Annotated in this window: 108 protein-coding genes and 1 tRNA gene (1 of these 109 running past the window's edge); 62 read left to right on the forward strand and 47 right to left on the reverse strand. The window is 39.1% G+C overall.

Annotation, left to right across the window (positions count from 1 at the left end):
* On the reverse strand, nt 1-198 hold a 198-nt coding region (locus O9316_RS00005), incomplete at its 3' end, for a hypothetical protein (protein WP_298203988.1).
* A 180-nt stretch (nt 199-378) separates the two neighbouring features.
* On the opposite strand from O9316_RS00005, the gene hflX reads away from it, so the two are divergent.
* Complete coding sequence (gene hflX, locus O9316_RS00010) at nt 379-1602, forward strand: GTPase HflX (RefSeq protein ID WP_298203989.1); 1224 nt, start codon at nt 379-381, stop codon at nt 1600-1602.
* A gap of 35 nt (nt 1603-1637) precedes the next feature.
* Here hflX and O9316_RS00015 read toward each other — a convergent pair whose 3' ends face one another.
* From O9316_RS00015 to O9316_RS00040, 6 genes are all read right to left on the reverse strand, one after another.
* Nucleotides 1638-2519, reverse strand: a complete 882-nt coding sequence (locus tag O9316_RS00015; protein WP_298203990.1) for a DUF3078 domain-containing protein — start codon at nt 2517-2519, stop codon at nt 1638-1640.
* Nucleotides 2520-2595: 76 nt separating this feature from the next.
* Complete coding sequence (locus O9316_RS00020; RefSeq protein WP_298203991.1) at nt 2596-3111, reverse strand: DUF2480 family protein; 516 nt, start codon at nt 3109-3111, stop codon at nt 2596-2598.
* A gap of 7 nt (nt 3112-3118) precedes the next feature.
* The gene (locus O9316_RS00025; protein WP_073360164.1) at nt 3119-3442 is read right to left on the reverse strand and encodes an SUF system Fe-S cluster assembly protein; all 324 of its coding nucleotides are present in this window, start codon (nt 3440-3442) and stop codon (nt 3119-3121) included.
* Nucleotides 3443-3452: 10 nt separating this feature from the next.
* Entirely contained in the window at nt 3453-3878 is a 426-nt protein-coding gene (locus tag O9316_RS00030; RefSeq protein ID WP_298203992.1) for a SufE family protein, read from the reverse strand.
* A gap of 6 nt (nt 3879-3884) precedes the next feature.
* Nucleotides 3885-4313, reverse strand: coding sequence for a hypothetical protein (locus O9316_RS00035; RefSeq protein ID WP_298203993.1), 429 nt, complete (start codon nt 4311-4313; stop codon nt 3885-3887).
* A gap of 11 nt (nt 4314-4324) precedes the next feature.
* Nucleotides 4325-5539 (reverse strand): cysteine desulfurase, encoded by a 1215-nt coding sequence (locus tag O9316_RS00040; protein WP_298203994.1) that lies wholly within the window; start codon nt 5537-5539, stop codon nt 4325-4327.
* A 156-nt stretch (nt 5540-5695) separates the two neighbouring features.
* Here O9316_RS00040 and O9316_RS00045 point away from each other — a divergent pair, with 156 nt between their 5' ends.
* Nucleotides 5696-7045 carry a serine hydrolase gene (locus O9316_RS00045; RefSeq protein ID WP_298203995.1) on the forward strand — a complete coding sequence of 450 codons (1350 nt, stop codon included), beginning with the start codon at nt 5696-5698 and terminating at the stop codon, nt 7043-7045.
* Between the two features lie 44 nt (nt 7046-7089).
* On the opposite strand, the gene sufD is transcribed toward O9316_RS00045, so the two are convergent.
* The 7 genes from sufD to O9316_RS00075 form a co-directional block, all read right to left on the reverse strand.
* Nucleotides 7090-8406 (reverse strand): Fe-S cluster assembly protein SufD, encoded by a 1317-nt coding sequence (sufD, locus tag O9316_RS00050; RefSeq protein WP_298203996.1) that lies wholly within the window; start codon nt 8404-8406, stop codon nt 7090-7092.
* A 37-nt stretch (nt 8407-8443) separates the two neighbouring features.
* Complete coding sequence (locus tag O9316_RS13055; RefSeq protein WP_366941500.1) at nt 8444-8686, reverse strand: four helix bundle protein; 243 nt, start codon at nt 8684-8686, stop codon at nt 8444-8446.
* Complete coding sequence (locus O9316_RS13060; RefSeq protein ID WP_366941501.1) at nt 8686-8832, reverse strand: four helix bundle protein; 147 nt, start codon at nt 8830-8832, stop codon at nt 8686-8688. Before O9316_RS13060 ends, O9316_RS13055 begins: the two co-directional genes overlap by 1 nt.
* A 72-nt stretch (nt 8833-8904) precedes the next feature.
* Nucleotides 8905-9654, reverse strand: coding sequence for a Fe-S cluster assembly ATPase SufC (gene sufC / locus O9316_RS00060; protein ID WP_298203997.1), 750 nt, complete (start codon nt 9652-9654; stop codon nt 8905-8907).
* 54 nt (nt 9655-9708) lie between these two features.
* Nucleotides 9709-10101: a four helix bundle protein gene (locus tag O9316_RS00065; RefSeq protein ID WP_298203998.1), complete on the reverse strand. Its 393-nt coding sequence runs from the start codon at nt 10099-10101 to the stop codon at nt 9709-9711.
* A gap of 30 nt (nt 10102-10131) precedes the next feature.
* Complete coding sequence (sufB, locus tag O9316_RS00070) at nt 10132-11580, reverse strand: Fe-S cluster assembly protein SufB (RefSeq protein ID WP_298203999.1); 1449 nt, start codon at nt 11578-11580, stop codon at nt 10132-10134.
* Nucleotides 11581-11608: 28 nt separating this feature from the next.
* A complete protein-coding gene (locus tag O9316_RS00075) occupies nt 11609-11938 on the reverse strand; it encodes an iron-sulfur cluster assembly accessory protein (protein WP_298204000.1) in 330 nt (109 codons plus the stop codon).
* A gap of 169 nt (nt 11939-12107) precedes the next feature.
* Here O9316_RS00075 and O9316_RS00080 point away from each other — a divergent pair, with 169 nt between their 5' ends.
* The 7 genes from O9316_RS00080 to O9316_RS00110 all read left to right on the forward strand — a co-directional run bounded on the left by O9316_RS00080 (nt 12108) and on the right by O9316_RS00110 (nt 20888).
* Nucleotides 12108-12971, forward strand: coding sequence for an MBL fold metallo-hydrolase (locus O9316_RS00080; protein WP_298204001.1), 864 nt, complete (start codon nt 12108-12110; stop codon nt 12969-12971).
* Between the two features lie 69 nt (nt 12972-13040).
* A complete protein-coding gene (locus O9316_RS00085) occupies nt 13041-14666 on the forward strand; it encodes a S8 family peptidase (RefSeq protein WP_298204002.1) in 1626 nt (541 codons plus the stop codon).
* Nucleotides 14667-14807: 141 nt separating this feature from the next.
* The gene (locus tag O9316_RS00090) at nt 14808-16673 is read left to right on the forward strand and encodes a M1 family metallopeptidase (RefSeq protein WP_298204003.1); all 1866 of its coding nucleotides are present in this window, start codon (nt 14808-14810) and stop codon (nt 16671-16673) included.
* Between the two features lie 957 nt (nt 16674-17630).
* Nucleotides 17631-18044: a hypothetical protein gene (locus O9316_RS00095; RefSeq protein WP_298346822.1), complete on the forward strand. Its 414-nt coding sequence runs from the start codon at nt 17631-17633 to the stop codon at nt 18042-18044.
* Between the two features lie 3 nt (nt 18045-18047).
* Nucleotides 18048-18452, forward strand: a complete 405-nt coding sequence (rnpA, locus tag O9316_RS00100) for a ribonuclease P protein component (RefSeq protein ID WP_298204005.1) — start codon at nt 18048-18050, stop codon at nt 18450-18452.
* The gene (locus O9316_RS00105) at nt 18445-20073 is read left to right on the forward strand and encodes a S41 family peptidase (protein ID WP_298204096.1); all 1629 of its coding nucleotides are present in this window, start codon (nt 18445-18447) and stop codon (nt 20071-20073) included. The genes rnpA and O9316_RS00105 overlap by 8 nt, the downstream gene beginning before the upstream one ends.
* Nucleotides 20070-20888: an OmpA family protein gene (locus tag O9316_RS00110; RefSeq protein ID WP_298204006.1), complete on the forward strand. Its 819-nt coding sequence runs from the start codon at nt 20070-20072 to the stop codon at nt 20886-20888. The genes O9316_RS00105 and O9316_RS00110 overlap by 4 nt, the downstream gene beginning before the upstream one ends.
* On the opposite strand, the gene O9316_RS00115 is transcribed toward O9316_RS00110, so the two are convergent.
* The 5 genes from O9316_RS00115 to O9316_RS00135 form a co-directional block, all read right to left on the reverse strand.
* Complete coding sequence (locus O9316_RS00115; RefSeq protein WP_298204007.1) at nt 20885-21331, reverse strand: GNAT family N-acetyltransferase; 447 nt, start codon at nt 21329-21331, stop codon at nt 20885-20887. The genes O9316_RS00110 and O9316_RS00115 overlap by 4 nt on opposite strands.
* Nucleotide 21332: 1 nt before the next feature.
* A complete protein-coding gene (locus tag O9316_RS00120) occupies nt 21333-22313 on the reverse strand; it encodes a DUF4837 family protein (RefSeq protein WP_298204008.1) in 981 nt (326 codons plus the stop codon).
* Nucleotides 22314-22352: 39 nt separating this feature from the next.
* Nucleotides 22353-24668 (reverse strand): LysM peptidoglycan-binding domain-containing protein, encoded by a 2316-nt coding sequence (locus O9316_RS00125; RefSeq protein WP_298204009.1) that lies wholly within the window; start codon nt 24666-24668, stop codon nt 22353-22355.
* Nucleotides 24669-24767: 99 nt separating this feature from the next.
* Nucleotides 24768-25955 carry a phosphoglycerate kinase gene (locus O9316_RS00130; protein WP_298204010.1) on the reverse strand — a complete coding sequence of 396 codons (1188 nt, stop codon included), beginning with the start codon at nt 25953-25955 and terminating at the stop codon, nt 24768-24770.
* A gap of 220 nt (nt 25956-26175) precedes the next feature.
* Nucleotides 26176-28146 carry a hypothetical protein gene (locus O9316_RS00135; protein ID WP_298204011.1) on the reverse strand — a complete coding sequence of 657 codons (1971 nt, stop codon included), beginning with the start codon at nt 28144-28146 and terminating at the stop codon, nt 26176-26178.
* A gap of 215 nt (nt 28147-28361) precedes the next feature.
* Here O9316_RS00135 and O9316_RS00140 point away from each other — a divergent pair, with 215 nt between their 5' ends.
* The gene (locus O9316_RS00140; protein ID WP_298204012.1) at nt 28362-29513 is read left to right on the forward strand and encodes a DNA polymerase III subunit delta'; all 1152 of its coding nucleotides are present in this window, start codon (nt 28362-28364) and stop codon (nt 29511-29513) included.
* A 2-nt stretch (nt 29514-29515) separates the two neighbouring features.
* Nucleotides 29516-29899 (forward strand): DoxX family membrane protein, encoded by a 384-nt coding sequence (locus O9316_RS00145; RefSeq protein ID WP_298204013.1) that lies wholly within the window; start codon nt 29516-29518, stop codon nt 29897-29899.
* Here the strand turns inward: O9316_RS00145 and O9316_RS00150 are convergent.
* The 6 genes from O9316_RS00150 to O9316_RS00175 form a co-directional block, all read right to left on the reverse strand.
* Nucleotides 29892-32156, reverse strand: a complete 2265-nt coding sequence (locus O9316_RS00150; RefSeq protein ID WP_298204014.1) for a helix-turn-helix domain-containing protein — start codon at nt 32154-32156, stop codon at nt 29892-29894. The genes O9316_RS00145 and O9316_RS00150 overlap by 8 nt on opposite strands.
* A 93-nt stretch (nt 32157-32249) precedes the next feature.
* The gene (locus O9316_RS00155; RefSeq protein ID WP_298204015.1) at nt 32250-32828 is read right to left on the reverse strand and encodes an OmpH family outer membrane protein; all 579 of its coding nucleotides are present in this window, start codon (nt 32826-32828) and stop codon (nt 32250-32252) included.
* Between the two features lie 217 nt (nt 32829-33045).
* The gene (locus O9316_RS00160; protein ID WP_298204016.1) at nt 33046-33903 is read right to left on the reverse strand and encodes a class I SAM-dependent methyltransferase; all 858 of its coding nucleotides are present in this window, start codon (nt 33901-33903) and stop codon (nt 33046-33048) included.
* 49 nt (nt 33904-33952) lie between these two features.
* Complete coding sequence (gene mnmG / locus O9316_RS00165) at nt 33953-35821, reverse strand: tRNA uridine-5-carboxymethylaminomethyl(34) synthesis enzyme MnmG (RefSeq protein WP_298204017.1); 1869 nt, start codon at nt 35819-35821, stop codon at nt 33953-33955.
* 52 nt (nt 35822-35873) lie between these two features.
* Nucleotides 35874-36293 carry an rRNA maturation RNase YbeY gene (gene ybeY / locus O9316_RS00170; RefSeq protein ID WP_298204018.1) on the reverse strand — a complete coding sequence of 140 codons (420 nt, stop codon included), beginning with the start codon at nt 36291-36293 and terminating at the stop codon, nt 35874-35876.
* Complete coding sequence (locus O9316_RS00175; RefSeq protein WP_298204019.1) at nt 36286-39687, reverse strand: DUF4175 family protein; 3402 nt, start codon at nt 39685-39687, stop codon at nt 36286-36288. Before O9316_RS00175 ends, ybeY begins: the two co-directional genes overlap by 8 nt.
* Nucleotides 39688-39802: 115 nt before the next feature.
* Between O9316_RS00175 and gltX the strand changes: the two genes are divergently transcribed.
* Nucleotides 39803-41311: a glutamate--tRNA ligase gene (gene gltX / locus O9316_RS00180; RefSeq protein ID WP_298204020.1), complete on the forward strand. Its 1509-nt coding sequence runs from the start codon at nt 39803-39805 to the stop codon at nt 41309-41311.
* A gap of 32 nt (nt 41312-41343) precedes the next feature.
* Here gltX and O9316_RS00185 read toward each other — a convergent pair whose 3' ends face one another.
* Nucleotides 41344-42009 carry a hypothetical protein gene (locus O9316_RS00185; protein WP_298204021.1) on the reverse strand — a complete coding sequence of 222 codons (666 nt, stop codon included), beginning with the start codon at nt 42007-42009 and terminating at the stop codon, nt 41344-41346.
* 69 nt (nt 42010-42078) lie between these two features.
* Between O9316_RS00185 and O9316_RS00190 the strand changes: the two genes are divergently transcribed.
* Nucleotides 42079-43056 carry an SPFH domain-containing protein gene (locus tag O9316_RS00190; protein ID WP_298204022.1) on the forward strand — a complete coding sequence of 326 codons (978 nt, stop codon included), beginning with the start codon at nt 42079-42081 and terminating at the stop codon, nt 43054-43056.
* A 288-nt stretch (nt 43057-43344) separates the two neighbouring features.
* Here the strand turns inward: O9316_RS00190 and O9316_RS00195 are convergent, their stop codons facing one another.
* Nucleotides 43345-45030 carry a glutamine--tRNA ligase/YqeY domain fusion protein gene (locus O9316_RS00195; protein ID WP_298204023.1) on the reverse strand — a complete coding sequence of 562 codons (1686 nt, stop codon included), beginning with the start codon at nt 45028-45030 and terminating at the stop codon, nt 43345-43347.
* 67 nt (nt 45031-45097) lie between these two features.
* Here O9316_RS00195 and folB point away from each other — a divergent pair, with 67 nt between their 5' ends.
* Both folB and O9316_RS00205 read left to right on the forward strand, forming a co-directional pair.
* On the forward strand, nt 45098-45457 hold the full coding sequence (gene folB / locus O9316_RS00200) for a dihydroneopterin aldolase (RefSeq protein WP_298204024.1): 360 nt from the start codon (nt 45098-45100) through the stop codon (nt 45455-45457).
* 91 nt (nt 45458-45548) lie between these two features.
* Nucleotides 45549-45619: transfer RNA gene (locus tag O9316_RS00205), tRNA-Cys, on the forward strand.
* A 296-nt stretch (nt 45620-45915) separates the two neighbouring features.
* Here the strand turns inward: O9316_RS00205 and O9316_RS00210 are convergent.
* The 4 genes from O9316_RS00210 to rnr form a co-directional block, all read right to left on the reverse strand.
* Nucleotides 45916-46569 carry a GldM family protein gene (locus tag O9316_RS00210; protein WP_298204025.1) on the reverse strand — a complete coding sequence of 218 codons (654 nt, stop codon included), beginning with the start codon at nt 46567-46569 and terminating at the stop codon, nt 45916-45918.
* Nucleotides 46550-47260: a LysE family transporter gene (locus O9316_RS00215; protein WP_298204026.1), complete on the reverse strand. Its 711-nt coding sequence runs from the start codon at nt 47258-47260 to the stop codon at nt 46550-46552. Before O9316_RS00215 ends, O9316_RS00210 begins: the two co-directional genes overlap by 20 nt.
* Before the next feature lie 60 nt (nt 47261-47320).
* The gene (locus O9316_RS00220; RefSeq protein ID WP_298204027.1) at nt 47321-47986 is read right to left on the reverse strand and encodes a head GIN domain-containing protein; all 666 of its coding nucleotides are present in this window, start codon (nt 47984-47986) and stop codon (nt 47321-47323) included.
* Nucleotides 47987-48071: 85 nt separating this feature from the next.
* Complete coding sequence (rnr, locus tag O9316_RS00225) at nt 48072-50207, reverse strand: ribonuclease R (RefSeq protein WP_298346826.1); 2136 nt, start codon at nt 50205-50207, stop codon at nt 48072-48074.
* A gap of 133 nt (nt 50208-50340) precedes the next feature.
* On the opposite strand from rnr, the gene O9316_RS00230 reads away from it, so the two are divergent.
* The gene (locus tag O9316_RS00230; protein WP_298204029.1) at nt 50341-50574 is read left to right on the forward strand and encodes a DUF2007 domain-containing protein; all 234 of its coding nucleotides are present in this window, start codon (nt 50341-50343) and stop codon (nt 50572-50574) included.
* A gap of 520 nt (nt 50575-51094) precedes the next feature.
* Here O9316_RS00230 and O9316_RS00235 read toward each other — a convergent pair.
* A complete protein-coding gene (locus O9316_RS00235) occupies nt 51095-51619 on the reverse strand; it encodes a YdeI/OmpD-associated family protein (RefSeq protein ID WP_298204030.1) in 525 nt (174 codons plus the stop codon).
* A gap of 93 nt (nt 51620-51712) precedes the next feature.
* On the opposite strand from O9316_RS00235, the gene rpiB reads away from it, so the two are divergent.
* The 3 genes from rpiB (at nt 51713) to O9316_RS00250 (ending at nt 54893) form a co-directional block, all read left to right on the forward strand.
* Entirely contained in the window at nt 51713-52144 is a 432-nt protein-coding gene (gene rpiB, locus O9316_RS00240; protein ID WP_298204031.1) for a ribose 5-phosphate isomerase B, read from the forward strand.
* A gap of 3 nt (nt 52145-52147) precedes the next feature.
* On the forward strand, nt 52148-52474 hold the full coding sequence (locus O9316_RS00245; RefSeq protein WP_298204032.1) for a hypothetical protein: 327 nt from the start codon (nt 52148-52150) through the stop codon (nt 52472-52474).
* A 286-nt stretch (nt 52475-52760) separates the two neighbouring features.
* Entirely contained in the window at nt 52761-54893 is a 2133-nt protein-coding gene (locus O9316_RS00250; RefSeq protein WP_298204033.1) for a Tex family protein, read from the forward strand.
* Between the two features lie 232 nt (nt 54894-55125).
* Here O9316_RS00250 and tatA read toward each other — a convergent pair whose 3' ends face one another.
* Nucleotides 55126-55305 carry a twin-arginine translocase TatA/TatE family subunit gene (gene tatA, locus O9316_RS00255; protein ID WP_073360247.1) on the reverse strand — a complete coding sequence of 60 codons (180 nt, stop codon included), beginning with the start codon at nt 55303-55305 and terminating at the stop codon, nt 55126-55128.
* 159 nt (nt 55306-55464) lie between these two features.
* On the opposite strand from tatA, the gene O9316_RS00260 reads away from it, so the two are divergent.
* From O9316_RS00260 to rffA, 11 genes are all read left to right on the forward strand, one after another.
* Complete coding sequence (locus O9316_RS00260) at nt 55465-55968, forward strand: peptidase (protein WP_298204034.1); 504 nt, start codon at nt 55465-55467, stop codon at nt 55966-55968.
* Nucleotides 55968-57455 (forward strand): GH3 auxin-responsive promoter family protein, encoded by a 1488-nt coding sequence (locus O9316_RS00265; protein ID WP_298204035.1) that lies wholly within the window; start codon nt 55968-55970, stop codon nt 57453-57455. The genes O9316_RS00260 and O9316_RS00265 overlap by 1 nt, the downstream gene beginning before the upstream one ends.
* On the forward strand, nt 57452-58324 hold the full coding sequence (locus tag O9316_RS00270; RefSeq protein ID WP_298204036.1) for a carboxypeptidase-like regulatory domain-containing protein: 873 nt from the start codon (nt 57452-57454) through the stop codon (nt 58322-58324). Before O9316_RS00265 ends, O9316_RS00270 begins: the two co-directional genes overlap by 4 nt.
* Nucleotides 58325-58365: 41 nt before the next feature.
* Nucleotides 58366-60057 carry a hypothetical protein gene (locus O9316_RS00275; protein WP_298204037.1) on the forward strand — a complete coding sequence of 564 codons (1692 nt, stop codon included), beginning with the start codon at nt 58366-58368 and terminating at the stop codon, nt 60055-60057.
* Nucleotides 60058-60066: 9 nt separating this feature from the next.
* Nucleotides 60067-61047 (forward strand): hypothetical protein, encoded by a 981-nt coding sequence (locus tag O9316_RS00280; RefSeq protein ID WP_298204038.1) that lies wholly within the window; start codon nt 60067-60069, stop codon nt 61045-61047.
* A 1-nt stretch (nt 61048) separates the two neighbouring features.
* On the forward strand, nt 61049-61912 hold the full coding sequence (gene rfbA / locus O9316_RS00285; protein ID WP_298204039.1) for a glucose-1-phosphate thymidylyltransferase RfbA: 864 nt from the start codon (nt 61049-61051) through the stop codon (nt 61910-61912).
* Nucleotides 61913-62014: 102 nt separating this feature from the next.
* Entirely contained in the window at nt 62015-62566 is a 552-nt protein-coding gene (gene rfbC, locus O9316_RS00290; protein WP_298204040.1) for a dTDP-4-dehydrorhamnose 3,5-epimerase, read from the forward strand.
* Nucleotides 62560-63456, forward strand: coding sequence for a dTDP-4-dehydrorhamnose reductase (gene rfbD / locus O9316_RS00295; protein ID WP_298204041.1), 897 nt, complete (start codon nt 62560-62562; stop codon nt 63454-63456). The genes rfbC and rfbD overlap by 7 nt, the downstream gene beginning before the upstream one ends.
* A gap of 41 nt (nt 63457-63497) precedes the next feature.
* Entirely contained in the window at nt 63498-64424 is a 927-nt protein-coding gene (locus O9316_RS00300) for a glycosyltransferase family 2 protein (protein ID WP_298204042.1), read from the forward strand.
* Nucleotides 64421-65101 (forward strand): GNAT family N-acetyltransferase, encoded by a 681-nt coding sequence (locus tag O9316_RS00305; RefSeq protein WP_298204043.1) that lies wholly within the window; start codon nt 64421-64423, stop codon nt 65099-65101. Before O9316_RS00300 ends, O9316_RS00305 begins: the two co-directional genes overlap by 4 nt.
* A complete protein-coding gene (rffA, locus tag O9316_RS00310; RefSeq protein WP_298204044.1) occupies nt 65098-66228 on the forward strand; it encodes a dTDP-4-amino-4,6-dideoxygalactose transaminase in 1131 nt (376 codons plus the stop codon). Before O9316_RS00305 ends, rffA begins: the two co-directional genes overlap by 4 nt.
* A gap of 26 nt (nt 66229-66254) precedes the next feature.
* On the opposite strand, the gene O9316_RS00315 is transcribed toward rffA, so the two are convergent.
* Nucleotides 66255-67751 carry a glucosyltransferase domain-containing protein gene (locus O9316_RS00315; protein WP_298204045.1) on the reverse strand — a complete coding sequence of 499 codons (1497 nt, stop codon included), beginning with the start codon at nt 67749-67751 and terminating at the stop codon, nt 66255-66257.
* Between the two features lie 114 nt (nt 67752-67865).
* Here O9316_RS00315 and O9316_RS00320 point away from each other — a divergent pair, with 114 nt between their 5' ends.
* From O9316_RS00320 to O9316_RS00335, 4 genes are all read left to right on the forward strand, one after another.
* The gene (locus tag O9316_RS00320; protein WP_298204046.1) at nt 67866-68408 is read left to right on the forward strand and encodes a hypothetical protein; all 543 of its coding nucleotides are present in this window, start codon (nt 67866-67868) and stop codon (nt 68406-68408) included.
* 72 nt (nt 68409-68480) lie between these two features.
* The gene (locus O9316_RS00325) at nt 68481-69296 is read left to right on the forward strand and encodes an FkbM family methyltransferase (RefSeq protein ID WP_298204047.1); all 816 of its coding nucleotides are present in this window, start codon (nt 68481-68483) and stop codon (nt 69294-69296) included.
* A gap of 7 nt (nt 69297-69303) precedes the next feature.
* Nucleotides 69304-70575 carry an oligosaccharide flippase family protein gene (locus tag O9316_RS00330; RefSeq protein WP_298204048.1) on the forward strand — a complete coding sequence of 424 codons (1272 nt, stop codon included), beginning with the start codon at nt 69304-69306 and terminating at the stop codon, nt 70573-70575.
* Between the two features lie 2 nt (nt 70576-70577).
* A complete protein-coding gene (locus O9316_RS00335; RefSeq protein WP_298204049.1) occupies nt 70578-71840 on the forward strand; it encodes a hypothetical protein in 1263 nt (420 codons plus the stop codon).
* Here the strand turns inward: O9316_RS00335 and wecB (O9316_RS00340) are convergent.
* Nucleotides 71823-72932, reverse strand: coding sequence for a non-hydrolyzing UDP-N-acetylglucosamine 2-epimerase (gene wecB / locus O9316_RS00340; protein WP_298204050.1), 1110 nt, complete (start codon nt 72930-72932; stop codon nt 71823-71825). The genes O9316_RS00335 and wecB (O9316_RS00340) overlap by 18 nt on opposite strands.
* 78 nt (nt 72933-73010) lie before the next feature.
* On the opposite strand from wecB (O9316_RS00340), the gene O9316_RS00345 reads away from it, so the two are divergent.
* From O9316_RS00345 to O9316_RS00365, 5 genes are all read left to right on the forward strand, one after another.
* Entirely contained in the window at nt 73011-74117 is a 1107-nt protein-coding gene (locus O9316_RS00345) for a glycosyltransferase family 4 protein (protein WP_298204051.1), read from the forward strand.
* A gap of 105 nt (nt 74118-74222) precedes the next feature.
* Nucleotides 74223-75323, forward strand: coding sequence for a DUF1972 domain-containing protein (locus O9316_RS00350; RefSeq protein ID WP_298204052.1), 1101 nt, complete (start codon nt 74223-74225; stop codon nt 75321-75323).
* Nucleotides 75271-76581, forward strand: coding sequence for an O-antigen ligase family protein (locus O9316_RS00355; protein WP_298204053.1), 1311 nt, complete (start codon nt 75271-75273; stop codon nt 76579-76581). Before O9316_RS00350 ends, O9316_RS00355 begins: the two co-directional genes overlap by 53 nt.
* A 1-nt stretch (nt 76582) precedes the next feature.
* On the forward strand, nt 76583-77566 hold the full coding sequence (locus O9316_RS00360; protein ID WP_298204054.1) for a UDP-glucuronic acid decarboxylase family protein: 984 nt from the start codon (nt 76583-76585) through the stop codon (nt 77564-77566).
* Between the two features lie 12 nt (nt 77567-77578).
* A complete protein-coding gene (locus O9316_RS00365) occupies nt 77579-78940 on the forward strand; it encodes an undecaprenyl-phosphate glucose phosphotransferase (RefSeq protein WP_298204055.1) in 1362 nt (453 codons plus the stop codon).
* On the opposite strand, the gene O9316_RS00370 is transcribed toward O9316_RS00365, so the two are convergent.
* The 4 genes from O9316_RS00370 to O9316_RS00385 are packed head-to-tail and all read right to left on the reverse strand — an operon-like array spanning nt 78937 to nt 83076.
* On the reverse strand, nt 78937-80121 hold the full coding sequence (locus tag O9316_RS00370) for a glycosyltransferase family 4 protein (protein WP_298204056.1): 1185 nt from the start codon (nt 80119-80121) through the stop codon (nt 78937-78939). The genes O9316_RS00365 and O9316_RS00370 overlap by 4 nt on opposite strands.
* The gene (wecB, locus tag O9316_RS00375; RefSeq protein WP_298346829.1) at nt 80121-81212 is read right to left on the reverse strand and encodes a non-hydrolyzing UDP-N-acetylglucosamine 2-epimerase; all 1092 of its coding nucleotides are present in this window, start codon (nt 81210-81212) and stop codon (nt 80121-80123) included. Before wecB (O9316_RS00375) ends, O9316_RS00370 begins: the two co-directional genes overlap by 1 nt.
* Nucleotides 81213-81215: 3 nt before the next feature.
* Nucleotides 81216-81725: an ORF6N domain-containing protein gene (locus tag O9316_RS00380; RefSeq protein ID WP_298346832.1), complete on the reverse strand. Its 510-nt coding sequence runs from the start codon at nt 81723-81725 to the stop codon at nt 81216-81218.
* Between the two features lie 40 nt (nt 81726-81765).
* Nucleotides 81766-83076 carry a phenylacetate--CoA ligase family protein gene (locus O9316_RS00385; protein WP_298346846.1) on the reverse strand — a complete coding sequence of 437 codons (1311 nt, stop codon included), beginning with the start codon at nt 83074-83076 and terminating at the stop codon, nt 81766-81768.
* Between the two features lie 145 nt (nt 83077-83221).
* On the opposite strand from O9316_RS00385, the gene purD reads away from it, so the two are divergent.
* A complete protein-coding gene (gene purD / locus O9316_RS00390; protein WP_298204059.1) occupies nt 83222-84496 on the forward strand; it encodes a phosphoribosylamine--glycine ligase in 1275 nt (424 codons plus the stop codon).
* Here purD and O9316_RS00395 read toward each other — a convergent pair.
* A complete protein-coding gene (locus O9316_RS00395; RefSeq protein WP_298204060.1) occupies nt 84488-84727 on the reverse strand; it encodes a uracil phosphoribosyltransferase in 240 nt (79 codons plus the stop codon). The genes purD and O9316_RS00395 overlap by 9 nt on opposite strands.
* A 49-nt stretch (nt 84728-84776) precedes the next feature.
* Here O9316_RS00395 and O9316_RS00400 point away from each other — a divergent pair, with 49 nt between their 5' ends.
* On the forward strand, nt 84777-85706 hold the full coding sequence (locus O9316_RS00400; RefSeq protein WP_298204061.1) for a DUF6427 family protein: 930 nt from the start codon (nt 84777-84779) through the stop codon (nt 85704-85706).
* Here O9316_RS00400 and upp read toward each other — a convergent pair.
* A complete protein-coding gene (upp, locus tag O9316_RS00405; protein WP_298204062.1) occupies nt 85701-86354 on the reverse strand; it encodes a uracil phosphoribosyltransferase in 654 nt (217 codons plus the stop codon). The two genes, O9316_RS00400 and upp, sit on opposite strands and share 6 nt — an antisense overlap.
* Nucleotides 86355-86417: 63 nt before the next feature.
* Here upp and O9316_RS00410 point away from each other — a divergent pair, with 63 nt between their 5' ends.
* A complete protein-coding gene (locus O9316_RS00410) occupies nt 86418-87023 on the forward strand; it encodes a DUF4254 domain-containing protein (protein ID WP_297517886.1) in 606 nt (201 codons plus the stop codon).
* Nucleotides 87024-88061, forward strand: a complete 1038-nt coding sequence (locus O9316_RS00415) for a glycosyltransferase family 9 protein (protein ID WP_298346835.1) — start codon at nt 87024-87026, stop codon at nt 88059-88061.
* 27 nt (nt 88062-88088) lie between these two features.
* Here the strand turns inward: O9316_RS00415 and O9316_RS00420 are convergent, their stop codons facing one another.
* On the reverse strand, nt 88089-89135 hold the full coding sequence (locus O9316_RS00420; protein WP_298346838.1) for a ferredoxin--NADP reductase: 1047 nt from the start codon (nt 89133-89135) through the stop codon (nt 88089-88091).
* A gap of 263 nt (nt 89136-89398) precedes the next feature.
* On the opposite strand from O9316_RS00420, the gene O9316_RS00425 reads away from it, so the two are divergent.
* The 18 genes from O9316_RS00425 to O9316_RS00510 all read left to right on the forward strand — a co-directional run bounded on the left by O9316_RS00425 (nt 89399) and on the right by O9316_RS00510 (nt 107255).
* The gene (locus O9316_RS00425; RefSeq protein WP_298346841.1) at nt 89399-90868 is read left to right on the forward strand and encodes a DUF5687 family protein; all 1470 of its coding nucleotides are present in this window, start codon (nt 89399-89401) and stop codon (nt 90866-90868) included.
* Nucleotides 90869-90886: 18 nt separating this feature from the next.
* Nucleotides 90887-91585: an ABC transporter ATP-binding protein gene (locus O9316_RS00430; protein ID WP_297517875.1), complete on the forward strand. Its 699-nt coding sequence runs from the start codon at nt 90887-90889 to the stop codon at nt 91583-91585.
* A gap of 164 nt (nt 91586-91749) precedes the next feature.
* Nucleotides 91750-94629, forward strand: coding sequence for a gliding motility protein (locus tag O9316_RS00435; protein WP_298204066.1), 2880 nt, complete (start codon nt 91750-91752; stop codon nt 94627-94629).
* Nucleotide 94630: 1 nt separating this feature from the next.
* The gene (locus tag O9316_RS00440; protein ID WP_287782896.1) at nt 94631-95035 is read left to right on the forward strand and encodes a polymer-forming cytoskeletal protein; all 405 of its coding nucleotides are present in this window, start codon (nt 94631-94633) and stop codon (nt 95033-95035) included.
* A 16-nt stretch (nt 95036-95051) separates the two neighbouring features.
* Nucleotides 95052-95234, forward strand: a complete 183-nt coding sequence (locus O9316_RS00445) for an AtpZ/AtpI family protein (RefSeq protein ID WP_366941502.1) — start codon at nt 95052-95054, stop codon at nt 95232-95234.
* Nucleotides 95224-95658, forward strand: a complete 435-nt coding sequence (locus O9316_RS00450; RefSeq protein ID WP_298204068.1) for a hypothetical protein — start codon at nt 95224-95226, stop codon at nt 95656-95658. The genes O9316_RS00445 and O9316_RS00450 overlap by 11 nt, the downstream gene beginning before the upstream one ends.
* Before the next feature lie 72 nt (nt 95659-95730).
* Nucleotides 95731-96906: a F0F1 ATP synthase subunit A gene (atpB, locus tag O9316_RS00455; protein ID WP_298204069.1), complete on the forward strand. Its 1176-nt coding sequence runs from the start codon at nt 95731-95733 to the stop codon at nt 96904-96906.
* Nucleotides 96907-96939: 33 nt separating this feature from the next.
* A complete protein-coding gene (gene atpE / locus O9316_RS00460) occupies nt 96940-97131 on the forward strand; it encodes an ATP synthase F0 subunit C (RefSeq protein WP_164974874.1) in 192 nt (63 codons plus the stop codon).
* 83 nt (nt 97132-97214) lie between these two features.
* A complete protein-coding gene (locus O9316_RS00465) occupies nt 97215-97715 on the forward strand; it encodes a F0F1 ATP synthase subunit B (RefSeq protein ID WP_298204070.1) in 501 nt (166 codons plus the stop codon).
* Between the two features lie 6 nt (nt 97716-97721).
* Entirely contained in the window at nt 97722-98249 is a 528-nt protein-coding gene (atpH, locus tag O9316_RS00470) for an ATP synthase F1 subunit delta (protein ID WP_298204071.1), read from the forward strand.
* 23 nt (nt 98250-98272) lie between these two features.
* Nucleotides 98273-99847, forward strand: a complete 1575-nt coding sequence (gene atpA / locus O9316_RS00475) for a F0F1 ATP synthase subunit alpha (RefSeq protein ID WP_073360327.1) — start codon at nt 98273-98275, stop codon at nt 99845-99847.
* 73 nt (nt 99848-99920) lie between these two features.
* Nucleotides 99921-100778, forward strand: coding sequence for an ATP synthase F1 subunit gamma (gene atpG, locus O9316_RS00480; protein ID WP_298204072.1), 858 nt, complete (start codon nt 99921-99923; stop codon nt 100776-100778).
* 91 nt (nt 100779-100869) lie between these two features.
* Nucleotides 100870-102330 (forward strand): polysaccharide biosynthesis C-terminal domain-containing protein, encoded by a 1461-nt coding sequence (locus O9316_RS00485; RefSeq protein ID WP_298204073.1) that lies wholly within the window; start codon nt 100870-100872, stop codon nt 102328-102330.
* Between the two features lie 6 nt (nt 102331-102336).
* Entirely contained in the window at nt 102337-102771 is a 435-nt protein-coding gene (dut, locus tag O9316_RS00490; RefSeq protein ID WP_298204074.1) for a dUTP diphosphatase, read from the forward strand.
* Between the two features lie 65 nt (nt 102772-102836).
* Complete coding sequence (locus O9316_RS00495; RefSeq protein ID WP_298204075.1) at nt 102837-103850, forward strand: sugar phosphate nucleotidyltransferase; 1014 nt, start codon at nt 102837-102839, stop codon at nt 103848-103850.
* A 3-nt stretch (nt 103851-103853) separates the two neighbouring features.
* Nucleotides 103854-105200: a tetratricopeptide repeat protein gene (locus O9316_RS00500; protein ID WP_298204076.1), complete on the forward strand. Its 1347-nt coding sequence runs from the start codon at nt 103854-103856 to the stop codon at nt 105198-105200.
* A complete protein-coding gene (locus O9316_RS00505) occupies nt 105200-106000 on the forward strand; it encodes a DUF4292 domain-containing protein (protein ID WP_298204077.1) in 801 nt (266 codons plus the stop codon). The genes O9316_RS00500 and O9316_RS00505 overlap by 1 nt, the downstream gene beginning before the upstream one ends.
* A gap of 4 nt (nt 106001-106004) precedes the next feature.
* The gene (locus O9316_RS00510; protein ID WP_298204078.1) at nt 106005-107255 is read left to right on the forward strand and encodes a peptidoglycan DD-metalloendopeptidase family protein; all 1251 of its coding nucleotides are present in this window, start codon (nt 106005-106007) and stop codon (nt 107253-107255) included.
* Nucleotides 107256-107455: 200 nt separating this feature from the next.
* On the opposite strand, the gene O9316_RS00515 is transcribed toward O9316_RS00510, so the two are convergent.
* From O9316_RS00515 to O9316_RS00530, 4 genes are all read right to left on the reverse strand, one after another.
* The gene (locus O9316_RS00515) at nt 107456-109612 is read right to left on the reverse strand and encodes a DUF3857 domain-containing protein (RefSeq protein WP_298204079.1); all 2157 of its coding nucleotides are present in this window, start codon (nt 109610-109612) and stop codon (nt 107456-107458) included.
* 7 nt (nt 109613-109619) lie between these two features.
* Nucleotides 109620-111527 carry a transglutaminase family protein gene (locus O9316_RS00520; protein WP_298204080.1) on the reverse strand — a complete coding sequence of 636 codons (1908 nt, stop codon included), beginning with the start codon at nt 111525-111527 and terminating at the stop codon, nt 109620-109622.
* Between the two features lie 48 nt (nt 111528-111575).
* Entirely contained in the window at nt 111576-112091 is a 516-nt protein-coding gene (locus O9316_RS00525; RefSeq protein WP_073360346.1) for an acyl-CoA thioesterase, read from the reverse strand.
* A gap of 86 nt (nt 112092-112177) precedes the next feature.
* Nucleotides 112178-113143 (reverse strand): SPOR domain-containing protein, encoded by a 966-nt coding sequence (locus O9316_RS00530; RefSeq protein ID WP_298204081.1) that lies wholly within the window; start codon nt 113141-113143, stop codon nt 112178-112180.
* A 104-nt stretch (nt 113144-113247) separates the two neighbouring features.
* Between O9316_RS00530 and dprA the strand changes: the two genes are divergently transcribed.
* Complete coding sequence (gene dprA / locus O9316_RS00535) at nt 113248-114354, forward strand: DNA-processing protein DprA (protein WP_298204082.1); 1107 nt, start codon at nt 113248-113250, stop codon at nt 114352-114354.
* Here the strand turns inward: dprA and O9316_RS00540 are convergent, their stop codons facing one another.
* Nucleotides 114355-115343: the final stretch of an Hsp70 family protein gene (locus tag O9316_RS00540; protein WP_298204083.1), read on the reverse strand. The gene runs 1495 nt beyond the window's last position; only the last 989 of its 2484 coding nucleotides appear in the window; the start codon falls outside the window, past its right edge — the gene reads right to left on this strand; the stop codon is at nt 114355-114357. It lies immediately after the preceding gene.

The following is a 115343-nucleotide window of genomic DNA, read 5'->3' on the forward strand; positions in this document are numbered from 1 at the left end:
CCAGCGGCGTGTCCCCACACCGTTGTCAAAAACAGCCCACTGGTTACCCGTGGCTCCCGTTCCCAAAGTCCAAGGCGATGGATTTGTAGCTACGTCCGGACCGGTCGTATTCTCAAATCCCTCAACTCCTGGAGTTGGAAATTGGGCAAACCCAAAAAAAGTACACAGTAAAGCAAGAACGAAAGTAATTTTCTTCATTTACAATGGAGATTAAGTTAATTAAAGTATAGTGTTCGAATGATTTAATCTCCAAATTTAAAAAAAAATCTGAATCTCAGCGGAAAAACTCAATTTTAAGACGTATTCGATGGGTTTGATTGGGTATTTGAAAAAAAAAGTAAACATTATTACCTATTTTTGTAGTCTGTTTTTGAAGTTATGCTGGAAAAGGAAAAAATAAATTTTGAAAAAACGGTACTAGTCGGTATCGTTACACAATTTCAAAATGAAGATAAATTAAAAGAATATTTAGACGAATTAGCATTTCTAACGTTTACAGCGGGAGGAGAGGTGGTAAAGCGGTTTTGGCAAAAACTAGACAGGCCCAATCCCAAGACCTTTTTAGGTACAGGTAAAATGGATGAAATTCATTTGTTTGTTAAAGAACATGCGATATCTACCGTTATTTTTGATGATGAACTTTCCCCTTCTCAACAAAAAAACATTTCCAAAATACTCGATTGCAAGGTATTGGATCGAACCAATCTCATCCTAGATATTTTTGCGCAACGGGCCGAAACATCGTATGCGCGAACCCAAGTTGAATTGGCTCAATGCCAATATTTGTTACCGCGTCTTTCGGGTATGTGGACCCACTTGGAACGTCAAAAAGGAGGAATTGGGTTGAGAGGTCCAGGAGAAACCGAAATTGAAACCGACCGCCGAATCGTAAGGGATCGAATCGCTTTATTAAAAGAAAAAATTCGCACCATAGATAAACAAATGGCGGTGCAACGAAGCAACCGTGGCGCTATGGTTCGTGTCGCCTTAGTTGGATACACTAATGTAGGAAAATCCACCTTAATGAATGCCGTAGGGAAAAGTGATGTTTTTGTTGAAAATAAACTTTTCGCTACACTTGACACTACTGTTCGAAAAGTTGTCGTGAAAAACTTACCCTTCTTGCTCTCTGACACTGTAGGATTTATTCGAAAACTCCCAACACAGCTGATCGAATCCTTCAAAAGCACCTTGGATGAAGTTAGAGAAGCCGATTTGCTCCTCCATGTTGTCGACATTTCGCATCCTGATTTTGAAGAACATATTGAATCGGTAAATCAAATTTTAACCGACATTAAAAGTAGCGACAAACCGACCTTAATGATTTTTAATAAAATTGATGCGTACCAACACGATATTATAGCTGAAGATGATTTAACCACCGAACGAACCCGAAAACACTATACTTTGGAGGAATGGAAACAAACGTGGATGAGTCATTTGGGGGAAGATCACACCATATTTATCTCTGCCACCGAAAAAGCCAATTTTGAAGAATTTAGAGAAAAAGTATACGAAGCCGTTCGGAAAATTCACATCACCCGTTTTCCCTACAACAAATTCTTATATCCCGACTACAAAGACGCGGTGGAAAATGAGTAACATCTGAAAATCCTTAGGAAATTAGCTCAAGAATATTAAAAATTGTAGTTAACGCCCAAACCGATGATTTGACGCGTTTGAAAACCTGCAAAGGCATTATCGTCATAAATGGTTTGAAAAGCAAAAGTGGTCGTTAAATACTTGTTTACTTTCATGTTTACATTTAGCGTGTAATCCACGTCCACGTTTTGAGCATCTTCATTGTAATTGGAATAGAGGTTTAAAATATTCTCCATCGTTACGTTTTCCATCAACAAACATTTGTAATACCCACTTACTGCAGCACCAAACTCATACCGCATGGTCTCGCCTTGTAAAACCCCAAAAGAACTACCTGTTCGGGTAAAATCGGCATCAACAAGCACTACTTTGGAAGTCGCTGGCGCCACGTTTATTTTAAAACTATCACTGCGTTTCCAAAGTACCCCTGGACCAAACTGCAAGAAAACAGGAGAAAGCAATTTGGAGGTTTTTATTCCTTTTTCAAAACCGGCATCAAATTGAGAACGAAAATTAAAAAACATGGAGTAATACCAAACCTCGGTAAACTTTTTACCTAGTAGCGAATTGAATTGCACCCGGTCATCGGTTTTTTGAAGTTCTTGCTTTTTAATTTTAGTGATACCATATCCCGCGGTCAATTTATTATCCCAGTTCCAAGTATCACTTTTGTAATTAAAATCGTAGCTTAACGAAATGTTTCCTGAAAAACTGGTTTGTCCCCCAGCCAACCAATTATTAAAAATAGCTTGGTTTGCTATAAATGTGGCCAACCCTTTACGCGACCATCCATTGGGCTTTTCTTCGGTGATATTTTTAACGACTTCTTCAGTTTTATTCAAAAGTTCGCGCTCACTCAATTGGGCTTGAACAACACTCATGCTGCACAAGGCAATGAAAATTAAATATTTTTTCACGGAATTTCGGGTTATAAATTCGGCGCAAAAATAGCGATACTTCTGTGATTTCCAAATTGAAAATGAAGAGAGACTTCTACAATTTTGTTGTGCTTTTTTTAAATAAGGGTACTGCCGAACATGCTTCCCCATACATAATGCTTTTGGCAACTTTTTGCAATTTTTGAATCGCAACCACGTAAGCACTATCCGGAACAGGTTTTTTGGAACAGCCTTTTAATATCACAGGCTTATCAGCATAGGAAGAATAATCCAATTGCTCTAAAATGTATTGGTAATAGTGTTCATCTAAGGTTTCAGGGGAACCCAATACAACCCAATATGCTTCCGAAGCGAGGTAAGAACTCACCAAAATGGGAGCCCATGCGGGCAAAATAGCGTCGGTACTACAATACACTGCGCATAGGTGTTCGTGGTATTGTGTCCAATCGTGGTTCTTTAGCGCCTCCCGAAAGTCTTTTTCTTTCAACAAAAATCCTTCCTCAAGCCATTGTGCGATGTCTACACTTGACTTCACTTGTTTTGGATAGTAATCCTCCAAATCAAAAACCATCAAAGCCGACTGGGCAACACGATTTACAATTTCGTCCATGGCGTAGTTACAGCATTCCTAGTTCTAACTTGGCTTCTTCACTCATTAAATCCTTGCTCCATGGCGGATCAAAGGTAATTTCCACCTCACACGATTTCACATGCTCAATTTTTCTAATTTTTTCTTCCACCTCAGCAGGCAAGGTTTCCGCAACGGGGCAATTGGGTGACGTCAACGTCATGAGCACTTTTACTTCATGATCTTCATTAATCATGACATCATAAATTAATCCCAATTCATAAATATCTACTGGAATTTCTGGGTCATAAATGCCTTTTAACACTTTGACCACATTCTCCCCTAAGTTGATGGTATCGTTAAATTCTTCCATATAACTATCGTTAGTTTATATTTTTTGATTGAAAGGCCAACGCGTACATCTTGATTTGTTTGATCATCGACACCAAACCGTTGGCCCGCGTAGGCGATAAATGTTCTTTTAATCCAATTTCATCTACAAAAGTGGTATCGGTTTCCAAAATCACTTTGGGTTCTTGCCCTGAAAACACGCGAATTAACAACGCAATGATTCCTTTGGTCAAGATGGCATCACTGTCGGCAGTAAACCAAATTTTTCCCTCCTTTTCTTCTGCATGAACCCATACTTTCGATTGACAGCCTTTGATAATATTATCCTCGGTTTTGTATTGGGCAGCGATGATTGGTAACGATTTACCCAATTCAATAATATATTCATAGCGTTGCATCCAGTCGTCAAACATGGAAAACTCATCTACAATTGCTTCTTGTATTTCTTGCGTTGTCATAAACGTTTATTCTTTGATTAAAGCCAACAAAGACGTAATCAACGGTTGTATCTCTACAGGAGGTGTTCCGTGATCAAAATCTTTAGTGCGGTAAGTGTTGCCTTTGTATTCTATGGTCAAATTGGCAATGGCTGCACCGTCGTAAAAGCGGGCTTGTGTTGGGTCGGCATAGGTGTTCAATTGCTCCAACGAAATCGTCTTAAACTGACGCACTAAGGCATCCCACTCCGAATCAGAAAGCGTTGAAGCTATTACGGTAGCGTCTTTCCCACGGCCATTTTCATAGGTCAATTCTTTATTTTCCAAAACAATCACTTTGTGTATGCCGCGACTGTGTGCCGTGTACGTAAGTTTGGCCGAAGCCAAATCAGCGTTGCTTTGGGTACAACCTTTCCCCATCAAAAGGGTAAATAAAAAGAGAACTAGTGCTTTCATAAACGAAACTTTTAAGATAACATCATCACGGCCTTGTGCAGTGCTTCTACAAAAGTATCAATTTCTTCTTTGGTATTGTAAAAAGCAAAACTAGCGCGAACCGTTCCGGGAATTCCGAAGAAATCCATGACGGGTTGGGCACAATGGTGTCCGGTGCGCACCGCTATACCTAACTTATCGACAATCGTGCCAATATCATAGGGGTGAATGCTTCCTACGTTAAATGAGATTACTGAGGTTTTGTGGGCAGCGGTACCATAAATTCGCAACCCTTCTATTTGTAGCAACTTTTGGGTTGCGTATTCCAACAATTCATGTTCGTAGGCTGCGATAGCCTCGAAACCGATTTCATTCAAATAATCAATGGCCGTTCCCAATACGATCCCTCCAGCAATATTGGGTGTGCCTGCTTCAAATTTATGCGGTAAATCGGCATAGGTAGTCTTTTCAAAACTCACGGTGGCAATCATTTCTCCACCGCCTTGATACGGTGGCAACTTCTGCAACCATGCTTCTTTGCCATACAAAATTCCAGTTCCTGTTGGACCACATACTTTATGTCCCGAAAAAACATAAAAATCACAATCCATGGCTTGCACATCGGGTTTTAAATGCGGTGTTGCTTGAGCGCCATCAATTAAAACGGCTGCCCCTACTTCATGTGCTTTTTGAATAATATATTCTACCGGATTAATTGTACCTAACGCATTGGAAATATGATTCACTGTCACGATTTTGGTTTTCTCCGACAATAACGCCTCGTATTCCGATAGCACTAGTTCCCCTTTTTCATTCATGGGGATGACTTTCAATACGGCTTCTGTACGTTCGCACAACATTTGCCAAGGGACTATGTTGCTGTGGTGCTCCATCGCCGAAACCAAGATTTCATCACCCGGTTGCAACAAAGCCGCAAATCCATTTGCTACTGCATTGATGCCATGGGTGGTACCCGAGGTAAAAATGATTTCATGCGGCTCTTTGGCATTCAAATGACGCTGAATCTTGGAGCGAGATGCTTCGTAAGCATCGGTGGCTAGCTGACTCAAAGTGTGGACACCACGGTGAATATTGGCGTTGATTTCGCTGTAATACTTCGTTATAGCATCGAGCACTACTTGGGGCTTTTGCGCTGTAGCACCGTTATCAAAATAGACCAACGGTTTGCCATTTACCTGTTGAGTTAAAATGGGAAAATCCGCGCGAATTTTATGTAGGTCTAGCATTTTATTTAGAATTTTTCTAAATACAAAGATATTAAAACTTTCGCCTTTCTACGGGGATTTAGGTCAATTAACTTTTCCTTATCACTTGTCCATTTGACCCTGTTTTTTGAATCTATTTTTTCTGTACATTAGAATTTCCAAAACCCAGCTTTTCCCATGAAAAAATTCCTGAAAATAGTTGTTGTCTGTATCGTCATTTTTGTATTCGTTTTCTACTTTGCCCTCTACCCAAAACTGGATTTAATCTCGGGGTTTTCTGCCAAAAGTGTTGCTTCGGGAACATTTATTGATAACCGCCCGTTGGACGTGATTGAATCGGGCGATAATGACATTCCGTTGGTGGATTTGGCTCGAAATTCGGTAAACCAAACGAAACAGTTTGCCCTTTCTAGTGTGTATGGTATCAAAGAACGCAAAGCGATTTACCGTCCTGGACTTGGTGCTACATTGATTGATGATGATTTTGACGTTTCGCAACCCTATCTTGTACCACGGCGAACGCTCCAACCCAATACGGCTCTTCCGTATCCTTTTGGAGCGGGTGCGCCCAAAGACAGTACGTTTGCATCTATCGACTATGCCTTACTAAAAAAGACCGTGGCCCAAGCTTTTGATGCCAAGGGTGAAAAAAATAAACGTACACGAGCAGTTGTGGTCTTATACAAAGGACACTTGGTGCATGAACAGTATGCCGACGGGTTTACCAAAGATTCGAGATTGCTAGGATGGTCAATGACGAAGAGTTTGACCGGAACCTATTTCGGAATCCTTCAATACCAAGGGAAAATCGACGTTCGTAAACCCGCACCCATCGCGGCATGGCAAAACGACGACCGCAAAAAGATTACCCTTCACAATTTATTGCAAATGAATTCGGGTTTGGAATGGGAAGAACAGTACGACAAAATTTGTGATGCCACGCAAATGCTTTTCCAAGCGCGCGATATGCCAGCGGTTCAACGCGACAAACCCTTGGTAGGAAAACCCAATGCGAGTTGGAACTACTCCTCGGGGACGACCAACTTATTAAGTGGTATTTTACGGCAACAGTTTCAGTCGCACCAAGACTATCTCGACTTTTGGTACAGCAGTTTGTTGGATAAAATTGGCATGCATTCGGCCCTTGTAGAAACCGATATGGCGGGCAACTTTGTGGGGTCGTCCTACGGTTGGGCCACTCCTAGAGATTGGGCTCGATTTGGACAGTTGTATTTGCAAAAAGGCCTGTGGAATGGGGAGCGTATCTTTGCTGCCGATTGGGCAAACTATGTCGCTACGCCCACCCCAACTTCGGAGGGACGTTATGGCGCACAATTTTGGTTGAATGCGGGGGGTAAATTTCCCGATGTTCCGCGCGATATGTATTACTGCAGCGGGTATCAAGGGCAAATGGTTGCCATTTTCCCCAGCCATGATTTGGTGGTAGTGCGCATGGGATTAAAAGAAGATCCCGGCTTTGATTTCAATGGTTTGTTGCGTGGGATTGTGAAGAGTATCAAAAAATAACGCAGGTCGTTCAACCTGCGTCTTTCGTATATCGAATGGAATTTTTATAAATCAAATCCCAAATTTACCCCTAATTTATTGGCAATAATTTGAGTAATGCGCTGTTTCAATTCGGGGATTTTGATACTTTCAATTACCTCATTGGAAAAAGCATACATCAATAAGGCCTTGGCTTCTTTTTTTGGAATACCGCGTTGTTGCATATAAAACATGGCGCTTTCGTCCAATTGACCAATCGTACAGCCGTGGGAACATTTGACATCATCGGCAAAAATTTCCAATTGAGGCTTCGCATTAATCACCGCTTTTTCACTCAACAAGATGTTGTTGTTTTGCTGAAAAGCATCGGTTTTTTGCGCTTCTTTTTCCACAAAAATCTTACCGTTGAAAACTCCGGTTGCGCTGTCATTGACAATGCATTTGTAGTTTTGATGGCTTTCGCAGTTGGGTTGCGCGTGGTGCACCAAGGTGTAATGATCCACATGTTGTTTTCCTCCGATAATGGTAATTCCTTTTAAGGTCGAGTCAATACGTTCGCCTTGGTGGTAGAAATTCAAATTGTTGCGCGTAATGTTGCCTCCAAAAGAGAAGGTATGCACCGAAACGTGACTTTCTTGTTTTTGAGCGATGTAGGTATTGTCAATCAAATTGGCTGAACCCAAATCGTTTTGAATTTTATAATAATCCACAATTGCGCGTTTTTGGGCAAACACCTCAGTAACGGCATTGGTCAATACAGGATTTTCATTCAGACTTTGATGGCGCTCAATGATTTGCACATGGGCATTTTCGCCCACTACAATCAAATTACGCGGTTGAACCATCAAGGCGTTTTCTTGGCCTGTAGAGAAGTAAATAATTTCGATAGGTTTGTCGACCACCTTACTTTTGGGGACATTGATGTAGGCCCCTTCCGCAGCAAAGGCGGTGTTAAGGGAGGTTAAGGTTTCGTCTTTGTTGGCGATTTGATTGAAATAAGTATCCATCACCATTTTGTACTTCGGCTTGGTAAAGGCGGACGACATCAAACAAACATCCAATCCTTCATGCGTAGTTTGCGATAAAAACGAGCTGTATTTTCCATCGATAAATATGACTTTGTAGGTGTCAATTTCATGCAAAAAATACTTCTTAACGTCTTTAAATTCAATCGCCGAGTCATGCTTTGGAAACACCGTAAAATCATGCTTCAAAACGGTATTCAACGAGGTATATTTCCAGGCCTCTTCCTTTTTGGAAGGAAACCCTTTTTGTTCAAAATTCTTAATCGCCGAAGTGCGCACATCGTACAAATCGGAATTCACATCGATCTGTCCTTCAAAGGCCATGAATGAGGAAATAAGCTTTTCTTTCAATTCCATTGTATAAAGTTTCAAGTTTCAGGTTTCAAGTTTAACGTTAACGAAACTTGTTACCCTTGAATTCTTGTTTATTTAAATAGGTGATAAAACTTTGAATCTTACCACTTAGACTTTCATATTGTGTTTTTAGTTCAATGAACCGTTTTTCTGAAATATATTCATAATCTAACAACCGATAGAGCTGTGATCGTGTCTCTCCTGAAGACCCTTTTGCAATTGCTAAATATTGTTTAAATTCAGCATTGCCATCGCGTTCAAAACCTTCTGCAATATTGTCCATTATAGACCGTGAAGAGGCTTTTTTTGTTGTTGAAATCTAAAATCTGTTTTCAGAGGAGTAGTTAAGGAAATTTGATGAATTTCTCTAGCTAGTTTTCTAGCTTCTTGCCAAATCTCGAGGTCTTCAAATCGTTTAATGGTTGCCATGGCTTATAAATTATAGTTTAAAACCTCTAATTTATGTCTTTTCACGGAAACCTGAAACCTGAAACTTGAAACCTAATTCAATTCACTCTTAATCCAATCATACCCTTTTTCTTCCAATTCCAAAGCCAAATCTGCGCCTCCGGTTTTCACGATTTTACCGTCCATCAACACGTGAACATAATCGGGGATAATATAATCCAAGAGACGTTGGTAGTGGGTAATCACCAAAACGGCATTGTTTTCGTTTTTCAACTTGTTTACGCCGTTGGCAACGATACGTAAGGCATCAATATCCAACCCTGAATCGGTCTCATCGAGAATGGCCAATTTGGGTTCTAGCATCGCCATTTGAAAAATCTCGTTGCGCTTTTTCTCCCCGCCTGAAAAACCTTCGTTTAACGAACGTGACAAAAACTTACGGTCCATTTCTAACAACTCTGATTTCTCGCGGATTTTCTTCAACATTTCATTGGCAGGCATTTCCTCTTCGCCGTTTGCTTTACGCTTTTCGTTGATGGCGGTTTTGATGAAATTGGTCACCGAAACTCCAGGAATTTCCACCGGATATTGGAACGATAAAAACACCCCTTTGTGGGCACGCTCTTCGGGAGCCAAATCAGAAATATCTTCCCCATCCAAAACGATTTCTCCTTCCGAAACTTCATAGTTTTCATTCCCAGCAATGATCGAAGACAACGTACTCTTACCGGCACCGTTTGGCCCCATAATCGCGTGTACTTCACCCGCTTTAATTTCTAAATTAATGCCTTTTAAGATGTCTTTATCTTCTACTGAAGCATGTAAATTTTTTATGAATAACATTTTAAATTTGAGATTTGAGATTTGAAATTTGAAATTGCTCCAAAACAAACCTTATTATTTATTGAACTTATTTCCTTTGTATTCTGATTTTTTTAAATAATTCATAAATCCTGAGAGTGATTTGCTGAGTTCTAGACTATCTCCTACTAACTCATTCAACTCATCCTCCGATATATATTTTCTATCAAAAGCTCTATACAGCTGAGAACGGGATTCTCCACAAGAACCTTTAGATATGGTTAAAAAATGAACGAACTCTTTATTACCTTCTCTTTCAAAGCCTTCAGCTATGTTATCCATTACTGAACCCGAAGAATCATGTATCTGATTAATTAATTTGAAATCATTTTTGAACTTTTCAGCATTTGAAATCGTAAAAATTTTATCCGCATAAATCCGTGCATCTTGCCAAATTTTTAAATCTTCAAATTTTGTAATCGTAGCCATAATTTCAAATTTCAAACATCAAATTTCAAATTATCCTACGCTGCCTTCCAACGAAATCTCCAATAATTTCTGGGCTTCCACCGCAAATTCCATCGGTAATTTATTGAGGACTTCTTTGCTAAAACCATTCACAATTAAAGCAATAGCCTTTTCGGTAGGAATTCCGCGTTGGTTGCAATAAAATACTTGATCTTCACCGATTTTGGAAGTTGTCGCCTCATGCTCAATTCTCGCGGTAGCATTTTTACTTTCGATATAGGGAAAGGTATGTGCTCCACATTGGTTCCCCATCAACAACGAGTCACATTGCGAGAAGTTACGCGCATTTTCAGCACGCGCCCCAATTTGGACTAATCCTCTGTAACTGTTTTGGGATTTTCCCGCCGATATTCCTTTAGAAATAATCGTCGAACGGGTGTTTTTCCCTAAATGAATCATCTTCGTTCCCGTGTCGGCTTGTTGGAAGTTGTTGGTCACTGCAATAGAATAAAACTCTCCAATGGAATTATCTCCTTTCAATACGCAGCTCGGATACTTCCAGGTAACTGCTGAACCCGTTTCAACTTGCGTCCACGAGATTTTGGCATTGGTTTCACACAACCCGCGTTTGGTCACAAAGTTGTAGACCCCCCCTTTTCCTTCTTTATTTCCGGGATACCAGTTTTGAACGGTTGAATATTTGATTTCCGCATTATCCAATGCAATCAATTCGACCACCGCCGCGTGCAATTGATTTTCATCGCGACTCGGTGCGGTACAGCCTTCGAGGTAGGACACATAACTGCCTTCATCGGCAATGACAAGCGTACGCTCAAACTGTCCCGTTCCTCCTTGATTGATGCGGAAGTAAGTGGACAATTCCATGGGGCAACGTACGCCTTTAGGAATGTAACAAAAACTTCCATCGGAAAATACGGCTGAATTTAAGGCCGCATAAAAATTGTCTTTTTGGGGAACAACCGAACCAATGTATTTTTGCACCAACTCGGGATGTTCTTGAATGGCTTCGGAAATGGAACAGAAAATAATGCCTTTTTCAGCCAACGTCTTTTTGAACGTAGTCGCCACCGAAACAGAATCCATCACAATATCAACGGCTACACCGGCTAATTTCTTCTGTTCGTCTAACGAGATTCCCAACTTTTTGAAGGTATCCAACAGCTCGGGGTCCACTTCGTCAAGGGAAGCGTATTTATCCTTTTTTTTGGGTGCCGAATAATACGAAATGGCCTGAAAATCGGGCTTTTCGTAATGTACATTAGCCCATTCGGGTTCTACCATTTCGCGCCAAGCACGAAACGCTTCCAAACGCCAATCGGTCATCCACTCGGGCTCGCCTTTCTTTTTGGAAATCGCACGCACGATATCTTCGTTCAATCCAGCAGGAAACGTTTCACTTTCGATATCGGTGTAAAATCCGTACTCGTACTCTTTATTTTCCAATTCGACTTTTAAGTCGTCTTCGGTATATTTTGCCATGGGTTTGTTGTAAAATTAAAAATTGGAATTAGAGCGAAAAACTCTCCCCACATCCACACGTGCGACTCGCATTGGGATTATTAAAAACAAAGCCTTTCCCATTCAACCCGCCTGAATATTCCAAAACAGTTCCTGCTAAGTACAAAAAGGACTTTTTCTCTACGGCGATGCGAACGTTGTTGTCTTCGAAAACTTTATCGTTTTCTCCGATCGACTTATCAAATTTTAACTCATAAGACAAACCGGAACATCCACCGCTTTTCACCCCAACACGAACATAGTCGTGAGCGGCATCAAAACCGTCGTCATGCATCATTTCGACAATTTTTTTACTGGCTGATTCGGACACTTTAATCATAGCTTATTTTAATTTTGTCTAAATTGTTGCAAAGATACACCATAAAGCTTTTCACGCGTCGATTTAACATATTTTTTAGTCGAATTCTTATAAATAAAGTTTATTAAAAGTTCCCGTTTGGATTTTGTACCTTGTCCACCCTAAATAGTGAACGTTTACACGGATTTATATGAAGAAACTCTATGCTATTGAAGCCGGTAACTTTAAGTTGGACGGCGGTGCGATGTTTGGGGTCGTTCCCAAAACCATTTGGCACAAAACCAATCCGGCGGATGCCAACAACCTCATCGATATCGCGGCGCGTTGTCTGCTGATTGAAGAGGGAGATCGACTAATTTTGATTGACACGGGAATGGGCAACAAACAGTCGGAAAAATTCTTCAGTTATTATTCCCTTTGGGGCGATCATTCGCTCGACACTTCGTTAGCCCAACATGGGTTTCACCGCGACGATGTAACCGATGTATTTATGACGCACTTGCATTTTGACCATTGTGGCGGTAGTGTGAACCGTAAAGCCTCAGGGGAAGGCTATGAAGTGGCGTTTAAAAATGCTAACTATTGGACCAACGAAAACCACTGGCAGTGGGCTACCCAACCCAATGCGCGGGAAAAAGCCTCTTTTTTACATGAAAATATTATCCCGATGCAAGAAAGTGGTCAGTTGCATTTTATCAAACGCCCTGAAAGTGATTTTGGCTTTTCCACCGAAATGGGCTTCAACATCTTTTATGCCGACGGTCATACCGAAAAGCAAATGTTGCCCCACATTTCATACGGTGATAAAACGATTGTTTTTTGTGCCGATTTATTAGCTACCGCGGGCCATATTCCGATTCCTTATGTGATGGGTTATGATACGCGACCGCTATTGACCTTGGATGAAAAAACAAAATTCTTGACCGCGGCGGCTGATCAGGGTTACTATTTATGGTTGGAACACGATGCACATAATCCTATTGTAACCGTGAAGCACACCGAAAAAGGCATCCGTCTCGATCAGGTGTATCGTTTGGAAGATATCTTAATCTAATGTTAATCGATAAGGCTTTTGTGATAAAAGCCAATATTTTTAACCCCAATTATGGCAAATTGCCTTGAAATGAAAATTATGTTGCACTTGAATTTTGAAAAATCAGCATGGATTGCTCTTGTTGCTGCTTCCTTGCTCACCGGTTGTGGATCGTCTAATGCGCCATTTATAAACACCGATCCGGCAAAAATTGACAAAACAGTTTTAAAAACAACCCCGATTAAGGAATCCGATTTAAAACGATGGAGTCATTTGGACTTGATTAAAGATACGGTCCCGGGGATGAGTGTGGACCGCGCATATGCCGAATTATTAAAAAAGCGTAAAGGAACGAAAGTTATCGTAGGCGTTATTGATTCGGGCGTGGATATTGATCATCCGGATTTGAAAGGGCGAATTTGGACGAATGCCAAAGAAATTCCCAACAACAATATCGATGATGACAAAAATGGATTTGTGGATGATGTGCATGGGTGGAACTTTTTGGGCGAGGCTACCGATATGAATTTGGAACTTACCCGTATCGTTAAAAAAGGCGATGACGGTTCTGATACGTACAAACGTGCTAAAGCAGAACTGGACCAAAAGTTGCAGGAAATGAAACAGCAAAAGCCACAAGTCGATATGATTGCGAAGGCCGACAAAGACATTCGAACCTTCTTGAAAAAAGAAACCTACACGAAAGAAGACCTCAAAGGAATAAGCACCACCGATGCTAATCTCAACCGCAGTAAAATGATTATGATGAGTATTGCGGCCCAAGCGGGTGACGAATTTCAAGAAGAAATCAAATCGTATGTGGATTATATTTATGACCAAATCAATTACAACCTCAACGTAGATTTTGACGGTCGAAAAGTGGTAGGGGACAATCCTGAAGATTTGAATAACCGCAACTACGGTAATGGTAATGTAAAAGGGCCTGATGTAGCGGATGCTTCACACGGTACACACGTAGCAGGAATTATTGCCCAAGTGAGAGGCAACGGCATTGGCGGCGATGGAGTAATGGCTAAAAATGTTGAAATCATGGCAATTCGTGCGGTACCCAATGGCGATGAATACGATAAAGACATTGCCTTGGCGATACGTTATGCGGTGGATAATGGCGCCAAAGTCATCAACGGTAGTTTTGGAAAAGATTATTCTCCGCACAAAGAATGGGTGTGGGATGCCATTAAATATGCCGAAAGTAAAGATGTGCTTATCGTACACGCGGCAGGGAACGACAGCAAAGACATTGATGTAGAACCCAATTTCCCTACCGATGAAGTCAACGGAAAGGAAATGGCCGATAATCTTATTACCATCGGAGCCTTAAATACCGCGACAGGTGCTAAAATGGTCGCTGATTTTTCTAATTACGGACAAAAAAATGTAGACGTTTTCGCGCCTGGAGTGAAAATCTACGCTACCTATCCCAACAACAAATACAAATACGAACAAGGTACTTCGATGGCTGCTCCTAATGCAGCGGGCGTTGCAGCGTTAATCCGTTCGTATTACCCTTCTTTGACTGCTTCACAGGTGAAACACATTTTGATGGATTCAGGAATTGCTATTGCAACCAATGTAGGTGTTGGCGAGGAGAAAGTACAAATTCCATTCAGCGCCACTTGCGTATCGGGTAAAATAGTGAATGCCTACAATGCCTTGCTGATGGCGGATAAAATGGTACGTGCGGCTAAAAACTAAGCGAGTGTTAGGGTGAACCGTTGCATGCATTCGGTTTTCATTACCTCATTTTAAAATAAATCAAAAACACTTAACATGCCACAAGTTACCTCGTAGTTTGTGGCATTTTTGACTATAATTAACCCCTTGTATCTTACGCTTATGAAACCACTTTTGATTTTTGGAACCTTCTTCTGTTCCTTATTGTGTCAAGCACAAAAAGGGTATTGGCAACAACATGTTGATTACAAAATGGAAGTCTCCATGGATGTTACCACCTATCGCTACACGGGAACCCAAGAACTCATTTACACCAATAATTCGCCCGATACCTTGCAAACGGTGTACTACCATTTGTACAACAACGCATTTCAACCGGGTAGTGAAATGGACATGCGCATCCAACACATCAAAGATCCTGACAGCCGCATGGTGAACAAAATCAAAGAGGGCGATAAGGAAATCAAACAGAGTCGCATTGCGCTACTCAAGTCGGATGAAATAGGATATTTGAACGTTAGCAATGTACGTCAAGCCGGCGCACTCCTAGAAACCACCGTGAGCGGAACCTTGCTCAAAGTACCGCTAGCCGCGCCTTTGCTTCCAGGGAAATCAACGGTGCTTACGCTTCAGTTTGAAGGTCAAGTTCCTTTGCAAATTCGACGTTCAGGACGAAACAATCGCGAAGGGGTTGCCCTTTCGATGAGTCAGTGGTATCCTAAAATGGCCGAATTTGATTTTGAAGGCTGGCATGTGGACCCATATATTGCTCGAGAATTTCAGGGTGTTTGGGGCAATTTTGATGTGAAAATCACCATTGACAAATCGTACATTCTCGGCGGTACAGGGTATTTGCAAAACGGAAATGAAATCGGATACAACTATCAAGATTCGGGGGTAAAAGTGACTATTCCAAAGAAGCAAAAAACGCTGACATGGCATTTTGTGGCCCCGCAGGTTCACGATTTTACCTGGGCGGCCGATCCCGATTATGTACATGACGTAGTACAAGGTCCGAATGGAGTCGCGCTTCATTTTTTATACAAAAACAAACCTGAAATAGCACTCACCTGGAAGGCGGTACAACCCAAAGTAGTAACCATCATGGATTTGTTCAATTATTGGGTGGGACCTTATCCGTACAAGCAATACAGTGTGATTCAAGGCGGCGATGGTGGTATGGAATATGCCATGTGTACCTTGATTTTGGGCGAAGGCGAATTGAACGGTTTAACTGGTTTAATTGCACACGAGATGGGCCATTCTTGGTTTCAGCATATCTTGGCCACCAACGAAAGTAAACACCCATGGATGGATGAAGGGTTTACGTCGTATATCGAAGACCGTGCCATGAACACGCTATCACCGCAACCTGTGGCCAATCCGTATGCGGGAGCTTACAAAGCCTATATTAATTTGGCCAACAGCGGTAAAGAACAGCCCTTATCAACGCATGCCGACCGCTATGATGAGAACCGCAGTTACAGTATTGCTTCCTACAGCAAAGGAGAAGTGTTTTTGGCACAATTGGAATACCTTTTAGGGCGTGTGAACCTTGATAAAATCTTACGCCGTTATTACCAAGACTTCAAGTTCAAACACCCAACTCCGAACGACATCAAACGCACAGCCGAGCGGGTTTCGGGTGCGGTGTTGGATTGGTATTTAATTGATTTTACCCAAACCACCAACACGATTGACTACAGCATTGCCTCGGTGGAGGAAAAAGAGGGGGCCGCTGTCGTTAATCTAGAGCGTTTGGGCCGCATGCCGATGCCAATTGACTTGCAGGTGACCTACACCGACGGTTCGAAAGAAAATTTCTATATTCCGTTGCGGATGATGCATTATATCAAACCCAACCCCGACCCTGAATTACCGCGTAAAGTTTTAACAGACTGGACTTGGGGCAATCCGCGTTATCAATTCCGCATCGAAAAACCATTAGCCAATATAAAGAGCATTGTGATTGATCCAACAGGGTTGATGGCGGATGTGAAGGGGAATAATAATAAGTTTGAAAGGTAGGGGCGCATTAAAGGAGCCGCTGAGAAGCTGAGCCGCTAAGCTGCTGAGTAAATTTTTAAAACATTATAACTCTGCAACTTTTGCGCTTAAATACCAATTCAAGACTATGAAAACTATGTCACTATTTGGTTGATTAAACGTTAACCACATAGAAACATAGTTATACATAGCTTCTGCTATTGCTCTGTATTTTTAGCCGCTGAGTAAATCCCTTTTAAACATCAAAAAATTGCAACCCACCCGTAGTGTCACGCTGCGGGTTTTTGTTTCAGGTTTCTCCCGAAATTTCGGGATCAAGTTTCAGGTTTCAGGTTTCAGGTTTCAAGTGCTGTGTGTGAAGCAAGGGATGGGATTTCTCCCCCGCTCCGCCACTGACTCCCGCCTTTGCGGTTAAAAAACTTCGTGCAACTTTGTGGAAAACATCGTGTGCCTTTGTGCTCCTTAATCTTACCATTAAGTAATTAAAAAGGCCAAAGGCCGTGAACGTAGTTAACTTAAAATCATCATCAAACTTGGCGAACTTTGCGCAACCTTTGCTTCTTTGCGGTGAAAAAAGCTCCTGAGATCCTGAGCTGCTAAGCTTCTGAGCAAATGATTTTTAAACATCAAAACGCCGCAACTTTTACACTTAATTACCAATTAAAACTATATCACTATGTGGTTGATTAAATTTTAACCCCATAATAACATAGTTACACATAGCGTCTACTGTTGTGCTATATTTTTAAACTACTGAGCCCTAGAAATGCTGAGCTACATTCCAACAAAGTAACGCTCTATTAATCGTCACGAAACTATGACTGTGACTCCTGACATATTTAAACTTTTCCACATAAAAGTGCACACTTCAACTTGAAACTTGTAACTCCCTCAAATATTTCCAATTATTCCACGTTTGCAGGGTAGGTGTTTTTCTAACTTAGAATTTGTAGTTTTACACCGTATAATTTTTTCAGGATGAAATATTTACGACTTCTCTTACTTTTAGGGCTTTTGGTGGCGGGAATACAACCGGTTTCAGCACAAAAATACCGCTTTAAAGCCAGCAGTTTAAGTATTATGGATCGGGACAAAAAAGGGCAGTGGTCGGAATGGTCGGAGTTTAAACCCGCCGATGTGGTTATTACCCTTGATGGTGATAAAGACCGGATTGTGGTGCATTCGAAAGACATCCAATTGTACCGCATCACCGCCTATTATGATAAAATTGCCAACGATAAAGAAGAAACCCTTGGGTTTGAATGCTTGGATAACAATGGGGAAATGTGTGTAATTTTGTTGGTGACCCGTAAAGATGAAGGGGGACGCATGCAATTTTACATCAATTACCGCGATTTGAATATGGTGTATAACGTCTATAATTCGAAGTAACTTTTGGAAAAACTAAAGACGGCTTGTTATCCTAAAACGGAAAAACTAAAGCGGCAAAAACTAATTGAACGGCTTTTTACGGAGGGACAAAGCGTGGGACAATTTCCGTTGCGCTTGGTGTTTCTCTCGGTACCCGAGAATACGGTGCCGCTCCAAATAGCGGTTTCGGTTTCCAAAAAGTATTTCAAAAAAGCCGTTGACCGTAATTATTTCAAAAGGGTATTGCGCGAATGCTATCGAAAGCACCAACACCAAATCAAAGACCAGCTCATCGAACCCCAAGTGATGTTGTTTTTTTACCAAACCCGCGACCGTTTGCCGTTTGCCGAAATCGAAGCAAAAACACAACTTTTATTTGCCAAATGGGCGAAAATCCAAAGCACCCAAAAAAATGAAAAAGATGTTTAAAAAGTATAAAAAAAGGTATGTCTTGCCCGTATTGGCGGCGGGAATGTTATTTGTAGGCACTAGTTTTAAAGACGATTTTTTTGAAATTGCCAAACAGATTGAAATCTTTACCACACTGTTTAAAACGGTCAACCAAAACTATGTGGATGAAGTCAATCCCGCCGAGTTAATGGACAAAGCCATCAAAAGCATGTTGGCCGATTTGGACCCGTATACCAACTATTTCAACGAACAGGATGTGGTGAAATTCAAAATCAACAATACCGGAGAATACACGGGTATTGGGGCTATGATTTCGCGCAAAGAAGATAAGTTAATCATCAAGGAGCCCTATAAAGGCTATCCTGCGGATAAAGCGGGACTCAAAGCGGGGGATGCTATTATTCAAATTGGCGATGTATTGTTGGCCGACTTTAAAGACGATGCTTCACAGTTATTGAAAGGGGCCAAAAACACCAAAGTGGCTGTCAAATATCTGCGCCAGGGAAAAACCATGGAGACCACGATTGTGTTGGATGAAGTCGAAATCAACGCCGTGCCCTACTTTGGAATGGTCGATGCCAAAACGGGGTATATCGTCTTGTCGGCTTTTAACCGCAAAACCACGACGGAAACCAAAGAAGCGCTGGAGAAATTGAAAGCCCAAGGCGCCGAGCGTATTATACTAGACTTGCGCGGCAACCCCGGGGGATTATTAAATGAAGCGGTCAATATTTGCAGTTTGTTTGTCCCCAAAGGCGAAACCATTGTAACCACCAAATCGAAAAACGAAAAATACAACGCAACCTACAAAACCACCCGAGAACCCGTAGATCTCTCCATTCCCTTGGCGATTATTGTCGATGGAAAAAGTGCCTCGGCTTCTGAAATTGTTTCGGGTGCACTGCAAGATTTGGACCGGGCGGTGGTTATTGGCAGTCGAAGTTTTGGAAAAGGATTGGTGCAACGTCCGTTGGATATGACCTACGGTACCCAAGTGAAAGTAACTATTTCTCGCTATTACACGCCTTCGGGACGCTGTATTCAAGCGTTGGATTACGGTCGTAAAGACAAAGATGGAAAGGCGCAAAAAGCGGAAAAATTCAATGCATTTAAAACCAAAAAAGGACGCACCGTGTATGATGGCGGGGGCATTCAACCCGATATTGAAATGGAGGAAACCAAAATGAGCACCATTGCGGAAGTTTTGCAAAAAAATGATGCCATTTTCAATTACGCTACGGCGTATTATTACCGTAATCCCAATGTGGGGAATGCGATTCCTACGTTTAGCTATGCCGACTATGCCGACTTTAAAGCGTTTTTGAAAAAAGAGAAAATTAGCTTTGATACCGAAACCGAATTGGCTTTGAAAGCTACATTGGAAAAAGCGAAAAAAGAAAAAATCGACGAATCCATCAAAACCCAATACGACGCCTTGTTTGCTGCTTTGCAAAAAAGTGAAGAAGCCTTGCTGGATAAACACCAAAAAGAAATCAAACGGTTGATTTTAGACGAATTGATTCGCCGTTACCAATACAAAGAGGGATTGTACCAATACTATGTGAAAAACAATAGTGAAATTGCGCGCGCTACCCAATTGCTCGCAAATCCTTCGGAATATCAAAAAATATTACAATGATAACTCGTTATTTAGTCTTATTGCTCTTTTTTTCTTGGGGAAAAGGATTGGCGCAAGAAGAAATTGTGCATTCGGTGTATTTTGATTTTGACAAATCAGAGGTCAATGATAAGCAAGTAAAGGATATGGTGGCTTTTGTTAAAGGAACCGATTCGACACGCATTGAATCCATCCAAATCTTTGGGTATACCGACGATGTGGGAAAAGAAGATTACAATTTTAAACTCTCTACCAAACGCGCAGGAACGATCCAAACCAAATTGGTTGAAAACGGAATTACCAACAAGATCATTGTAACCATAGAGGGAAAAGGAAAAGTATTGATTGATGATGATATCGTAGCTAATTTACCCGAGAAACGGTCCAAAAACCGACGGGTAGACATCGTGATCAACCTCAGGGAATTGCCCAAGCTCGTGTTGCCAGGGTATTACAACATGCTACAAAAAAACCATGTCGTAGGCGATCACATTATTTTGGATAATATTTTGTTTGAAAAGGGGAGCAGCCGCTTGACTTCAAAAGCCAAACAAGAATTGGATAAAGTGGCTTTGTTGACGTTGCGGTATAGCAATTTACAATTTGAAATCCAAGGCCATGTGTGCTGTACACCGCCCAATCAAAAAGAAGCCATTGACAAAGATACCCGCAAACGAAAACTCTCTGAAAATCGAGCCATGGCGGTATACAAATATTTGGTTTTTCGGCGCGTGCCTAAAAATCGAATGACCTTCAAAGGCTACGGCAATACCAAACCGTTGGGAAAAGATCCGCAGTATGACCGTCGGGTGGAACTCGTGATTACCAAAATTTAGTTTTTGCGCATACGCACATGGGGAATATCGTCTTCGAGATACGGCTCGCTGATGCTTTCAAATCCGTGTGATTCATAAAATTTCTCGAGATAACACTGGGCCGAAATCGTAATGGGTTGTGGACCCATCAAATCATAGAGCGCTGCTATGGCTGCTTTCATCAATGCATGTCCCGCTTGAATGCCCCGAAAATCGGGATGCACCACCACACGACCGATGGACGATTCGGTAAAATAATCGCCCGGTGCAAACAAACGCGCATAGGCCACCAACGTGTCGCCTTCGTAGCCTAAAACATGCCATGCTTTTTGATCTTTGCTGTCAATATCCAAATAGACGCAATTTTGCTCTACAACAAAGACAATAGAGCGGAGTTTTAGGGATTCGTATAGTTCGTCTAAAGAAAGTTCGTTAAATCGCTTTATTTTGAATTTTGGTGCCATACTACTTTTTTACAAATCGGGTGGAACGAATAATGGCCTCGAGTTCAAACATCAAGTCGCGTTTCTTCTTGGAAGGCGCATAACAAAATCCTTCGATAAACACCACGCGGTTGTGGGCCTTATCAATAAGCGCATAATTCAAAAACGGACCGCCCATAAATTCGCGCGACAACTCCCAACTCCCTCGGGTTTCAATCGCTTTCACTCCAGCTACTTCAGTTTCAAATTGGTAGGGCGTAAACGCTTTTTCGGTCATCATATACGTTCGCGGCACAGCCCCATGAATATAAATGCGGCCAATGGAATCGCGAATTTTGATAATACGACGGGTGCTGATTTTGGACGATTTGAATTTGGATAAAGGCAATTGGTAGACGATCAAACTTAAATTGCCGCTGGTAATCTCTTTTTTTAACCAAAAAAAACGTTTGCCACTCATCACCATTTTGTAGCGCGCGGGCACGTCCATTGTGAGGCCAAAACGTTCTTGCAACGGCGTTAAATTTTGAAGGGTGTCGTTTTTTAAGGCTTGTTGGTAAACGCGAACTTCGGAGGTTTTAATGCGTTGAATGATAAGGGAGTCATTTTTTTGAATGGAATCCAGCAACTCTTGCACTGTTCGCCCGGAAATATGAACCACCATTTGCGGATTAACGTATTCATTTTCTTCTATCCGAAACTGACTCTTAGGCTCGCGTTTGATGATGATAATATTGCGGCTGTTGGACGTAAACCCTTCCAATAATTTGACAGGATATTGATTCAAAGTGAGTACCGGCTCCTCTTGGGGCAATCCCAAAAACGGGGTCGCAAGTTTATTGCGAAGGGTATCGCCCACTTCACCATTCCAAAGTTGGTCGTCAATTAAAACCGAAACTTGATTGGGCTTAGTGACTGTTGCAGCAACATTTTTGGATTGCTTTCCTGTACACGACATGCCTAACAAGGAAACCAAAAAACCAAAAAAAAGGGCATTATTCATAGTGTGAAATAAAGCCCCAAAGGTAGTAAGATTTTAAATTTATCCGTTGATTTTTAACTTCATTCCGGGGCGTAAATTTTCGCCTTTGATGTTGTTCCAACGTTTAATATCGGCAATCGTTACGCCAGGGAATTTTTGTGAAATACTGAATAACGAATCCCCTTTGCGAACATGATATAATTTCTCTTTTGATTTTGATTTTGACGATGCTACACGCGATGGTGTGTCCTCATCATTGATTTCTGTTTTCTGTACCACCAATTTCATTCCCGCTTGAATTCCATTGTCGGTGATTCCGTTCCAAGCTTTCAGCTGATCCACGGTTGTGTGGTATTTTTTGGCAATAGCGCCCAAATTATCACCCCGTGCCACAACATACTCTTCCGTACGGTACTCTTTTTGAGGTGTTTCTACTGCGGCCACTTCGGCTACTTCGCCTGAAATAATCAATTGACTTCCCACTTTTACCGCGTTGTCCTTCAAATTATTCCACGCTTTTAAGTTGTCGATAGTAACGTTATTTTTCTTGGCAATGCTAAAAAGATTGTCTCCTTTGGCAACCACATAATAGTTCACCAATTGTGTAGAATCTTTGATGCCTGTGGTGCGCATTTTCTCGATTTTGGCCGCTTTCTCTTGTGCTGCAATATCTTCTGAACGCTCAGTCACAGGTACTTTAACTTCTTTTCGAACGGTAGTCACTACACGCTCATTTTTAACAATTTTCAATTGATCTCCGATGCCAATGTTGGTGCCGCGTAGTTTATTCCATTTTTTAAGATCGGCAACAGAAACATCATATTTGGTAGCAATTTCCCCCAAAACATCACCGCTTTTCACTTTATGGTATTTAACCACATCTTTGTTGACTACCACTTTTTCAGTTTTGTAGGTCAGGGTATACTTTGGTTCAGGAGTATTGTTTTGAACGGCAACAGCTTTTTGCGTAGAATCTTTAACAGCTTCGTTTTTTACATTCTTCACGATAATCTCCTCTGGCATTTTGATTTTCAATTTACGTCCCAAAGGAGCACGGTCGCTTTTTAAACGGTTCCAGCGTTTGATGTCGGTTACGGTTACATCGTACTTGGCTGCAATTTCGGTAAGATTATCGCCGCGACGCACTTTGTGATAGCGTGTTCGGGCAATAAAATCGCGGTTCAAAGCGGCAATAGCACTAGTGTCTTTGGCGCGCTGTGGCTGTAAACGATCAAACGGTTTCTCGCGTCTGCTCTCTTCATATTTTACATAGGCATACACTTTTTCTTCATTGGAAGTAAAAAGCGCAATTTTATCTTTTGGCAAACGTAAGTAATGTGTTTCTCCCGTAATGGCTGGAACTTCTTTACGTTTGTAGGAAGGATTGTAAAACGAAATTTCATTGACGGGAATATCCAACAAATCTGAGATTTGCTTAAACGTCATGTGGCGCTTAATCTGGATAGTGTCGGTAGCAAAGTGGTTGGCAATGGCTTTATTGGGCGTGATGCCATGTTCTTTGTGGTATTCAAAAATATACATAGTCGCCAAAAATGCTGGAACATACCCTTGCGTTTCTTTGGGTAAATGTTTGCGAATGTTCCAATAATTTTGCTGTCCTCCCGAACGGCGGATGGCTTTGGCCACATTTCCAGGACCAGAATTGTACGATGCCAGTACCAAGTCCCAATCACCAAAAATTTGATACATGTTTTTCATGTATTGCGAGGCGGCTCTACTTGCCTTCATGGAATCGCTGCGTTCGTCTACATACGATGTAATCGATAAGCCGTACTGCTTTCCGGTTTGGTACATAAACTGCCACAATCCTGTTGCGCCTACACGAGAAACCGCCAAGGGATTTAAGGCTGATTCTACAATAGCTAAGTATTTAATTTCGAGTGGAATATTGTTTTTGGCCAATTCTTCTTCAAAAATGGGGAAGTAAAATTGGGACACGCCCATCAACCGTTCGAAGTGCTTTTTTCTGTTTTTCAAAAAGGACTTGATGATATTTTCAAGACCCGGATTGTATTCAATGTTGAAGGGTGATTTTTCATCCAAACGACGAAGACGCTCTTTGAGCAACTCTGTGGGCAATTCATAGTCTACCGGTTGGTCAATATCAACGTTTTTGATGTCTTCCAACATGGTATTGTACAAATCCAACGACGTTAGTTCTTTCATCCACATGCTGTCAATGCAAGAAGCCATTTCGTCATGAACAAAGGTTGCTTTGATCGAATCGAGAAAGGAAACTTTAATTTCGGGCTTGACAACGCTGTCTTGTTTGGCTTGTGGTGCCTGTGTTTCTTGGGCAAAAATGCTGGCAGAAGCACAAAAGAAAAACGTTGCTATTCGGTTTTTTAAAGTCATGAAATCAAATTTAATAGTGTATTTATCAACCTCTTAAGGTTTTGCAAAACTAAACCCTATAACGTTAAAAATTACTTATTTATTGTAAAAATCAGGTATTTAGTCCAAAATTGCTTGAATTCCAGGGAGGGTTCGTCCCTCTAACATTTCCAACATAGCGCCGCCGCCTGTGGAAACGTAACTCATTTTGGATTCCAATCCAAACTGCTTCACGGCCGCCACAGAATCGCCGCCGCCCACGAGTGAGAAAGCGCCTTGAGCAGTCGATTCAGCAATAAATTCCCCCAAGGATATCGTTCCTTTTGCAAAGCTTTCCATTTCAAAAACGCCTAGGGGACCGTTCCACAATATTGTTTTGGATTGCATGATGATGGATTTAAAATTCTCCAACGATTGGGGTCCAGCATCCAAGCCTTGCCATCCCTCGGGAATTTGACGTACATCAACAATTTGAGTGGCTGCCTCATTGGAAAAAGCATTGGCTGCTACCACATCAACGGGTAGGTGAATATGTACATTTTTGATTTTCGCTTGGTGTAAAATTTCGAGCGCTAAATCGAGTTTGTCCATTTCACAAATTGAATCGCCTACGTTTCCGCCTAGCGCCTTAATAAAGGTAAAAGTCATCCCACCGCCTATGATCATGTGGTCGACTTTGTCTAAAATATTTTCGATAACGGTGATTTTGGAAGAAACTTTAGAACCTCCCAATACAGCGGTTACAGGTTTTACGGATTGTTTTAAAACACGATTTAAACTGTAAATTTCTTTGGCAAGCAAACTTCCGAAACATTTGGCTTCAGGAAAAAACTGGGCAATAATGGTTGTGGATGCATGAGCGCGGTGGGCCGTTCCGAAAGCGTCATTCACATAAATATCGCCTAGGGAAGCCAATTCTTGCGCAAAAGCTATATCGCCTGCTTCTTCTTCAGGATAAAAACGTAAATTTTCTAACAACAAGACTTGACCAGGTTGAAGTTGAGCGGCCGCCTCTTGCGCAATAGCTCCACGACAATCGGAGGCAAATTGCACGGGTACTCCCAATACAGCTGCCGTAGTGGCTACAATATGTTCAAGAGAATATTTTGCTTCTTTTCCTTTGGGGCGTCCCAAATGCGACATTAAAATGACACTTCCGCCCTCGGCTAAAATTTTGGCAATGGTAGGTTGCGCCGCTTCGATACGATTGGTGTCGGTAACGTTGAATTGTTCGTCCAATGGAACATTAAAATCTACCCGGATTAAGGCTTTTTTTCCTTGAAAATTGAAGTCGTTAATTGTTTTCATTCGCTTATGCTACACTTTGAAATTTTGTGGCAAATATAACGAAATAAACGCGTTGGGGAAAGGACAAAAAGCATTGGTCGGTTTTTTAACGCTTTTCATCGGACAAAAAGAAGGGTTACGATAGATTTAAAAACGTACTTTTTCCCGAACTTTTTTAAACATTTCGGGGAACATGTTACGGCGATTTTTAATCGAAAGCACCGTGCCGAAGAGAATAAAATTAATGATCATTATCGGTAATGGTTTCGTTACTATTATTGACAGAAAGCACCCAAAGCTTATCGTGGTATTGGCCATTCATTTGCGATTGCACCCAAATTTGAGCTTCTTGTTGGGTGGCAACTTTTTTGAGGTATACGTATTGAAACTTGTTTTGCGTATTCACCATTTTTTTGGGGTGGAATCCTTTCTTTTTAAGGGCGTTCATGAAATTATCGGTATTCTCTGAAATGGCAAATACATTGGCTATGATGTAATAGCCTTGGTCTTCATTAGGAATCGTAGCCCACTGTATTTTCACTCTATCTTCTTCTTGTTGCGTCACTCTTGAGGTTTCCAGGTGTTTGATGTTCCAAGCGGCATCGGCATACAATTGGGTAATATTTTTATTCACCGCTACAATTTGGATACACTCTTTAAACGTTCCTTCCATTTTGTTGAGCAATTTAATCACCGCTTGTTCTTGACTTTGGGTTTTTAAAATAGCAATATATCGGTATTGATTGAGTGGGTTGGTAAATTCGACCGGTTCAAACCCTTTGGATTTTAAAAAACGATAGTATTCGTTGGCGGCGCCTTCGGTTTTGAAGATTCCTGTCACCAAATAATACGCTGCTTCGGCGCCTGTTATATTGAGCATTTGAATGTCCGTTTTTTTCTGACTTTCTACCGCTTGATCACGACAAAAACGGTTAAATGACGAAGTGGTTTTGGCATTATTTTCGGATAACAAATCAATATTGGCAGGGATAAATTTTAATGTTCGTTGCGTTCCTGTGAGTTTAAATTCGTTTTTATTTGGAACTTGAGTAAGTCCCTTTTTCTCAATTACTTTTGGTTGATTGTCCGAATCGACGACCATCCCAGTAACATAAACAAAACTTTGATCGCCCGAAGATAATAAGCGCAGCGTAGCCTCTCTTGCATCGTTGGGAACCAATTGATTGTTGGAATTAAAAATAGAAAACAAACACGTGTCATACCCCAATGTATTTTTACTGTCGGGAAATCGATTCATCATGTATTGTCCGTCTAGGGTAATACTGCTGTTGAAAAAGTTATTGGGTTTACGACGGGAATCCGTAATGGGGAAAAAACTTCCAGTTTTGGCATTTCCAAGCAATACTTGGTCACCAATCAAATTATTGTCTCCTTCTAAATTGGCAAAGGCCAACTTCACCCGAACCTCACCTGAAGTGGGCGTATGAAATCCCATATAGGTAAAATCAACCGGTTGTTGACTCAGTGAAAGAAATCCATCATTCAGAGAAATGAATTTTTCGGACAGGGAAGCATCTTCATAAACGACAAACAACGACCAACCCGCTGCAGAACCTCCCGAAAGTGTGCCTAAAGTAGCTCGCACATTGGCCACGGTATATACCCCAAACGGATTGGACAATGATTGCACTAAACTCGTAACATCGGCAAAAACGGCATAAGGAGCCATCTCTTGAGTAGCTTTGGTAGTGATGCCGTCAAACAATAATTGTCCTTGAACTGAAGTATATTGTTTTGAACCGGGTAGTTTCAATAAAACTGAGGTAAAAGAAGTGCGCTGCGGATTGACAGGAATATACTTTTCTGACCCTTTTTGCGCTCCTTCTTCGTATTTGTAGGTAGCTGCCCAGTACAATCCCGCAAAAACAATTTTCTTCCCGGAAGGATTTTCTACATACAATTCGGCACTGCTGGACGAAAAAGTAGCGTCATCTTTATCAATGTCAATGTAATCCATGTAGAATTCATCGTTTAATAACGCTTGATTGGTATGGTTGTAATAGGCATCATTGGCCTGATTGTTAAAATCACTGCGGTTTACAGTGTTGTTGGCAATGACTACCAAATCGCCTTTTAGGTGTTTTTCAAAACGCGATTTAAACGGCACCATCAATTGCGCATAGCCTAAACCTCCTGAGCATAAAACGCCCAGTAGCACTATTTTTTTTAGGTATGTTGACAATTGAATCATGGTTACTTACTTTTGCATTGCTTTTTGAATCGACAAAAACAACAAGACAAAATTATATACAAAAATCGATTAAGTGTACATTTTTATCGTTAAAATTAACTTTTTGTTTTATTTTTTAAGTCATTTCTTACAATTTAAAGTGTTATTTCTTACCATTTATCGTATTTTTTAGACAACAAAAGGAGTAGAAAACGAGATTTGAGTTATATTTGCTTATGTTGTTTTCAGAAATTTTAGGACACGAACACCTTAAAAATCATTTACTTAAAAGTGCTGATTCGGGTCGTATTCCCCATGCGCAACTTTTCACCGGTCCCGAGGGTTGTGGCATATTACCTATGGCAATTGCTTATGCGCGACACCTTATTTGTCACGCACATTCGACTTCAAATGAATCCAATCGTGCGGCTTGTGAACTGAAATTTGATCAATTGGGGCATCCTGACTTACATTTTATTTATCCTACGGTAACTACAGATGATGTTAAATCAAAACCAAAAAGTTTAGATTTTTTGCGTGAGTGGCGGCAGTTTCTAACTGAAAACCCCTACGGCACCTTATTTGATTGGTATGCTGTATTGGATGTAAAAAACAAGCAAGGATTTATTCGTGTAGAAGATGCCCATGAAATTGTGCGTTTGTTGTCGTTAAAAGCACATGAAGGAGGATACAAAGTGATGATTATTTGGAGCGCCGATAAAATGAATATTGAAGCGTCCAACAAGCTGTTAAAATTATTGGAAGAGCCCACCGATAGAACTGTATTTCTTTTGATTGCCGAACATGAGGAAGATGTATTACAAACCATTCGTTCGCGGTGTCAAGTTTTACATTTTAATGCTCTTCCTGATGCTGAAATCCAAGAGGCATTGATTTCCAAAGAATCCTGTGACGAATCAACGGCTAAAAAAATTGCCCATCAAGCGCAGGGTAATTATGCCAAAGCATTAAAATTAATGCGAAAAGAGGATGAAGATCTTCCCTTTGAACAATGGTTTGTACAATGGGTAAGAGCCGCTTTTCGAGCCAAAGGAAATGCCACAGCCATCCATGATTTGATTGCATGGAGTGAGGAAATTGCTGGTTTAGGACGTGAAACACAGAAACGGTTTTTGTTATTTTGCCTAGAAATGTTTCGTCAAGCCTTGGTATTAAATTACCAAGCCAACGATTTGGTCTATATGGAACCCGAAGTACAAGGGTTTGCTTTGGAAAAATTTGCGCCCTTTGTAACAGGTAATAATATTGTTGAAATAACGCAAGAACTCGAACAAGCGACTTACTTGATCGAGCGGAATGGTAATGCCAAAATCGTGCTTACTGATTTGTCGATAAAACTTACGCGTCTCATTCACAAACATTCGTAACTATGACCAATACTGCTTCATTTTTTGTTTTGTTGTTTTTGGCGATAACCTTTTTAATGTCGTCACATGAAAAAGTTTTTCATTGGAAAACCACTTTACACGGGATGCAAAGTTACTTTGCCAACAGTCCTTTAAAGAATCACGTCTCCTTGTTAACGGGAGTTTTACTCCTTACCGAATTAATTGCAGGCATACTCGCGGCGATTGGTTGTTTGCAATTGTACATCAATGGCGAACGCACCTTTGGCTTTTGGGGCGCTGTATTCAGTTGTATTGCCCTGTTAGAAATGCTTGTCGGCCAGCGTTTGGCAAAAGATTATGACGGGGCAAGAAATATTACCCTGTATTTCATTCCCGCGGTTATTGGTGTATATTGGCTTAGTTAACCCAAGCGGCTTTTGCCCATTTCAATTCTTCCCAGCCGATAGTTTCTCCTACTATTTCTTTTATTTCAGATAACGTACTATTGGGATATTGTTGAAATAAATCAATAATGCCTACAAAACGCTCTTGGGGTAACACTTCCTCAATTTTAATCTCCTTTTGTTCAATTAACTTGGCAATATGTCCTTGAATCGTGCTTACCGTTAATTTTCGTTCGGCCGCAATTTGTTCTAAAGACATCGATTGCTTCCAAAGTTCAAAAGTGATATGATAGGTTGATTTTTTGGGCGCTTTTGGCGCTTTTTTTCGTGTATAAATCGGCTCCTCATATTCAAACTCAACCGTCTGAAAACCAGACGATTTAAAATCCTCCAACACTTTTTTACGCAAGGTACTTTTGAACTCTTTTTGTAGTTCCGTCACAAGGTTTTCCTTGGTTATGGGTTGGTTTTGAAGGGTAAGGGTAACAAACTGTTGCACTTTGAATGCTTGTAGTATGGTTTGAAGGGTAACCGTCTCTAAATGCTGTAGTTCTTCATAGAATTCTTTCACTTTTTTGAGGGTTTTAACCGCTTCTATTTTCAAAAGAAGCCCATACACCATGGATTCCCAGGTAGGATAAAAATAGTCAACCGCAGCATCGAGGCGCTCTTTGAGAAACGGATAATCCAATTGGCTATCAAAAATTCGTTGTAATTGGAGTTGGAACTTTTGGGCTTGAACTTTTATGGCCGCTAGAGCGTGTTCAAATTCGTTAGCCCACGATTTAAAAGCGGCTTTGGGGGATTTATCGGTCAATTCTAAATACGATAATTGATGCGCTTTTACAATGCGATGCCATTCATCCCAATCAAAAGCGTGCAGCACATAATTCTTGAGATAGGTTTGCATTTCTTGAGTTAAAACCACTTCAAGTTGTTTGGGTTCCGACTTTTGGCTGGCGTAATCAATTACATCAGGGTCATTTTGAATGCCTTGCAACTGGATGGGCGCTTTTAAAACTAAACCTTGTAAACTGCGTAAACGCGAAAAAGCAACATAAGCTTGTCCGGGTAAAAACACATCGGAGACATCTAAAACGGCTTTATCAAAAGTTAATCCTTGGCTTTTGTGAACGGTAATAGCCCAAGCTAATTTTAGGGGATAATGCGTAAATGTTCCTAATACTTCTTCTTCAATATCTTTGGTACTTTCATTGAGCGTGTAACGGATGTTTTGCCATTCGTATTTTTCGACTTCAATGGTTCGTTTTTCCTCAGGAAATTCAACGATAATCTCATGAGTTGATAATGCTTTTACGACGCCCATTTTACCATTGAAAAAACGTTTCTCTGGAGACAAATCATTTTTGACAAACATTACTTGTGCGCCGACCTTTAAGATCAAGTTGGGATTTAATGGATAGGCTTTTTCAGGAAAATCACCAATAATTTCAGACTGATACACAGTGGGTTCGGCAGTAATTTTTGCCAATGCTTGAGTATTCATTCGATCGGCTTTGGCATTATGGGTGGTTAACGTAATGTAGCCTTGGTGGTTTTCAGGTTCAAAATTAGGTTGAATATATGGGGCTAAAACCGACAGGTCGTCTTTAGTTATTGTGTTGTTTCTCAGTTGATTAAGCAAATTAATAAAGGTTGTATCCGATTGCCTGAAAATTTTAGGGAGTTCAATATAAAGCGGTGGAAAATGCTTTAACACTTGGGCATGAAAAAAGTATTTTCCGTGGTAATACTTTTTCAAGTACGTCCATTCCTCTTCTTTAACAATGGGCGGCAACTGCATCAAATCTCCAATAAAGAGTACTTGAACACCACCAAATGGTTTATTGTTACGTCGAACCGATTGCAATACAAAATCGATAGCATCTAAAATATCGGGGCGAAGCATACTTACTTCATCGATAATCAACAATTCGAGATTACGAAGCAGTGTTAGACGTGTTCCATTCCATTTAAAATGCCGTTTTAAGCTAGTTCGGGACTCTAATTTTAAAAAGGGCTGGGTTGTTGGAATAGAATAATCTGGAATAAAAGCGGAAAAAGGCAACTGAAAAAAGGAATGAATCGTAACGCCGCCTGCATTTAAAGCAGCTATTCCTGTAGGGGCAACGACTACGGTGTTTTTGTAGGTTTTGGTAATTATTTCACGCAACAACGTGGTCTTTCCTGTCCCTGCTTTTCCTGTTAAAAAAACCGATCGATTGGTTTGGTTGATGAATTGGAGCAAGTAGTGTGCTTCGGTAGATAATGATTCCATGGCTTATAAACTAAAAGACAAAGATAGAAATCTTCTGAGGACAAACAAAAAAAGCCCTGAAAAATAGGGCTTTATCTTTAACGTAGACATGAATTACTTTTTATCTGTTTTTTCGGGTGTCGTCGCTTTTTTATCTGAATTTGCCCCCGACTTGTATTTATCGTTGACAAGTTTTACCACTTCTTTGGTTATGTCATAGGCATCTTTAGCGTACAATACGGTAGCCGATTCACCCGTTCCATAGATGTAATCGTATCCTTTTTCTTTTCCGTAATCTTTGATGGTTTTACGATAGTTGTTAACCAAGGAATCCATTTCAATACCCATTTCACCTTGCAATTGACGCGTCAACATTTGTTCGGCATATTGGATTTCTTGACCGCGTTGTTGTAGTTCACCATATTTCTGTTGAGCCCACGCTTGTCCATTTTTTTGGGCATTGATAGAAAAGCTTTTTTGTTCAGCTTCAAGACGATCGACTTCAACTTTAATACGCGAACCTTTTTCTTTGGCTATTCCTTCATATTTAGCTTTGATATCATTCGCTTCTGTTGATTCGTCTAATAATTTACTGGTATCAATGTACGCTGTTTTAAATTCTTTCGCTTCGGTTGCTTTTTCGCAAGAAATCATGGCTAATACCAAAACAACTCCTACAAACAATTTTTTCATAATCTTGGTTTTTTTCATTTGGCCTCAAAAGTAAATATTTCGTTCGATATATTTTACATTATTCCCTTGAGATTAAAATATAAGTAAAATTTATAGCCCCCAGCACTCTTATAAGGTTATTTGATAAAAAACGGCCTCGTTTTAGCCGTTTTAAGCGCATTTTAAAAATCGCACGCCTTATGTTGTGGAAACGATAATAAAAGTTGAAAATACGTTTTTATTTGACGTTTTTCATGTTTTTTAGGACATAAATGTGTGATGAATACTCTTTAGTTTGTTTCGCTCTCACATTCGAGCGCCATCCAATCCATAAAGCCTTCACATAATTCATTTTTCCTGTTTTATACTTTTCAGAAAGTAAACTCACATAATAGGAATCAAATTTCATGGGGAGTACCTTTACGAGTTGCATCGCCTGTTGCGCAAATAATTTTTCGATAGCTATTTTTGAAAAATGCCATAAATGGATAGGAACATCATAGGCAGCCCAAAACGATTGGTAATGGTGAGCGTCATAGGATTTAAAATTAGGTACAGCAATAATCACAGTCCCTTCAGGTTTGAGAAGGCGTTTCAACGAATGTAGTTGTGCGTCCAAGTCGGGTACATGTTCCAAAACATGCCACATAGTAATCACATCAAAGGAATGATCGGTCAAATCGTTTTGTGATGCGGTCATGGTAATTCCTTTGGACATTGCAATCGATTGTGCTTTGGTACTAGGTTCGATTCCGGTGACTTGCCAACCGTCATTTTTACATGTCAATAAAAAATCACCGGTACCTGCCCCAATATCTAATATAGCTCCTTTCGGGCTCAACGAATTAATCAATTGCAACTTGTTGGCCAGCGCAATACCTTTGACGAATTGATATGCCTTCTCAAAAAGCGTTCGTTTCCCATCGGTGTGGGAAATATAATCAGCACTTTCATAATAGGAAGGCAATTGTTCTGGAGTAGGTTGAGGGTGGGTCACTAAAAGCTCCCATTCCTTATCCATCCACAATTCAAATTCCTCTCCAGAAACCGAATGATCTTTGACTTTAAAAATAAATTTATCTTTAGAAAAATTCATGCAATACCAGTATTGATAAGGGGTAAAGGCTTTTGTTTCACGTGAAACATTAGCGCCCCATATAGATTAATAAGATTGAAATATCGGCCGGTGACACACCACTTATTCGAGAAGCTTGAGAAATTGTTACGGGACGAATGGCCGTTAATTTCTGTTTGGCTTCTATAGACAAGGAATGAACCTTATAAAAATCAAAGTCGTCTGGGATTTTCATTTCTTCCAGGCGGGTAAGTTTTTCAGCATTATTTCGTTCCTTTTCAATGTAGCCCGAATATTTCAATTGAATTTCGGCTTGTTCTACAATTTCAGAATCCAACTGATGGGTTTCAATGTAGGTTTTCACTTTTTCAAAACGAACAATATCACTCAAATCGATTTGAGGTCGTGAAAAAACTTTAAACATCCGGTCGGTTTGCGTCATCGGTGAACTTCCTTTTTCAATCAAAATTGGATTGGCTTCTTCGGGAGTAACACTTGTTTCTTTAAAATAATCTAATAACGCGTCACTCTTTGAATACTTTTCTTGCATACGTACATAACGACTCTCATCGGCCAAACCGATAGCATAGGCTTTAGGGGTAAGACGGAAATCCGCATTATCTTGACGCAATAAGGTACGATATTCAGCTCTCGAAGTAAACATACGATAAGGTTCTTCAGTGCCTTTGGTAATCAAATCATCAATTAACACCCCAATATACGCTTCATCGCGCTTAAGAATTAAGGGGTCTTGTTCGTGAATTTTTAAATGGGCATTAATTCCCGCCATAATACCTTGAGAAGCCGCTTCCTCATATCCCGTTGTTCCATTAATTTGACCTGCGAAATATAAATTCTCAACCACCTTAGTTTCTAAAGTATGTTTTAATTGTGTTGGTGGAAAATAATCGTATTCAATGGCATAGCCTGGACGGAAGAATTTTACATTTTCAAAACCTTCTACAGTCCGTAAGGCTTTAAATTGAACGTCTTCGGGCAGCGATGTAGAGAAGCCATTCACATAGACTTCGACGGTATTCCACCCTTCGGGCTCCACAAACAATTGGTGTCGATCTTTGTCGGCAAAACGGTTAATTTTATCTTCGATAGAAGGACAATATCGTGGTCCGATACTTTGAATTCGACCATTGAACATCGGAGAACGGTCAAACCCTTCTCGCAAAATACTATGTACTTCAGGAGAGGTATAGGTTACATGACATAGTTTTTGATGTGTTAACGGCCGTGTAATAGCGGTATACGAGAATTTATCCGGGTGATCGTCACCGGGTTCTTCACGCATTTTAGAATAATCCAACGAACGGCCATCGACTCTGGGTGGGGTGCCTGTTTTCATTCGTCCTGCTTCAAATCCGAGTTGAACCAACTCTTCAGTTATTCCTGTAGCAGCGCTCTCCCCTGCTCTACCTCCGCCGTATTGTTTTTCTCCAATATGAATCAATCCATTTAAAAAGGTTCCGTTAGTTAACACAACCGCTTTCGCATGGATATCAATACCTAAAGCAGTTCGTACACCCATAACTTTGCCATTCTTTACGATAAGTCCACGAATCATTTCTTGATAGAAATCCAAATTAGGGGTGTTTTCCAACATTAAGCGCCACTCTTCCGAGAAACGCATACGGTCAGATTGCACACGCGGAGACCACATAGCGGGACCTTTCGACTTATTCAACATTTTGAATTGAATTGCTGTTTTGTCGGAAACTATGCCCGAATACCCGCCAAGCGCATCAATCTCCCGCACAATTTGTCCTTTGGCTATACCACCCATAGCAGGATTGCAAGACATTTGTGCAATGTTCTGAAGGCTCATGGTCACAAGGAGGGTTTTTGAACCTAGATTGGCAGCAGCCGCAGCGGCCTCACAGCCTGCGTGCCCCGCACCCACTACTATTACATCGTATGTTGAAAACATAATTCTCAATGTTCCACGTGGAACGCTAGTTATTTTATACTGTATTTATATTTCATTGTTCCACGTGGAACAAAGCTATTTTTTCATCCTCTTTTTGACGCATCAATCGCGAATCATCTTCAGACTTGTCTTTATAACCGCAATAATGAAGGATACCATGAGCCATCACACGGAGCAATTCATGTTGAAAAGAAACAGTATAAGTTTGTGCATTTTCAGCTACTCGCTCTATAGAAATGAATATATCGCCGTGTAGTTCGTTTGCTACAGAGTAATCAAAACTAATGATGTCCGTATAATAATCGTGGTCGAGGTATTTTTGGTTGATGTCCAATAAATACTCGTCATCACAAAAAATGTAATTTATTTCCCCTTCTGATTTGTGCTCAGAACGAATAATTTGTTGAATCCAAGCTTCATAATTCGACTCGTTTTCGAGGGTGAAATCGGATTCATAATTAAAACTAATCATTACTTTTCAAATATTCTTGCACCTTACGGTTATAATTAGCGCGCAAAGGTAAGGTTTGACGGTTTAATATTTCTATACTATTCAGATATTCTTGTAAGCGTTTAGGCAATGGTGTTGCTGGATTGGTGAACTCCTTCGAATTCGTCTCCGATTGCCGCTTCTTTTCTTCACCTTGTTGTTGAATGGCTTTTTGAAGTTTTAGCATCTCGTATTTGACATTCAAAATACGTTGCAAAACTTCATTGTCAAAACCTTTATTGAGCAACTGTTTTTCAATTGCTTTCATTTGGTTTAGGGTGTTTTGACCTTGTGAGCCTAACCCTTGTTTGTTCAGTTCTTTTTCCAGAGCGTCTCGTAACTGCTGTTGCTCCTTGTAGATTTCCATAATAGCACGCGCGTTACCCTCACCATCTTCGCCTTCCTCGCCTTCGCCTTGACCGTTTTGACCCGATCCGTTTGGTTTTCCAGAGGTGCCTTGTTTGCCTTGTCCAGGTTTATTGCCTTGTTGACCCGGTTTGGGCTGACCCTCTTTTCCGCCTTCTTTTTCTCCTTGACCACCTTCTTTTCCTTCGCCAGGCTTTTGCCCTTTCTTCATTCCTTGCTTCATTTTTTCACCTAAACCTTCTTGTTTTTGAATAATATCTGGTAGTTGCATTCCAGAGCCTTGGCCTGGTTTGGGTTTCCCTTTTCCAGCTCCCGCCATTGACATTGACATTTGCATGCCATTAAGAATACTCGCCAACATATCCGCTAATTTATTGGAGGAAGAAACGGCAAATTGTTGATGAGAAGCCCCTTTCATGACATTGGCATCTGCAAGTGTTGAGAGCGCTTTCTCTATATTGTATTGCACATTACCCACTTCTTTGGTGATGTCTTCTGCAATTTTTGGATTGCGTAAAGACAAGGCAAACAAGCTGTCGTCAACGTGTTTGAATTGAAGCTTTAAATCTTGTTGTTGTTTTAGGTATTTATTGTACGAAGGAGAACCACGCTTCATCCCTTTAAATTGCTTCATTACGTCCTCTTGTGAAAAAGAGTACGCCACTAAATTATCTATAATTTGACGTAGCATCGCGACATCTTCATCCATTTGCTCCATTTCGCCCGATTCCATAGAGGCGCCCATGTCCATACTCATTTGCTTCATTTTTTGGGCCGCACTTTTTTGCTTAGGTTTAGCACCCGCTTTGGAATTTTTTTCCAACTGTTCCTTAGCCTGTTGTAAATCCTTTTCTATGTTCTTCTCACCTGCTTCGGTGTTAGGCAATTCTAGCGGCGATTTCAGCTCTTTGTTCTCTTTTTGCAATTCGTCTAATTCTTTTTGAAGTGCATCAAATTCTTTGTTGATATCTTCTTGTTTGTCCGCTGAATTTTCTTTCTCGTTTTCGGCTAGTTTTTCTTGCTTCTCACTGAGTTTATCGAGTTTATCGGCAAGCTGTTCAGCCTTTTTTTCGACGTAATACTTCTTGGTTAATTCAACGAGTTGTTGCAAGTTTTTTGATTGGTTTTTGGACTGTTGTTTTAGTTGATCCATCTTTTCAAACAACTCCTCTTTTTGAATTTTTTCATTCAACCGTTCTAACTCTTCAAGTAATTTTTTATTCTTATCAAATTCCTTGTCGGCCTTTTCCAAGCGGTCTTTCAGAAGTTCTTTGGTTTCGTCTTTTTTATCGGTTTTGACTTTTTCCAAATTTTCTTTCATTTTCTCTGCGAACGACTTCATCAATTCATCTTGCTTTTTTTGACGTTGAAGAAAATCATTTACTTTTTGCTGCTCTTTAAACTCAAGACTCTCTTTTTCTTTCCCCAGTTTTTGCAATTTATCCATTTCGTTAAACTGCTTTTCTTGCGTTTTCAAGGACTTTTCTAACGAATTAAGGGTGCTATTTTGCTCCTGCAACAGTTGAACAACTTTCTCGGATTCAGTACTTTCACGGTGACTGAAAACGGAAGATTTGGCTGATTTATAATTGTGTAGCGCATCATTATCGAAAACTTCAAAATAATACTCATACGGTACACCGGCTTCAATACTTAAATTGCCTGGAAATGAAAAAATAAAGCGGTCATAAACATCCTTCTTCACGGGAAGCATTGCCTTTTTGGCTGCTTCGGGTTTGTTTTTGGGGTAATAAATGACTTGTAACTTAGTAAGTCCGTAATCATCACTAACTTGACCTAACAAGAAGTTTTTTTCAACCTTTAAACTATCTGGAGCGTTACCTACTGATATTGTGGGATATTGATCGGATACTACTGCAATACGATACGTTAGTCGTTCGTAATTGGGTATTTTCGCATTTGAAGTTAGAATCTGATAATCGGTATTTTGAGTGATTGATTTAGCCCATGTAAAAGCATTATTTTCTCGGGTAAAATTAGCTTTTTGCTGCCCGTTGGTCCACACTACTTGTTGTGTCGCTTCCGTTTGCATTTGCCAAACAACGGTGGTTCCTTCAGGAACAATGGCGTTTCCAGTTCCTTTGATCGTTGTTGACGGTTTTTTTAAATACGAAGGAAACTTCAGTAGCATTTGAAAATTAGCAATCGTAGGAACGGTGACAACGTTTAGCGTGAACGATTTGGAGCGTACCGTATTGGCTTCTAGGTGAAATTCGATATTTTCTTTAGGTTTCGGGATAACAAATTGAAATTTCCCCGGAGCTGTGGCTTCCATAAAGTAACTTTCGTCATCCAAGAAGATCATCACATTTTCGGGAACGACCTTTCCTTTGGTTTCTACCTGAAGAATAAAATCTTTGTTTTGTTCTGTTTGCAAAGCGCTGTTGGTAATAAAAAATGCAAAGGGAGCAGGCGGTGTAAATTGTTCCTGATAATGCACTACACGGTTGAGGCTTTGTGTTAACACCTCGCTTTTACCGCTTACCATAAAGAATAAAACCAATAAAATAGGAATAACGGCCAAAGGTATGTATTTTTTATTGGCCGAAAAATCAATAGCCTTGGAAAAAGGGATTGGCTGTAGATTGGCTGCTTTTTGTTCGATAGAGGCCAAGAGTAACTCAGAAGTTTTGGAATCGTTGGCCAATTGTAAAAAATTAGTCAGCTTGTCTCCTACTTCATGAAAATGGTTTCCAATAATTTGAGAGGCTTGTGTGTAATCGATTCCTTTTTGAAGCTTAAACAATTTAAACAACGGAAAAAGAATATAGCGTGAAAGCAGAAAAATTTCTACCCCAACAAAGACCCAAAATAAAACAGTTCGAGCACCGGGTTGCAGCCATAAAAAATACTCCACAAAAAGCGTGAATAAAAAATAAAGCAAACCAAGCCCCGTAAACAGCAACATACCACGAACTAAGGCATTGGTGTAATACTTGCGAATAAAATCTTCCAGCTTCTGGTAAATAAGTGCCGATGCGTCGGTCATAGTGAATCTAGCATTAATAACCGCTAAAAGTACAAAAAATGGGCTACATCAAAAGTTAAATAATTGCCAAGTCAAGAATTGAAAAACTGCGTTATCTTTGCCAAAAATTTTTACCATGGCTCGACCAGTACGCGTGCGCTTTGCTCCTAGCCCTACCGGACCACTTCATATTGGCGGTGTTCGAACGGCTTTATTCAACTATTTATTTGCTAAAAAACATCAAGGTACGTTTTACCTTCGTATTGAAGATACCGATCAAAACCGTTTCGTTCCTGGAGCGGAAGCTTACATTTTTGAAGCGTTAGAATGGTTGGGAATTGCCCCAGATGAAACCGTGGGGAAAAATGAAAAATTTGGACCCTACCGTCAAAGTGAACGCAAAGCATTGTACAAGCAGTATGCCGATCAATTGATTCAATCAGGATGGGCTTACTATGCCTTTGATACCGCCGAATCCTTGGACCAGCATCGTAAAAATCACGAAGCTCAAGGAAAAACGTTTATCTACAATTGGCATAATCGCGAAAAATTGGACACCTCCCTTGTGCTCACCCATGACGCTACTGAAAAACGCATTGCATCGGGAGAAGCTTATGTTATTCGTTTTAAAACACCTGTTGATCAGATTCTTGAATTGCATGACATCATTCGCGGTGATTTAAAATTTGATACCAACCTACTCGATGATAAAGTACTGTTTAAAAGTGACGGGATGCCTACGTACCATTTGGCCAATATCGTGGATGACCATTTGATGGAAACATCGCATGTGATTCGCGGAGAGGAGTGGCTCCCATCGCTTCCTTTGCATCATTTATTGTACAAAGCTTTTGGATGGGAAGCGCCAGAATTTGCCCATTTGCCCTTGATCTTAAAACCTGTTGGAAACGGTAAATTATCGAAACGCGATGGCGATAAATTGGGCTTTCCTGTTTTTCCATTGCATTGGACCGATCCGTCAACAGGCGAAGTTTCTGCTGGCTATCGAGAAAAAGGGTTCTTTCCTGAAGCGGTGGTCAACTTTTTAGCTTTATTAGGTTGGAATGATGGCACAGAACAAGAATTATTCTCATTGAGTGAATTATGCGAAAAATTTGATTTAAATCGGGTACATAAATCGGGGGCAAAATTTGATCCTGAAAAAAATAAATGGTTTAACCATCAGTATCTTCAACATCAATCCAATACCGTTTTGGCCGATTTATTTGCAAAAGATTTGGCCTTTAGAAATGTTTCATATTCCTTCGATTTGGAACGAATAGTTGCGCTCATCAAGGAACGCGCACACTTTGTATCGGAGTTTTGGGAATTGGCTGATTACTTCTTTGAGGTACCCACGGCATATGATGAAAAGGCGTCCAAAAACTGGAAAGAAGATACGCCTTCCCTTTTGGAACAAGCGTTTTCGGTAATGAGCGCTGTCGAGCCTTTTGAATCAGTAACTATTGAAAATACCTTAAAATCGTGGATGACCGCCCAAGAAATTGGTATGGGTAAAATTATGCAACCTTTACGTTTGGCACTGGTGGGCGCTTTAAAAGGACCCCATTTGTTTGATATCATCATACTCTTAGGCAAAGAAGAAGTTCAAAAACGAATCCAAAAAGCAATCGCTACTTTATAAAAAAAGCCCCGACCTATTATCGGGGCTTTATCTTATAAGTTAAATACTATTTGACCGTTGATGGTGCCTAAATTTCCTTTGAAATTTTCATTGGAATTTAAGGCCGTTAGATCGGTATTTCTATTGAGTTTGTTAAAAAGATTGGTAAAACCGTATTGGTAAAATACTTGGGCGCGAACGGTTTTACTTCCGGCTGAAAATCCCAAATAAAAAGCACCGCCTATATTGGATACATCCAAAATATCTTCGGCACGTATCGCTTGTTTAGAAACTTCATCGTATTTGATCACATTTGTTTTGGAGGAAGCATTTACCGCCAATTTTCCATTGACTTGAAGAACAGGACCAAAATCGAACGAAACGTGATCTTCTACAATATTATAACTGAACAATAATCGAATTTGCACCCCTTGTAAACTAAATTCTGTTTCACGTGTAGAAAGACTGCTTTTCCCTAATGAAAATTGGCTATTGAAAAACTGCATGCCATAAATCATACTCCAATCGTTGTAATAATTACCCCGAACAGACATTCCACCGGCAAAACCTATTCCGGGTTTGGCGTCAAAACTTGAGGTAAAAATGGTACAATGAGAAACTCCAGCCGCAATACCAATACGATTTCCATCGCGATACCCATACTGCGCAAAAGTTATAAAGCTAGACAATACGGCTCCAAACACTAAATATTTTTTCATGAAAAGGAAATTATGTAACAAACATACACTATTCCCGTATAACAAATGTCTAATCCAAAAAATTTATTCATGGATCCTATTTTAATTATTGTGCTGGTCTTCGGACTGTTTTTATTTTTGGCTTGTTTTTTTACAGTGAAACAACAAACCTCTGTCGTAATCGAACGTTTTGGAAAATTTCAAAGCATTCGTAACTCGGGACTTCAATTGAAGATTCCGGTCATTGATCGTATTGCAGGTCGCGTAAATCTGCGTATTCAACAATTGGATGTTATTATTGAAACACAAACCAAAGACAATGTGTTTGTGAAAATGAAAGTTTCTGTTCAATTCAAAGTCATTCAAGAAAATGTGTACGAAGCTTTTTACAAACTCGAATATCCGCACGATCAAATTACAGCCTATGTTTTTGACGTGGTTCGTGCCGAAGTACCAAAACTTATTTTGGATGATGTATTTGTGCGAAAAGACGATATTGCCATTGCTGTAAAACGCGAATTAAACGAAGCGATGATGGCCTACGGATACGACATTATCAATACGTTGGTTACTGATATTGATCCCGATATTCAAGTGAAAAATGCAATGAACCGTATCAATGCCGCTGAACGCGAAAAGGTGGCTGCCGAATTTGAAAGTGAAGCACAACGTATTCGCATTGTCGCTAAAGCCAAAGCTGAAGCCGAAAGTAAGCGTTTGCAAGGACAAGGTATTGCCGACCAACGACGAGAAATTGCCAAAGGTTTGGTAGAAAGTGTGGAAGTGTTGAACAGTGTAGGCATTAATTCCCAAGAAGCTTCTTCATTGATCGTGGTCACCCAACATTACGATACATTGCAAGCTATCGGGGCTGATTCGAATTCTAATTTGATACTTTTACCCAATTCTCCACAAGCGGCAACCGATATGTTAAATAATATGGTAGCGAGTTTTGCCGCCAGCAATCAAATTGGTGAACAAATGAAAAAACAAAATAAACGGTTGAAAAATAGTGATGATAAAACCTCGTTGGACTATAATCCAAACGATACATCGCAACCGGAGTAAAATTTTGAACCTAAGAAGAGGCTTTTACAGGCCTCTTTTTTTTTTTGGAAAAATCGGAGTAAAAAACAACCGTGATTAAAGTGAAAACTTTAATTTAAACGATTTACAACACTTTCTTACCCCAAGTGAACAAAGTAGATTAGCTATTTTAAAAACAAGCGGAAATCAAGTTTATTAAAGCTGTTTTTAATAGTAATTACTGATGAAAATTATTTATAAAATAAGTATTTATAATAATAACAAAACCCGATGCTGTATCGGGTTTTCTATTGTTTTTACTGATGAAAATTATTCTTTGTTTTCAATTTTTGCCCATGTGTCTCGAAGGCCCACTGTTTTATTAAAAATTAATTTTTCAGGGGTTGAATCGGTATCCACACAAAAATAGCCTAAGCGTTGAAATTGATACGACATTCCAGGTTGCGCATGTTTCAGACTCGGTTCTAAATATCCGGTGATCACTTGCAATGAATTGGGATTGATGTAAGTTTTAAAATCCACTTCCTTATCGCCATCAGGGTTTTCATGTGTGAAAAGACGATCGTAAATACGAACTTCTGTAGGTAAAGCATGCTGAATAGACACCCAATGTATAGTTCCTTTTACTTTACGCATACTCGCTTCAGTTCCACTTCCCGATTTACTATCGGCATCATACGTACAGTGAATTTCAGTTATCTCACCGTTGGCATCTTTAATTACTTTTTCGCCTTTAATGATGTATCCGTTCTTTAAACGTACTTCTGTTCCTAAGGTTAGTCGGAAAAACTTCTTATCGGCTTCCTCTTTAAAGTCCTCTCTTTCAATATATAACTCTCTAGTAAAAGGAACTTTACGATAGGTCATCGGGTCAGCTTCGGGATTGTTTTCAGCATCCAACCATTCTTCTTGACCTTCAGGATAATTGGTAATCACCAATTTCACTGGATTAAGGACAGCCATAACGCGATCGGAAGTTTTATTCAACTCTTCACGAACACAAAATTCTAATAAGGATACATCGATAAGATTGGTACGTTTGGCAATTCCAATGGTTTTGGCAAAGTTTCGAATAGCCATGGGAGGATAACCGCGACGACGCATTCCAGAGATAGTACTCATGCGAGGATCATCCCATCCTGAAACATGTTTTTCTTCGACCAATTGAAGTAACTTCCGTTTGGAAACCACGGTATGGGAAAGATTTCTTCGGGCAAATTCACGTTGTTTTGGACGAACTTTTGATTCATCATAAATTTGATTCAAAAACCAATCGTACAATTCGCGATGTGGTAAAAATTCTAGGGTGCATAACGAATGGGAAATTTGCTCCAAATAGTCACTTTCCCCGTGCGCCCAGTCATACATAGGATAAATACACCAATCGTTGCCTGTACGGTGGTGATGTTCATGCATAATGCGGTAAATAATCGGATCACGCATCAACATATTGGAAGAAGACATGTCAATTTTTGCGCGTAAAACATGGGTTCCTTTCGGAAATTCACCTTGTTTCATGCGGGTAAACAAGTCTAAATTCTCTTCAATCGAACGGTTTCGGAACGGAGAATCTGTACCGGGTTGTGTGGGAGTTCCTTTTTGTTTGGCCATTTCTTCCGAAGTTTGGCTATCGACATAGGCTTTCCCATTTTGTATTAAAGCTACCGCCCAATCATACAATTGTTGGAAATAATCAGAGGCGTAACACTCGCGATCCCATTGGAATCCAAGCCATTGCACATCGCGCTTGATGGCATCTACATATTCTTGTTCCTCTTTGGAAGGGTTGGTGTCGTCAAAACGCAAATTAACGGGCGCATTATAGTCCAAACCTAAGCCAAAATTCAAACAAATCGCACTAGCATGCCCCACATGCAAATAGCCATTGGGTTCGGGTGGAAAACGAAAACGAAGTTTATCTTTTGATAAGCCGTTGTTTAAATCGTCTTCAATGATTTGCTCGATAAAATTGAGTGATTTTTCCTCGGTAGACATAGAAATTTCTTAATTTTAGCAAAGATATGTTTAATTCGTCAATTTGAAAATTGGCACCGAAATAAAAATGGGAACAATTAAATTACAAAACATCCGTACGTTTTCTTTTCATGGTTGTTTACCGGAAGAAGCAAAAATTGGAAGTGATTATCGGGTAGATTTGGAAGTAAAAACCGATTTACGCAAATCAGCCCAAACCGATGAATTAATCGATACCGTTGATTATGTGTTACTTAATCGCATCGTCGTTGAGGAAATGGCAATTCGTTCGAAATTATTAGAGCATGTAGCACAACGTATTATTGAACGTATTTTTAGAGAAATACCCTCGGTATCGCGGATCATTTTGGCGGTTTCCAAACTGAATCCTCCCATTGGTGGCGATGTGGAAGCGGTCACCATCGTCATGGAAGAATACCGAAGTTAGTAGTAAATAAGTTTATTTTACGCTACAAATTGAAGGCGGGAATTTGGATATTGATTTTTTTTTACTTTATCTTTGCTACCCTTACTAAAAAGGCGTCGTGGCCGAGTGGCTAGGCATCGGTCTGCAAAACCGCGTACCCCGGTTCGAATCCGGGCGATGCCTCTAAATAAAACCTCTCATTTCTGAGAGGTTTTTTTATTAAAAATAATGATTGCAAAAACGCGTACTCCGATTCTCCCGAAACTTCGGGACGGGCGACTCTTACTTTAAACCTCTCATTTCAGAGCCGTTTTTTTATTGAAAAATAATGATTACAAAACCGCCTTCTCGGTTCTCCCGAAGCTTCGGGACGGGCGATGCCTCTAAATAAATGACAAAAAAGTAAATTTAGTGTATTTAAAACGTAAGGCAAGCAATTTCTAAATAAGAAAGAAATGTTTTTAATATACAAATTTTTACTATAAAATAGTTATTAAGACTGGAGAGAATTTACACATTCTAACATTAAAATTAAGACCTAATTTCACTTTTAAATCAGAAATCAATAAGTCATCTCCTTTTCCCGCATATCTATTGATTTGTTCAAATACAGCTTTTGTAATTGTATTTCCTTGTACCACAATGGCTTTTTGACCGGGTATCCTTAAAGTAAATTCAATAATATTGAACTTAAAATCCAAGTTTTTATCTTCAAAGAATATACGAACAACGGCTTCTTTCAAATTGTTCTTACTCATCCGTAAAAAAGAATCTTTATTATAATTTAATGAAGTTAGTGGAACAGGAATATTTTTAATTTTAAATACAAAAACTTCTTCTTTTCGGGTTTTATTTTTTAAAACTATTTGAATGGAAATATTGAGTTCAGAACCTGCACCTGGATTTACTTCAAAGGTATTTTTTGACGTTGATTTAACTTCTTTTCCCGAAACAGTAAAGGATAGCGAATTAGGAACTTCAATACTAAAATTATTTGGCATCCCACGATAAACAATACGAGAATCCTGGTTCACAATCCATTCCGAAGTGTGTTTAATTATTGACAAAGTATCCTTCTGTGCAAAACTGAAAAAGGATACAAAAAGAAATAAACTATGGAGAATTCGTAGCATTTTCAAGCGTTTTACCAATTCCTAATTGTTGTTCGATCATCTTTTTTTCGTTGGGGAAAAACCCTTGAACGATTAAAAAACTACCGAATATCATTAGGATAACGCTAATTACCCGCTTTATCTTATAAATATTATTTGGGGTAAGTCGGGATTTCAATTGTTTGGCCACCATTATTTTTAAAATATCAACGGCAAAATAAGTTAGAATAATTACCGTAATAAATAAAATAATTCGATCGGTTTCCATATTTAATTTGGGACCAAATACGATGATTATTCCCATCCAAAACGCCAACACCCCAATATTGATAAAATTCAAAAAGAAGCCTTTGAAAAATAAACCTAAGTAATTGTTTTTGGGAATATTGTCCTCTTCTACTTGTTCTTCGTCCCGTTTTTTTAAGAAATTCTTTTTCTCTTTGATGAATGAAATTATACCATACGTAAGCATAATTACCCCACCAAATATAAATAAACCAGGATCATCTTTGAGGCGTTCAAGGATTTGATTGGTACTAAAATAAGCGATTAAAATAAAAACTAAATCACCAAAAACCACCCCAGCATCAAACACCATAGCGGCACGGAAACCTTTGGTAATACTCGTTTCTAATAAAACAAAAAAAACAGGCCCAATCGTAAAGGCAAGTAAAAATCCCCAAGGTATGGCCGCTAAAATATCGTTGAGCATGGCTTAATTCACTTAAAAAGTAAAGGTATTCTTTTTCACAGAAAAAGCAAATTTCCCTAACTAATTCGCCTGTCGAATGCTCCCTCCAGCGATGGTTTTTTCGTTAATTTGCTTAGGGTTGCCATAAATAACAATGTTTCCTCCCGCACGTATTTTGGCATCTACCCATTCGGAAGCATAAATCTCAGCGTCTCCACCGGCATTTCCTGTTATCGTAGTTTGCTCAGTGCGAAGCTCTTTAGCTTCGTATTGTCCCCCAGAATTGACAATTACCTCTTGGGTTTTGGCAAATCCACGTAATTCTACTATCGAACCATTGGCTGTACGCGCAGTTAATTTGGAAACTTCTAACTTTAATTTTACTTGTGAACCTTCTTTAGCAATTACCTCAAAAAAAGTGGTTTTTAGGACAGTATCACCACCAATATGCGAACCTTCATTGGCTTCTACCGCTTCTAAATGGGTATAATACACAGTCGCTGAAACCGATTCACCCGACAGCATTTTGGTTAAAGGCATTCGTATTTTCAACTCCCCATTGCGATTGACAACTTCCACCGAAGAAGCTTCTTTACCTGTGAGTACCACTTTATCCTCTTTTCCAGGAACTAATAAAACATCAATTTGATCAAATGCGGTCACTTTGGTAAAATCACCGACTTTTTTTTCGATTTGTGCCTTTGCAATCGATGTACAAACGAAAGCCAAAAGAATCAATTTTTTCATCACAGTTTACATTTAAAATAAAAACGAATTGTTACAAGAATTATTCCTTTTTGCGTAAATAGGTAAAATCCAATTGTTTTTTTACCTAATCGGCGTTTTTCACTTTCACAAAAACTTCATCACCCAGTTGCAACATGCCTTTGTATTGCTCACCGATGTAGGCGTATTGTTTCTCATCAAAAACATAATAATCCTCTTTGATATCGCGAATTCGAACCATTCCTTCACATTTGTTTTCGATGATTTCAACGTAAATTCCCCATTCGGTTACGCCAGAAATTACCCCTAAAAACTCTTGATCCATGTGTTCTTTCATGTATTTGACTTGCATATATTTCACCGAATCACGTTCGGCATTGGCTGCCAATATTTCCATATCGGTCGAATGCTCACATTTTTCTTCAAAAGCTTCTTCATCGGCACTTTTTCCGCCGTCTAAATAATGCTGCAACAAACGATGCGCCATCACATCTGGATAACGACGAATGGGCGAAGTAAAATGACTGTAAAAATCAAATGCAAGTCCGTAATGCCCAATATTCTCGGTAGAGTAACGGGCCTTGCTCATGGCTCGAATCGCCAAAGTATCGACTAAATTTTGTTCTTTTCTACCGTTGACTTCAGCCAATAAATCATTCAACGACTTGGAAATCGTTTGTTTGGTTTTAAAATTAATCGAATACCCAAATTTAGAAATCACCGATTGAAGTCCAATTAATTTATCTTCATTGGGTTCATCGTGAATCCGATAAATAAAAGTTTTCTTTTGTTTGCCAATAAATTCAGCCACTTTTCGATTGGCGAGTAACATAAATTCCTCAATCAAAAAATTGGCTTCTTTAGAAACTTTAAAATATACCCCAGTCGGTTCGTCATTTTCATCCAAATTGAACTTCACTTCTACTTTATCAAAGGAAATCGCTCCGGCAGCCATTCGTTTTTGACGTAAAATTTTAGCCAAATCATGCAAGGTTAAAACCGCTTCAACAATAGGAGCAGGTACTTGATAATCCTTTCCTGTTAACGATGTTTTCGCGGGAATAACATCCGATTTTGTTTCAATAATATGCTGGGCTTCTTCGTAGGCAAAACGCTGATCAGAATAAATTACCGTTCGTCCAAACCATTGATTCACTAATTCTGCCTTATTATTCAATTCAAAAACCGCTGAAAACGTATATTTTTCTTCATGAGGACGCAACGAACAAGCAAAGTTGGATAATACTTCGGGTAACATGGGAACCACACGATCCACTAAATACACTGAAGTAGCTCGTTTGTAAGCTTCTTCGTCCAAAATCGTTCCTTCTTTTACATAATGAGAAACATCGGCAATATGTACTCCAATTTCATAATTTCCATTGGCTAATACTTGAAACGATAAGGCATCATCAAAGTCTTTGGCATCGCGTGGATCTATTGTAAATGTAAGTATACCGCGCATGTCTCTTCGTTTTGCGATTTCATCAGCAGTAATCGAAGTATCAATTTTATTCGCATAAGCTTCTACTTCAATAGGAAAATCGTAAGGTAGCCCGTATTCGGCTAGAATCGCATGAATTTCTGTATCATGTTCCCCGGGTTTACCCAAAACTTTGATCACCGAACCAAAAGGGGAATCCGCTTTTTTGGGCCAATCTTCCAAGCGAACCAACACCACATCGCCATGTTGCGCTTCATTTAATTTATTTTTTGGAATAAAAATATCGGTATACATTTTTGGATTGGCCGTCGTGACAAAACCAAAATTCTTTTGTACATCGACGACCCCTACAAACTCCAATTTTGCACGTTCGAGTATCTCTACTACTTCTGCTTCCGGTTTTCGAGAGGCACGTTTATTGTAAACATATACTTTTACGCGATCGCCATGTAAAGCGTGATTTAAGTTGATAAACGGAATAAATACATCGTCTTCTAATTCATCACAAATAAAATACGCTGTTTTTCGCGTAGTCATATCGATAGTTCCTTCGTAATATTCTTGATGATCGGAAGGAATCATATATTTCCCAGGCTCAATTTCAGTTATCACCTTCTGAGAGGCAAGAATTTTTAAGTCCTTGATGATTTCATTGCGACTTTTGGTATCATCAAGCTCTAAAATAGCGGCAATCTGTTTGTAATTAAACGGTTTATTCGGACTTTTAGATAGAATTTTAAAAATTTTCTCGGAAAAAGTTTTATTCTTCTTCCCAAGATTTTTTCGGTTTCTTGGCATACTTCATTTTTCTTTTACGGTTGAAAATTACGAAATACAATTCAGTTGCTGGGGAAAAAGCCAATATTTAATAGGAAAATAACATATTCGGGGTGAAAAACAACTACCTTTGAGTTCCCAAAATCAGTCACTTATGAAAGATTTTATTACCGTTGCTATCTTTCATTTACCGCAAGAAACCTATATTTTAAAAACACTCTTGGATCGAGAAAACATTCCACATTTTTTCGAAAACGAAACAATTGTTTCCGTTGACCCCTTTGCCAGTATTGCATTCGGCGGCATTCGTCTCAAAGTACATCCCAACGATACCGCACGCGTTCAAAAACTAATCGACCATTTAAACAACCCACTTCATATCGTTTAACATTTTTTAAATTCAGTGAAGTTTTCAACACCTTTTAAAAACAACAAATTCATTTTTTAAAAATTTCTAAAATTTATGATGGTTATTATAGGGTGTTGATAAGGGGTAAAACTTTTCGGCTTTTTATTTTTTCAAAAAGTTATCGAAAATTATACTGTTTTATGAACAGCTTTTCAAAAACCTAAGTAGCTTAAAATGATGAAATTTTTAGATTTTATTAACAGCTGTCAATAAGGTTATTCCTTGCTTTTTTTCGCATAACTTTTTTTCCAAAAAACTGTTGAAAACCTATTTTTTGATGTCAATAATTTTCCAAAAAAAAGGCAAAACTTTCATTGGATTTCTCCCTGAAATTTTTGCTTATAAAAATTAAGTTTCCCTTTGAAAAAACTTCTAATTTTCTTTTCAAAATTATCAACAACAAATGTTAATTTAAAGTTAACTGAAAATCAGGCTATTGTAAAATGATATCAACATCGTTAAAAATAATTTTATTAAAACATTGATTATCAGTATAATATTAAAATTTCATTTTTTCACGAAACGCTTTAATGTCTTGATTTAGAATTTGATAATCCACCATTCCTTGGTGCCTTTTTAGATGTTCCAAAATCACAAAACTTCGTTCAATTTTTAGCTGTGAACTTTTTATTTTATTAATTATATGAAGAAGCGAACGTTGCTTTCCTGGCGTTAACTCATGAAACCAATCACTCCCTTCAGGATCGCTCGCCAAAACTTCTTGAAATTCCTCTGAAATAGGCATTCCATACGTCGAATCATCGGGCGCTAAATGAATCATTAATCGATCTCCTATATTCCACTTTTGCTTTTTCACCAAAGGTTGGTTTAGTAAAATAAAATACATGCCCGATTTTTGTAACAAGGCCGAATGTAAAATTACCGTCGTATTAATAGTACAAATGACGCGTTTGTCTTTGCTTGATTCGAGCATGTTTTGATATACTTCTACAGGGATTTTTACGTGGGGTCCGTAGCCAATCGCATGATCCTTAAACGTTTCCAAAATTGCTTCAAATTCCATGTCGTAAAGTTTTTAACAAATATAACCCGTAGCGCACATTTATTCCCTAACTTTGTTCAACGATTTATAAGACCTAAATACAACGATTACCCCATGCGCATTTCAATAGGAAACGACCACGCCGGACCCGATTATAAAAAAGCGATTGTGCATTGGCTACAATCCCAAGGCCATGAAGTGATTAATCATGGAACCGACACCGATGCCAGTGTAGATTATCCCGATTTTGGCCATCCCGTGGCTTTAGATGTTGCCGAAGGGCGTGCCGATTTCGGAATCGTGATTTGTGGTTCAGGTAACGGAATCAATATGACGGTCAACAAACACCAAGCGATTCGTTCAGCCCTTTGTTGGACCAAAGAAATTGCCGCATTAGCTCGTCAGCACAACGATGCCAACATCATCAGTATTCCCGCCCGATTCACCGCTATTCCTCAAGCCGTTGAAATGGTGGCTACCTTTCTAGAAACCCCTTTTGAAGGCGGTCGACATCAAAACCGCGTTCAAAAAATAGCCTGTTCTTAACCCATGTTCAACTCCCTAAAAACCACTCCCGATATCATCCGAGCTACCCGATTTGTGGTATTACTCACCTTATTGTTGGGTACTGGTTTGATGGTTTGGTATTACTACAACCCTTGCGGACAGGTCATTTACCTCAGTTTGTTTTACATCATCAGCATGTTGTTTTTAAACAGTTACTTCGGCATTCGATTGTTGCAACTTTTGTTTACCGAACCGGAATACCGTCAGCCTGTAGCCGGCGCCATAGTGCTGCTACTCACCAATATTCCCGTCGGATATTTTTACATTCAATTGGGATTACAGATTTATCAAAGGTCTTCTCCTGTATAATTTTTTGGGCGTTTCCCCTCAATGAATGTTGGCTTACATAATCCTATTCCCTACTTCGGGGCCGGGTGTTAGGGAGTCGCTTCCCGATAGTCGATTTTGTTTTTCAAAAGCAGCGTATCTTCGGGAGAGCTCCAACAATCCCTCACCCCCTAACGCAGCCGGTTTAAGGTAAAGCTTGTTTTTCTCCTTTTGAATTTTCGTTTTTCTCCCCCGCTTTTTTATGTACATTTAGCTCCTAAATTTGTATTCTTTTTTCAAACGTAGAAAGGCGTTTGCTCGCATTCGTATGAACAGTATTTCTTTTATTCAACATCAATTACAACTTCCTGAAGTCGCCACCAAAAACATTGAAGCAGCGCTACAATTGCTTTCAGAAGATTGTACCATTCCGTTTATTGCGCGTTATCGAAAAGATAAAACCGGCAACCTGGATGAGGTCGTGCTCGAAAAAATTGCCAAATTCAAAAAGCAGTTCGACGAACTCATCAAACGCAAGGAAAGTATTTTGGCCAGTATCGCCGAACAAGGGCAATTACATCCCGAACTTCAAGCAAAAATTGAAAAAAGTTTTGATAGTAGTGAGTTAGAGGATTTGTATTTGCCGTTCAAAAAGAAGAAGAAAACCAAAGCGGATATCGCTCGCGAAAACGGTTTGGAACCATTTGCCAAAATTATCATGGCACAAAATGCCGCCGACATTGACTATTTGGCTTCCAATTATTTGACCAAAAATGTGATCAACGAAGACGATGCTCTTCAAGGCGCACGCGACATTATCGCCGAATGGATCAACGAAAACCTGTTTGTGCGTAAACAACTGCGACGTCAATTTCAACGACAAGCCGTCATTACGACCAAAGTGGTCAAAGGAAAAGATACCGACGAAAACGCTCAAAAATTTGCCCAGTATTTTGATTGGTCTGAACCCTTGTCCAAAACGCCTTCCCATCGCTTATTAGCCATGCTGCGTGCCGAGGCAGAAGGATGTATCAAATTTTCAGTCACTCTCGACAAAGATGAAGCTATCGCTATGGTAGAGGACGCTATTATCAAACGCCACAACGATACAACACCTCATATACAGCTAGCCATCAAAGACAGTTACAAACGCTTATTAGAACCCGCCATTTCCAACGAAACCTTACAAGAGGCCAAGCAAAAAGCCGATGCCAAAGCGATTGCCGTTTTCGCCGAAAATTTACGGCAGTTGTTACTTGCCTCTCCCCTGGGTGAAAAACGCGTTTTGGCGATCGATCCCGGTTTTCGAACGGGCTGTAAAGTGGTGTGTTTGGATGAAAAAGGGGACTTGTTGTACAACGAAACGATTTATCCGCATGCGCCCCAACACGAAACGGCTATGGCTATGAAAAAAATAAAATCCATGGTCAATGCGTACAACATTGAAGCGATTTCCATCGGTAATGGAACAGCCAGTCGAGAAACAGAGTTTTTCATTAAGAAAATCGCTTTTGACAAACCCGTTCAGGTTTTTGTAGTTTCTGAAGCTGGGGCATCCGTGTATTCGGCCAGTAAAATAGCCCGCGAAGAGTTTCCGACCTATGATGTTACCGTGCGGGGTTCCGTTTCCATTGGGCGCCGATTGTGCGATCCTTTGGCCGAATTGGTCAAAATCGATCCTAAGTCCATAGGCGTTGGGCAATACCAGCACGATGTGGATCAAGTGAAGTTAAAAGAAGAACTCGACAATACCGTCATGCGATGTGTGAATGCGGTTGGGATTAATATTAATACGGCGAGCAAATCGTTGCTGAGTTATGTGAGTGGTATCGGTGAAAAAATGGCTGAAAACATTGTCAAATTCCGCTCCGAAAACGGACCCTTTCAAGATCGTAATCAATTAAAAAAAGTCCCTCGATTGGGCGACAAAGCGTTTCAACAAGCCGCCGCTTTTATTCGCATCAAAGACGGGAAAAATCCTTTGGATAATTCGGCGGTGCATCCCGAATCGTATAAAGTGGTCGAGAAAATGGCCAAAGATTTAGGAATTCAAGTGGGCGAGTTAATTGCAAATAAAGCCAAGATTGCCCAAATAAAGCCAGAGCATTATGTCAACGACACCGTTGGAATTTTGGGGATTAAAGACATTTTAAAAGAATTGGAAAAACCCGGATTGGATCCGCGAAAAGCCGCTAAGGTATTTGAGTTTGATCCTAATGTTACAACCATTGCCGATGTGCGTTCCGGCATGATTTTACCTGGAATTGTAAACAACATCACTGCGTTTGGTTGTTTTGTCGACATCGGCATCAAAGAAAGTGGTTTGGTGCATATTTCCCAATTGAAAGACGGCTTTGTCTCCGATGTGAATGAAGTCGTCAAAATGCACCAACATGTTCAGGTAAAAGTCTTGGAGGTTGATGAGGTTCGAAAACGCATTCAATTGACGTTGGTGCTATAAAAGCAATAATCCCAAATTCGAAACCGAACTTGGGATTATTTTTTTGCAATTCTACAATATAAAACTGCAATTGGGAACAAAATAGTATGTTCTTCTTCATAGCAAGCAATAGGAAGATGCATAAAAAAGAAAAGGGTTGCGTGAAAAAATAAAAAAAAGTAAAAAAAAATCACTGCTCTTGAAAACAGTGATTTTTATAACGAACAAATCGTTGTAATGTGGCGTCAGGAGACTATTTATTTTCTTCTGTCTTGGTTTCAGCTTTTGTTTTATCTTCTCCCTTGGCAGCGTCTTTAAATTCTTTAACACCAGCGCCCAGTCCTTTCATTAATTCCGGAATTTTACGACCTCCGAATAATAACAAAACAATCACAAGGATGACAATAATTTCGGGCATTCCTAATCTTCCCATAATGTATTAAATTAATGCTTTCGCAGTTATTCATATTTGTTTATGGTACAAAGGTACGTAAAAAATAAAACGATGAAGGTTTTCTAACAAAGATTTCACGTTAAAGTATCCGCATTTCACCGCTGAATTTGGTTATATTTGTTGCAACAAACGCTCCGTATGTCTGCCAAAAAATTAAAAAAAGAACGGCTTAAAAAACACCTGTTTACCAAAAACAGGCTGGTGATATTAAACGATGATACGTTTGAGGAGATTTTTTCACTTCGGCTCACGTTGATGAATGTGTTTGTGGTAGCAGGAGTAGGTGCCATTTTGATCATTTTTGTTACTACCTTCATCATTGCTTTTACACCGTTGCGTGAGTATATTCCGGGGTATCCTTCAACCGAACTTAAGCGCAATGCGACCGAATTAGCTTTAAAATCGGATTCGCTAGAATTTGCCATCAAAAAAAACGAAGCGTATTTACAGTCTATTCAGAAGGTGCTTAACGGCAATTTAGAATATGCCAAAGTCAATAAGGATTCCATTTTAGCCATCGCTGTGGATACCCTTCCAGAGTTGGAACTCACCCCTTCCGAAAAAGAAATGGAACTGCGACGAGAAGTGGAACAGGAGGAACAAAAATCACCGGCCAAACCATCTCAAAAAGGAAAAAAATAATGTCGTTAAAATCATTTGCCGCTCGACTTTTGGCCTACAAAGTGCATCGTGACACCCAAAAATGGGCCCAAAATCCAGTAGAAACCCAGCAAAATGTTTTCCGTCAATTAATAGCCCAAGCGCAACACACTGCTTTTGGAAAAGACCACCATTTTGATACCATACTTTCTCATGCCGATTTTGTCAAGCAGGTTCCCATGCGCGACTATGAACAATTAAAACCTTATATAGATCGTGTGGTGCAAGGGGAGGAGCACGTCCTTTGGAAAGGAAAACCGCTTTATTTTGCTAAAACTTCGGGGACAACTTCAGGTGCCAAATACATTCCTTTAACAAAGGAATCCATGCCGTTTCATATTCAAGCGGCTCGAAATGCTATTTTGAGTTATATCCACGAAACAGGCAAAGCCGATTTTGTCGATGGAAAAATGATTTTTCTCCAAGGAAGTCCAGAATTAGAGTCCAAAAACGGCATTCAATTGGGACGACTTTCGGGGATTGTGGCCCATTATGTCCCCAAGTATTTACAACGCAACCGGTTGCCCAGCTGGGAAACCAACTGCATCGACGATTGGGAAACCAAAGTAGACGCGATTGTTCAGGAAACGATTACCCAAAACATGACTGTAATTTCAGGGATTCCGAGTTGGGTACAAATGTATTTCGAAAAACTGGTTCACGTCTCAGGAAAGCCTGTCGGAACGCTGTTTCCCCATTTTAATTTGTTTATTTATGGCGGTGTCAATTATGAACCGTACCGGGCTAAATTTGAACAATTAATGGGGCGAAAAGTGGACTCCATCGAACTTTTTCCCGCTTCGGAAGGATTTTTTGCCTACCAAGATTCGCAAACCGAAAAAGGGATGTTGTTGCTTTTGAATTCAGGCATCTTTTATGAGTTTGTGAAGGCCGATGAATTTTTTACCCCAAATCCTAAGCGCTACACTATTGGTGAGGTCGAAATGGGTATTAATTATGTGCTTTTACTCTCCACCAATGCAGGGTTATGGGCTTACAATATTGGCGACACGGTTCAATTTACCTGTTTACAACCCTATCGTGTTATCGTCTCGGGTCGTTTGAAACATTTCATTTCTGCTTTTGGGGAACACGTTATTGGGAAAGAAGTAGAGGAGGCCCTGCGTCAAGCGGTGGAAGGCACTTTGATTCGTATTAATGAATTTACCGTAGCACCGCAAATAACCCCTCAAGAAGGATTGCCGTATCACGAATGGTTGATAGAATTTGAACAAGCTCCCGACAATTTAACCGAATTTGCGTTAAAAATCGACAACGCCATGCGCCAACAAAATGTATATTATGACGATTTAATCGCAGGGAATGTTTTGCGGACGGTGGTTATCACGCCAGTAGCCTCCAACGGTTTTCAAGCCTATATGAAGTCGATTGGGAAATTGGGAGGTCAAAACAAACTTCCCCGATTAAGTAACGATCGCTCTATTGCCGATCAATTGCCTTTGTTATGAAAAAAATACTTTTATTACTTGTCCTTCCAGTCGTTGCCATTGCCCAAATCAAAGGCGTGGTCAAAGACAGCCTTTCGGGGCAGCCTATTCCGTATGTAACCCTTTGGGTTGAAGGAGAGCAAATGGCAGCGACCACTGAATTTGACGGAACGTATGAATTACCGGCTCTCGATTCGGGAAAAACCATTGTGTTTTCTTCGGTCGGTTATACCAAAAAAAGAGTGACTGCCGATCAAGCCAAAACGGTTCTTTTGTCGCCCGAAGAATATATTTTGGAGGAAGTGGTTATTGCGGGTCAAAAAAACAAGAAGCAGCTCGAAATAGGTATTCGAAAAAAGTCGATTTATCAAGCTTTTGACAATGGCCCCAAAATTGAAACCAAGTTTTTCCCGTATTTGCAAGCCTATACCAAAACAAAATACATAAAAAAAGTGCGCATTCAAACCGATTGCCGACTGGAAGATGCGTTGGTTAAACTTCATTTTTTTGCCGTAGATGAAAAAGGAGCACCGGGCGCTGAGTTACTAAAAAAAGACCTATTGGTTACGGTAAAAAAGGGCGTTATGTACACCACAGTCGATTTGTCCGATTGGAATCTGGTGATGCCTAAAAACGGACTCTTTGTTGGCTTTGAAAAGTTGTTGATTGAACGGAATAAAGAGGAAAAAACCATTGTCGACCCCAATTCAGGTGCGACCCGTATACAGCGAAAATACTATCCTTTTTTGTTGTATGCCTACGTAGAAGCCACTTTTCAATGGACTTATCAAGAGGGCGAGTGGCAGAAAAAAGCTCCCACTGATACGAACGATCCGTCAGCGACACTGATGATTCTCGAACCCTCCATTTCCCTGATTCTGTCCAACTAAATCCAAAATCATTACCTTTGCGGGTTAGTAAAACCTATTGAATGAAAGAAATTAAAAACATTTCGCGCTCTAGAGCGCAAGAGTCCTCGGCAGCTATCGAGCGACTGTACATTACCATGCGTCACCTATTTAACCGCGGTTTTTATAAACCGATGGGGGTATCGGGTGACACTTTACGAGAAGCATTGCTTCAACTTCGCCCCGAAATTTATGGCAGTATTGCCGAAGAAAAAGTAGAATTAAACGGATTATTGTATGTGATTGAGCGTTTGCCGATAGGTATTGAAGAGTGTCGTTACATCAATTTAACGTCTGATGAAGGGTATTCTAAATCGCATTTCAAAGCCATTATTCCCCCAAAACGTCGTCGTAATTGTTACCGCATCGACGCCGAACAAATGAATGTGGAAATCACCCGAGGACGCTCTGATATTTATGATATTCTAACCCATTTGACCTTTATTTTTATCGAATCGCATAAAATCAAAGATCGCGTTTTATTAGACGAGTTTGAAGTTGAGGTTACCCGCGATTGGAAAAAATTGGAACAAGCCGTTCTGCAAGGGAAGAAGTTAACACAGATTGAAAAAGAAGTCGCTATTTCTCATGCGGCGAATATATTAGGACGCAGTTTTTCGGAAGTGTTGGCCATTTACGATGCCTTTGCAATACCTGAAAAACCCGATCGTTTTTTACATGTGATTTATTGGTTGGGAAAATTAGCCATCGAAGAAGCAGTAGACAACAATAAGCGTACGATTACGTTTAGTCCTATTTTGCGGGAACGGTTGGGGCACCACATTCATGGAGAGATTTGGGCCAACACTATCAAAAAAACCTTGGATGACAATGGGTTAATTCAGCGGCCAATCCATATTATCAGTGCCAACATGCACAGTGTGATGAATTCGATTTATGCACAAACCGTTATTGGAAGTAAGTATAAAGAGCAATCGGAATATGCTATTTATGAAGATTTGAGTGCTACCGAAAACAAAGAGTTGCGTAAAAAAGTGGAAGAATATGCTCTGAAAAACGGTATGATTTCACTCCCTGATACCTCGGGAACCAACATTGATGTTCAAGTATTTGACACCGCAAAAATAGACTGGAAAAAGTCCAATTTCCCGAACGTAAAATTTAAAGGCGAGGCGCCCGTGATTATTGTTATGGATTATGCCTTTGGGGAGCAAGCTTTTGAAACTATTGATGAGTTGTTGAAGCCTTATAAATCAGGCAAAGAGAAGCTTTTCTTGAATGTAGAATCGGTTTCTATTATGGGGAAAGCCGGAATTTTGGAAGGGGGCAAAGGCGACATTATGATTCCGAATGCCCACATCAACGAGGGTACAGCCGACAACTATCCTTTTGACAATGAATTGACCAAAGCACTGTTTGAAGGCCACGGAATACCCGTGTATGCCGGTCCGATGATCACCGTTTTAGGGACTTCATTACAAAACAAAGATTTATTGAAATTTTTCCACGAATCGACGTGGGGTGCTATTGGCTTAGAAATGGAAGGTGCGTATTACCAAAAAGCCATTCAGTCGGCATCGCGCATTCGTAAGAGCATCAATCCCGATGTAAAAGTTCGATACGCCTACTACGCTTCCGATAATCCTTTAGAAACAGGAAGCACTCTAGCCTCTGGTGGATTAGGAACCACAGGAGTGAAACCAACGTATTTAATCACCATAAAAATACTAGAACAAATTTTTAACGTAAAATAGTTAATTCTTATGAGTACAAATTCTCAAAACAACACTGATAATCAAGAAATTGATTTGTCGCAAATATCAAGAACAATAAGTAATTCTTTAGCATCATTTAAGCACCTTTTGTTCAGTGGAATTCAATTTGTTATCAATAACATCATCCTTTTAGGAATATTGTTTGCTCTTGGAATTGGACTGGGGTTTTACATGGATAAAACCCAAAAAACCTTTGATCATGAAATTATTGTTTCTCCCAATTTTGGAAGCACGGATTATTTGTATTCAAAGATCGATCTATTAAAGTCAAAAGTAATAGAAAAGGATGAAGTATTTCTGAAAGGAATTGGTATTATAAATCCGCAAAGTTTAAGTAAATTAGAAATTACTCCAATAACTGATATTTATCGTTTTGTAAATAACAATGACAAAAATTTTGAATTATTAAAATTGATGGCTGAAGACGGCGACATAAAAAAGATTCTTCAGGAAAACGCTACAAGTAAGAACTATATTTATCATAAAATTACCTTTAGTTCAACTGATGCAATTGAATTTGATTCTTGCATAAAGCCTATTTTAAGTTTTCTAAATGACAGCAAGTTTTACAAAGATATTCAGAAAGTATATGTTAAAAATGTAGAAATTAAAATGAAATTGAACGATTCAATTATTTCTCAAATTGATGGCGTGCTCAACGAATTTTCTTCAAAAGTTAGCAATGGGTCTAAAAATGATAAGTTAGTATATTATAATGAAAACACCCAGTTAAATGACGTAATTGAAACAAAAGAAGATTTAATAAAGGAACAAGGAAACCACCGATTGGATTTAGTAAGCTTAGATAAAATTATCAAAGAAAGCAGTGTAATTACAAATAGAGAAAACACAGAAAGCATCAATGGTAAAATGAAATTTGTTTTGCCTTTTTTGTTCATTTTTATCTATTTGTTTTTTAGATCGGTAGTGGTTTTTTATAGAAAGCAAAAGGCATTAAACCAGAATTAAAATGAAAGGAATAATACTAGCAGGCGGTTCTGGAACCCGCTTACACCCACTTACATTAGCCGTAAGTAAGCAATTAATGCCTATTTATGACAAACCAATGATTTACTACCCATTATCAACATTGATGTGGGCAGGAATCAATGAAATTTTAATCATTTCAACTCCACATGATTTACCTCTTTTTCAACAACTTTTAGGCGATGGTAAGAAATTCGGTTGTCGATTTGAATACGCCGTTCAAGAACACCCAAATGGTTTGGCAGAAGCCTTTATCATTGGAAAAGAATTTGTAGGCAATGATAAAGTCGCCTTGATTTTGGGGGACAATATCTTTTACGGTACCGGTTTGGCCGAATTATTACAATCCAACAACGACCCTGATGGCGGAATCATTTATGCGTATCACGTACATGACCCAGAACGTTACGGTGTGGTTGATTTTGACGCCAATGGAAATGTCTTGTCGATAGAAGAAAAGCCAACGCATCCCAAGTCGAATTATGCTGTTCCAGGAATTTATTTTTACGACAATTCGGTTGTTGAAGTCGCAGCCAATATTCAGCCCAGTCACAGAGGTGAATTGGAAATTACCGATGTCAACAAAGAATATTTAAAAAGAGGAAAACTCAAAGTAAGTATTTTGGATCGCGGAACCGCTTGGTTGGATACAGGAACATTTCAATCACTAATGCAAGCCGGACAGTTTGTTCAAGTAATTGAAGAACGCCAAGGATTAAAAATTGGTGCCATTGAAGAAGCCGCGTACCGCATGGGTTTCATCAATTCCGATCAACTCAAAGAACTAGCAACACCTTTACTAAAAAGCGGTTATGGTGTTCATTTAATGAGCTTGTTAGACCAATAAAAAATGAATAAAAGCTAAATTCAATTATCAATTTTTGACATTGTCATTGCCATTGATTTTTGAAGTTGCCATTGATTTTTGCCATTGAAATTGTTATTGAATATGAATTTTATAGAGACCCAACTTAAAGGATGTTTTATTCTTGAACCCAAAATCATAAAAGACCAACGCGGTTATTTTATGGAAAGTTTTAATGAGCAAACGTTTGAAAAAGGAATTGGTCAAAACGTGCATTTTGTTCAAGACAATCAATCGTACTCATCAAAAGGAGTTTTAAGAGGACTTCATTACCAAACCGGAGAACACGCCCAAGCCAAATTGGTTCGCGTTTTACAAGGAGAAGTTTTGGATGTGGCTGTTGATATTCGTCCAGGTTCACCAACCTATGGTCAGCATGTAAGCGTTTTACTATCAGCAGAAAATCAACTACAATTTTTTATACCAAGAGGTTTTGCTCACGGATTTTTAGTCCTCAGTGAAACCGCAACTTTCTTTTACAAATGCGATAATTTTTATAATAAAGAAAGTGAAGGCGGAATTATATTCAATGATCCAATACTCGATATTGATTGGCAATTTGAAACGAATGAGTTGATTATATCGGAGAAAGACGAGCAACTTCCCAACCTAGAGCAAGCAAAAAAAGTATGGTAGTTTTAGTAACTGGAGCCAACGGACAATTGGGACAATCATTGCGATTTATTGAAGGTAATCACCCCGATATTCAATTTGTTTTCTGTTCATCGTCAGATTTAGATATAACCAATTTAAACAACATTAAACAGGTTTTTGAACAATTCAAACCCAATTATTGCATCAACGCCGCAGCCTACACAGCTGTTGACAAAGCCGAGAGCGAACCCGAAAAAGCGCATTTAATTAATGTAGATGGAGCCAAAAATCTAGCAGAGGTTTGTAAGCAAACGAATTGTATTTTACTACACATTTCTACTGATTTTGTCTTTGATGGAACTAAAAAAACGCCCTACACCGAAGAAGATCAACCCAATCCAACAGGCGTTTACGGTCAGACCAAACTAGACGGCGAAAAAGCGATTCAAGCCATATTCGATAATTATTACATCATCCGAACCTCTTGGGTGTATTCTCAATTTGGGAATAATTTTATGAAAACCATGTTGCGATTGGCTTCTGAAAGAGATGCATTATCCGTAGTCAACGACCAAGTTGGTACTCCAACCCATGCTGTCGATTTGGCAGAATGTTTGGTTACAATAATTGGTCAAAATGAGCGTGTCATCCTGAGTGCAGACGAAGGACAACAACCCACAACGCACAACTTCGGAATCTATAATTTTTCCAACGAAGGCCAATGTTCGTGGTACGATTTTGCCAAAGAAATATTTAGAGTCAATAACATTTCCATAAATTTACAACCCATTCCCACAACCAGTTACCCAACGCCAGCCCAAAGACCCAGTTACAGCGTTTTGGATAAGAGTAAGATAAAAAGCGTTTTTGGAGTTAAAATAGAACAATGGAAAGAATCATTAGTTAAAACAATATCTAATGAATTTATTTGAGTTTTCTAACGTCAATTAATTAAACTCATAAAAAATAAAGAATGAATCAAAAACCAACAATATCAATTGTAAGTCCAGTTTACAGAGCTGAAAAAATTGTGGAACGACTTGTTGCCGAAATCCAAAAGACAATGAGTGAACTGGAAGTACCGTATGAAATTGTTTTAGTTGACGATAGAAGTCCAGATGATTCTTGGGAAGTGATGAAATCAATTTCGGTTAAATACAATAATGTTAAATCCATCCGATTAAGCAGAAATTTTGGTCAGCATCCAGCAATAATGGCGGGTTTGAATTGTGCTTCTGGTGAGTGGATTGTAGTAATGGATTGTGATTTGCAAGATCAACCCAAAGAAATAATACAACTTTACAACAAAGCCATTGAAGGATTTGATGTGGTTCAAGCAAGAAGAACCAACAGACAAGACGGTTACTTAAAAAAGCTTTCATCAAAAATCTTTTCTAAAGTATATGGCTTTTTCACAGATACAAAGTACGATAATGAGATTGCAAATTTTGGAATTTACAGACACAAAGTGGTAAAGTCTATTTTAGATATTTCCGATTACATTAAGTTTTTCCCATTATTTGTAAATTTTGTTGGATTTAAAGCTACTTCCATACAAGTTGAACATGCTTCAAGGGATTCGGGCAGCACCAGTTATAGCATCTCTAAATTGATTAGCCTAGCATTTAATTCTATTATTTCATTCTCTAATAAACCTTTGAAGATTTTTGTTAAGTTTGGAATAATAATTTCCTTATTATCTTTTTTAGTAGGTTCCTATTATCTTTATGAGGCATTAACCAACAAGATTGAAGTATTAGGTTTTACATCGATAATTGTATCCATTTGGTTTTTGTCTGGAGTGATAATTACCACAATAGGAATAACAGGAATTTATATTGGAAAAATATTTGATCAAACCAAAAACCGACCAGTTTATATAATTGATGAAATAGTATGATTGCAAAAAGACTGGATTGGGACAGCGATTTTTTTGGATTTGAAATCGGAGAAATCAGTTTTAGTAGTGATGAAAGCATTGGTAATTCTGAAAATTTTAAGCTTTTAGTTATTAAATCTGGGAATGATTTTGAAGTACTAATAGATGGTTTTGAAAATTGTTTTTCGGAAATAAAAATTGTTTTTGAGAAAGAACTTTCGTTGATTAATTCGCAAAACACCTCTATTTATCCGATTGATGAAACAGAGTATGACATAAACGATTTATACGAATTGGCTTATGAAAGCGGGAAAAAAAGCCGTTTTGTGTTAGACAAGAATTTTAAAAATGAAAATTTTAAAAAACTGTACCGCAAATGGGTTGATAATTCGATTTCAAAAGAAATAGCAGAAGATGTTCTAATTTACAAAGAGAACAAACAAATAATGGGATTTGTAACCTATAAAATAAATGAAAGTTTTGGCACAATAGGATTGATTGCAGTAAGTGCAGCTCATCAAGGAAAAGGAATCGGAAATAAACTTTTATCTTTTGTAGAAAACAGAATTTTTTCTAATGGCATAACCAAGTTAGTAATCCCAACACAGCTGTCAAACAATACAGCATGTAATTTTTACAAAAAACAAAATTACACCATTCAACAAAAACTATTTATCAAACATTATTGGAAAAAATGATACCATTCAATAAACCCTATCTTACCGGAAAAGAAACTTTATACATAGAAGATGCAGTAAAATCAGGAAAAATTTCTGGTAACGGAAAATATACTAAATTATGTCAGGATTTTTTTGAAAAAGAGTTTGGATTCAAAAAAACACTGCTGACAACTTCTTGTACAGATGCATTGGAAATGGCCGCAATTCTCATCAATATTAAAGAAGGAGATGAGGTAATTATGCCTTCCTACACATTTGTCTCAACCGCGAATGCTTTTGTTTTGAGAGGAGCAAAAATTATTTTTGCAGACAGCAGAAAAGACCATCCAAATATTGATGAGACAAAAATTGAAGCCTTAATTACATCTAAAACAAAAGCAATTGTTCCTGTTCATTATGCGGGAGTTGCCTGTAATATGGACGTTATTATGGATTTAGCAACCAAATACAATTTATTTGTTATTGAAGATGCAGCACAGGCAATAGATAGTTATTTCATCGGAAAGGATGGAATTAAAAAACCATTAGGTTCTATAGGACATTTGGCCGCTTTTTCATTCCACGAAACCAAAAATATAATTTCTGGAGAAGGAGGAATGTTAGCCATAAATGATGAGCAGTTCATTCATAGAGCTGAAATAATTTGGGAAAAAGGCACCAATAGATCTTCTTTTTTTAGAGGAGAAGTTGATAAATACGGTTGGGTAGACATAGGAAGTTCATTTTTACCCAGCGAAATTATTTCAGCTTTTTTGTGGGCGCAACTTGAAAATTTAGAAAAGATCCAAAACAAAAGAAAAGAGCATTGGAATAATTACTTTTTAAAATTAGTCAATTGGGCCAAAGAAAATGATGTTTCACTGCCAGAAGTACCGAGTTTTGCTACCAACAATGCCCATATGTTTTACTTGGTTTGTAAAAATCTAGACCAAAGAACTGCTTTGATAGAACATTTAAAACAAAATGATATCTGGGCTGTTTTTCATTATATAAGTTTGCACAAAAGTCCTTTTTATGAACAAAAACACGACGGCAGAATATTACCTGAAACCGATAGATTTACAGATACGTTACTCAGGTTGCCGATGTTTTTCGAGTTGGATACTGAAATAATTATACAGAGTATATTAAAAAGCAAAATATAGTAAATAGTAAATAGGTTTACAAATTGTTATTCAAAGTAAAGAGGAGCACCTTTTTCTTTCCCTAATTTAACTACAACGACATTATCAATCATTTTGACTGAGTCATAATCAGGCCAAACTTTCATGTTTGTTATCGAATCTTTAATTATGCTTAATTTTTCTTTACTCTCTAACATTTTATAGTCGGCGACATCTGCTTCTTTAATAAAATTAATAATCCTGTAATTGTTTCCGTTATCCCAACTAAAAAAAGAACCTCCAAAAATTTCAGAATTTTCAAGCCTGAATTTTTGGTGATAATCATAATTAAAATATCCGTAAAAATAGACCGTTTTATCACCCACACTGAAATTAGGATATTTGGATTGAATGATAGAATCTATTTTTTCGGCAATTTTTTTATCGTGTTTGTAAATTTTATTTACGGAGTAAAAAAGATTAGTGACAAAATAAATATTAATTATAACTATTAAAGTCACTAAAGTCTTAACAATATTTTGAGAACTTATTTTAAAACGATCAATAAAAAGACTTATCCCAAAAGCAAAAATAAGATTAGAAGTTAGATACAAACGTGGTGGATGGTAACCGTTAGTAATAAAAAACGAAATAATAAATGGGGATATGCTTAAAAAAAACAGTATTAGAATTCTGTAGACAAAATATTTTTTGTTTATAAACAAATTTGGTAAAAGTAGAGCAAATAATAAAGGAATGAGAATATACAATTTTTCACCATAGTATGAAGTTCCTTTTAAGTGATTTTTGCATAGACTAAGAAAATTTGAAAAAATATTTTCTGAATTCCCAGAAACAAAAGAGGAAAGATATTCGCTTTTTTCAATTGGCGGGCAAATAAGTTTGACTGAAATAGAATAAAAAAGTATTGATAAAACCACTATTCCAATAAAAAGTAAAGTCTTTTTTATCTCAGGAATCAATTCAAATGTGTCTTCAAATGTTTTTATAAAAAATAGTATCACAAATATGGTAATGGGAACTAATACAAATGCTTGATATATTGATAGAGTAAACATTAATAGTAATGGAACGGCTATTAAAAGCAATATTTTTTTTATTAAAGAATTGGCTTGAATTCCTTTCAAAAATAATTCTACACTAATCACAGATAGTAAAAATCCTATTCCGGCAACATCTGCCATAATACTAAAGACTAACTGATATGAAAGCTGAGGAAAAGTAACAAAAAGAGCACAAAAAAAATAAGAAGTATAGTTGTTAAATTTAAAAAGAGCACTCAATTTAACAGCAGAAAGACTGAACAAAAAAAGACTCAACAAAAGGGTAAAGTATTGTAGAAATCCAGCAAATAAATGGTATCTAATTAAATTTTGTCCCCATCGGCCGAAAGACATACCAAAATCAGGAAAAATGGGAGCTTCATTGTCAATGCTAACAGTAAAGTTAGATAATGCAAAACCATAGGCTAATATGGCTAGTGCAAAAGTAATTAAAAACAATTTATAAAAATTTTTATTTTCTGGATTATCTTGATAAGGCATGGTAAAATATTAAGTTTAGAATTTTAAACAAAACTAATTAAATTTGTTTATTACTTTGATTATAGTTTATTTTGTAAAATAAAGGAATAAATTCTAACACTTAATTAATATAACATGAAATTTAAAATTTTATTTTTAGTATTGTTTTCTGCTTTCGCAACAATAAGTTGTAAGAATGAAACAAGCGATAAAAACCAACAATCTCAAGAGGTTCAGGCTGTGCCAGATGCATTTAGAGTAACACTTGATGTTGTAGCAAAAAAAAATGATGATTTTTGTTTATTATATACAGAAGACGGATCAATTAACTTTAAAGATGGGGTTTGGCAGGCCGTTAAAGGTTCTGAAAGTTCTCAAAAAGTAGTTTTTACCCTGCCTCAAGATGTCAAGCCGACACAACTTCGCATTGATTTTGGGATGAATAAAGAACAAGAAGAAATAATCCTTAATAGTTTTACAATGGAGTACATAGGAAAAAGTAGAACAATAGGCTGTCCAGAATTAGTCGCTTTTTTTAGAGCTGATGATTCTAAATGTTCTTTTGACCATGTTACAGGATTGATAAAACCTGTTGTAAAAGAAGGAGTTAGACAAAACCCATCATTATATCCACATGAATCAAATATGATGCCTGCTATTCAAAAAATTCTTAATTAATCTTAAGATGAAATCTAATAATTCTATTCATAAATAATTTATGGATAGAATTATTATTAACAAAACCCCAAAATGCGCAGACTCAAAATTTTATTTTTCTGGATTTTTATTAACAAGAACAACATCACTTTTTCAGAGTTAGTTCGTTTTTTGATAAAACCAAAAATTAATTCTATTGCTAAGAACTACATCAAAAGCATTTCTGAAAAAGAGTCTGATTTTGAGTTAAAGTTTACCAATACTCCGGATTCTTTATTTTGGCCAAAAAATTTCTCATTACATCGTCTCGATCAGGTTATTTGCGAAACAATGGACACCAATGATTGGCATTTTTATCAAAAACAAGGAACCATTATTGAACAAGATGAATGCCTTTTAGATATTGGAACTGCCGAAGGATTGTTTCCTTTAACAGTGGTTGAAAAATGTGAACAAATATACTTGATTGAACCCAGTAAGGTTTTTTACGAATGCTTGAATAAAACGTTTAAAAACCATGCTGATAAAATCACTATACACAACGTAGCTGTTGGAAACGAAGACGGATTAATTCCCTTTGATGAAAATTCGCTAGACGGCAAAGTAGCTACTAAGAATCAAGAAAACACCTATAAAATACCCATTAACAAAATTGACACATTGTTGAGCGATAAAAAGGTTACCTATCTAAAAGCAGATATTGAAGGCTTTGAGTCGGAAATGCTCAAAGGTGCAGAACAAACCATAAAGCGAAACAAACCCAAAATAGCCATTACAACCTACCATACTCAAAACGACCCAAAAGAAATAATAGAAATTATCAAAGGATTTGTTCCAGAATACAATTACTACGTAAAAGGAATTTATGAAAAAACACCAAAACCCGTGATGATTCATTTTTGGGTTTAAAAAAGTTATGAAAAAAGAGAAATTACTTTCGTTTATTACTAATAAAAAGAAAAGCAATTTCTTGATTTATGGAATTGGTCAATCATTCAACCTACTAAGCCCTTTAATTGTAGCACCTTTAATAGTTTCAGTTTGTAGAGAATCTGGTCTAGGTAAGTTGGGGTTGGGTTTTGCATTAGCATTGTTTTTGATTTTAATCGTTGATTATGCCTTTGATGTAAAAGGAACCAAACAAGTTTCTGAAAACAGAACAAACATCCAAGCACTTCAAGAATTGCTATCAGAAGCGCTTTTTACTAAGATATTCTTGTTTTTTATTGCATTAACAATTGCTTTACTATTGGTTTTTTTTGTTCCTTTTTTTTCCCAAGAAAAAAAACTATATTTTTTTAGTTTAACCATTGTTTTAGCTCAAGTTTTCAATCCAACTTGGTTTTTTCAGGGATTGGAAAAGTTCAAAGTGGTTTCACTTCTGAATATCCTATCAAAAACCGTTTATGTGGTATTGGTATTTAACTTTGTTCGTCACAAAGACGATTACGTATTAGCCAATCTTTTCCTCGGATGCAGTGCGCTTTTTTTCAACCTTATAGGTCTTTTTTTACTCAATAAAAAATACAACATTCACTTATTTGTCCCTAAAAAGAATCGTGTAATAGAAATTATTAAAAACGACTTTACCTTTTGTCTTTCACAATTGTTTTTATCGGCTAGACAGCTTTCTCCTCTTGTTTTAACAGGTTATTTTTTAGGATTTACATTTGCGGGTCAGTACAAAATAATGGAACAAGTCATCACCTTGTTTCGAACTTACATACAAGTTTTTTTAAAATTTTTCTACCCAAGTTTATGTTATAAAATTGTCGATAAAAAACAAGAAGCTTATGCTTATTGGAAAAAATATTCATTTTACAATAGTATTCTAATTTTAACGGCTTTGATAGTATTATTTGTTTTTTCTGAACAAGTACTCCTTTTTTTCAAATTAGATAAAGCATCATTAGTATCTATTAATAAGCTGTTCAGGATTTCTTTAATTATTTCGATGCTAATGTCAATTTCATTAGCTTTCGAACAATTGGTATTAGTTTTAGGGAAAAATAAAGATTACATTAGAACCACCATTGTTGTTACCATAGTCAATATTTTTATTATATTGCTTTTTATTAATTCCTATCACCTTTACACCATTATCATTTCATTAATTATATCCGAAGTTTTGTTTATAATCCTATACTATAAGAGCGTTATTACTAATTTAACAAGCAGAATAAATTAAAAATGTCATTGACTTTATCAAAAAATAAAATTCTACAGTTTTTATTCATTTTGTGTGTAGCAGTTCCTTATTTTAATAATTATGAACTTACTTTTTTCATTTGGTTTTTAACAGTTTCTCTTACTTTAAGAACTAATTATTCAATTAATATCATCAATCAAATTCTTTGTTTTTTGGGTATTATTATTATTTCTTTGGTTAGTAGTTTTTTTTATGAATTTACAGTTTATAATTTTATAAGAGATTTTACATATCTATTAAAACCAATATTTGGTCTACTTCTGGGATATCAAATATGTAAGAGATATTCAAATAATAATCCGTTATATTTAATAATAAGAACTGGAGTTTTTTTAGCTATTCTTCATTTAATAATTGTTGCTTTTTCCTTTATTTTCCTTACCGTAAGAGATATTAACGGACTCAGATATTATGCTGGATACTTTAGTGATTTTGAAGTTTATGGGTTGGTATTTCTTTTTTTTAGTAAACAACTAGGAATTGAAATATCAGAATCCAAAAGAAAAAAGTATATTTTACTTTTAGCAGTTTCTTCAATGTTTTACCTTTCACGAACCAATTTCATCCAATTTGTACTCATGTTTATGGCCTTAAAAGGTTATTTTACTATCAATAAAAGAGCAATTACTGTACTTGCTACTTTTGCTGTAGCAACTATTTTACTTTATTCCGCAATTTTATATGTTAATCCCAAAAGAAATGGTCCTGGGATAGAGGCTTTTTTATATAAAGTTAAAATTGCGCCCACTGAACCATTTAAAACAAAAATAAATAAAGAGGATTATAAAGATTTTAATGATAATTACAGATCTTTAGAAAATATTCTTACCATTAATCAAATGACAGCTGAAGATAAGTCTACTATCATTTTTGGTAAAGGAATGGGCTCAGAAGTTAAATTGCATGCCGAAGTAATGTTAGACGGTGTTGTTTTTAGTAAAATTTCAATCCTTCACAATGGTTTTATGACCATTTTCTTAAAATCAGGATTGCTAGGCGTAGTGCTTTTGATATTAAGCATAGTATTACTTTATAGAAATTGCTTTTATCAGAATCCAATGTTTAAAAATATCAATTATTTTTTTATTGGAACTATTCTATTCTTGTTTATTTCCTATTGGGTTTTTATGGGTTTTTATTTTAAAGCAGATACAAAATCAATCCTTATAGGATTAATGATTGCTTATGTTGAAAACAAAAGAAGACAACTAAAAGACAAGAAAATTTTAAGTCAAGATATTTAGTATTTTAACACTCGTTCTCCCATCACCATAAGGATTAGATGCCTTAGAAATACTCGAATAATACTCAGAATCATTCAATAATCGAAGCGTTTCAGACACTATTTTTTCTTTGTTTGAGCCTACCAAAATTGCAGTTCCTGCTTCTATGCCTTCTGTTCTTTCGGTTACTTCGCGCAATACTAAAACGGGTTTTCCTAGACTTGGCGCTTCTTCTTGAATTCCGCCCGAATCAGTCAAAATAATACTGCTTTTGTTCATCATCCAAATCAGTTCAGGATAATCCAATGGCGCAATCAATTTGATGTTGCTCGCAATGAGTTTCTGATGCGCAATTTCTTTGATATTGGGATTGAGATGAACCGGATACACAATTTCAACAGAATCTGTATGTGAAGCAGCAATTTCGAGCAGCGAATCGCATATGGTCTCAAATGGTTTCCCGAAATTTTCTCTTCGATGGCACGTTACTAAGATTACTTTTTTATCAAAATTAATGTTTTTGAATTGTTCTAATAACGATTCCTCTGATGTTTCACGAATTGTGTTTAATCCTTTGAAAAGAGCATCAATAACCGTATTTCCAACTACAAAAACATTTTCAGTAATATTTTCTTTGAATAAATTAGCTCTAGAAGTTTCGGTTGGACAAAAATGATACGAAGCCAGTTTGGAAGTCAAAACCCGATTCATTTCTTCTGGAAAAGGCGAATGCATATCACCGCTTCTCAAGCCAGCTTCAATATGAATGACTTTTATTTTCTGATAAAAAGCCGCCAAAGACGATGCCAACACAGTAGTAGTGTCGCCTTGAACAAAAACATAATCAAACGATTCTTTCAGCAAAATTTCGTTGGTAATTCTCGAAATCAAATCGGCAGTTAGTTGATGAAGTGTTTGATTGGGTTTCATGATGTTCAAGTCGTAATCCACTTTTATCGAAAAAAAAGACAATACTTGATCCAACATTTCGCGGTGCTGAGCCGTAACTCCTACTTTTACTTCAAACCGTGAATCGTTTGAAAAACAATCAATTAGAGGAGCCATTTTTATAGCTTCAGGGCGCGTTCCAAAAAGGAATAATAGTTTTTTCATAAGGTATAATTCCTGTAGTAAAATCAGGACGTAAAACTATTAATAAAAACTATATTTGCAATTCATATTTGAACTAAAATGAAAGTACTTTTTCAGTCTAGGACCAATTTATTTGATGCGCCAGGTGGCGATATGGTGCAAATGATAAAAACCAAAGAGTTTCTAGAAAAACAAGGCATTCAAGTTGATATTTCTTTAGAATTTGAACCCGATTTGAAAGAGTATGATTTAGTACATCTGTTCAATCTAATGGAGCCACAAGACATTTATCGGCAAATGATAAATGCTAAAAAACAGAACAAAAAAATTGCACTTTCCACTATTTATGGTTTGTATACCGAGTTTGAACGAAAAGCGCGAGGCGGACTTTTTCAAAAAATAGCCAACTTACTATCTCCGTATCAAATAGGATATATCAAGGTAATAATCAAACATTTCTTCGAAAAGAGATTCCACAAAGGAGTTGTCAAAATGCTGTTCAAAGGCTATTACGGAATGATGAAGGAAATTGTAAATAATACCAGTGTTTTTCTTCCCAATTCAGTATCAGAAATGAACCGTGTGGCAGACGAATTCAAACTTAAAAACTACAATTTTGTGAGTATTCCCAACGCCATTGATCAATCAGTTTTTACTGAAAATGAAACCAACAAAGAAAATAAGTATTCCAAATACAAAGATTGTATCGTTTGTGCAGCCCGAATTGAAGGTCGAAAATCAACGCTCAATTTAGTTCGAGCATTAAAAGGCACCAATCATACTTTAGTATTGGTGGGGAAAGAATCTCAAAATCAAAAAAAATATGTGGAGCAGGTTCATAAAGAAGCCGGAGAAAATGTGGTTTTTCTAGGAGCGATTCCACACGATGATTTGAGAGATTTGTATAAAGTTGCCAAAGTTCATGCTTTAGTAAGCTGGATGGAAACACCAGGACTTTCTTCATTAGAAGCTGCCGCAATGGGATGCAACATTGTGGTGACTAAAAAAGGTGACACTTACGATTACTTTGAAGATTATGCTTTTTATTGCGAGCCAGATGATATTAACTCCATTAAAATTGCCATTGAAAAAGCATTTGCATCACCGTTCAATCCTGAATTGAAAGAAAAAATACTCAAGAACTACATTTGGGAGAAAACAGCCGAAGAAACTATAAGAGGATATAAAAAAATACTTCAATCTTAGAAAACTTTCATTTTCGACGGAAAATCTTAAAAACAAATCCGTACCCATCGCAAAAGTAATTTCAAAACACCTATTTTTGGAACCTTGAAAAAGAAACTACAAAAAATGAAAATAGCCATTCTTGGAACGCGCGGAATACCCAATTTTTATGGTGGTTTTGAACAATTTGCAGAATTTTTATCGGTTTATTTGGCCGAAAAAGGGCACGAAGTATACTGCTATAATTCGCATGATCATAAATTTCAAGAAAAAACCTTTCACGGCGTTCATATTATTCACCAATATGATCCCGAATATAAGTTGGGGACCTTCGGGCAATTTATTTACGATTATAATTGTATTCGTGATGCCCGAAAACGCAATTTTGATATCATCCTACAATTAGGGTACACCAGCAATTCGATTTGGTTTTTTTTACTACCCAAAAAGCCGATCATCATTACCAATATGGATGGTATTGAGTGGAAACGATCAAAATACAACAAAGCGGTACAGCAGTTTTTAAAATTTGCCGAGCGGTTGGCTGCCATGAGTAGCGATTATTTGGTTTCCGATTCGTTAGGGATTCAAAAATTTTTGGAGCAACGTTACGGAAAAAAATCAACGTATATTGCTTACGGGGCCTATCCTTTTTCCAATCCAGATCCTTCTATTTTAACCGAATATCAGGTAGAATCCGGAGCCTATAATATGATTATGGCGCGTTTCGAACCCGAAAATAATTTCCAATTGGTTCTCGATGGAGTGGTTGAAAGCGGCGAAACGACTCCTATTTTGGTGGTGGGTAATCATCAAACGAAATACGGCGCTTATTTAAAAAATCGGTATGCTCAGTATCCACATATCCGATTTATGGGCGGTATTTACAATCTTTCTCACTTGAACAATTTACGGTATCACTGCAATTTATATTTTCACGGGCATTCTGTGGGAGGTACCAATCCTTCCTTGTTGGAGGCCATGGCATCGCAAGCCTTAATTGCAGCTCACGACAATGATTTCAATAAAGGAGTGCTTCAAGAAAACGCCTTTTTCTTTTCTACCCCCAAAGAAGTCGCTCATATCCTCAAAACTGCCAAAAAAAGTGATACCTTGCACTATATAAAAAACAATTACGAGGCCATTGTAACACAGTTCAATTGGAGTAAAATTAATGGGGAATATTTACAATTATTTGAAGCTTGCATGGCAAAAGGAAAGCCATGATTTTCATCAAAATCCACTACCGTATTTTGTTTTACTTGTCGTTTTAACAATCCCTTTACCCCATATTTTCAGTAGTATTGCCTCTATACTATGGGTGGTTTTAGCTTTGTTTTTGTACAAAAAAAGAACGCCAAAATGGAATCCCGCCTTGGTTTGGCCTTTGTTGTTGTATGTGGGATTGGCGCTTTCTTATTTTTGGTCCATAGCTCCCTCAAACTCCCTTTCCGCGCTTACAAAGCAACTCCCGCTGCTTTTGTTCCCTTTGGTGTTTTTTATCCATAGCCAATGGACACCTGAGGCTGAAACAAAGATTAAAAACGGCTTAGCCTACGGGTATTCGGTTTTCGCAATTTTTTGGTTGTTTAAAGCACTAGTTCGATATTGTTTTACGGGAGATCAACGTGTGTTTTTCTATCATGATTTAGTGACAAACGATGTCAACGCAATTCATGTTTCCTTATATGTTGCGGTGGCGTTTTTTATTCTTCTTGAAAAGCAATTTCGCTCCTATTTGGAATGGGTTTTCATGGGGCTTTTAGGTCTTGTTATGGTCTTACTTTCTTCCAAAAATGTAATCATTATCTTTTTGGGATTAGTTGTTATTCGGTGGATACAGCGGTACCGTCAAAGGGTAACCTTCCGAATAAAAATATTGGTTGGAGTAGCCGCTTTTGGGTTATTGTTTCTTTTTTCAGGAAAAATAATAGACCGATTCCGGTTGGAAGTAGTCTCAAATACAGGCCAAGAAACGATTAATCGTACTATTGGAGACGCTACAAATAAGGTGTACAATGTTACGGTGTCACAAGCTTGGAATCAAACCACCTTTAAAGCCAATGACTTCTTTCCAGGCACGGCTTTACGCGTGTATCAAATTCGAATATTTTTCGAAATGATGCGCGAAGATGGCCAATGGTTTACGGGCTATGGCGCGAATGCAACTGACGAAAAAATTCGGCAAAAGCGAATTGAACATCAACTCTATGAAGGCTATGATGTATTTAATTTCCATAACCAATACATTCAATTTTTTGCAGAAATTGGAATCATTGGTTTTATTATTTGCATCATAATGGTGTTTGTAAATTTGAAAATTGCTATAAATCGAAAAGATTTCATTCATTTTTCTTTTGCAATTTTGATTATAAGTTTATTTTTGACAGAGTCATTTTTGGCACGTCAACGCGGAGTAATTTATTTTACCCTCATGTATTGTTTATTCACGTCCTTTTCACCCAAAGGAAAATTAAAAAGTTGATATGAAAAGAATTTTAATCACCGGTGCAGCAGGATTTTTGGGCTCACATTTATGCGATCGTTTCTTAGCTGAAGGATACCATGTAATCGGAATGGATAATTTGATCACTGGCGATTTAAAGAATATTGAACACTTATTTAAAGAACAGCATTTTGAGTTTTATCATCATGATGTGACCAAGTTTGTTCACGTTCCTGGACATTTGGATTATATATTACACTTTGCCTCACCCGCAAGCCCTATTGATTATTTAAAAATTCCAATTCAAACCTTAAAAGTAGGTTCTTTAGGAACGCACAACTTATTGGGTTTGGCTCGGGTAAAAAAAGCAAGAATTCTTATTGCATCTACTTCTGAAGTGTACGGCGATCCCTTGGTGCACCCGCAAACCGAAGATTATTATGGTAATGTAAATACCATTGGTCCTCGGGGCGTGTATGACGAAGCCAAGCGTTTTCAGGAATCGATTACGATGGCGTATCATACGTTCCACGGCGTTGAAACCCGCATCGTGCGTATTTTTAACACCTATGGTCCGCGCATGCGTTTGAACGATGGTCGTGTAATTCCTGCTTTTATTGGACAAGCTCTTCGCGGAGAGGATTTAACGGTGTTTGGGGATGGAAGTCAAACGCGCTCTTTTTGTTATGTGACCGATCAAGTGGAGGGTATATACCGATTGTTATTATCGGATTACAATATGCCAGTGAATATTGGTAACCCAGATGAAATTACGATTCGCGATTTTGCAGAGGAAATCATAAAACTTACGGGTACTGAACAGAAAATTATTTATCATCCTCTCCCTGTCAACGATCCCTTACAACGACAACCGGATATTACCAAAGCCAAAGAAATTTTAGGCTGGGAACCTAAAGTAAGTCGTTCGGAAGGAATGAAACTCACCTATGCCTATTTCAAATCTTTGACTTCCGAAGAATTATTGCGTGAAGAACATAAAGATTTTAAAAATTATATTCATTAAACCTACCTAAAAGTGCATCATACAGGTCGGTATTCCAAATACATACGCCCCATAAGTATTCTACTAGATTTGCTAGTGGTCAATGCACTTAGTTTATATTTTTTTAGGGAGTTACGCGTTGATTTTTTGGTCTATATTCCGTACCAAATTTTAGCGTGGTCTTTGATTGCGTTATTAGTACGATTTTACGAAGTTTATCGCTTTACAACGCCTGTTGAAATTATTTCCAAATTATTGAAGCAATCCACCCTGTTTTTATTGTTGGTAATTGCTTTTTTTCCCTTTGCAAAAACAACAATTTTTAGCGGTAAAGCCATTGCCTGGCTGCTTTCGGTGAGTTTTGTTATTATTACAGGATTCAAATATTTTTTCTTTTATTACCTAAAAAAATACCGTCTATTAACACACAATAATTACCGTTCTGCAGTTATCATCGGGTATACAACGGAAGCGTTGAATTTGAAAAAAATCTTTGAGACCCGCCAAGACTATGGCTATCGTTTTCTTGGCTTTTTTTCCGATAAAAAGCAAGGACCAGAAGTTATAGGAAAAGTTGAGGAGCTAAAGGCCTTTGTTTTAGAAAAGAAGATCGATGAGATTTATTGCTCTTTGAATGAAATTTCCAATGAGAAAATCAAAGAATTAGTACAATTTGCTGACGAGCATCGTAAAACGATTAAGTTCATCCCGGACACTAAAGAGATTTTATCCAAGAACTTGAAAATCGACTATTATGAGCTCTTTCCTGTTTTATCGCTTCAAAAAACACAGTTACACGATCCTTTAATAAAGGGTTTTAAACGGGCTTTTGACATTATTTTTTCACTAATTGTAATCGTATTTATCCTTTCATGGTTGACACCCATTATTGGCCTTCTAATTTTGATTGAATCCCGCGGCCCTATTTTTTTCAAACAAGGAAGGCCCGGTTTGGATGAGAAAGAATTCTTTTGCTACAAGTTTCGATCCATGCATCAAAATGTCAATACTGAACAAGAAGCGTCTCGCAATGATCCCCGCGTGACGCGTATGGGACGCTTTATGCGAAAAACGAGTATTGATGAATTACCTCAATTTTTTAATGTATTCCTAGGCGATATGTCCGTGGTTGGACCACGCCCACACCTTTGGTCACAGAATAAAGCATATGCCAACAAAATTAAGAAGTACATGGTACGCTTATATGTAAAACCTGGTATAACCGGTTTGGCGCAGGTAAAAGGGTTCCGTGGAGAAATTGAAACCGACGAGGACATGATTAATCGGATCAAGTACGATGTATTTTATATTGAAAACTGGTCGTTTGTTTTAGATATTAAAATCATTGTCCAAACCGTAATTAACATTTTTAAAGGCGAAGAAAAAGCCTACTAGAATACGCCTTGTGCGATTAAGTTTTTCACTTGTTTAACGACATCAAATTCCTTTTGCGCTTGTTCAAAAACGTTTGTTTTCATAGCCACCAAATCTGATTTATCCATCCTATTTATCGCTAAAAGTTGTTGTTGCATGGCCGTAAAATCTCCTACGGGTACCACCCAACCCAATCCGTGATTTGCCACTATATTTTCACCTTCACCACCACCAAAGTAGAGAATGGGAAATCCTAAACTCCCGTATTCAAAAATTTTGGAGGGAACCGATCCATAAATACGTGTGGTCAAGGGGACAACCGCGATGTCAAAGGTTTTAAGCATTTCATGTAGTGCGTTGCGTTCCATCATCCCATGGAAAAATATCGGTTGCTGCGGATGGTTTTGTAAATAGGTCTCGATTTCTTTTTTCTCAGCACCATCTCCAAAAATGTGTAATTCAATTCGCGTTCCCACCAAGTCAAGTTCCCGACATAATTCATACACCCCTTGGGCAACGCCCAATAAACCGGCGTAGAATACTTTTACAGTGGGATTTGCTGAGGTTTGGAGTTCCAATTGACGTATAGAATGATCGGGATAATTTCGATACAAATACCCCTGTTTGTCAGGGAAAATGGAATGGATATGATCCAAAATTTCCTGAGATTGTCCCAACAGTAACGTAGCTTTTTGATAAATAAAGCGCTCCATGAAAAGGGAAACTTTGTGCGAAAAAGACCCTGCTTTTAGCGCATTTAATTCAATAGCTGCCAAAGGCCACAAATCGGAGACATTTAAGATGATTTTTTTTTGTTTGAGCGCTAAAATCGCCACCGAAAGAAAAGACAACAACAAGGGAGGCGATTGCACAATTACTTTTTTGGGTGTTTTTTTAAACAGTAAATACAGTACCAAAACGCTAGAAAACGAAAGTATCGACAGCAAGCGCTTGGCAATATTCTTACTGTTGCTTGGATAAATCCAAAGGCGTTTCACCCGAATTCCTTTTTGGTTTTCTGTCACCGAAAATTTTCCTTTATATTCTGGAAACAATTCGCCTTTCGGATAATTCCCTAAGGGACAAAGCACGGTGACGGCATAGTTGTTCTTATGCAATTGCAAAGCCATTTGCTCAATCCGATTGGCAGCGGCCCCCTTTTCTGGCGGATAATAGTTGGAGACAATGAGTATTTCTTGCATTAGTTCTTTTTTTGCCACAATATATCCACAATACGCTCGGAGGCTTTACCATCCCATAACTCAGGAATCCCCGTTTTTTTCATCCCGTTTTGAAGAAAAGAAGCGTACGTTTCAATCAACTTTTCTACTTGTGTTCCCACCAAGTGATTGGTACCCACGGTAATCGTTTCGGGACGTTCGGTATTATTACGTAAGGTAAAACAGGGAATTCCCAGCACAGTAGTTTCTTCTGAAATCCCACCACTATCGGTAATTACGGCAAAACTATGGGCTACTAAATACATGAAATTTAAATACCCTTGGTGTTCGATAAAGAGGATATTCTGCGTATGCAATTGACGCTCACCTAAAATTGCTTTAGTTCGGGGGTGAATGGGGAAAATGATTTTTTTTCCTTGCGCCAATGCATCAATCCCTTGCAACAAATGCAGTAACGAATCCTCTTCATCGACATTGGCTGGCCGGTGTAAGGTGAGCACGATATAATTTCCTTTTTCGAGCGCAAAATTCTCCCAAAACGAAGGTTGCTGAAAGCGGTGTTGATTTTGATATAACGTGTCAATCATCACGTTCCCCACAAAATGAACTGTATCAGGCTGTGCACCATATCGAATTAAATTTTCGGTGGCCAATGTGGATGTGGTAAAGAAATAATCGGTGATGCTATCGGTGACAATTCGGTTGATTTCTTCAGGCATGGTCATATCCCCCGAACGAATACCCGCCTCGACATGCGTTACTTTGAGGTTCATTTTTTTGGCCACAAGTGCACAGGCCATTGTTGAATTGACATCGCCTACAACCAGCACCATATCGGTAGGATTTTCCAATAATTCTTGTTCAAAAGCCACCATAATATTGGCCGTTTGCACCGATTGGGAACCGCTTTTTACCTCGAGATTGGCATCGGGTTTGGGTATATTTAGCTCTTCAAAAAAGGTATCGCTAAGGTTTTTATCATAATGTTGACCCGTGTGCACCAAGCGATAGGAAAGCGGCGCTCCTTCACGTTGTTTCTTTTCAATCGCTCGAATAATAGGAGCAATTTTTATAAAATTAGGTCGAGCACCAGCAACGATAGTAATTTTCATAGTCTAATTTTTATATCCAATGGGTTTTCGATTTTCAACCGATTTAGTTTTGCTTAATTCGTTCAAATACGAAAACACTAACGCAATATTTTTATCGTGGTTCTCCACTTTTTGTTCCAATAAATGGATTTTTTCCTGTACTTCGGAATGCTCCATAATCCATTGCCGCATTTGGGTGAACAGTCGCATGATTTGAATGTTCACCGAAATAGCCAGTTCCGAATGAATCACACTCGAAAGCATGAGTATACCATGTTCGGTAAAGGCCATAGGTGCGTGTCGTAATCCCATTTTTAACGATTTGGAAGACGCAAATTGCGACCTCCAATTATGTAATTCATCTTCAGTCAAAACAAACATAAAATCGTCTGGGAATCGCTCTCGATTTCGTTTTACTGCTTCTTTTAACCGTTTTGTTTCAATGCCGTACAATTGGGCCAAATCGCGATCCAAGAGTACTTTTTGGTTTCGGATAACATAAATTTTATCCAAGATGGTTTCGTTTGGGCGCATAGAATTTTGCATAGGCGTTGTATTTAAAAATTATTTTGGTTTATATCATGGAAACAAATTGCTTTAATTTCCCACTTTTGCAGCGAACCAAGGTCTCTTTTCGGGAAAAATGAAACGTCAATCCCGACTCCAAATAGGTTTCAATCGCCTCTTCAATCGCCTTAATTTGTGCCACAGTCAAGGCAATCCGACTCACATATTCGATTTCAAAAGTATCTATTTTGGTTTGTTTTATCACAAATTCTTGCACATTTCCATCGTCTTCAATGATACTTTTGGTCACATAGTAAAAAGTAAGTCCCGGCGATTTTTTCCCACTAGGCAGTACCGCAATATCGTTGGTGCGCCCAATTAATTTTTTAAGAATCGGTTTTTCTGGAGTGCTTTTTTCATCCAAAACCCCAAGGTCACCGATATCATACCGAATAAACGGATGGGCTTTATTGTACAACGAAGTAATCACAACACGACCCTCCTGACCGTTTGGCACTGGATTATCCTGTGCATCCAAAATCTCTACAAACAACGTTTCCACATTTACTTGCCATTCGCCTTCAGGATTTTGAAACGCAATCAAATCCAATTCCGAGGCACCGTATTCATTGATAATCGGAATCCCAAATTGTTTTTCCAAAAGGTTTTTATCTTCGGGAAACAACATTTCAGAGGTCACAACACAACATTTAAGCGTAGGACAAACATCTTTTAAAACGATGTTTTTTTGGTGTAAAAACTTGGCAAACAAGACAATCGAGCTCGTATATCCATTGATGTTGTCAAATTTTTTTCGACGAAAAGTGGCCAAAACTTCCTCGAGTACTTTGTCGGATAAATCAAAAATGGGAAAACGATACCGACCGCTTAAGAAATCCTTCAGCCGTTCTTTCGCATAGCCCATGGTGTCTAATGGAATGCCATAAAACCGCGCTTGATACGAGGTGTTAAAATCAATGCCAAATTGCCCAAACTGCGTAATGATATTGGCCCAAGTGAGGGCATGGGAATATTTATCTTTGGCAAAAATAAACGGGTCGCCACTTGACCCCGAGGTTTTATTAACATACACATTTTTAACGGTGTAACCTTCGGAAAGCCGCTGGGCTAATGGCTGCTGAAAATGTTTTTTGGTCATAATCGGCAATGACGACCAATCAGTACTTTTTTGGGAGGACACCAATTGTTGGTATAACGGATTGTGCCGTATATGATGCGCTACGATTGCTTGTCGCTGTGTTGCCAGATAATCGGCAAATTCTTCAGCGGAAAGATTGCGAATTTCAGCATACTGCCTTTTCGCTTCCTTCATGGGAAAGCCTTGCCATTGCAATGAAAAATCAAACAGTCGAAACACCCGATTCATTTTTTTCAAAAGTAATAAATTCAAGGCACGTCTGTGTGAAACTTTTTAAAAGATTGCCTTTTGCAAACGTCAAAAACACCCTATTTTTGTACCACAACGATTTTCAATTTTTACATTTGAAATAACACAACACCACATGACAATTTTACTTCTTGGATCGGGCGGGAGAGAACATGCTCTGGCTTGGAAAATGCTTCAAAGTTCGCACTGTTCCCAATTATTCGTAGCGCCTGGTAATGCAGGAACGGCCGCGATTGCTACCAATGTTGATGTAAACCCGAATGATTTTCCTGCGGTAAAACAATTTTGTTTGGCACACGAAGTAGGCATGGTCGTGGTTGGTCCCGAAGACCCACTGGTGCATGGGGTCTATGATTTTTTTAAAAATGATTCCCAATTACATACCATTCCGGTGATTGGTCCCTCCAAAGAAGGGGCACAATTGGAAGGTAGTAAAGAATATGCAAAACAGTTTTTAGTTCGACACCATATTCCCACGGCGCGGTATGAAAGTTTTACCCCAGCAACCGTAGAACAAGGCTGTTTATTTTTGGAAACACTCGCTCCGCCCTATGTGTTGAAAGCCGATGGGCTAGCGGCTGGAAAAGGCGTTTTAATTCTTTCGGACTTGGAAGAAGCCAAAACCGAATTACGCAATATGCTCGTGCATGCTAAGTTTGGTGCAGCCAGTGCAAAAGTGGTTATCGAAGAGTTTTTAAGCGGGATTGAATTGAGTTGTTTTGTATTGACCGATGGAAAAAGTTATAAAATACTACCCACCGCCAAAGATTACAAACGTATAGGAGAAGGCGATACGGGGTTGAATACCGGCGGAATGGGAGCTGTTTCTCCAGTGCCTTTTGCCGATGCCGTTTTTATGGAAAAAGTGGAGACGCGCATTGTAAAACCCACGATTGCAGGATTACAAAAAGAAAATATTGAATACAAAGGATTTGTGTTTATCGGATTAATAAAGGTGGGCGACGATCCTTTTGTGATTGAATACAATGTTCGCATGGGCGATCCCGAAACCGAAGTGGTCATGCCTCGATTGCAATCGGACTTAGTGACCTTGTTTAAAGCAGTTGCCGAACAGAAGTTGGACGAAGTTACTCTTGAAATCGATCCGCGAAGCGCTACCACTATAATGGTGGTTTCAGGCGGCTATCCAGAAGACTATGAAAAAGGAAAAACGATCAGCGGTTTGGAACAAGTTACCGATTCAATCGTGTTTCACGCAGGAACAAAACTGCAGGAAGGCCAGGTCGTTTCCCATGGAGGACGTGTATTGGCCGTAACCTCGTATGGGGCAACGTACCAAGAGGCCATAAAAAAATCTTATCAAAATATAGCACAACTACATTTTGATAAGATGTATTATCGAACCGATATCGGTTTTGATTTATTTTAAAAACGAATGCGCCGTGGTATCTTGGTTTTCTTCGTTATTATCTTGATGAATCTGTAATTGTTTACACCAGTAAACTACATAGTATCCACAAATGATGATACCAATCCAATTTAGGAGATTGGCACCCCACCAACCCCAATAGCCTTCTAATTCCAATTGACGTAATGCGTCAAGGGGTAAAAAAAGGAAATCGACAAATAGCGACTGTATAGCTTCAAAAAATGCTTTCATTTTTAAATCAAGTGTTATATTTACAAGCACAAAAGTATAAAATATCCGCATGATAACAACAATTTTTAAGAAATCTACACCCATAAATTATAGCTTGATTGTTTTGGCTACGTTAGGGTTTTATTTTTTATACCAAATCCATGTTGGATTTCTAGGGTTGGGTTGGATCGAATACCTCCAAAAAGGACTTATCCTGTTCTTACTTTTTGCTTCTTTGTTTTTGGTCAATTTTATTGTAAAAAAGAATGTACTGACCAAAGACAGTTCGTATACTTTGTACTTTTTTCTTCTTTTTCTTCTTTTTTTTCCTGAATTGTGGAACAACGTACGGTTGTTGTTGGCTAACTTTTTTGTGCTGTTGGCGTTGCGGCGGTTGATTTCTTTACAAACGCTAAAAGCACCTGAGGAGAAAATATTTGATGCTTGTTTGTGGATTTTTATTGCGAGTTTATTCCAATTTTGGGCGCTGCTTTTCGTGGTCTTGGTGTATGTTTCGATTATTTTTCACGTTTCACGTGATTACCGCAACTGGCTGATTCCATTTGTTGCCTTTTTTATTTTTGGCATCATTGGTATGGCGTGCTCTTTATTTTTTGAATTAGATGCTTTGAGTCAATATCTTGCCCAAGAGAAAGTAGGCTATTCGTTGGATTACTTTTCGGAACAAAATGCGCACATTGCTTTTTCGATGTTTGTTGTGGCTATTATTTTCTTTTTTATTCCTGCAGCATTAACAGTGACCAATCGCCCTTTAAACCTTCAAGCTTCTTACAAGAAATTACTTTTTGCCTTAGTTTTGGGCGGCGTTCTTTTTGCGATTTCTATTCCAAAAAGCAATGATTTATTGGTGTTTATGTTTTTTCCTTTGGCGGTTTCAGCCACGTTGATGATTGAAAACAGCACCAACAAAGTGCAGCAAGAGTTAATTCTTTGGATCACTTTAGCCTGCGGATTGTTTGCCTTTTTTAGTCAGCTATAATTTACTTCCGTAAGCCAAATCCCCCGCGTCGCCCAATCCGGGAATGATATAGTTTTTTTCATTCAATCGCTCGTCCAACGCCGCTACCCATAAATGACATTCTTTGGGCAAATGATCTTCTAAGTAAGCAATTCCTTCGGGAGCCGCGATTACTACGGCGATATGAATTTCTTTCGGTTTTTGCTCCAAATGCAATTGGTTTAATACGGCCACAATGGATTGTCCAGTGGCCAATATGGGGTCAATCAAGATTAAATTTTTGTCTTGAAACGATGGGGCAGCTTGGTATTCGACCAGAATTTCAAACGCATCGTCTTGATTGTAATGATGTCGATACGCCGACACAAATCCGTTTTCAGCTTCATCAAAAAAGTTCATAAATCCTTGATGAAGAGCCAAACCTGCACGCAAAATCGAACATAAAACCACATGATCCGCTAGGGTGGTTGTTTGTTTGAGGCCCAACGGCGTCTGTACCGCTACAGGCTTATAATCTAAGGTTTTACTCAATTCATACGCCATAATTTCACCGATACGTTCGATATTTTTTCGAAAACGCATGCTGTCTTTTTGAATGGAAATATCCCGTATTTGCGCCAAAAAATGATTCAAAATACTGTTTTGTTCGGAGATGTAGTGGATGTGCATGTGCGCGGATTTTGTCTGTCAAAGTAACGGGATAAAAACTATCTTTGCAAAAAAACTACACCGATGTTTGCAGAATTTGCTTTTCCTATTTTTGAACAATGTATTCGTGATTATCATGTGATCAATGACGTATATCAACCGACGTTGAACCCCTATGAAAAGGGAAGTATCGCGTATTTATTGTACGCCAAAAACTGGGTTGATACCGTGCAGTGGCATTATGAAGACATTATTCGGGATCCGCAAATTGACCCTGTTGCGGCTTTGGATTTAAAGCGTAAAATAGACGCTTCCAATCAGGTACGCACGGATATGGTAGAATATATTGACAGTTATTTTCTACAAAAATACAGTGGCGTTACAGTGAAGCCCAATGCCAAAATCAATACCGAGAGTCCTGCGTGGGCCATTGATCGCTTGTCTATTTTGGCTTTGAAAATTTACCACATGCACGAAGAAGCAACGCGACCTGATGCATCCGACGAGCACCGTGCCAAATGCCAGGAAAAACTGAATGTACTTTTGGATCAAAAGAACGATATGTTTACTTCTATAAGTGAGTTGTTGACCGATATTGAAAATGGCGACAAGTACATGAAAGTCTACAAACAGATGAAAATGTATAACGACGAGGATTTGAATCCGGTTTTGTATCAGCAAAAAAAATAATTGGCGCAAAAAACACGACATATTGCGTTTATTCGCCTCTCAGCCATGGGGGATGTTGCGATGGCGGTGCCGGTTATTTTGGCCTTCATGCATCATAATCCTGATGTAAAAATAACGGTCGTTTCCCGTGCTTTTTTTAAACCTATTTTTTTACAGATTCCTCAAATTCATTTTGTTTCGGTTCATACCCGTCATCAACATAAAGGATTGTGGGGCATTTTTCGTTTGTACCGCGAATTGAAAGCGCTTGGCGTAACTGAAATCGCCGACTTTCATAATGTCTTGCGCTCCAAAATACTACGCTTTCTTTTTGCCATACGCGGACACAAAACGGCTTTTACCGACAAAGGACGGTTGGAAAAAAAGCAGTTAACCCGACTTGAGCAAAAAACCATTGCGCCGCTCAAACCGATGACGGTCAGACATATCGAAACGCTTCAAAATTTGGGGTATACCGTTCCTTTTGACACGCTATATCACCTTCCCAAAGAGCAGTTATCTCCTAGTGTTGTGGAGTATACGGGTCGCAAAGAACAATTATGGATAGGCATTGCTCCTTTTGCACAACACTCGTCCAAAGTGTATCCGATGGATTTGCTGCAAGAGGTTGTTGCTGATTTGGCGAAAGGACCCTATCGTATTTTTTTATTGGGTGGCGGTCGTCGCGAGTCAGAGCTTTTGGATGCACTGACTCCTTTGGGACAGAACATAAAGAATATGGCCAATAAAATTTCCTTTGAACACGAGTTGGAACTTATTGCCAACTTAGACCTTATGGTTTCGATGGACAGTGGAAATGCGCATTTGGCTTCATTATATGGTGTAAAAACGATTACTATTTGGGGCGCAACCCATCCCTTTGCGGGATTTGCGCCGTATGGTCAACCGTTGGACTATTGTCTCACCGCCGATCGCTTGCAATATCCATTTTTGCCAACGTCTATTTATGGCAATAAAAAAGTTGTGGGCTATGAGCAAGCAATGCGCACCATAACCCCGCAACAAATTCTTCAAAAAATATACAGTATTGTATCGTAAGAACGTTAGAACGCCTTACCCCCTTCTTTACACATCATCAAAGTCGACATAAATTTCGGGCGTCGTGGGATGTGCCTGGCAAGTTAAAATTAACCCCTCGGCGATTTCACTATCGGTGAGAATAGCATTTTTCTTCATGGTCGCTGCACCGCGGGTGACCCGCGCGAGACAACTGCTGCAAATCCCGCCTTGACAAGAATAGGGCGCGTCAATACCTTGTTTTAAAGCGGCTTCCAAAATGGTTTGTTTTTGGCTCATTTCAAAGGCGGTTTCTTCGCCATCGACTTGGAGTGTAATCGCTGTATGTCCTTCTCCTGTGGGCGCGGCACCACTTTGATTGGAGGATGTAAACAATTCAAATTTAATTGCTTTTTCAGGGATGTTGTGCTCTTTCAAGGTATTGGAAACGGTAGTAATCATTTCCTCGGGGCCACACAAATAGAATTTATCAAATTCTTTTTCCTTGTGCTTGTTGTTCAATACAAAATTGACAACGGATTTATCAATACGGCCAAACAATTCGCTTTCATGGGTTTGACTAAAGACATAGTGCACAAAAAAGCGACCCACATACTGTTGTTGCAGTTCGTGCAATTCGTGGTGAAAAATAGTTTCGGCCACCGATTTATTCCCATAGACCAAGACGAACGTACTTTGGGGTTCGCTTTCCAAAACCGATTTAAGGATGGAGAGCACGGGAGTGATGCCGCTACCGGCAGCAAATCCAGCATAGTTACGTTGCCGATCGGCTTGGGGTTCGAAGGTAAATTTTCCTTCGGGAACGCCCACTTCAAGGACATCACCGGGTCGTAAATTTCGGTTAGCAAAGGAAGAAAAAAGTCCAAATTTAACTGCTTTTACAGCGATGCGCAGTTCTCCGCTTTTGGGCGAGGCACAAATGGAATAGGCGCGACGTATTTCTTGACCGTCTAAGGTGAGTTTTAAGGTTACATATTGCCCCGCTACAAACGTATAAGCCGCTTGTAATTCGGCAGGAATTTGAAAGGCCAACGAAACGGATTGTTCGGTCTCGCGACGCACATCTTTTAGTAAGAGTTTATAAAAAGTAGACATAGCGTTGAAAATTTTGGCAAAGGTACGAAGACTCCTTTAAATGTTTGGGGTTGAAATGGCCGATGTTTGTTGGATGTTATTTGGGGCACAAATTTGCGGTAGGGGGTGCAGTGGAAAGCCCGCAAGCGAAGAATGAGTGCGGACTTGCAGCGGAACACCCGACGGCAATAACAAGACCGATTGTAGTAAACAGTTCATTTGCCGGACCGCCCCGATTGTAACAAAATCATTATCTTGTTCACTAATTGAAAAATTTAAAACCTATGATACGTCGTTTTCTTTCGTTGGAATGGAAATCGTTTGCCCGTTCGGCATCGTTTCAAACCAACCTCGCCTTAAAGATTTTGATGGCTTTGGGGGCGTTGTACTTTATTGTTTGCTTTTCGATTCTTGGATTGGCCGTCTATCCGATATTGAAAGAGCAAGGGTACAATCCGGTGCAAACCATTAATCGCATTATGATTTATTATTTGACGGCCGATTTGTTTATACGGTATTTTATGCAAAAAATGCCCGTGATGAATATTCGGCCGTTGTTGGTGATGCCGCTCAAAAAAAGTACGGTAATTCACTTTTTGTTGGGAAAAACATGGTTTTCGTTTTTCAATATCATTCACGCTTTTTTTCTGCTTCCTTTTACGGTGATGATGCTTTACAAAGGCGAGCCCATTGGGTCGACGTTGGCCTGGTGGTTGGGTATTAGCGCATTGATTTATAGCTGTAATTTTACCAATATTTTACTCAACAACAAGGATGCTGTTTTTTATCCGATGGCGGGATTGGTGTTGTTTTTAGGAGCGTCTCAATACTATGGTTGGTTTGACATTACACTGTACACCTATCCGTGGTTTCAAGCGCTTTTTGACACCCCTGTTGCAGCGCTTGTACCCGTTGTGCTTTTAGCTTTTTTGTATTATGCCACGTACCGTTATTTTGCGGGACACATGCATTTGGACGAGAAGTTGGCTTCGAAAGCTGAAATTGCGCAAACCGAAAATTTATCATGGTTGAATCAGTTTGGCACCTTGGGGACGTTTTTGAAAAATGATATTCGTTTGCTCAAGCGAAACAAGCGTTCCAAAACAACCTTGGTGATGAGCGTGTTGTTTATTGCCTATGGGTTGTTGTTTTATACCAATTCGATTGAGGTCTACCAATCGGCGCCGATGCAAATGTTTGCGGCAATCTTTTGTACAGGGGGATTTTTGTTTGTGTTTGGCCAATTTATTCCGAGTTGGGACAGTGCTTATTATCCGTTGATGATGAGTCAAAACATTCAGTACCGCGATTATTTGATGTCAAAATGGTGGTTGATGGTGTTGGCAACGTTTGTCTCTACGTTGATTGCTTCTTTTTATTTGTATTTCGGCTGGGACGTCTACAAAATGATTATTGTAGGTGCGATTTTCAATATGGGATTCAATTCGCATTTGGTCATGTTGGGCGGTGCGTATGTTAAAACCCCGATAGATTTGACAACGAGCAAACAAGCGTTTGGCAATAAACAAGCCTTCAATGCGAAGACAATGTTGATTTCGTTACCCAAAATGTTGCTTCCTATGGGATTGTATTCGTTGGGTTATTATACCCATTCTTCCGATTTAGGAGTGCTTTTGGTGGCGGGTGCTGGCGTATTGGGATTTGCTTTCCGCGATCGCGTTTTCACGCAAATAGAAAAAATTTACAAAGTAGAAAAGTATGCTACCTTGGCCGCATACAAACAAAAAGCATAACGATAAACTTCCTTCCTCATGATACAAGTACAACAATTAAGCAAGATGTACGCTAATGGCGTCAAAGTTTTAGATATTAACGAATTGGAAATTCCTAAGGGACAGAGTTTTGGATTGGTAGGCAACAATGGTGCAGGGAAAACCACGTTGTTTAGTTTACTGCTCGATTTGATTCAGCCCACAACGGGAAAAGTGATTAACAATGGCGTCGCAGTCAGTTCGAGCGAGGCATGGAAACCGTTTACAGCCGCGTTTTTGGACGAAAGTTTTTTAATCGGTTACTTGACCGCTGAAGAATACTTTTATTTTATTGGGGAACTTCGAGGTCAGAACAAAGCCGATGTCGATGCCTTATTGGCCAAGCATGAAGATTTTTTCAACGGAGAAATTTTGACCAAGAAAAAGTATTTGCGCGATTTGTCGAAAGGGAATCAGAAAAAAGTGGGAATTATTGCGACCTTGATTGGCAATCCAGAGGTGATTATTTTGGACGAGCCCTTTGCGAATTTAGATCCCACTACGGTAAATCGTTTGAAAAAGATTTTAAAAGAGTTGGCTGAAGACCCCAACGTGACCTTGTTGGTATCCAGTCACGATTTAGTGCATACGGTTGAGGTGTGTAATCGCATAGTGGCATTGCATTTGGGTGAGGTGGTCAAAGACATTCAAACCAGCCCCGAGACGTTGCAAGAATTGGAAGCCTTTTTTGCGGTATAACGTTTCTATATCTTCTGAAGTACACCCCAATGGTTTCGGCTGTTGGGGTGCGCTATTTTCAATTTTCCCCCTATTTTTTTTCACTTTCCAAAAAGAAATGTATTTTTACCCGTTAGATATACTAAAAGCGCCAAATTGCAGTTAGTTACATAAACGTTTTTGACTTGAAAAACTCAACCCCAAAATATTTCCTTTTTTTCGGATTCGCAGCCGTACTCGTGGCTTGTTCTACGAAGAAAGATGCCTTTGTCAATCGAAAATTTCACGCGTTAAATACCAAGTATAATATTCTTTACAATGGTGAAGTCGCGATGGACCAAGGCGTTGTGGATTTGCGCAACCAGTACAAAGATAACTTTTGGGAAGTATTGCCTGTAGAGCGTATGCAAGTCACCGAAGAAAAAGCATTGCCGGGCGACACAAAAAACCCCAATTTTGATAGGGCCGAAACCAAAGCGATCAAAGCGATTCAAAAGCATTCGATGAATATCGATGGGGTTGAACGCAATCCTCAAATGGATGAAGCGCATTTAATGTTGGGACAGGCGCGGTATTACGAGCAACGTTTTGTCCCTGCGTTGGAAGCGTTCAACTATGTTTTGTATAAGTATCCGCAAAGCGATAAAATTAATTTGGTTAAAATTTGGCGGGAAAAGACCAATATGCGTTTGGAAAATGACGAATTGGCGGTCAATAATCTTCGCAAATTGTTGAAAGAGATTAAGTTTAAAGACCAAGTTTACGCCGATGCCAACGCTACCCTTGCCCAAGCGTTTATCAACTTGAAAGAAATTGACAGTGCGATTGCCAAGTTGCGTTTGGCTACCGAATATACCAAACTCGACGAAGAAAAGTCTCGTTATCGCTTTATTACCGCGCAATTGTATGAAGATCGCGGACAGAAAGATAGTGCCTTTATCGAGTACCAACGGGTTATCGATATGAATCGCAAAGCAGCCCGTCAGTATGTTATCCAAGCCCATGCCCGACAAGCCCGTCAGTTTAACCCCAAAACAGGCGATACGGTAGCCTTTTTAAAAAAATACAAGGACTTGATGGAAGACCGTGAAAACCGTCCATTTATGGATGTATTGCACCATCAAATGGCCTTGTTTTACGAAAAAGTCAACAAACCTAAACAGGCCAAATTGTCCTACAATGCCTCGCTTAAAGCTAAGCCACAAGATCAGTATTTGGTGGCTTCCAATTACCGAAATTTAGCCGAACTTTATTTTAATGAAGCGAAATATGTGGTGGCGGGTAAATATTTTGACAGTACGTTGACCGTATTGAATCCGCGGACACGGGAATTCCGTTTGATTACCAAAAAACGTGAAAATCTCCAAGACGTTATTAAATTTGAAGGGATTGCGCAACGCAACGACAGCATTCTCAACCTTACAGGGATGTCGTTGGCCGATCGGGAAGCTTTTTTTCAAAAACATATTGAACGTTTGAAAAAAGAGGAAGCAGCTTTGAAACTCATTGCTGAAAAAATAGCTCAGGAAAAAGCAGCCGCTGAAGCAAATGCGAACCAAGGTAAAGACGCTTTGGGCGTTGATAAAATGGGGGGTGGAAAGAAAAATACAATTACCCCTGTGGCATCTTCCAACGAAGTAAGCAATTTCTATTTTTACAATCCAAACACGGTTGAAATTGGAAAAGTTGAATTTGGTAAAAAATGGGGGAAACGAACCTATGGTGAAAATTGGCGTTGGTCTTCAACGGTAAACAAAGGCGCTAACCCCGAAAAAGAGGACGAAAATGCGAATGCAGAAAAAGAAGAGGAGATTAAAACGGTCAATCCGATGCATACGACGGAATTCTACCTCAAACAATTGCCTTCGGATGTAAAAGTGTTGGATTCATTGGCCAAAGAACGAAACTTTGCCTACTACCAATTGGGTGTTATTTATAAAGAAAAATTCAAAGAATACACGCGTTCAGCGAGCAAGTTTGAACAGTTACTCAAAAACAAACCCGAAGAGCGATTGGTCCTACCCAGTTTGTATAACTTGTATAAAGTCTATCAAATTATCGATCCCACCAAAGCAGCGGCCATTAAAAATCGTATTCTCAATGAGTATCCCGATACCCGTTATGCGCAAATCGTTGGTGGAAACACTTCGGCGGCGGCTATAGCTACAACACCCGAGGCCACGTATGATGCGCTTTATCGCGCCTATGATTCGGGTAAGTATAGAGAGGTTTTACCCCAAACCGAACAAGCCATCGAACAGTTTACAGGCGAAGAGTTGGTGCCCAAATACGAGTTGTTGAAAGCCCAATTGTTAGGGAAACTCAAGGGATTGACAGAATATAAAAAGGCACTGAACTATGTAGCTTTGACCTATCCTAATTCGGAAGAAGGGAAGAAAACGGAGTTGTTTATTCAGAAAAAAATTCCTTACTTAGAATCGTTGTCCTTTAATTCAGAGCCCGTTACGTCTTGGAATATTGTATATCCTGTGGCATTTCCAACGACAGCGGCGACGCAAAAGTTGGTGGATAAACTGAAAAAATTTATTCAGGAGCGCACCATTGAAACGATGACTTTATCGGAAGACATTTATATGTTGGATAAAAATTTTGTTGTGCTTCACGGCATTAAAAATTTAGACAACGCCAAGGGAATAGCGCAAGTGTTGAAAGAGTTTAAGGATTACAAAATTGCCGAACCGTATGCCATTATTTCCAACGAGAATTACAAGGTAGTGCAAGTGATGAAGAATTTTGAGGAGTATGTGACGGGCGATTGGTTGAATAAACCTGTTGTGCCTATTCAGCGTACGCTTGAAATTGATAAAGAAATCCCCAAAGTAGTTCCTAAAGGAAAAAATTCAGGTACCGTAACCAAAGAGGAATTGTTTGGCGAAGATCCTGCAGCTCCAGCGGGCGACACCCCAAAAGGTACCCAAGGTTCAAAACCCACCCCAACGGGGAATCCCACAAACCCTGTTCCAACCACTAAATCAAATGCGGCAGAAGACGCACCCATGAATGCGTTACCACCAGCACCAGGCTATAATCCTAACAAGAAGTAATATGTTTGAGAAAAAAACCAAATCGTATACCGATTTATTAGGAAAGACCAACCGAATTGTGGAAGGCACCACCATTCAGGGAAATATTGTTTCTCCGGCCGATTTTCGTTTGGACGGACAGTTAGTAGGGAATTTTGAAACCAAAGGAAAATTAGTCATCGGTCCCGCCGGAAGTGTTCAAGGCGATATTATTTGTAAAAACTGCGATATCGAAGGTCGCGTGGAGGGGAAACTTCAAATTTCAGATTTATTAAGTGTAAAATCGAAGGCCGTTATCAAAGGAGAAGTGGTCTGTGGAAAATTGGCGGTCGAACCTGGTGCTGAGTTTTCGGCTACCTGTGTGATGAAGCCTCAGGTGAAACCCATTTCGCAACCGCATGAGCCTGTCACCGAAAAAACAGCCTAACCGCTGGATAGCGTTATTGAATATTCCCTTACAAATGGGAATGATTATCTTTTTGTTTTCACTATTGGGACAATGGTTAGACAGCAAGTATCCCAATGCCAACCAATGGTATACCAAGGGAGTCACTGTGTTTGGTGTTTTTGTAGCGCTCTACAATGTATACCGTCAAGTTCAAGACATTGATAAACATGATTCGTGAATGCCGTAACGTTTGGGTAAAATCACTGCTTTGTGCGTGTGTTGGCTACGGGATCAATCGCTTGGTTTTTTCCGTTCACGAGCCTTTTTTAATTGCAGCCCATCGCTATTATTGGTCAGTGGAATCCTTATTTTTCATTTTCGCAATTTTATCTTTAGCCATTCTAACTTTTTTGGTAGGCGTAAAACATAAAAACTTCGATCAAGTGGGCATGCTATTTTTGATTGTGACAACGATAAAAATGGCAGTTGCTTTTGGTTTTGGAAAAGAAATTATTTACGGTTTTTCAAGCGCTCAGGAAAAAATTAATTTTTACAGTATTTTTGCATTTTTTCTTGTGTTGGAGACGGTTTTAACCATTCAACTATTGAATAATACGCCTCAAAAGCCCACTTTTAACGAAAAATTCAAAAAAGAACGGTAATCCCATTGTTTTTTTTCTAAAAGATGTACCTTTGCACCAAATTTTGGAAACCTTAAAATTACGTGAATAAAAATGGTGATTTCTAGAAAACCAAGCCACTTCATTGTAGCTGCCCTACTGGCTTTTATGCCCTTATTTTCTTTCGCGAATGACAATCACGGAGCACATACGCAAACCACGGCTTCTCAAGAAGCAACGACTGCTGTGGAGAAAGGACATGAAGAAGGCCATCAAAAGGGACATGGAGAAGGCGATATTCGTAGTGAAATTAAACAACACATTAATCATCACGTTTTAGATTCACATGATTTCACCTTGTTTGCGGATGACAAAACAGGAAAACATTTTGGTTTCCCATTGCCTGTAATTCTGTGGGATGAAGAACTTCACATTTTTTCTTCCTCAGCATTTCATCATGCCGAAAATGGCGTAGTGGCCTCCAAAGGTAAATTTTATGTATTGAGTCATCACGATGGAAAAATCTACCGAACAGATGCTACAGGGACTTTGACAGAAGATGCTAAATCGGGCCACCCTACCAATGTTCGCCCCATTGATTTTTCAATTACCAAAAGTGTTTTGTTTATCATTATTACAGCACTTTTGATGTTCTTTATGTTTACTCGATTGGCAAAATCGTATGCTAAAAACGGAGGAATTCCTAAAGGAATGGTGCGTATATTCGAACCCCTCGTTGTGTTTATTCGCGATGAAATTGCTATTCCTAACATTGGGGAGAAGAATTATAAGAAGTACATGAGTTATTTACTAACCATTTTCTTCTTTATCTTGTTTTTAAATCTTTTTGGATTAACGCCCCTTGGAGTCAATGTAACAGGTAATTTCACCATTACGTTTTCATTGGCGATTTTAACATTTTTGATCACCAATTTAACCGCAAATAAAAATTACTGGGGCCACATTTTTTGGATGCCTGGAGTTCCTTATTTAATGCGTATCGTATTAGCTCCTATCGAGTTGTTAGGAGTGTTTATCAAACCATTCTCTTTGATGATTCGTTTGTATGCCAATATCTTTGCGGGTCACATCGTAATCATGAGTATAATCGGGTTGATGTTCATTTTCAAGAGCTGGATTGGTAGTCCATTATCATTCGGATTGGCTTTTGTACTCTCTATTTTAGAAATTTTAGTTGCCTTTTTACAGGCCTATATATTTACGATGTTGTCGGCACTTTATTTTGGTTCTGCCAATGAGGAGCACCATCATGAGGAGGCGCATCACTAATTACGTATTTGTTTAATTTAATATACAAACATTATGACTATTCCAAACATTGTAGGTGCAGGTTTGATCGTTATCGGTGCCGGATTAGGTATCGGTAAAATCGGTGGATCAGCTATGGAAGCTATTGCGCGTCAGCCCGAAGCTTCAGGTAAAATCCAAACAGCGATGTTGATCGCTGCAGCACTTATTGAAGGTATTGGTTTCGCTGCATTATTTGCTGCTTAATCTAAAAAAACAGCAACAGGTATAACGGTTGGTTGTTCCTGTTGCTTTCCTTACGTCTAACAGAAATTATATACATATATCTCATGGAAAAATTAATAAATCAGTTTGAATTCGGTCTGTTTTTCTGGCAGGTTCTCATTTTTGTGGGTTTAATTCTGTTGTTGAAAAAATTTGCATGGAAACCTATCTTAGATGCGGTGAACGAGCGCGAAGAAGGGATTAAAAATGCATTGCAAGCAGCGGAACAAGCGCGTCAAGAAATGGCCAATTTAAAGTCTGATAATGAGAAATTATTGGCAGATGCCCGTGCTGAACGCGATACATTATTAAAAGAGGCGCGTGAGATCAAAGAAAAAATGATCAACGATGCCAAAGCCGATGCTCAAGCGCAAGGCGAGAAAATGATTGCCCAAGCAAAAGCAGCGATTGAAGGCGAGAAAAATGCAGCTATGGCTGAATTGAAAAGTCAAGTTTCGGCACTTTCTCTAGAAATCGCTGAAAAATTATTGCGTGATGAATTATCCAACAAAGAAGCGCAATCCAAATTGGTAGAAAAAATGTTGGGGGATTCCAAATTAAACTAATAACGTATGTCAAGAGCAGCGATTCGATACGCGAAAGCGATTTTAGATATTGCCACAGCTTCTGGGAAATCCGAAGCGGTAAATGCCGATATGAAATCGATCACGGCCGCTTTAGCGGAAAGCCACGAATTACAAGTGTTTCTATCCAGTCCTGTAGTTCGTTTAGAAGCAAAGAAAAATGCTTTGCTTGAAATTTTCGCTGGCGTTCAACAAGAAACGCAAAGTTTGTTTCAATTGTTGTTCACCAACAAACGTTTTGAAATATTAGGGGCAATTGCCAAACAATACGGTCATTTGTATGATGAAAGTATCGGGGTTGAAATTGCCAAAGTGACCACTGCAATTCCAATGACGGCCGAAATGGAAAAAACCATCAGCACCAAAATTGCCGAAATGTCATCCAAGAAAATTACCCTAGAAAATACCGTAGACCCATCGATTATTGGTGGTTTTATCTTACGCATCGGCGATATGCAATACAATGCTTCTGTTTCCGGTCGTTTAAATGAGTTAAAAAGAGAGTTTAGTAACTAATACATCATTAAAGATATATTACAATGGCAGAAATTAAAGCTGCTGAAATTTCAGCAATCCTTAAAAAACAACTAACCGGTTTTGAATCGGGAGCTTCTTTGGAAGAAGTAGGAACCGTACTCGAAGTAGGAGATGGTATCGCACGCGTTTACGGGTTATCTAATGCACAATACGGAGAGTTAGTGCAGTTTGATAACGGACTTGAAGCGATTGTATTGAACCTTGAGGAAGATAATGTTGGGGTGGTACTTTTAGGGCCCTCTACAGGAATCAAAGAAGGGTCAACCGTAAAACGTACCCAACGTATTGCCTCTTTGAAAGTCGGAGAGGGAATCGTAGGTCGTGTTGTGGATACGCTAGGAAATCCTATCGATGGAAAAGGACCAATCAGCGGTGAGTTGTATGAAATGCCATTGGAACGCAAAGCGCCTGGGGTAATTTTCCGTCAGCCTGTAAACGAACCCCTTCAAACGGGTATCAAAGCGGTTGATGCAATGATTCCAGTAGGACGTGGACAGCGTGAGTTGGTTATCGGTGACCGTCAAACTGGGAAAACAACGGTTTGTATCGATACCATTTTGAACCAGAAAGAATTTTTTGACGCAGGTCAACCCGTATATTGTATCTACGTTGCTGTAGGACAAAAAGCGTCTACTGTAGCAGCTATCGCTAAAACATTAGAAGAAAAAGGAGCCTTGGCTTACACTACCATTGTAGCAGCGAATGCGTCTGACCCTGCACCAATGCAAGTATATGCGCCTATGGCCGGTGCAGCTATCGGAGAGTACTTCCGTGATACGGGACGTCCTGCTTTGATTGTGTATGATGATTTATCAAAGCAAGCGGTGGCTTACCGTGAGGTGTCGTTGTTGTTACGTCGTCCACCAGGACGTGAAGCCTATCCCGGAGACGTTTTCTACTTGCACTCTCGTTTGTTAGAAAGAGCGGCCAAAGTAATCGCTGATGACGATATTGCAAAAAATATGAATGACTTACCGGAATCCTTGAAACCTATCGTTAAAGGAGGCGGTTCATTAACAGCGCTACCAATTATCGAAACCCAAGCGGGTGACGTTTCGGCGTATATCCCTACCAACGTAATTTCGATTACTGACGGTCAGATCTTCTTGGAATCCGATTTGTTCAACTCAGGGGTCCGTCCTGCGATTAACGTAGGTATTTCGGTTTCGCGTGTGGGTGGTAATGCACAAATCAAATCCATGAAAAAAGTAGCGGGTACCTTGAAATTAGACCAAGCTCAATACCGTGAATTGGAAGCGTTTGCAAAATTCGGTTCCGATTTGGATGCGGCTACGTTGAATGTCATTGAAAAAGGAAAACGTAACGTTGAAATTTTGAAGCAATCGGTGAACGATCCGTTTACAGTGGAAGACCAAGTAGCGATTATCTATGCAGGGTCTAAAAATTTGTTGCGTAATGTTCCTGTGAATAAGGTAAAAGAATTCGAAAGAGATTTCTTGGACTATTTGAACAACAAACACCGCGATACCTTAAACGCTTTAAAAGCCGGTAAATTTGACGATACCATCACCGATGTATTGGAAAAAGCCGCTAAAGAAATCGCAGCAAAATACTAATTTAAAGTGAACAGTAACTAGTGATTAGTAAATAGCTAATCACTAGTCACTAATTACTAATTACTCTACAATAATGGCAAACTTAAAGGAAATTCGCAATAGAATCACCTCGGTACAATCCACGATGCAAATTACATCGGCGATGAAAATGGTTTCTGCTGCCAAGTTAAAAAAAGCGCAAGATGCTATTACAGCCATGCGTCCTTATGCCGAGAAGTTAACGGAATTACTTCAAAACCTTAGCGCTACCATTGAAGGAGATTTAGGCGGAAGCTTTACCGAACAACGGGAAGTAAAAAAGGTATTGATAGTAGCCATTACTTCCAATCGTGGATTATGTGGTGCGTTTAACGCCAATGTAGTCAAACAAGTGCGCGCTTTGGAAGAAAGCTATAAAGGTAAAGAAGTAACCCTCTATACCATCGGTAAAAAGTCAGGCGATGCTTTCCGCAAGACCCATACGCTTGCGGGTGAAAACACGGCTATTTTTGATCAACTCACCTTTGAGAACGCCGCTTCCATTGCGCAAGATTTAATGGATAAATTTGCAGCAGGCGAATTTGATAAAATTGAATTGGTTTACAATCAGTTTAAAAATGCAGCCACTCAAATCATTAAAACAGAGCAATTCCTTCCTTTGGCCTCAGGAACTTCAGCACAAACAAGTAGCGCTGACTATATTTTTGAGCCGACCAAAGAAGAAATCGTGTTGACGTTGATTCCGAAATCATTGAAAACACAGTTATACAAAGCGATTCGCGATTCCTTTGCCGCAGAACACGGAGCACGTATGACCGCAATGCATAAAGCTACCGATAATGCTACGGCATTGCGTAATCAATTGAAATTAACGTACAACAAAGCACGTCAGGCAGCGATTACCAACGAAATCTTAGAGATTGTTGGAGGAGCTGAAGCTTTGAAAGGTTAATTATCCCTAGATATACAAAATAAGAGTCGGCTTTGTCGGCTCTTTTTTTTGCATGTATATTATCCTTATTTTTGTTAAAAATTCCCAACCCTTGAGTCTGTACAAGAACCTCTTTAAACAAACTTTGATTTATGGTTTAGCCACGGTTTTGCCACGGTTGATCAGTTTTATCCTCAATCCGATTTATGTAAAATTTCTACCCGACAGAAGTATGATGGGTGAGGTTTCTATTATTTTCTCCTATCTTGTTTTTTTTAATGTGTTTCTTTCCTATGGCATGGAAACTGCTTTTTTCCGATTTTACAATGCACAAGATGACAAGAAAAAGGTAATTTCAACATCTACGATTTCTTTATTTTGGTCCAGTATCGGCTTTCTGGTAATCGGATTATTATTTCGAAATACATTATCCAAATGGTCTGATATTGACGTGGAATACATAACCTATACCCTTTGGATTTTAACTTTAGATGCGCTAACTATTATCCCGTTTTCAAAGTTGCGAGTCGAGAAAAAGCCAATTCAATATGCGGTCATAAAAGTTAGCAACACACTCATTAACTTGGCGCTAACCTTGTTGTTTTTAGGGTTATTTCCGTATTTAGTAAAGCAGGATTCTTCCGTATTTTTTAAGTCCATTTACATTGAAAATTTTCAAATTGGATATATTTTTATCGCCAATTTAATAGCAAGTTTGGCGACTTTTTTGGTGTTGATTCCCAATTATACCCAAATCCGTTGGCAATTTGATTTTGCCCTCTGGAAACAAATGATGCGTTACGGCTATCCCATTCTTTTTGCGGGAATCGCTTTTGCTATCAATGAGCATTTTGATAAAATTTTACTCGATTGGTTTCACGTTCCCTTAGCCGATATCGGTGCCTATTCTGCCTGTTACAAAATCGGAATGTTTATGGTGTTGTTTCGAACGGCTTATTCGTTGGGTATCGAACCCTTCTTTTTCTCCCATGCTGGGAATGAAAATGCGCCGCAAACCTATGCCACCATCACCAAGTATTTTGTGATTTTCGGTTCTTTCATTTCGTTAGCGGTCATCGCATTTATTGATTTGCTCAAACAACCGTTGGTACCCAATGCCGCCTATTGGGATGCGATTAAGGTAGTACCGTTAATAGTATTTGCTAATTTCTTTTTGGGTATTTACACCAATTTATCGGTATGGTATAAATTGATTGATAAAACCTTATTCGGAGCTTATATTTCCTTTGTTGGGGCTTTAGTAACGCTGGCGTTGAATTATTTGTTGATTCCAAAATACAGCTATTACGGATCGGCCTTGGCAACGATAGCGGCCTACGGAAGCATGATGATTATTTCCTACCATTTGGGCAAAAAGAAATACCCCATTCCGTATGATTTTAATCGGATTTTTAGTTACCTCGGACTTTCAATCGGGTTTTCTATTTTGGCATTTTATGTGGATTATATTCGTGATAATTATCCCCTTAAAGTACTTTTATTACTCGTATTTTTGTTCTTTATTTATAGAAGTGAAAAAGAGACGCTTTTGCGTATTCTTCGCCGTAAATAACAAGCTATGCAAATTAAAATTATCAATACCTCCGAGCACGACTTACCTGCGTATGAAACCTTGGCTTCTGCGGGAATGGATTTACGGGCACAATTGTCCGAACCTGTTACACTTCAGCCGTTAGAACGTGCCATCATCAAAACAGGATTATTTATTGAATTGCCCATGGGCTACGAAGCGCAAGTGCGTCCCCGAAGTGGTTTGGCCGCCAAAAAAGGAATCACCGTATTGAATTCACCAGGGACAATCGATGCCGATTACCGCGGTGAGATTGGGGTCATTTTAGTAAATTTATCCCAAGAACCTTTTGTGGTTGAAAACGGGGAACGTATTGCCCAATTGGTGATTGCCAAACACGAACGCGCCGAATGGATTGAGGTCAATGCATTGTCGGAAACCTCACGGGGAGCGGGCGGATTTGGAAGTACTGGAGTTAAATAAAAAAATAGCATAACACTCTTCTAATCGAATTTTTTTCAGATTGGAACCCTAAAACAAAAACAAACATGAAGATTATCGTCCCTATGGCCGGACGCGGATCACGCCTTCGACCACATACCCTTACCGTACCAAAACCCTTAATTCCTATTGCTGGAAAACCTATCGTGCACCGTTTGGTGGAAGATATTGCGCATGTCATCAACCAAAAAATTGACGAGATTGCCTTTATCATCCATAAAGATTTTGGTAAAAAAGTCGAAGAGGACTTGATTGCCATTGCTGAAAAATTAGGTGCCCGCGGGACTATTTGTTATCAAAATGAAGCGTTAGGAACGGCCCATGCGATTTTATGTGCCAAAGAAAGCATGACGGGACCGATTGTTGTGGCCTATGCCGATACCCTTTTCCGTGCGGATTTTTCCTTAGACACGTCGGCTGATGCAGTGATTTGGGTGAAACAAGTAGACGATCCAAGCGCCTTCGGAGTCGTGCAATTAAATGACCAAAACCAAATTGTCGATTTTGTCGAAAAACCCAAGGAATTTGTATCCGATTTAGCCATAATTGGAATATATTATTTTCAGTCGGGAGAAACTTTACGTTCGGAATTGCAATACCTACTCGATAACAACGTTGTAAAAGGCGGTGAATACCAATTGACCGATGCGCTTGAAAACATGAAGCAAAAAGGCATGAAATTTGTTCCTGGTAAAGTTGATGAATGGATGGATTGTGGAAATAAAAATGTGACCGTGGAAACTAATTCACGAATGCTAAACTTTTTGCATCAAGATGGGGTAGAAGCTTTGGTGGCGGCCAATGTAAAATTGGAAAACAGTACCATTATCCCTCCTTGTCATATAGCCGACGATGTGATTTTGGTAAACGCCACAGTAGGACCCAATGTCTCTCTAGGCAAAGGAACGCACGTGGTTAACAGTACCATAAAAAACAGTTTGGTGCAAACCCACGCGCACATCAAAAACGCGCAATTGGACAATGCCATGATTGGTAATCACGCTTCGTTTGATGGTAATTTCAGCAGTATTAGCATCGGCGATTATTCCGTATTAGAATAAACTATGAGACAACGAATTCTTTTTAGTGGATTTTGGACACTTTTGGTTTCCAGCGCGCTTTGGGCACAAGAGCCTGAGGATACCGCGTTGGTCCCCGATGCGTTTCAAAACCATTATTATGAAGCGTTGAAACAAAAAGGAATTGAAAATTACGACAAGGCGCTCGAAGCGTTGAATCAATGTGAAAAAATTCAACCCGACAATGCTGTTGTCTATTTTGAAAAAGGCAAGAACCTCTATTTCATGAAACGCTATCCGGAGGCTTTTGATATGTTTAAAAAAGTCACCGAAATGGATCCCAATAACCGTTGGGCTTGGGCGGGAATGTACGATATTTGTTACGATACCAAAGACTATAACCGCGCCATTGGCATTGTAGAAAAATTGATTGAATTCAAAGCCGATTACTGTGAAGACTTGTGTTCCCTGTATATGCTAACGCAACAATACGACAAAGCCTTGGACTTGATCAACACTTTAAATGCAACGGTTGGGAAATCAGAGAAACGCGAGTTGTATAAAGCACAAATTCTTCAAGACGCCAAATTCCAAGGCCCAGAGAAGAATGACTTGGTTGAAAAAATAAAAAAATTCCCGAAAGATGAAGCCAACTATATCGCCTTGATTTACCTCTATTCGCAAAGTAACCAGGAGGAAAAAGCGCTGGAGGTAGCCCGTCAATTGGAGAAGGAGATTCCCACTTCTGAGTGGGCTCAAGTGAGCTTGTTCAAATACCATTTGAATGCCAATGATGGCGATAAAGCCGTGAAATCAATGGATATCGTTTTGGCTTCGGAAAAAATTGATAAAAAAATCAAACATCGTATTCTTAATGAGTTTTTGATTTTCACTAAAAATAATCCCAACTACGAAACCGCCCTTGATCGTGCCATCGCTTATTTTGATGACGACAAAACCATCTTTGTAGCCAAAGAAATTGGGAAGTTTTATCAAACAAAGAAAAACACACCCAAAGCCATAAAGTACTACGAAATGCATCATCGCGCTCATCAAGACGATATGGAAGGTATTTTACTTTTACTACAAGCGTATACCGACCATTTGCAGTTTGATCAAGTGGGGCGTTTTTCACAAGAGCAGTTGGAACTTTTTCCTACCCAACCCCAGTTGTACTATTTTCGTGGGTTGGCGCTCAATCAGCAACAACAATTTAAAAAAGCAAAAGAAATACTTGAAGCGGGACTCGATTTTATTGTAGACGATATGGTTTTGGAAATCAATTTTACACTACAATTGGGAGAGGCTTGTGCCGGTTTGGGCGATACGAAAAAGAAAAATGAATACTTTGAAAAAGCCAATCAGCTTTTAGAAAAAACCAAAAAACGCTAATGCAACGTTCGATTTTATATCCTATTTATTTTCTCAGCGCGAGTGTGTTGCTCGGATTGACTTCCTGTAAATCCAAAGCAGTGGCTATTGCCGAAAGTGCTGCGGTGACCAATGAGATTCCTGCGATTCAAATCATTGATAAGTACAATGTCAACGCCCTTGATTTTACTACGTTAAACATCAAAGCCTCTGCCAAGTTTGAAGATCCCAACCTTTCCCAAAATGTGATGGCAGAAATTCGGATGAAAAAGAATGAAAAAATCATGGTTATTATTCGTGTGCTTGGAATTACTATGGCCAAAGCCTTGATTACTCCCGAATCGGTGCGCTATTACGACAAAATTGGCAATAAATATTTTGAAGGCGATTATTCTTCGCTCAGCCGTTGGCTGGGCACTGATTTGGACTTTTTCAAAATTCAAAGTTTGTTTTTGGGTAAATCCATTGACGATTTTTCCAAAGGGAAATACAAAGTATCCATCGCCGATAAATGGTACCGTTTGCAAGCGTTAGAAACCGAGGGCATCGACAAATCATTTTATCTTGAAGGCGATAATTATTTGATTAAAAAGCAAGAAATCAACCAGCCTCAATTGGATCGCGCCTTGCAAGTTACCTATCCCGATTACAGCAAAACGAATGAAAAGTTTTTACCCTTGCAAATGCTGTTGGAAGCCCGATTGCAAGAGCAAAAAACCATCATTGATGTAGAATATAAAAACGTCAACTTCAATGAGGAGCTCACGTTTCCGTATCAAGTACCCGAAGGATTTGAACGTATAGAAATTGAAAAGAAGTAAGCCCATGTCGCACAAGTTAAGTACTCTTATCGCGTTGTTATGCACGGTTTTGGCAACGGCTCAGCTCACTCAAGAAGAGTTGGAACAGCGCAAAGCCAAATTACAACAGGAGATCATCGAAAAAGAACGTCAGTTGCAAGAAGTGCGTTCCAAAGAAAAATCGGTGACCAAGTTATTGGACATTCAGAAAGAAAAGATTGGGCTGAAAGAAAAGTTGATTAACACCACCACCAAGCAGACCAAAATTCTCAACGATAATATTTACCTGAATCAGCTCGAAATTAATCGTTTGAAAAAGGAGTTGGACGTTTTGAAAAAGGATTATGCCGAAATGATTCTCAAGTCGTATAAAAGCCGCTCCCAACACAGCCGGGCGATGTTTTTATTGTCTTCAGAAAATTTTACGCAAGCCTACAAACGCTTGCAATACATGAAGCAATATGCGGGGTATCGGAAAATGCAAGGGCAAGAAATCAAGGACAAAACCGATAAATTAGCCAATCATTATACCGAACTCAACAAACAAAAAGAGGAAAAAGAAGTGCTCTTGGCTGAGCAACAAAAACAGCGTGAAGATTTAGAAAAAGAGCGCCAAGAGCAAGAGAAGTTAGCCAACAGTCTCAAGAAGAACAAAAAACAATTGGCGGCTGAGATTCGTAAAAAAGAACAAGAATCGCGTAAGATTGACGCTCAAATTCAAAAGTTAATCCGCGAAGCCATTGCCGAAGCCAACCGGAAAGCGGCGGCGGCTAAAGCCAAAGCCAATCCGAAAACTACTACTGCGGCTGAAACGAAAAAAATCGAGTCCTCTACCAAAATCGTATTGACGCCCGAGGGGAAAATTATTTCCGACAATTTCAAAGCCAATCGCGGAAGTTTGCCCTGGCCTGTGGAGCGTGGGGTGATTAGCCTTGGGTTTGGTGATCAACCGCATCCCGTTTACAAATCGCTTGTAGTGCACAACAGTGGTATTGATATTACCACCGATGCCAACGCCAATGTGCGTTCCGTTTTCAAGGGGGAAGTAGCGCAAATACAGAAGATTGGAAACAAATTTGCCGTGTTGATTAAGCACGGGGATTATTTCACCATTTACCACAATTTGAGTTCGGTATCGGTTACCGAAGGCGAAAATGTGAGTGCCAAGCAATCGTTGGGACGTGTCAAAACTGATTCCGATGGCAAAGCGGTATTGCGGTTTATGATATCGCAAAACACGAGTTATGTCAATCCATCGCCGTGGTTAAAACGATAATTAGAAGCGCTGAAAATTCGCTTATTGCAACTAACGCTTTTACCCCTTTTGGAAACAACGGTTTCGATACAGCCCCGGTAGGAGTGGAAATCCTGTGGAGCGCAGCGGAGCAGATTGTAACGGATGACGGGCCCGCGTGTGTATCGGGGCACAATGTTCTTGCTGCCGTATAAAAAAAGCGCCCCGAAGAGCGCTTTCCATTAGTTCTTTTTTAGCAACACCTTTTCTTGGGTAAACTGATAAGCGGCATCCAAAAACTGAATCATTTTGTTCCAGTTGGTGTTGGGTTCGTAGTAATTTTTGTAGTATTTCAAGGTTTTGATCACCAATTGATTGCCTTGAACTTCGGCAGTGGACGTAAATCCGCCGGTTTCATTTTCTACTTTTTTATTCAACTTGTCCAAGCCCGAAACGCTGAATCCTTCGGGAATGGTGAATACAATTTCGTTTTCAAACGCGCGGGGGAATCCCATATAAATATTGTTTTTGCGCTCGATTTCCTTTTTGTCAATTTCAATTTGAGACGTGAGAAAACGCCCCAATTCCAATAAGTATTTGTCTCCTGCTTTTTTGACATAATTGGCATTGATGGTAAAGGTTTCGTTTACTTCCAAGGCATTGTCTTTGCCAAAGCGCCCTGTATTTTTGATGGTAAATGCATAATCGTCGACTTTTACATCGTATTCACCTTCGACATTGGCTTCAAAGGTTTCTTTCTGCTTTTCTTTCATTTTCAAAATGAGCGATTCCAATTCTTTGGTGAACTGGGTTCGTTGGCGGTTGTTGCGCACCAAATCCATGAGTTTGGGGGTTCCGTATTTTTCGTAATCTTCATAGACAAAGTCGTAAAAACGCAGTTTGTCTTCTTGTTCCGATTCTTTCAAATGGCCATAATAGGCTGCATCACGGGTAACTTTATAGCCGTTGAAATCGACCAAAGACACTTGCGTTTTGATTTTGGAAAGGTTGTCTTTGTACGTACTAGAGGGCAGAGTAACAGTAGTAGCATCGGTTACTCGTTTGCCTTTTACGATTTCTAGCACATAGGCTTTCGAATTTTCAATGGTGTAACTAATCTGGTCGGCGCCGGTGTAGGGATTAAAATATTCTAAATACATAGGGGTTTTGGTGTTTACGCGAATCAGTTTGCGCACGTTTTCTTGAATCAGTAAGTCGTCGATGGATCCGTTGTAACGTGGAGTGGCAATGATAATATCGAAACTGATTTCTTGTCGTTTCAAAAACTGCATGAAGTAATTGACGAAAGGAACCTCATTGCGAAAGAAAATGACGTTACTATAGAAGCCCCAAGGATACATAATATTGGCATCGTTGACGGCGAATCCCTCGAAATATCGGGTAAAAAATTCGTGACGACAGAAGTAATACACTGCCCGTATTTTTTCTTCATCGGAGGCAAAAGTTTTGTCTTTCAGGAATTTATTGATGGGCCCCATATCCCCTTCAGGGTAGAACTTTTCATTGTAGTAATTAAAAATATCCTCCTTGGCGACCGTTTTTTTAATGACACTTTCTTTTTCCGATAGAAAGCCATCGGACAACCGTTCAAATTTTCCTGAGCGGGCAAAAATCACCTGAAATTTGTAACACGGGAGTTCGTTTAGCGGGTAAAACCAGCGAGGGAATTCGTTTTTGGCCAGGTCACTAGCGGTTAATTCATACAACCGATCGTTGCTTTTTCCGGTGGGAATTTCCTTTAAATCGGGGGCCCCATTATAGGTGTTGAAGTTGACAAAAAAGTCGTTTTCGGTGCGTAATGTGATTTTCAAATCTACTGTAGGATACACATCGCCCAAAGGGGTTTCCACCGCCTCAAAGGTATAGTCGTACACCGATTTAAAAGGTTCTACGGAGTAAAAATAAAAATCAATAATATCGCCGATTTCCAAGTTAGGGATGGCTAATTTTTTCTCATTATTGACCTCTTTGGCTTCTTTATCGGCATCGATGTCCAATGCTTTTCCATCGGGTTTGATGACGCGAACACCAATAAAATTTGACCCTCTGCGCCAAAAGGACCCCATCGCTTTGTTGGAGTAAAATTTGGTGCTATACGAGAATTCCGAAAATTCTTTTACTGCAGCAGCATCCAACAATTTGATGCGTTTACGAATGGAACGGGTATACGTAACATTGGTTCCAAATTTATGGTAATCGTATACTTCATTTTTGTACAAAATGACCGCCGATTCATTGTTCCATTTTTCGGGAAAAGTTGTCGCTTTTTGGTATTTGTCTCCGGGACCCCACATCATTTGACGAACTTCGTCAGCGGTTTGTCCCCAACTTAAGGCGGTGCAGCATAACAGCAACCAGCCAATGCATTTTAATTTCATTTACTTGTTATTGGGTTAATATTACTTGGGTATTATAGGCTTCGACGATACGTTTTTGAAGGGCACGCCAGGGCTCAAAGTCGGATGTTTTTAATACGGCATTTTTGAACGAAAATTTCTTTTTGTAGACCAACACGTTGCCTTCTAAGGTGTAGGTAAGACTAACATCGTAATTGGGGGTGTTTTCAATAATGTTTTCAGGCATCTTTGTCACTTTGTACCCTGCCGGTAGGGTGAGGTGAATATGTGATTCGTAGTGCGTTTTATAGTCAAATTCATAATCGGTTTTTCGATCGGTCAATTGAAATCCTTTGTATTCATTCAAAAAGTCCAAGTCAATATAAATCTCATTGTCAAAAGAAGAAACTTTATTGGCGATATCCAGCGTATAATCGATGGTGAGTTTTTCTTCACGGGCTTCTAAATGGGATGTTTTCACGCCATCTACTTTGATGTTTTTATTTTGCCGTGCGAGATAATTATCGAGTAGTTCCTTCTTTTTATTGCTTTCAAAATGATTGTATACGTTTTGAAAGTAAACGCGACTTTCTCCCAAATACGAACGATGTGCTGCTCCTTTCATACGGTCACCGTCCAAGGTGAGGTGTGCGGTAAAAAGTTCTTTGTTGGCCGCTGCCGAACCCAAAGGAACCTTATCAATAATGCATTTAGCGCCGTCTTCAATCATTACCTCTTTATTTTGAATGCGTTCGGCATATTCTCCCAAGGCATTGTATTTTTCGGTACCATCCAAAAAGAGGCGTTTTCCTTTATGAAACACGGTACAAATCATGTGATTGTCCACGGCTAATGAAGGCGTTTTATAATCATAAGCGATATGTTTGGTACCGATCCAAGTTAGACGGGCATCAAATCCGGCCAGCACCAACATTTCTTTGATCAAATTGGCCATTCCTTTACAATCGCCATATCTTTTTTCAAACACATTTTGGGCTTCATCGGGTTTAAAACCCGCAATACCGTCTTCAAAAGCAATGTACCGAATATTGTCTTGTACCCAATAATAAATGGCCTTGATTTTGGCTTCATCGGTAGTGGCTTTCTGGGTCAATTCGGTTACTTTAGCTTTTAATGCAGTGGGGTCATTTTTCATCAATCCCACCAACGAAGCATACCAGCGGTAAAGGTCCTCATGCGATTGAAACAAAGCTGTTTTTTTATTGTTTTTTTGGTAGCCTTTGGCAATTACCATGATATGCGGATACAAATAGGTTCGGCCTGGACTGTCTTCTTCTTTGAACAAAGCGGGAGCATTTTCTAACCTGTATGTGTATAGGGTTTCATCGTCTTGTTTGACTACATTTTTTTGGATAGCAAATCCGTTGAAATTAAATTCCTTTAATTCAACCTCAAGCCAATTGGGAACTGTAAATGTGATTGTTTTGGAAACTACAGGGAATTCGTCTTGAAAATAAAACGTGGTGCAGTATTTGACATCGCGGTAATTTTTGGTCAGCTCATAAAAGTAGGTGTAGCCTTGCACGGGGAAATCCAACGTGCTGTATTTTACCCGGGCATCATTGTAAAACAAATCGGAATCTTTATAGAGTTCGTCGTTGACATAGAAAAGTGTTTTTTTATCATTTCTGAATTTGAATGAAAAATCATTGATGGATGATTCGCTATCGTAAAATTCGTATTTCTGAATTACCGCACGATGGTTGATGTTCATGAGGTGTTCTTTGGTGTCAATACGCACCGTTACTTTTTCCTCTCGATTATTGAAATCAAAGCGCACCTCATCAACACTGCTCAACACGGCAATGTCGTCTTTGTTGAATTTTTCACGTAAAACTTTGGCTTTGCTAACTTCTTCAGGAGTAGGGTCAAGATTTTTTTGCGCAAAGGAAGTAAGAGTGCATAGGGCGAATAGGAGTGCAATACAATTTTTCACAAAGTAACTTTTTGCGAAAAATAGTAAATTCTAAGCAAACACAAAAAATTAATTTTCAGTGAATAACGCTTTTAATTCGGTTGCATCATTGGCTTTCATTTTTCCGGCCAATACCAAACTCAATTGTTTTCGGCGTAAAGCGGCAGCAAAGCGGGCTTGTTCTTCTTCGGTTTGGGGTTCCAACGGCGGAACGGGTACGGGATTTCCCATTTCATCGACGGCAACAAAGGTGTAAATGGCTTCGTTGGCTTTGGTACGTATTCCAGACTCCCGATCTTCAATCCATACGTCAAGGTAGATTTCCATGGAAGAAGTAAAAGCACGCGACACCTTGGCTTCAATGGTGACCACACTACCTAATGGAATTGAGCGATTAAAGGCTACGTGGTTTACCGATGCCGTCACTACAATACGACGGGAATGCCTACGGGCAGCAATACTAGCCGCTCGATCCATACGTGCCAAGAGTTCACCTCCAAATAAGTTATTCAATGGATTGGTTTCACTGGGAAGCACTAAATCGGTTAAAACGGTTAATGAATCGGCAGGATATTTTGGTGTCATAGGATGAATTTTGCCGCAAAGGTACTAAAACCACCAAGGTCCAAGGTAACGTAAAAAGCAAAAAAAATCCCAAAAAATGGGATTTATTACAGTTCTTCAATCAGTACCCAAGCTTCAGGGTTATGTGATTTTTGTACGGTTTCCATTTGGTTTTGGGCGTCACTGTATCGGGCATAACTGCCATACAAAACGGGATAAAGACCGTGTTTATTTGGCCCTATTTTTCGTGCGGGGAATCCTAATTTTTTTAATTCATACAACACCCGATCGGCATTGGCTTCTAAACGAAAAGCACCTGCAACGACATGGTAGGGTAATTTTTCTTGCTGAACCGATAAGGATACTGCGGGAAGAGTTTCAATAGGATTATCCAACAGAAATGTAGCCGTTGCAATTTTTTGGTGCACTTGGCTTTGTACTTTTTGTTGTACAGCCAAAGTGGCTTCTTGCACTTGTTTTTCATAGTATTGGTTACCAAAATAACCTCCAGACCCTAAAAATCCTGCGCCAAAAACAAAAATTGCGGCATATTTTAACCATGGGGCACTTGTTTTTTCGGCTTCTAACGAAATTACGGGTATTTCCTCGGTAGCGGTTTCTGGCGCTACAGCGTCTAAATGCACCAATACTTCCCGTTGTACAGCGGGTGAAATTACCGCACTGAGTCCAAAAGCTTCCGTTAAATAATTGACCTGTTCTTGAGGAGTGAAAACCACATTTTTATCGGCGGTATAGCGAAGTTCACCAATATTCCGCAACGCGATCGTTCCCGCTTCTTGAAGACGCATTTTCCATTCTTGCACGGCATGTTCAATTCCGTTTACAGCCACTTCATAAGGAATCTTTTCAGTTTGCGCAATGTGATTTGCCAACAGGCCATCGTTGTTTTTTAAATACGCATTGAAAGAAATAACTTTTTTGGGTGGAAAAAAGGTTTGAGCGGCCCCATGCCACTGTGCGGACTGGGTTTCCGTAAGAAAGGCACCCAATCCCGGCACCGTAACACATTGGTAACGGTACAGTAACTGCGCGATATATGGTTCAATCTTCATAGAGGCAAATTTAAAGAATTCGAGACGCTAACAAAATTTTATCAACAAACTTTGTTAACATTTTTAAAATCCTTTTTTATACTTTTGCTATTCAAAATTGATTTATGCGCCATACAGATTTAATTGCCACCTTGGCTTTGCTACAGGTTGACGGAATCGGCTCCGTTTTAGCCAAAAAACTCATCCAACGATTCGGATCGGCTGCCGAAGTATTTCATGCAAAACCCCGTCATATTGCTGCTATTGAAGGGCTCGGGTCTCAAATAGTGCGTCAGTTCAAGAGTCCAGATTTGTTTAGCAAAGCCGAAAAAGAGTTTCTTTTTTTGGAACAAAAAGGGTATACGGCACATTATTTTATGGAGTCGGATTATCCTGAACGACTCAAGCATTGTTATGATGGTCCAGTGTTGTTGTTTGGATCAGGGCAAATGGATTTAAATCCCAAACGCATGATAAGCATTGTGGGAACCCGAGAAATTACGCCCTACGGTATTGATTTTACCCGAAAATTATTGGAGGATTTGGCCCCACTTAACCCGGTTATTGTTAGTGGTTTTGCGTATGGTGTCGATATTGTTGCCCATCGAACGGCTATGGAATTGGGGCTTCAAACCATAGGCGTATTGGCTCATGGACTCAATCAAATGTATCCTAAGCCCCATAAGAAATATCGTTCACGAATGGAAGCTTGTGGCGGATTCTTAACGGAGTTTCGCAGTGATGCCAATCCTGATCGGGAAAATTTTGTACGCCGAAATCGCATCGTCGCAGGGATGTCGGAGGCCACTATAGTGATTGAAAGCGCCGAAAAAGGGGGTTCGTTGATTACAGCGCATTGGGCCAACGAATACAACCGTGAGGTTTTTGCGGTTCCTGGGCGTTGTACCGATAGATTCAGTCAAGGCTGTAATACTTTAATCAAAACACAGCGCGCCCATTTGCTCAATAATGCTGCCGATTTGATGTATCATTTGAACTGGGAGTTGGAACCAAAGTCCAATACGCGCGGGGTTCAAAAGCAATTATTTGTCGAATTAACATCCGAAGAACAGCAGCTGTACACGATTTTACAACAGCATGGTAAAATGCTTTTGGATGAATTGGCATTACGCGGTCAATTTCCTGTTTCCAAAGTGTCGATGCTCTTGTTGAACATGGAACTCAAAGGCGTAGTGCGACCATTACCAGGCAAATGGTTTGAAGCGGTGTAGTTATTTTAATCCCAAATCACCATCGAAGTTTTCCCATTCGTCCCGGGATTTTGGTTTTACCCGTAACAAATCCCACAATTGATAACAAATGGCTTTCAGTTCAGGAATATTCTCGCGTTCAATTGCTGTTTCACCCAATGCGACCAGTTTCATAAATTTTTGGGAATCCGTGTATTCATTTTCATCCAAGAAGCGATAATAATAAAAAGCATTGTAGTAACGCTGGTCTTGCTTCATGTAAATACTGTCGTATAAATCGTCTAAAGCTTTTGTTTTTTGACGAATCATGTATTTGTTGTTGGATTGCAACACCTCCTTTTCGTTTCGGATAATTTTTTCAAATTCCTCCTTCTGTTTAGGCGTGGCCACTTCCAAATAATTTTCTACGGCTTCTCGCGTATTTTGGTATTCTTCGATTTCTTGTAAAACATGTTTATGACGCACCAAATCATCATAGGCTTGAATGGTCAAACGTTTCATCTCATCGAGTTGATATTTCCGATCGGTCGATTGGTCGAAGGATCCCTCCAGCGCCTCTTGGTGTAGCACGATGAGATGGTCTTTAATACGTTTGAGTTGCGCCAAATAGGTATAGTTTTCCTCGTCTTCGGAATCGTTCATTTCCGCTTCAATTTCTTGTATTACCCCATTGATTTCAAGGGCGACCTTATCTAGAGCGACATGGCGTTGATGTGGGTTGAAGATTTCGTTGATTTCTAAATCCAACGCGCCAATATAAACACTTACGCTCAAATCACGGGATTCAGAGATTTTGAAATGGAGTTCGATATCCATTCCTTTAATCAAATCCATAGGTAGATTTTTACCTGTAATTTCAATGTAACCGATACTGAGGTTGCTCCCAATCATTCCACCGGCATTGCCCTCGACAATATTGATGATTAACTTTTCATCGGAGTTTTTTAAAATATTTTTGGACGTGGTTTTGTATACGGTTTTTTTTAAGGGCAGGATATCATTTTTCTTAA

The sequence above is a fragment of the Flavobacterium sp. genome (assembly GCF_027533505.1).
Lineage (GTDB): Bacteria > Bacteroidota > Bacteroidia > Flavobacteriales > Flavobacteriaceae > Flavobacterium.

Bases quoted from the DNA above. Each gene is read 5' to 3' on its own strand.
- O9316_RS00495 (WP_298204075.1), top strand. From the start codon at position 102,837: ATGAAGATTATCGTCCCTATGGCCGGACGCGGATCACGCCTTCGACCA.
- O9316_RS00250 (WP_298204033.1), top strand. From the start codon at position 52,761: ATGAACAGTATTTCTTTTATTCAACATCAATTACAACTTCCTGAAGTC.
- O9316_RS00125 (WP_298204009.1), bottom strand. From the start codon at position 24,668: ATGACTTTAAAAAACCGAATAGCAACGTTTTTCTTTTGTGCTTCTGCC.
- O9316_RS00320 (WP_298204046.1), top strand. From the start codon at position 67,866: ATGAAATTTAAAATTTTATTTTTAGTATTGTTTTCTGCTTTCGCAACA.
- O9316_RS00270 (WP_298204036.1), top strand. From the start codon at position 57,452: ATGAAAAAAATACTTTTATTACTTGTCCTTCCAGTCGTTGCCATTGCC.
- O9316_RS00355 (WP_298204053.1), top strand. From the start codon at position 75,271: ATGGGGAATATTTACAATTATTTGAAGCTTGCATGGCAAAAGGAAAGC.
- O9316_RS00350 (WP_298204052.1), top strand. From the start codon at position 74,223: ATGAAAATAGCCATTCTTGGAACGCGCGGAATACCCAATTTTTATGGT.
- O9316_RS00185 (WP_298204021.1), bottom strand. From the start codon at position 42,009: ATGAAAAAATATTTAGTGTTTGGAGCCGTATTGTCTAGCTTTATAACT.
- O9316_RS00525 (WP_073360346.1), bottom strand. From the start codon at position 112,091: ATGACACCAAAATATCCTGCCGATTCATTAACCGTTTTAACCGATTTA.
- O9316_RS00280 (WP_298204038.1), top strand. From the start codon at position 60,067: ATGAGTACAAATTCTCAAAACAACACTGATAATCAAGAAATTGATTTG.
- O9316_RS00370 (WP_298204056.1), bottom strand. From the start codon at position 80,121: ATGCAAGAAATACTCATTGTCTCCAACTATTATCCGCCAGAAAAGGGG.
- O9316_RS00465 (WP_298204070.1), top strand. From the start codon at position 97,215: ATGGAAAAATTAATAAATCAGTTTGAATTCGGTCTGTTTTTCTGGCAG.
- O9316_RS00530 (WP_298204081.1), bottom strand. From the start codon at position 113,143: ATGAAGATTGAACCATATATCGCGCAGTTACTGTACCGTTACCAATGT.
- O9316_RS00220 (WP_298204027.1), bottom strand. From the start codon at position 47,986: ATGAAAAAATTGATTCTTTTGGCTTTCGTTTGTACATCGATTGCAAAG.
- gltX (WP_298204020.1), top strand. From the start codon at position 39,803: ATGGCTCGACCAGTACGCGTGCGCTTTGCTCCTAGCCCTACCGGACCA.
- tatA (WP_073360247.1), bottom strand. From the start codon at position 55,305: ATGGGAAGATTAGGAATGCCCGAAATTATTGTCATCCTTGTGATTGTT.
- upp (WP_298204062.1), bottom strand. From the start codon at position 86,354: ATGCACATCCACTACATCTCCGAACAAAACAGTATTTTGAATCATTTT.
- O9316_RS00345 (WP_298204051.1), top strand. From the start codon at position 73,011: ATGAAAGTACTTTTTCAGTCTAGGACCAATTTATTTGATGCGCCAGGT.
- O9316_RS00075 (WP_298204000.1), bottom strand. From the start codon at position 11,938: ATGATTAAAGTGTCCGAATCAGCCAGTAAAAAAATTGTCGAAATGATG.
- hflX (WP_298203989.1), top strand. From the start codon at position 379: ATGCTGGAAAAGGAAAAAATAAATTTTGAAAAAACGGTACTAGTCGGT.
- dprA (WP_298204082.1), top strand. From the start codon at position 113,248: ATGCGCCATACAGATTTAATTGCCACCTTGGCTTTGCTACAGGTTGAC.
- O9316_RS00065 (WP_298203998.1), bottom strand. From the start codon at position 10,101: ATGGCTACGATTACAAAATTTGAAGATTTAAAAATTTGGCAAGATGCA.
- O9316_RS00115 (WP_298204007.1), bottom strand. From the start codon at position 21,331: ATGGCACCAAAATTCAAAATAAAGCGATTTAACGAACTTTCTTTAGAC.
- O9316_RS00175 (WP_298204019.1), bottom strand. From the start codon at position 39,687: ATGACCGACGCATCGGCACTTATTTACCAGAAGCTGGAAGATTTTATT.
- O9316_RS00245 (WP_298204032.1), top strand. From the start codon at position 52,148: ATGTTCAACTCCCTAAAAACCACTCCCGATATCATCCGAGCTACCCGA.
- O9316_RS00335 (WP_298204049.1), top strand. From the start codon at position 70,578: ATGTCATTGACTTTATCAAAAAATAAAATTCTACAGTTTTTATTCATT.
- atpB (WP_298204069.1), top strand. From the start codon at position 95,731: ATGGTGATTTCTAGAAAACCAAGCCACTTCATTGTAGCTGCCCTACTG.
- wecB (WP_298204050.1), bottom strand. From the start codon at position 72,932: ATGAAAAAACTATTATTCCTTTTTGGAACGCGCCCTGAAGCTATAAAA.
- O9316_RS00410 (WP_297517886.1), top strand. From the start codon at position 86,418: ATGTTTGCAGAATTTGCTTTTCCTATTTTTGAACAATGTATTCGTGAT.
- O9316_RS00150 (WP_298204014.1), bottom strand. From the start codon at position 32,156: ATGGAATCATTATCTACCGAAGCACACTACTTGCTCCAATTCATCAAC.
- O9316_RS00360 (WP_298204054.1), top strand. From the start codon at position 76,583: ATGAAAAGAATTTTAATCACCGGTGCAGCAGGATTTTTGGGCTCACAT.
- O9316_RS00380 (WP_298346832.1), bottom strand. From the start codon at position 81,725: ATGCGCCCAAACGAAACCATCTTGGATAAAATTTATGTTATCCGAAAC.
- rffA (WP_298204044.1), top strand. From the start codon at position 65,098: ATGATACCATTCAATAAACCCTATCTTACCGGAAAAGAAACTTTATAC.
- mnmG (WP_298204017.1), bottom strand. From the start codon at position 35,821: ATGTTTTCAACATACGATGTAATAGTAGTGGGTGCGGGGCACGCAGGC.
- O9316_RS00215 (WP_298204026.1), bottom strand. From the start codon at position 47,260: ATGCTCAACGATATTTTAGCGGCCATACCTTGGGGATTTTTACTTGCC.
- O9316_RS13060 (WP_366941501.1), bottom strand. From the start codon at position 8,832: ATGGCAACCATTAAACGATTTGAAGACCTCGAGATTTGGCAAGAAGCT.
- O9316_RS00430 (WP_297517875.1), top strand. From the start codon at position 90,887: ATGATACAAGTACAACAATTAAGCAAGATGTACGCTAATGGCGTCAAA.
- sufC (WP_298203997.1), bottom strand. From the start codon at position 9,654: ATGTTATTCATAAAAAATTTACATGCTTCAGTAGAAGATAAAGACATC.
- O9316_RS00140 (WP_298204012.1), top strand. From the start codon at position 28,362: ATGTTGTTTTCAGAAATTTTAGGACACGAACACCTTAAAAATCATTTA.
- atpG (WP_298204072.1), top strand. From the start codon at position 99,921: ATGGCAAACTTAAAGGAAATTCGCAATAGAATCACCTCGGTACAATCC.
- O9316_RS00020 (WP_298203991.1), bottom strand. From the start codon at position 3,111: ATGGACGAAATTGTAAATCGTGTTGCCCAGTCGGCTTTGATGGTTTTT.
- O9316_RS00265 (WP_298204035.1), top strand. From the start codon at position 55,968: ATGTCGTTAAAATCATTTGCCGCTCGACTTTTGGCCTACAAAGTGCAT.
- sufD (WP_298203996.1), bottom strand. From the start codon at position 8,406: ATGGAATTGAAAGAAAAGCTTATTTCCTCATTCATGGCCTTTGAAGGA.
- rfbA (WP_298204039.1), top strand. From the start codon at position 61,049: ATGAAAGGAATAATACTAGCAGGCGGTTCTGGAACCCGCTTACACCCA.
- O9316_RS00230 (WP_298204029.1), top strand. From the start codon at position 50,341: ATGAAAGATTTTATTACCGTTGCTATCTTTCATTTACCGCAAGAAACC.
- O9316_RS00105 (WP_298204096.1), top strand. From the start codon at position 18,445: ATGTTTAAAAAGTATAAAAAAAGGTATGTCTTGCCCGTATTGGCGGCG.
- atpA (WP_073360327.1), top strand. From the start codon at position 98,273: ATGGCAGAAATTAAAGCTGCTGAAATTTCAGCAATCCTTAAAAAACAA.
- dut (WP_298204074.1), top strand. From the start codon at position 102,337: ATGCAAATTAAAATTATCAATACCTCCGAGCACGACTTACCTGCGTAT.
- O9316_RS00505 (WP_298204077.1), top strand. From the start codon at position 105,200: ATGCAACGTTCGATTTTATATCCTATTTATTTTCTCAGCGCGAGTGTG.
- O9316_RS00190 (WP_298204022.1), top strand. From the start codon at position 42,079: ATGGATCCTATTTTAATTATTGTGCTGGTCTTCGGACTGTTTTTATTT.
- O9316_RS00210 (WP_298204025.1), bottom strand. From the start codon at position 46,569: ATGCTACGAATTCTCCATAGTTTATTTCTTTTTGTATCCTTTTTCAGT.
- wecB (WP_298346829.1), bottom strand. From the start codon at position 81,212: ATGAAAATTACTATCGTTGCTGGTGCTCGACCTAATTTTATAAAAATT.
- O9316_RS00155 (WP_298204015.1), bottom strand. From the start codon at position 32,828: ATGAAAAAATTGTTTGTAGGAGTTGTTTTGGTATTAGCCATGATTTCT.
- rnr (WP_298346826.1), bottom strand. From the start codon at position 50,207: ATGCCAAGAAACCGAAAAAATCTTGGGAAGAAGAATAAAACTTTTTCC.
- sufB (WP_298203999.1), bottom strand. From the start codon at position 11,580: ATGGCAAAATATACCGAAGACGACTTAAAAGTCGAATTGGAAAATAAA.
- O9316_RS00235 (WP_298204030.1), bottom strand. From the start codon at position 51,619: ATGGAATTTGAAGCAATTTTGGAAACGTTTAAGGATCATGCGATTGGC.
- O9316_RS00420 (WP_298346838.1), bottom strand. From the start codon at position 89,135: ATGTCTACTTTTTATAAACTCTTACTAAAAGATGTGCGTCGCGAGACC.
- O9316_RS00330 (WP_298204048.1), top strand. From the start codon at position 69,304: ATGAAAAAAGAGAAATTACTTTCGTTTATTACTAATAAAAAGAAAAGC.
- atpE (WP_164974874.1), top strand. From the start codon at position 96,940: ATGACTATTCCAAACATTGTAGGTGCAGGTTTGATCGTTATCGGTGCC.
- O9316_RS00045 (WP_298203995.1), top strand. From the start codon at position 5,696: ATGAAAAAATTCCTGAAAATAGTTGTTGTCTGTATCGTCATTTTTGTA.
- O9316_RS00135 (WP_298204011.1), bottom strand. From the start codon at position 28,146: ATGATTCAATTGTCAACATACCTAAAAAAAATAGTGCTACTGGGCGTT.
- O9316_RS00400 (WP_298204061.1), top strand. From the start codon at position 84,777: ATGATAACAACAATTTTTAAGAAATCTACACCCATAAATTATAGCTTG.
- O9316_RS00145 (WP_298204013.1), top strand. From the start codon at position 29,516: ATGACCAATACTGCTTCATTTTTTGTTTTGTTGTTTTTGGCGATAACC.
- ybeY (WP_298204018.1), bottom strand. From the start codon at position 36,293: ATGATTAGTTTTAATTATGAATCCGATTTCACCCTCGAAAACGAGTCG.
- folB (WP_298204024.1), top strand. From the start codon at position 45,098: ATGGGAACAATTAAATTACAAAACATCCGTACGTTTTCTTTTCATGGT.
- O9316_RS00300 (WP_298204042.1), top strand. From the start codon at position 63,498: ATGAATCAAAAACCAACAATATCAATTGTAAGTCCAGTTTACAGAGCT.
- O9316_RS00510 (WP_298204078.1), top strand. From the start codon at position 106,005: ATGTCGCACAAGTTAAGTACTCTTATCGCGTTGTTATGCACGGTTTTG.
- O9316_RS00080 (WP_298204001.1), top strand. From the start codon at position 12,108: ATGAAGAAACTCTATGCTATTGAAGCCGGTAACTTTAAGTTGGACGGC.
- rfbC (WP_298204040.1), top strand. From the start codon at position 62,015: ATGAATTTTATAGAGACCCAACTTAAAGGATGTTTTATTCTTGAACCC.
- O9316_RS00275 (WP_298204037.1), top strand. From the start codon at position 58,366: ATGAAAGAAATTAAAAACATTTCGCGCTCTAGAGCGCAAGAGTCCTCG.
- rfbD (WP_298204041.1), top strand. From the start codon at position 62,560: ATGGTAGTTTTAGTAACTGGAGCCAACGGACAATTGGGACAATCATTG.
- O9316_RS00030 (WP_298203992.1), bottom strand. From the start codon at position 3,878: ATGACAACGCAAGAAATACAAGAAGCAATTGTAGATGAGTTTTCCATG.
- O9316_RS00425 (WP_298346841.1), top strand. From the start codon at position 89,399: ATGATACGTCGTTTTCTTTCGTTGGAATGGAAATCGTTTGCCCGTTCG.
- O9316_RS00085 (WP_298204002.1), top strand. From the start codon at position 13,041: ATGAAAATTATGTTGCACTTGAATTTTGAAAAATCAGCATGGATTGCT.
- O9316_RS00040 (WP_298203994.1), bottom strand. From the start codon at position 5,539: ATGCTAGACCTACATAAAATTCGCGCGGATTTTCCCATTTTAACTCAA.
- O9316_RS00120 (WP_298204008.1), bottom strand. From the start codon at position 22,313: ATGAATAATGCCCTTTTTTTTGGTTTTTTGGTTTCCTTGTTAGGCATG.
- rpiB (WP_298204031.1), top strand. From the start codon at position 51,713: ATGCGCATTTCAATAGGAAACGACCACGCCGGACCCGATTATAAAAAA.
- O9316_RS00395 (WP_298204060.1), bottom strand. From the start codon at position 84,727: ATGAAAGCATTTTTTGAAGCTATACAGTCGCTATTTGTCGATTTCCTT.
- O9316_RS00195 (WP_298204023.1), bottom strand. From the start codon at position 45,030: ATGTCTACCGAGGAAAAATCACTCAATTTTATCGAGCAAATCATTGAA.
- O9316_RS00315 (WP_298204045.1), bottom strand. From the start codon at position 67,751: ATGCCTTATCAAGATAATCCAGAAAATAAAAATTTTTATAAATTGTTT.
- O9316_RS00090 (WP_298204003.1), top strand. From the start codon at position 14,808: ATGAAACCACTTTTGATTTTTGGAACCTTCTTCTGTTCCTTATTGTGT.
- O9316_RS00035 (WP_298203993.1), bottom strand. From the start codon at position 4,313: ATGAAAGCACTAGTTCTCTTTTTATTTACCCTTTTGATGGGGAAAGGT.
- O9316_RS00305 (WP_298204043.1), top strand. From the start codon at position 64,421: ATGATTGCAAAAAGACTGGATTGGGACAGCGATTTTTTTGGATTTGAA.
- O9316_RS00130 (WP_298204010.1), bottom strand. From the start codon at position 25,955: ATGAAAACAATTAACGACTTCAATTTTCAAGGAAAAAAAGCCTTAATC.
- O9316_RS00325 (WP_298204047.1), top strand. From the start codon at position 68,481: ATGCGCAGACTCAAAATTTTATTTTTCTGGATTTTTATTAACAAGAAC.
- O9316_RS00450 (WP_298204068.1), top strand. From the start codon at position 95,224: ATGATTCGTGAATGCCGTAACGTTTGGGTAAAATCACTGCTTTGTGCG.
- atpH (WP_298204071.1), top strand. From the start codon at position 97,722: ATGTCAAGAGCAGCGATTCGATACGCGAAAGCGATTTTAGATATTGCC.
- O9316_RS00160 (WP_298204016.1), bottom strand. From the start codon at position 33,903: ATGAATTTTTCTAAAGATAAATTTATTTTTAAAGTCAAAGATCATTCG.
- O9316_RS00260 (WP_298204034.1), top strand. From the start codon at position 55,465: ATGTCTGCCAAAAAATTAAAAAAAGAACGGCTTAAAAAACACCTGTTT.
- O9316_RS00515 (WP_298204079.1), bottom strand. From the start codon at position 109,612: ATGAAATTAAAATGCATTGGCTGGTTGCTGTTATGCTGCACCGCCTTA.
- O9316_RS00500 (WP_298204076.1), top strand. From the start codon at position 103,854: ATGAGACAACGAATTCTTTTTAGTGGATTTTGGACACTTTTGGTTTCC.
- O9316_RS00095 (WP_298346822.1), top strand. From the start codon at position 17,631: ATGAAATATTTACGACTTCTCTTACTTTTAGGGCTTTTGGTGGCGGGA.
- purD (WP_298204059.1), top strand. From the start codon at position 83,222: ATGACAATTTTACTTCTTGGATCGGGCGGGAGAGAACATGCTCTGGCT.
- O9316_RS00025 (WP_073360164.1), bottom strand. From the start codon at position 3,442: ATGGAAGAATTTAACGATACCATCAACTTAGGGGAGAATGTGGTCAAA.
- O9316_RS13055 (WP_366941500.1), bottom strand. From the start codon at position 8,686: ATGGACAATATTGCAGAAGGTTTTGAACGCGATGGCAATGCTGAATTT.
- O9316_RS00110 (WP_298204006.1), top strand. From the start codon at position 20,070: ATGATAACTCGTTATTTAGTCTTATTGCTCTTTTTTTCTTGGGGAAAA.
- O9316_RS00440 (WP_287782896.1), top strand. From the start codon at position 94,631: ATGTTTGAGAAAAAAACCAAATCGTATACCGATTTATTAGGAAAGACC.